The sequence below is a fragment of the Candidatus Babeliales bacterium genome, assembly GCA_019749895.1.
Taxonomy (GTDB): Bacteria; Babelota; Babeliae; order Babelales; family RVW-14; genus AaIE-18.
Genome location: JAIEPG010000003.1, coordinates 1 through 115,343, shown reverse-complemented (window position 1 = coordinate 115,343; position 115,343 = coordinate 1). Strand labels below are relative to the sequence as shown.

Genomic DNA, 115,343 nt, shown 5'->3' with positions numbered 1-115,343 from the left:
ATTGCCTTATTTTCAAGCATAACGTTCAGCCTTGGCTTAACGGGTATTTGGTTGGTAATTACCTACTTCTTGGGTAAAACATTACAAAGTGCTATCGACCACAACCGTATTATTGGCGAAACAAAAGAGACAAAAAACACTGCTCAATAGCAAGTAGTAACCAGCAAGTACAACAAAAGGGAAGAGTATGATATTTAGATTTGCCAGACATATTTCGCGCACGATGGAAGAAAAATTACAAATTGACGCCAACGAAATAAAAAAACTATTTCTTTTGGCTTTCTCATTTTTCTTTATAATAGCGTCATACTCAATTCTTCGCTCGCTCAAAACATCGATTTTTTTGGGACTTGTGGGCAAAGAATATCAGCCAATGACGCGCCTTATTGCCATTGTAATTATGTTTCCAGCAATGCTTGGCTATGCCAAACTTGTTGATAAATTTAAACGTGAACAAATTGTTTATACCATCATTGGTATTTACGCTATAGCAAGCATTATCTTTGCCATACTTTTAGCCCACCCCACCATTGGTGTGCAAAACACGTTCACTAGCCCCTACCGCTTTATTGGCTGGGGTTTTGAAATTTTCATGGATCTTTACTCGGCGCTGGTAGTAAGTACATTTTGGAGCTTTGTTAACTCAGTCTGCACGCCAATGTTTGCAGAAAAAGGATACGGCACCATAGTGGCTATCTCTAAAATAGGGGGCATTGCCGCCGCTCTTATTGGCTTATTAATAACAAGATCTGGTCTTGAAACATCATCATCAATCCCACTGCTTACCGCAAGCGCTGGCATTTTCTTATTGCTTTCAATTCTCTTGGTACGTTCCATTATCAAAACAATTCCAGATTCATATTTGCACGGCTATCAAGCAGCATTTGTTGAAGAAAAAAAGGCCGAAAAGCAACTCAAAAAACCAGGCATTTTTGAAGGCTTACGCCTCATGATTACCGAACCGTACGTTCTTGGAATTTTCGGTATTTTGTACAGCATGGAAATTATTTCAATCATTTTTGATTATCAAATGCAAGTGTTAATGTCCGTTGAAATGAATAACCACATTGGCTCAATGAGCTCATTTATGTTTATTTATACGGCAACATTTCAAGTTTGTACCTTCTTATTTGCATTTTTGGGCACCTCAACGTTGTTAAAAAAAATTGGGGTCCGCGCCTGCTTAATTATTACTCCGCTCGTACTGGGGCTTCTTTCGCTCATCATGCTCAGCTGGCCATCGCTCTGGATAACATTTTTTATCCTGGTTATTTTGCGCGCCCTTAACTACGGCTTCAACCAGCCAGTACGTGAAATACTGTATATTCCAACAGTTAAAGATATCCAATTCAAATCAAAAGCCTGGATTGAGTCGTTTGGAAAAACCTTTTCCAAAGCCTCAGGCTCGGCATTTAGCTGGATTTCTATAACCACCAATCCGCTTTTGTGCATTCGAACCAACGCTATATTTTCTTTTGCCATCAGCGCTTTTTACCTGGTTATCGTATTTTTCTTGGGCCGACGCTATGCAAAAACAGTTGAAAATAATGAAGTTATAGGCACAAAGAGATATAAATCTTGATCTTAAACTCATTTCTGATAGAATTGAGAGCGTTATTGTAAGCATTTTATGCAGTTATTATAATTGGACCTTGTTTCTTATTGACGGGTGGTTACCTTACAAAATACGTAAAAAACCAAAGAAACAATAGATATAACCCGAAGAAGGATTTTTATGAACATCGATTTAAAAGATATGCTCAAAGCTGGCCTTCATTTTGGTCACAAGACTTCACGTTGGTCGCCAAACATGCGTCCCTACATCTGGGGCTCAAAAAATCACGTACATTTGATTGATATCTCCAAGACTGCCTTCTTGTTAGAAAAAACAGGCCTTGAGTTGAAAAAACTCGCAGCTGAAGGTGGCACATTCTTGTGGATTGGTACTAAAAAGCCTGCTCAAAAGATCGTTCAAGAAATTGCAACCAAGTTGAATATGCCTTGGGTTATTCATCGCTGGATCGGCGGCACCTTGAGCAACTTTGATCAAGTTAAAAAAGCTATTACACGCCTTCTTCATTTGCGCGATGTTATGGCAAAACCTACTGCTCATTACACAAAAAAAGAACTTGTGATGATCCAAAAGGAAATCGAACGTCTTGAAAAGAATGTTGGCGGTATTATTGAATTGTCATACCCACCAGCAGGTTTGATTGTTGTTGACGCAGGCAGAGAACAATCTGCAATAAAAGAAGCTTCACGTTTGGGTATTCCAATCGTATCACTCGTCGACACCAACACAGATCCTTCAGGCGTTAACTTTGTTATTCCTGCAAACGATGACTCACCAAAATCGATTCGTTATGTTCTTGAATACTTGCAAGCAAAAGTTGAAGAAGGTATGAAAGAATTTAAAGACAACAAAGGCGCAGAAAAAGCTGCTAAAAAAGTAGTTGCTAAAGAAGTTGCACCAGTTGTTGAACCGGTAATCATTGAAGCATTAGCTCTTGAAGAAGGTGACGATATTGTTGGTAACACAGCAAAAGTAGAAGCTATCAAAAAGCCTCTTTCACGATCACCAATCAAGAAATAAGGTTTTTCGGGAGAGATGGCTGAGTGGCCGAAAGCGCATGATTGGAAATCATGTATGTCCTGAAAAGGGCATCGAGGGTTCGAATCCCTCTCTCTCCGCCATCCTACGCTCATCGCACTACGTGCTCGTAGCTCCGGATGGCAGGCCAGTTATTTTTAAATGAAATTCACAGCTTTTACGTAAAAAAACGTATAAAGCAAAGAAAATTGGGACGAAATAAGTAGTTTTTGTGCACAATCTGTCAGATCCGGAAGGAAGCAGCAGGGGTATGAAAATTCTGTATTTTGTCCCTTTTTTATCACCTTTTAAAAACACTTGACTATTATTAAATTTAATTTACAATCAGAATATAAAGTTATTCAGATTGTAATTGTGCTGTTTAACTAAAAAATCGCCATTTTGGAGATTTCTAAAACTTTTTAAAGAATAACTGGGAGGTTATATCATGAAAAAGTTACCTAATTTAATGTTAATTCTCGGCTTGTTAGCAGGGTCATTACACGGCGCGGCAACATCGTCTAGCCCAAGCACACAGGCTACAAACATTGTAGAACGCTACCAAAACCTTGCAGTAGATAAAGATAAAAGCTATTTGAAGCTCGCAATTTTAGAAAAGTTTATAGCTGCAAAAAATATAGTACACCTTTCCGAGCTCAAAGAAAAAACAAGTAACGCACAAGAAATAACAGCAATCGAAAAACAATTGAAAGAACTCGAGGCACGAATAACCAAAGCGCTAGAAATTATTGAACACTATGAAACGTATCCATTTGCTAGCTTCATTTCAGAGACAACCACATTAATTCTACAAAGCACAAAAATGTCTGCCCTTCTTAAGCACCATGCAGCAACAGAAAAACGCATAGACACCATAGAATTAGAAATGGCTGAGTTAGCACGGAGCACAGGCTTGGGTATAATGCCACGTCAAAAATTTGAAAGGCGCTGGAGAATCTATCTTGGCAAAGCTCCACGAGCAAGTTCAAAACGCAAACCGGTAATTATCAATAATTGTCATAGCAAATATGAGGCAAACTACCTGGCATATATTCTCTTAAAGGCATTCATCCTTGAATTGGACCATGAAACAATAAGCCAAGATATTATCGATAGCGCTGCAGAACAACAACTTATGGAAATATCAAAAGAAATAAATCGCTTAGAATACTACGCAGAAAAAACAAAAGCCTACTCTTTTCATAAAAAAATAGAGCAATACGTTGACAACATTATAGAAAAACAATACGGACACCTTGATGGCCAAGAATTAAGAGAAGCACTTCAATATGAAGTTGATGCAATCGAAAAAAGGCTTAACGGCAGATAAAAGACGAGGTTATATCATGAAAAAATTTAATTATTTATTACTCACACTCAGCTTAATCACTGGCTCATTACACAGCGCAGCAACATCAGATGCACCAGTACCTGCTGGACACTCAGAAAGCCCAAGCAAGCAAGAACTCGAACGCCAAATCCACGAATCCAATTTAATGCTTTTATTCTTACAAGAAAGCTTGCTTGAAAACGAGGTAATATACCTTCAGTCGCTAAAAAAAGAAACATCAGATACAACCATGCTAAAAAATATTACTTCTATCATTCGAACCTACAATACAAAACGGCTTGACTTACAAAATCAAATTAAAAAATACAGCAGACTTCCATTTTTTAATGACATACAAACCTGCGCAGACTTAACTGTTCAAGAATGCTACGAGGCAGAAAATTCTTCTTACCAATCAATAAAAAACGCTATTGAAAAGGACATTGAAGAAACTATCAATAATTTATTAGAAAAAAGAGCACAACTAGCAACCCTACTCACACCACTCAAAAGCACAGGCCTAGGCATGGCACCGCGCAAAAAGTTTGCCGGAATAAACCCAGTACGCCGTGGACAAAGAAAAAAAGGATTAACAACAAAAAATCGTATTGAAGCGCTTAAGCAAGATGCTCGCGAAGACTAAATAAAGGTTATATCATGAAAAAAATATATTACACACTGGGACTTATTTTTATTGCCAGCAGCGCTTATGGAGCCGCAAGCTCAACGTCGCATCAAAAAACTACATCAACCGTTACCGGCAAAAAAATTAGCGTTGTTAGCAATGAAAAAAAGATCATTCTTTTGAGCCATCAACTAAGTTTTTATGCGCAAGAGATAGAAAGATATTTTATTCAACAAGCAACGGTAAATGCCGAACTACAAAAATTAAGTCACGATGCCGACCAAATTGCTCTGGCACAGTTATCAAACCCGCATGATGCACACGTAGCAACACAATTACAAGAAGCTGAACAAGCAATAAACGAAAAAAGCGCTGTAATGATAGAACTAATGTTTGAAACGACAATTATTGAAGAAGAGTACCAAACTGCTGCAAAAAAACTTAAAGAGCACCAAAAAAACCGCCCATCTTTGGGCACCATCAACGACATAGTCAAAGCAACCGAACGAGCAAAGATGGAACTTATGACACAAAATATTACTCATAAAAAGTTAGAGCAATTCTATCGCGAAAAATTAGCTAAGATAAAACAAGAACGCCTTGCAGAATTCGAAGAAGAATAATAAGAAGAAGACAAGTAAAAACAGAGGTTATCATGAAAAAAATATATTACACACTACTTATGCTCAGCTTTTTTGCCAGCAGCGCTCACCCAGCCGCAAGCTCACAAGAAAACACAAGCTCAGCACAAACGCGGCTGGAACGCAGAGCGGCAATTAAAGCAAGCCTGCACCATCCTAATCGTAAGCTTCGCCAAGACTTAAACTTACGCGCTATTCTTGGTCACAAAGCAGTAGATCGAATCACAAAAATCGTAGACAACGAGAAAATGATTATTATCTTAGGTCACAAGCGTAAGATTTACCGCAGTCAAATCAGAAAATGTCGCCACCAAGAAAAACAGTTGGCTGACAAAATAGAAAAATTAGAACAAAAAATTTCAGAACTCGGAAAAGAGAAATCATCAAGCAAATCGACCAACAAAAGAGAAATACAAAACCTAGCAGCACGAATACACATAAAAAACAACCAAGCATACAATTTATCCATTGATAAAATGACACTAAAAAGTACGCTTGCCTACATTAATAATAAACTTAGTAATCTCATTGCTGAAAGAAGCAGTTATCAGGCAAATCCCGTGATTCAACAAGCCGTAGAAAAAGCACGCCAAGAATTTGAAGAAAGCAGAATAATTGGCCACGAACTGCGCTGTATTTACTTTGACAAATTAACAAAAGCAAAACGTACAGAACTTGCAGAATTGCTCGAAGAAAAAAGCCCATTTGGAATGGCGAGCTACGAACATCAAAGACAATCATTGTTGAAAATTAACCAACAACTTTGTCAACTGTGTGTATCGCGCCAAGCATATGCCCACTATCCAAACCTGCAAGCACTCAAAGCAAAAGCTCGTTTAGTTGCACAAGAATTAGAACATCAAGCAAGAAACATGTACAGCAGGCTTGCAACCACAAGCATATTTTTGACTTGGGATGATAACGATCAAGAAGATAGTAAACAAGAAGAACGCATGAAAAAAAATATCGAACATCGAATAATGAAAGACTACTTAAATCTTTTGGAAAAAGCAGTTAAAGAATACATGTTCGAATAATAAATCTCATATAACCCCCAGTTTCAAAAAGGGCTTCGCACAGGCGAGGCCTTTTTTGTTGCCTAAAAAAAAGCTTTTTTTACCTTGAATAATGTTGAAACTTGTAACCAATTTTAAATCAGTGTACATTCGGTACAATCCTGAGGGAAAGCTTCACATTTCAAAGAATCTATGGTGGTAGTACGGTATGGCTCACGCAACACAACAAACATTGAACTTAGCACGCAAATGGCGCCCACAAAATTTTTCACAAGTGGTGGGGCAAGACATTCCCATTCGCATGCTCAAAAACAGTTTATATTTAAAAAAATACTTTCCCGTTTATCTCTTTGCTGGCCAACGCGGCTGCGGTAAAACATCAACCGCACGCGTTTTTGCTGCAGCACTCAATTGTCTTAAGCTGCCAGCGTTTCAAGAGCAACCAACTAGCCAAGAAATTCCATGCTTGGAATGTTCGTCGTGTACTGCCATGATGCGCGGCAACCATCCCGATTTTATTGAAATTGACGCCGCATCAAACACCGGCGTAGACAATGTGCGCCAAATTATTGAAACGGCTTCGTACGTTCCACTTTCGGGCCAAAAAAAAGTCTACCTGATCGACGAAGCCCACATGCTCAGCAAGGCAGCGTTTAATGCCTTTTTAAAAATTTTGGAAGAACCACCAGAAACGGTGCTCTTTATTTTGGCAACAACCGAATTACAAAAAATACCTGAAACAGTTTTGTCACGTTGTTTTCAGCTTACCTTCCATCCCATCAGTGGCGTGTTTTTAAAAGAACACTTGCGCACGATGTGCGAGCAAGAAAAAATTAGTATCGACGATGATGCACTACAAATCTTGGTTGAAGAAACGGGCGGCTGCGCGCGCGACGCCATTAACCTGCTTGAACAGGTCCGCTTTTCAAGCACGCACATTAACGCAGAGCAGGTTTTACGGGTGCTAGGCAAAGTAAGCAACGCGGTGGGCCTAACCTTGTTTGAACTATTGCTAGACCGCAAACCAGACCAGGTACTTACCTATTTGCACGAAATTTCATTTCAGAGCATTGCCCCGCTTACACTCTGGAATATGCTTGTGGCACTGTGCCGCGCACTGCTGTGGGCAAAATATGGCGTTACCTCCATCCCCAACTCCTTCAGCAAAAACCTTGCAACGCTGGAAACACTTGCAGAAAAATGTCCACTGAGTCGACTTCATGGCATTATGCAACTTTTGCTTAGCCAAGAGGCTTTGTTCCAGCAAACCAGCCAGAAGCATACTTTTTTGGAAGTTATCATGCTGCACATGTGTGAACAAACCGGAACGGCAACTATCCCAAACCCGCCAAAGCAGCACAACCCAAACAACGATAATACCGGTCCAAGCACCCCACTACCAGCAAAAACGGCCACCTCAGGCCCTTCCGCTGCAAGCACCAGCTCCCCTTCGCTCATCCCGAGTGCTTCACAAAGTGAAGCGTATCGAGGGACCGCCCCAAAGGCAACCATTGAAAAAAGCGAAACCAAGCTGGTGGTCACCATTCCTGTTGATGATTCAGTAGAAAATAGCGAAAAATGGAAGGCTTTTGTAGAAAACGTCTTGGCAAAAAGCGATGACCAGCTCTTAAACTCAATTTTAATGCAAACCCGCTTTTTGGGCAACGATAGCACCACCGGCTCAATAACCATTAAATTGAGTAGCAACAGCAATTTTTTTAAAGAAAAAATTAAAGAAAGCGCCGCTATGTGGCAAGAACACCTCAAGCAGCACTTTGACCACTTTACTGGCTTTAACTTCGCTCACAATGCCGAGCCAGTCAGTCCAAAGCCATCACCGGCGGCTCAGCCAACCATCGACCCGAGCAGTATTAAGCCGGCAGCCCCGCGCCCAGCAACAAGCCAGGCCCCAAACACTCAGTACCGCACGTTTAATGCCCCGCCTAAAAAGCAGGGACCCGCTTTAGAGCCCTTTGATGTGCAGGACAAGGAAAAATGGCCCTTGGCAAACTTGCTTACTAGCCATTTTCCGGGTACAATAAAGAAGGCGGCAAAGCCCCTCATTAACTCTTAATTACATTCCAAAAGCAAAGCAGTAAGGACTCGGTAAGCAATGAATAAAAAGGTAAAATACCCAACGGTTGTATTAGTTGGTAGAACAAATGTTGGTAAATCAACATTATTTAACCGCCTTGCAAGCGAACAAAAAAGTATTGTATTTGAACGCGAAGGCGTAACCCGCGACTACATTGAAGAAAAAATTACGTGGGCAGACAAAACCTTTAAAATCATTGATACCGGTGGTTTTGAATTTAAAAGAAATATGACCGAAATTGAAACACGCGTACAAGAAAAAGTTTTGCGCTTGCTGGACAATGCATCGCTTCTTTTGTTTGTTTGTGATGGTAAAAACGGTCTAACACAAGGCGATCTTCATATTGCCAAAATTTTACACAGAACCAGAAAACCGGTTATTGTGGTAGTAAACAAAGCAGACAACAAACGTGCACTTGAAGACAATGCCGCAGAATTCTATTCACTCAGCTTTGAAGAAATCATTAACGTTTCCAGTATTCACGGAACCGGTATTGGCAGACTCCTTGAACGTATTACCGACATTGTGCCACAACCAACAACTATTGAAGGTGAAGTACCGCAATACAAAATGGTAATTGTTGGCAAGCCCAACGTTGGCAAATCGTCCCTCATGAACCTATTGCTCAACCAAGAACGTTCTATTGTATCAGAAGTTGCCGGCACCACGCGTGAACCCATTACCGAAATGTTGCAGCGCGCCGACGAACTGATCCAGCTTGTTGATACCGCTGGCGTTCGTAAAAAAAGCCGCGTTGATGATGAACTAGAACAGCTGATGGTTAAAAGCTCACTGGAAGCAATTCGTGAAGCAGACGTGGTACTGTTAATGATCGACGCTTCACAAGGCAAAATCTCTGATCAAGAACTGAAATTGCTCTTTTACGTTTACGAAGTTAATAAGCCAGTTTTAGTCCTTTACAACAAAACTGACTTAATCAAAGAAGACGACTACACCAAGGCACAGCTTAAAAGCAGCTTGGAAGAGTACAATTTTGTCTTGAAAAAGACACCTCAAATTAACATTTCGTGCCTTTCAAAGAAAAACGTAAGCAAAGTTATTGATCAAGTTAATTCCCTGGTCAAGCGCTGTTCACAAAGCTTTAACTCAAGCGAACTTGATGAACTGGTAAAACAAAGCTTAAGCACTAAACCAATGTACCATAAACGTATCTTGCTGCGTCTGTTCAAAATTCGTAACGTTCCAGCACAAATCCCAACCTTTGTTTTGCATGTAAACTACCCCGAGTTCTTTGGGCCATCGCAGCTTGGTTTTATCGAAAATATTATTCGATCACATTACGATATTAAAGGTTGCCCAGTTCAATTTAGTGTACGAAAAGTATAGTTTATGAGCCTGGCTCTTTCGGTCGTTTGTTTAAGCCAAACGTTGGGCAAGAAACAGATTTTACAAGACATTTCATTTGCAGCTCAAAGTGGTTTAGTTACGGTACTCTTGGGCCCCAACGGCGCAGGAAAAACAACATTACTCACCACGATCATGGGCCTTAACCCGGCACCAATGGCCGACCAAAAGAATCAAAAAAATATCATCTCACTCAATCATGAAATTATTAACGGTTGGCGCGTAGATCAGCGCGTCAACCGTGGTCTTATCTACCTGCCTCAAAGCAGCTCGCTGTTCCAAAGCATGTCCGTGCACGATAACCTGCAACTCGTTTTTGAGTATCATGCTTTTTGGCACAAAAAAACCAACCATTCTTTTTATGCCGAGCGCGACATGTGGCTTGAGCGCACCCAGCTCATGCACAGCCTGAAGCAAAAAGCAGGGGTACTTTCGGGCGGACAAAAGCGTAAGCTTGAAGTAGTCCGCGCATTACTTATGCACCCAGAGCTCATTTTATTGGACGAACCCTTTGCTGGTGTTGATCCAAAGTCAATCTACGAACTAAAAAAGATATTTACAGATATGGCTCAATCTGGTATTGGTATAGTACTTTCAGATCATCATGTTGACCAACTTTTGTCGATAGCCGATTTAGTTTATGTTGTAATGCAAGGCCATGTAGTAACATCAGGCACCATCAAAGAAATTCTTGCCAACAAAGATACCCAAGAACGCTATCTCGGCGATCAATTTTATAGCGAAATTGCAGAACGATTTTTATAAAAAAGGTAAGGGAGAAGGCAGCAATGAATATCAAAATTTCATTTCAAAACATGGATCATTCAGACCCATTGGAAACTCACGCACGCGAAAAATTGGCAAAGCTTAACGACATTTTAGAAAATGCCGAAAATCTAAGCCCCTTCAACATTGAGCTTCATTTACGCGCTAACAAACTCCACCCACACCATGCAGCGCATTTGCACGTTAAAACACCCCGCTTTGACTTAAATGCACAAGAAGAAGGTACCGATATGTACGTGGTTGTTGACGACACTATTGACAAAATGGTCTCACTACTAAAAAAAGAAAAAGAAAAAAAGAACGATAAAAACCGTAAGTTTGAAACCGAAAAAAACAAATTTGGTTCGGACAAATATTAACCCTTCGATACATTTTTCCTGCGGAAAAACACTCAGGGTGAGCGGGTCCTGACAAGATAAACGTAATACAAAAAATTTATTAACTAAAAAAAGATGTCTTTTAGTTCGCTCGTCCCGAGTGCCCGTAGGGTGTATCGAGGGACCTAAAAACCTGAGTAAACCAGCAAAGCCTTAACCAGCAACGGGAAAACCCCCATCAGCAAACACGCCCCAACACCCGTGCGCACTGCAGACCACAACACTGGCAGTTTTGACGATGGCCGCAAAAAGAATAACCCCAACAGCAAAAACGTTACTGATTCAAAAACAAAAAATAAGCTTCGCGGCGCAAACTTCACACTCAACATGATGCAACAAACTAATGCAACCAAGCGCAATTCGCGCAGCCAAAATGAATACTGCGTGGTAGTGGCAAACCAAAGACCCAGCGAAATAACCACTACCACCAGCAGCATTAAGCAATAAATGACCCAAAACCAATAATCTTTCAAAAAATCACTCAGTGCATAGCGCACCTGAGTCAAAACCCGGACAAGCGGGTCTAAAAAGAATAACTCTTCTTCCGGCACGGCTGCCAATCCAACAGAATCTGCACGTGGACCACGCGTCTCATGCCGCTCTGCAGCCAAGTTTTGGCTTTTACTACCTGCTACTAACTGACCCGCCAACGGCATCACCACATAGTTAAACTTATGCCGACCCTGCCTATCTAAAGATAAAAGGCTGACATACAACTTTGCTTTTTTAAAACCGGAACTCAACCGCCTAGTCGAACTTGAAAAAGTAAACCGCAGCGTTACATTCAGCGGCCCTTGCAACACCTTTTTGTCGGCCCGTAAAGCAGCAATATGGCGTACCACTGGCTCACTGGCTACCTTAAAACCTTTCAGCACTACCCCCTCATAATCAAGCGAAAAAGATAAAGAATCGTAATAAACCACCTGATCGGGCAAGGGCAGGTTGATACGCATCTTAATTCGTTGCGTTGCAACAATACGCTTAAAATCAGTCAAAAGCTCGCCAGTTGCACTACGCAAAAACGGACTAAAAAAAGCAAATAATAAAAAAATGATGACCGAATAACTTTTTTTTATCATAAACTTTACCAAAACTATTTATTTTCTATTTGAAAATACTATACACTCAGGGTGTAGGAATCTGATTGAACTAAAATAAAGGACGTACCATGAGATTTATGCATAAACGCACAACGCTTCTGGCTACCTGGCTGCTGATGCTTTGCAGCATAGCTAATCTTATGGCTCTCAACCAAGACCTGGTTCAAAAAAAGCCAAAACTAACGGTTATTATGGTAATTGACCAGTTTGCGCACCACTATATTCAAAAACTTAAACCCCACCTCAATCACGGTATTAAAATGCTTCTTGAGCAAGGCGTTTGTTACGAAAATGCCCACCACCCGCACGCCATTCCTGAAACCTGCCCAGGCCACAGCTCACTGAGCACCGGAACCGTACCAACCTACCACGGCGTTACTGGCAACCGCTGGTACAACAAAGACGGCAAGCCGGTAGAATTTATTGAAGATGAAGGCAGGGCTTGTAGTGCTGAAGTTTTTAGAGATAAAGAAACAACCTATGATAACCATAAACGCTCTTCAAGCCACCTTATGGTCGACGCCTTTGCCGATCAATTTGTTCTTTCGTCACCACAAGAAAACCGCAATATTGCTATCTCGCTTTCCATAAAATCAAAGGCTGCCATGGCTACTGCCAACCGCATGGGTAAAGCAATTTGGTTTGACGACAAAACCGGACGCTTTACTTCAAGCAAACATTATTACAGCAAACTGCCCGACTGGCTTGAAGAGTTTAACGAAAAACACGCACCAACCAAGCTTGAAAACGTGAGCTGGGAAACACTGTACCCACGCACCAGCACAGCCTATGATTTTCCGCACATTGATAACTATGATTATGCGGCGTTAAACTTTCCATTAATTTCAGAAAAGCCAATTCCTATTGATCGCACTAACGAATGTCCGTACGATCTTTACAATAAAACACCCCACTCAAACAAACTTCTCTTTGATTTAGCAAAGAAATGTATCGACAGCACCATTGCCCCCAACTCGCCCAACGATATGGTTATGTGGCTATGCTTAAGCAGCCTTGATTTACTTGGTCATTATTATGGCCCCGACAGCTTGGAAGCAATAGACATGATGTACCATTTAGACCAACAAATTAAAGAGTTTATGCTCTATGCACAATACAAAATGGGTAAATCAAACGTGCTCTTTGCACTCACCGGCGACCATGGTATTCAACCAATGCAAGAGCTTTCGTACAAAAAAGGCATTACGCAGGCCCAGCGCGTTATGGTTCAGCCCTTAATTGAAAAAATGAATGAATTTATTGAAGAAAAATATGATCTTGAAAACATCGTTCAAGCATTTGAGTCAACCTACTTTGTGCTCAATAAGCAACAAATGGCAACAAAAACTGCAGAAGAACAAGCAGCAATATTGACTGATCTTAAAGACATGTTACTTCAAGAAGCGGCAATCAAACGCGTGTGGACGCGCGATGAACTGCACAAAGCAACGTTTCGCACGCAAGATATTGAAAGCTACTACAAAAACCATTTGTACGACTCGCGCCTGGGCGACCTAATTATTATGCCACAGCCTTACTGCCTGATTACGCGCTATCCAAAGGGCTGCTCGCACAACACGCCGTACGACTACGACACACACGTACCACTTATCGTCTATCAGCACGGGCGCTTTGCGCCAAAAACAATCACGCAAAAAGTTTTAATACCACAACTGCCCACCACACTTTCATATCTTTTAGGCGTTGTGCAACCATCTGCCGGCACCTTTCCTGTGCTGCCAGGCATTTTTGACGAGGAAAACCATGATTAAAAAAATAGTAAAAAGCTTGGCGGCAATTTTTGTGATTAGCATACTGCTTGCATATGTTCGGCCCTTAACCCTTCGAGACGCCCTACGGGCTCCTCAGGGAGAACGGGAGGAAGTAAGCCCCGCTTATCCTGAGCTTGTCGAAGGACGAGTTCCTCAGGGAGAACGGGACTCTGAGCAGGCAGAGAGCGCGATTGAGCCCGAACATTCTGAGTTTATCGAAGAACAAGCAATCGGGAAAAACGGGTCTCGAAGCAAGAAAATCTTGAACAAAACTGGCCATATACTTTCACAAGAACCAAAGCATTCTACCTCCGTTCTCCCTGAGGAGCCCGTAGGGCGTCTCGAAGGGCGCACAGGCAAAAAACCAAAAATCGTCCTCGTTTTTGTAGTCGACCAATTTGCCCATCACTACCTGGCAATGCTCAGACCTTACTTGAACTTTGGTTTAAAAAAGCTTGTTGAAGACGGCATAAATTTTGAACGCGCCAACCACCCGCACGGTGCACCGGCAACCGCAACCGGCCATGCAACATTGAGCACCGGCACCTGCGCCAAAGACCATGGCTACATTTTAAATGCCTGGGCCGACAGCAACGGTAAAAAAGTACGCGCAACGCAAGACGATACACCAACAGCAGCGGTACTTGGCCGCAACGGACCTATGAAGTACGGCGCTTCGCCAAAGCTTTTAATGGTCGACACACTTTCAGACCAGCTGGTAGCGCAATCTACAGCAGAACACAAAAATACCGTTTTCTCCCTTTCGTTTAAAACACGCGCAGCAATTGCCATGGCAGGCAAGGGAGGCCGTGCTATTTGGTTTAACGACGATGAAAACATGTTTACCAGCAGCAAAGCATACTACCAAGAAATTCCAGAATGGGTACAAGATTTTAATAAACGCCATGACGTTTCAAAAATTAAAGAAATCGACTGGCAATTGTTCCATCCCGAACATCATGAAATCTACCAGCAGTTTGCCAACAAAGATTATCGCTTTGCCGGCACCACGCTCCGTTTGGCTGGCAACAAAACAGCATTAAATGTTGGACAACGCGAAAAAGCAGGCAAGTATGATGACCAGCAGTTGTATCAACGCACGCCCATGGCCAACGGCATGCTAGCAGATTTAACCAAAGAATGTATTGATAAGCATTTTGAAAAAGACGGCAGCGAAACACTTTTTGTATGGGTTGGTTTTTCCGCATTAGACAAAATTGGCCACGTGTTTGGGCCCAACAGCTTAGAAATGATCGACACGATTTGTCACTTGGATAAGCAAATTGAAGACTTAATGAACTATGCACAAAACAAAGCAGGCGCACACAATGCCCTTTTTGCTATTTCGGGCGACCATGGCGTTTCGCCAATTCCTGAGTTAATGCACGAACGGGGCTTTGGCTTTGTAAGCCGCTTGCTCAACAAAAACTTAACCAACGGCATGAACAACTTGATTGAAGAAAAGTATGGCATCAGCGGTATTGTAAAAACATTTAAAACGACCATGTTTTATCTCAACAAACAGGCACTGGCAACCGTTGATCAAGAAAAACAGAACGCAATTATTGAAGATTTAAGAAATTATTTACAAGCTCAACCGGGCATGTGTAAAGTTTTTACAACCAAAGAATTAGTTGAGTCAACCTTCGACTCCACTTCGTTTGAATATTTGTATCAAAACCAAACGTATGTAGGCCGCACCGGCGACTTGATTTGCATGCCAAACATGTACTCGTTCATTGCTAAACGCGCCAACGGCACCTCGCACAAAACACCGTACGACTACGACACGCACGTGCCACTCATTTTGTATCAAGCAGGTTCACTTGAAAAGAAACGCATTATTGAAAAAGTTTCTACAACACAACTAGCCCCAACACTGGCCAAAATTTTGCAGATTAATAAGCCTTCGGCAGCAGCACAGCAAGTACTGCCAGGTATTTTTGAAGAAAAAGAAAACTAATCCTCAACCATAACAGGAGTTTATGATGAAGTTTATAAAAAGTACGTTACTTTTTTTGATAGCACTTGGTGTGCATGACTCTTGCAGCGCGAGTGCGCGAATGAGTGCACCCAGAATGGGCCCACCAGAACAATACAGCAGACCACTGCCTCTACCACCACCTCCTCGCGCAATACCGACCCCACCGCCAGGGGGTCCTCCAGCATTTTCTCAACCCTCAGCAAGACCAGCTTCCGAACAAAGCTTTGCTCAGCAATTGCAAGCAGGTGCAAAGAACTTAAAACAAGTCCCTGTACAACAACCAGCTGGTCAGCCACACGGATTTTTAAGATATACCGACAGTCCTGTACCAGCAACGCCACCAGCCGGCAAACCAAAAGGATTTCTTGAATATTCGACTCCTAATCAACAAGGCGGCTTGTCTAAATTGGGTACACCTCAAGCTGCACCTGCCCACGCAACTCCAACATCACAGCCCGTTCAAGCAAAACAAAAAACAAGCATGTGGAGCACCACAAAAACGCAAGCAAAAAGCTTTGGGGCTTCACTAAAAAGAGCATTAGGGCTCGGTTCTAAAAAATCAGCAAAAAAAACTGATCAAGTTTCAACTACGCTGGTTGAGCAACAACTGTCGCCACGCTCTTACCAACTTAAAAATCTTAAAAATATGTCACCTGATTCCATTGCACAGCAACGCGCACTTACAACGCAACAAATCGTACAACATCCAGGTTCAGGCCGACCACTAGATCCATCAGGGCCTCAGCGCGATCCAAGTATCGTCCAAAAACCAGCAAGCCCACCAACACTCGAGCAACAAGTTGGTATATCAAAAACACGCCAAGGCAGCTTAGTTACAGACATACAAGCCATACAAGCACAACAACAAAAGCCCGGCCTCTCAGATGCAGAACAAGCAAATCTACAAAAGCAGCTTGAGCAAAAATCAGCGGCTTATGTGAAAGAGCATGTAAACATGCAAAATTTACAAAAAGCTCAACAAGCGGAAAGAATTAGCAAAGAAATAGGTGCATTTCCATTGCCACAACAAGAAATTAAGCGACTTGATGAATTTACCCAACGCCCAACAGGCGCACGCCCACCACAACAACAAGCAACTACGCAACTTCAGCCACCACGACCTGAATCAACACCAACTGTAGCGCCACCACCAGTGCCGCGAGATACACCAAGCAAGCAGCCAGAACCAGAAAAATTTATAGGACCATTACAACCAAAACCAACCTTAACAAGATTAAGCGACTTGCCAGCACCAGCACCACTTGGCCCTAAACCAGGCTCGGCAACCCAGCAACCACAGCAACCTGTTGCATCACCGTCAACACAAGCCGGATGGAGACAAGCAACGGTAAGTTCATCTGAGCAGCCAAGAACCGCTGTAATTGGTACTCAACGTTCAGCATCAGCAACAACAGAAGCACTACCACCTCCACCTCCTCCGCCCGCGCCAACACAACAAAAGCAGCCTGAGCAGCCTGCACAATTACTACAGCAAATTCGAGCTGGAGCTCAACTGAAAAAAGCCGAACCACAAACTGAGCCAGTGGCACGACCACAATCAGCGCCTCCTACACTAGACCCCGCATTGGTAGCAGGACTACAGGCTCGTAGAAAGAGCCAAAGATTGGATACCCAAGATACCCAGAAACTGGCCTCAGAGACTCAAGCTACTGCTCAACCGCAAGCAAAAGCTCAACCAACATCTACCACGCCACCAAGTACAGTAGCAAGCTCTGGCCAAGTACCACCACCACCTCCTCCACCATCAACAGTCATGCAGAGTCAAGCAAGATCACAACGACCAGTTAGTTTAGATGCCGGTTTGCAACAACAAATTCAAGCAGGTGGATTTCAATTGAGAAAAACTGAGCAAAAACCACGCCCAGTCTCAACACCACCAACAACAACGCCAAATTTTCAGAGCACACTTGAAGGAGCACTCGCAGGCAGGAGGCTCTTGCCAACAACTGGTACTACACCAAAACAACCAAAAACAGCAGAAGAAATAGCCGCAAAACAAGCCACAAAAAAAGAATGGAAACAAAACTAACCTAGCAAACCAAACAGAAAACTATCAGGGGATGCTTCTTGGCATCCCCTTTTTCATTAAAGACGTTTCCTCAAACCATTGAGTTTGTTTAATTCAAATTGCTACAATCAAAGTAATGAACTCTGAGCACCGTAAAAATATTTTTGAATAATTTTGAGGGAAAAAATTATGAAAATGATGCGTATGCTTGCACTCAGCACAACTCTTTTCTTATTCTGCGAAATAACTGTTCACGCAGCAATGAGCAGAGGCGCTCGACCACCACAAAGTTTTGAAATTTCAGCACCAACCGGTTTTCGTCCAGCTGAAAAATCAACAAGGGTTCAAAGTTGGGAGAGCGATGCAGCTAGAGCCCGCGAGGCCGGCAACCAAACAGCCGCCCAAAGATACCAGACTACAGCACAAAAAATGCACGCCCAAGATCAGTATCAAAAAGCACCTTCGCAAGATCCAGCTTTTCAGCAAAAACTAAAAACGTGGCAAACAACCCCACAAGCAGCTCCTGTCAATTATGGTGGGGCCACCACAACAGCACCACAGCAAACCACTGGAGCTTGGAATACTTTTAAACATGGTATCAGCACGATAGCTACAAAGATTGGACAATATTTTACACCAGCACCAAAACTTGCCACTCGCCCAACATCTCTTCAAACACCATCAGTTCTAACAACACAATCGGTTGCCCCATCGTCATTGCAACCTGTTATACCAGCATCACCAAGTGTGCCATCGTACGGCTATGCAAAACGTACTGAGCAAGAAAGGACTGATCTTGCGGCTGCAATGAAAGCAAAAGAACCAGTCAGAGAAGCCCAAGTGCGCGAAGGAATAATTCTGAGAAAACTGGGCGAGCTTGATGAACAATTAAAAAGACCAGACCTTGCTGAAACACAAAGACCAGCCTTGGCAGAACAAAAAGGGAGATTGGAAGAAAAGTTTATCGGAGTAGGACAAAAAATTGAAGAGCGAGAAACTGCACAACGTGAAGCGGCACGAAGAAAACAAGCAGAAAAATTCCAAAAAACCGAAGCACGCAGATTGGCTGGACGAGCTATGCAGCTAGCACCTGAACGTGTTGGCGAAAGCATAACAGAAAGCGTACAAACTGCAGGTAAATGGATCCAAGGTATAACATCGGGCCCTCAACCAAAAAAGCAACCTGTTCAACCGCAGGTTTCTGCTGAGGATACGCACATCGCTCAACTGGCTGAAGTTGGCATAAAATTGAAAAAACCTGGGCTTACCGACACAGAAAGAACACAACTAATGCAAGAATCCGAAAGGTTACAACAAAAAATTTTCGAGCCAGAAAAACAACAAACAACCCCTGCCCAACAATTTGGCTCAGCACCTCGCCCCACCACACTGCAGACAATGGGCCCAGCACCACAAACACCAGTAATGCCGGTTACTACATCACCACTTGCGTCAGAAACTAAGCAACAAAAAACTAGACTAGAACAAATTCAGCAAGCTGCAAAAACTGCAGGTAAAGCAACTATAAAAGGCCTTGAAATAGTGGGCGATATCTCACAAAAGCCGTATGAACTGCGCGATGCAGCATTGCAAAAAACATGGCAAGCCACCAAATATGTTGGCAGAAAAACGGTAAGCGGCGCGCAACAAGCGAGCGCGTGGGTTCAAGAGCGTGTCAGCCCAACGGTGCAACCACAACTCTCATCAACGTTACAAAAAATTGATACGTCAGTGAAACGCGCCCAAAATGAAAAGATCGAACTGGAAAGTCAATTGAAAAAAGAAACCGACCCAACCAAACAAACAGACCTCATAAATCAGTTGACCAGAAAAAAGAAAGAAATTAATGCGTTATCACAAAATTTTGAAGACCAAAAGGCTCTTGAAGCAACCAAAGGTACACCGCAGGAATCTCAAATAAGAAGCACCATAACTTTGAGAAAAATAGGCGAGCTTGAACAACAGCGTGAACAAGAAGGTGACCAGACAAGAAAAATGATAATTCAAGGAAGAATAGACAAATTGCAAGAAGAATCTTCTGCAACACAACCCACGCTAAAACAAACCGCACCTGCTATGCAAACACAACAACTACTACCTGCTCCTCCAACGCAATCAACAGGCGCACCAGCTCCAAAGCAATCTTCTCCACTTGCAGATCTTGCCCAAACACAGCCATTGCCAAAACTTACAGAAGGCCGGGCTGCAATACCAGCCGGCACGCGCAGACTGCCAACACCGCGAGCAAACATAGAAACTACAGGCGCAAATCCAGGTACAGCAGGGCCAAGACCAGAAGCTACCGCACCCGTTGAGCCAACAACAGAACGCCAAGGCACGGCAAAAGCACAAGCAGACATTGGTGCTTTCCAAACAAAACAGCCAATAACACCCCGCCAACCCACTGAGCTTGATACGGCGATACGCGAAGGCCTAGCACTTGTGGGAACCCGGTAAATTCAACCAATCTCAGCTCATCCTGCGCTCGACACTCAACCAACACAATAAAAATATTTCTTTTATGCAAAACTATTGAATTTTAATTGCAGCAATTGTTACAATCAATGTAGTGAATATTGATTATTACAAAAAAGGGTACTTTTTAAAGGTATTTTGAGAGGGAGAAGTTATGAAGAATATGCACAGATTTATGGTAGCTATCGTTGCTTGCTTATTTGCAAGCGTGGCGATACAAGCGGCTCATAGACAACCTTCAGGCGGCGGTTATGGAGCACCGCAACAACCCAGCTTTGCACCACAAAGACCAATGTCGGGCCAACATCCGCAACCAATGGCTCAAGCACTGCAGCAGGCAGCACAAGTAAGACAAATTGAGCAACCAAAACCAAGTGGATGGGAAAGATTCAAAACAGCCGTTACCAACCCAGGACAAACGGTAAAAAATATTTGGTATGGAAAAACAACCAAGCCCGTTGAATCTCTTGAAATTGCTCGACCAATCGCAGGAACTTCAGCAGGCGTACGCGCTAGCCAAACAGGCCTTGCCGCAACATACGTACAACCTAGCGATGCTACCAAAGCTCCTGGCCTTCGCGACAAGCTTTTAAGCCCATTCCAATCTGCAAGCCGCGGCATACAAAACGTTGGCTACAAAATTCAAGAACAACGAGCTGTAAGAGCATTACCAGAAGATCAAAGAAGAGCATATCAAACCATGAAAAAAGAAGGCGCAGGCTTTGCGCAAGAAACGGGAGCCCAAGACCCTAGGGCAGTGGCACAACAACAACGCGCTGCCTTTAGAGAAGGTAGAGTTGGAGAACTTGTTCAACAACGAGCTGGCCAGCAACAATTTGGTTACGCAGAACCAACTCGACCACAACCTCAACAAGCACCACAAGGCTTATTGCAACGAGCTAGAGAAAGCGTTCGAGAAGCTGCAGAAAACGTGGGTGTTGGAGCAGCTCAAAGAGTTGCGCCGACACAAACTCAACCAGCAACTCCGCCATTGCCTGCTGGTGTACAAACACAAACAAGAGAACAATACGAAGCACGCGTTGCTGCAGAAAACGCAGCATTTAGAGCTCGCCAAGCTGAACAGTCAGCGCCAACAGTTGGTGTAAGACCTGGCTATGAAACCAGACCGTTACCTTCACCAGCTCCACGAATATCAGAACCACTCGTAGGAGAAGAAGCGCTCAGACCGGCGTCTAGTAATTTCGGCCCTTCTGCAGGAACACCACCAGCTCGACCAGCAAGAACAATAACCGCACCTCAAGCGTTTGAAGATGCAGGTCAGCCAGTAAGTGGTCAACCAACAAGACCTTTGCCATTGAACCCACAACAAAGAGAAGTTGGTCAAACTTTTGGCGATCAATCATCGGGAGTGCCCCCAGCACTTCCTCCAAGACGTTCAGTAATAGTTAATCCTGATCTACCAAACCAATAAAAAACTTTAGAACCTAATACGACGGGGGATGCTAAAATGCATCCCCCGTTTTCTTTTTTTTAAACCGTTGCTTCCCACTCCCCAACCATGTTACAATTATTACAGATAGAAAAACAAAAAACATTAAAAATAAGTTAAAAAAAAGGTACCTTCATGGACATTGGCATGAAAATAAAACTGTTCCTGGCAACAGCGGCACTCACCGCTTCGTACGCCATTACCACCTTTAGCGCCGGGCCAGAAGAGCTACCGCAACAAAGCCTTTTTACCTACGCCGGCAAAGTAGCAAAAAAAACGGTCAAAGACGCTCTGTTTGTAGTCCGCGGTAACTACACACGCGGCAGCAATGAATCGATACGCCAGCAACGCCAACAAGCAAAGCTGGCCGCACTGTACCAAACAGCCCTTTCAAACCAAAACAATCAAAAGCTTGGCAGTAAGATTGCAAAACTTGAAACTAAAATAAAAACAAGTTATGGCAAAAACACCCTACAGGCTCTACAACAAAAATGTGGCATCCCTCTCAACGATTGATCAAAAGGAAAAAAATGGTACAGAGAAAATACCTTTTTTTATTCACACTCGTTGCGGTACTGGGTATTGCGTGGAAGCCTTTGCAAGCAGCAGCGCTTTTAAGAAATATGCTACAAAGATCTGGCGCCCAACAAAGATCTGCCATGCGCGCAAAAGAACAAAGCGCAGAAACTACCGAAGGTATTTCAGCATTCAAAAAACCAACAACAACACAAAAACCAAAAACAGCCGATGAAGAACTTGCCCAAAGATTAGGCGCACCGCATGGTGCACCAGGCCCTGGCACGCTATCGCAACCGTTTATGCCTACGCCACCGGGCCTTGGACACCCACCAACACCAACTACGGGTATTGGCCCTAAACCACCCGTTGCCAGCATTGGCACCCCGCCGCCAACAGCAACGGCACAACCACCTACCACAGCAAGAACTGGCATAGCTGGCAGAGCGCAAAGTATGTTTGAAGGTGTTCAAACGCGCCTTGAGGCAACACAAAAAACTATGCGTGATACTAAAGCTCTTAGCAGCACCGGCCCCTACCAACTCGGCACAAAAACTGCGCAAGATCTTGCCGCTGGCAAAACTACAAGTCCCTACGGCGCCAAACCAGGAACAAGTGTTTATGCTCCCGGAGCCTCAGGAAGCCCTTACCAGGGTGGCACCAGTGCCTACACTGGTACAAAACCTTCAACATATGTTGGAAAACCCACTAGTAGTGCTTACGCACCAGCCCCTTCCGCCGATGGTCACGTGCAACCGGTCATGAGAACGCGCGATATCAAGGCTCAAGCAGCAGCGCAAAAAGAACAGGAAGATCTAGCAAAAAGGCTTCAATCTTTTCAACAATCGCAAGCACCTGACGGCAGCAAAAAAGTGTCACAAGAACACGCCGCGAGAGCCAAAGCGATGGGCCTTTCGCTCAAAGACTACGAAACAGAACTTGCACAAGGAACACTTACCAAAGCACGCCGCCAAGAACTACGGGATGCAAAAGATGATAGCCGCGGCATGATCTACAATATGACTGTTGGCGCTTTTAAACGCGACGTTCGCCAGATGAAAGGCACGCTCCAAAATCCGCTAGAAACAGCAAAATCAGAATGGAAACAGTCATTAGAACAATTAAAAAAAACACCCGCGCAACACTGGAAAGAAAGCATGCAACAATTTCGCGCAGACAAAGCAACACTGCGCACCGACGTTACCAGTTTTGTTGAAACATTTAAGCAATCGGGTTTTGCCAAATCACTCTTGAACGCAAAAGATCAGGCTGATATCAAAGCCAAAGAACTTGAACTGAAAGCGCGCTACTACAAACAACCTGATGGTCCTGCAAAAGTTAAAGCAGAACTTGATGTTTACAAGCAACAAGTAGCAGACAAGCGCGCTGTGCTAACTACTGAAAACAAATCGATTGTTCAAAAGCGTCAAGAAGTAAAGCAGGACCTTACCAATCAAGCGCAAGCTCATTATAACGAAGTTGCCAACCGCGTTGCCAAAACACAAGAATATTTAGTCGCACTAGGCAAGCCACAAGCAGGAGAGCCATTTTTTAGAACACAACAACGCAAAACACTAGAAAAAGAACTCGCCGCCGATCAAAAACTACTTCCCACACTGCATCCACAATCGCCGCTAGTAACAGCACAGATAGCAAAACACGAAGAAGCTGTTATGAAGAATTTTAGCAAACAATTACAAAGTGGCCGTCCCGACGTGCTACAAACAAGCAAAGAGATAAAACAACTTCTTGCAGAACAAGCTACTGCAACACCAGAAAGAAAAACAGCAATTCAACAGCAACTGCAGGCAAAAATAAAAACTTTTGAAGATTTAACCAACCCACAAGTACCCATACCAACACTGGTCCCACCGGCAAAACCAGCAGCACTCCCTACTCCCGTTCGTCCTGAGCCTGTCGAAGGACCAACACCGGTAAAATTTGACTCATCAAACCCATTGGGGCACTTGTCTGACCCTGAGCAACGAAAGTTCGGTCCAACTGCGTCAGTAAAACCAACACCGCCACCGCTACCCACGCCACCAACGGCAGGTGTTGCAACCTACCCAACCAGTGCACTTACGCTAGGCACTCCTGGCACCGTTACAGGAAGGATGCAAACACCAACCGGACAATATATTGAGGTCACCAGACGCGAAACACCTCGCGTTGGCCGACCACTGACACCTGAAGAGATCACACAAAAAGCACAAGAGATTAACGCTTTGCAAGCTGAAGTACGCGCCCTCAACGCCAGGGCACGCCAAGCAAAAGGGCAAGAAGCACTCGATTTGGTAGAACAAGCTAGACAAAAAAACGCTCAATCAAGAAAGTTAATTAGTGAACTGCCGTCAACGCCGGCACAAACGGAAAGATAATAAAATGAACAAATTATTGCGTAGCAATTTTTTGGTACTGATGAGTGTGCTTATTGTTAGCACAACAACAATGAGTGCAGCAGGCAGAAGCAGAGGCCAAACAGAATTAAGAAACTTAGGAATCTGGGAACTGCCACAAAAACCCAAACAATTACCAGAACAAAAACAACAACCACTGCTTGCACCAACGCGCCAACCACAACCAACACAGCACATAACACCGCAACACACCAGCACACCAGCACAACCAGTTGCTACCGGCACAGCAACACAGACAGTTCGACCCCGCTACACATCTGCCACCACACATACCGAACCAATCACACTCAAAAATATAACGCCGCCAAAATTTAGTTTTTTTAGCCCTATTAAATCTCGTCGTGCCATGCACTATTACAAAGCTGCCACCGCACCGGGAGGCTACCTAGAAAAAGCCCACAATTTTGATTACGCTCAACAGCCAGGCGGCAAATATTCTTTTAAACAAACACAAAATCAATTAAGACGCGCTCAAGAAAGATTTGATGCGGAAAAAACAGGCGATAAAAAATTGGTAGAAAAAGTGTTAGCGCGACACAAAATTGAAATAGAAGCCGAAGCTGCGGCCAAAGCAGCTAAAGCGGCAGCAAAACCGCCCGTCATAGAACCACAACCTACACACACACAACAAACACCGCAAACGGTTCAGCAACCAGCACAAACACCGCAACCAGTAACAACACTCACCATCGCACCACCACCAGCAACCAACCGCCGAGCCATGAAATATTATGAAGAAGCAACAGGACCTGATGGTTATTTAAACGACCGCGATTTGGCTGGAAAAGTTATGATGCTCAAAATGGCTGCGCAACATGAAAAAGATGGCAATTTTGAAACTGCACAACAATTTCGTACGTGGGCCGAACCAACCGTACGACGCGCTCAAGAACGGTTTGACGCTGAAATGACCGGCGACAAAAAAGTAGTTGCGGCAACACTGGCACGACACAAAGCAGAACAGGAAGCTCAAGCACTCAAAGAAATGGCGGCATCAACAACAAAACAAACACCACAAACTCCTGCTACCACCACCCAAACAGCGCCCGTTCGTCCTGAGCGTGTCGAAGCACCAGCACCGGTTCTAGCACCAATACCTCCGGCACCACTCGTACAACAACCTGTTGTACCACCAACACCCGCTCGTCCTGAGCGGGTCGAAAGGCCCGCCACAACACAAAGCCTGCCAAGTATTCAGCAATCTGGCCCAAAACGCAGCCAGGTTACTAGCGCAGTTTATGAATAAGAATGGGCAGCTCACCAAAAATTAGCTCCATTATTGCTTTGTTAAAAGCGTTTGTGCTATTTTTGAATAAAGGGAAATTTGTTTTTTTTGGGGAGATAAAAAATGAAGAAATTATCACAAATTACACGCTTAGTGCTTGCCAGCTTGGTGCTTGCTAGCGCAGCGATTTCGCTTGATGCAAAATTTCCACCGCCACCAATGCCAAGAATGATGCCAGTACAACCTGAAATGGGACCACCTGCACTTGCTCCAAGAAGAGTTCCACCAGCGCCACCACTACAAACAACGCAATCGGAACAAACAATGGTAACTCAACCTCGACCAATGGTTCCCCCACCAAGCTTATCAACACCGGAGTTTAAACGCTTTGAGCAACCAGGTCAGCTAGCACCAACTCCTCGACCAGGTGCTCAACCAAAAACACAACCAGAAGGTAGTTATGCCCCGGCCCCAACGCTACAAACTCCAGGATACGCACCACGCACGCAGCCAAGACAACAAGTAGCTACTTATGCGCCAACTCCCACAACGTACCAAGCACTGCCAAAACCAAGCCTAAAAGACCCAAAATCATTTAGTTTCTTACAAAAAATATTCAGTCCAATACAATATCGTCAGGCAAAAAAAGACTATGCAACCTATAATCACTATAAAAACCTAGAAAAACTTGAGCAAGCAAAAACGGGCGCTCAAACATTACTAAACCAAGCAAACAAAACAAGCGATCAACAACAAATCAGCATAGCCAAAAGCTCTGCTGAAAGAAAAATACGACACAGCGAAGAAATGGCTGCAGCGCAAAAAACAGGCGACCAATACATCATTAGTGAAGTTACAAGAAGACACGAAAATGAAAACAAAGCCGCTATTAGCGCTGTCAACCGAGATATAGCAATAGGAACACGCACACCAGCAGAAACGGTACCATACACCGGCCCTAGAGCCGATCTTCAAGGCAAGCAAGTTCCTCTTGGCGTTCCTCAAGAACACTTGCAAGATGAATATGCACAAAAACGAAAAGAGTGGGATGCTTCTGCGGCTGCAAAACCTGCACAACCCACCCCAGCAGCGGCACCGCAACTTGCACCACCACCAAGTTTGCCAACCTTCTTACCACAGCAACCATCTAGTTTGCCACAATAAAATTCAACAAAAATATCCAAAGAGCCGGGCGTTAACAACCAAACGCCCGGCTCTTTTATTTTCAAATAATCAAAATCATTGAATTATCATACCCATTTCTGATATTTTTAAGTAAAGAAAACAATTCCTCAATTTAAGGAGATGAGTGATGAAGATTCATTTGAATATAAAAAGTGTTATGAGATTACTTGCAATAAGCTTGGTCATCTTGTTTGTAGTAAGTGAACGGACGGCAACAGCTGCAACTGCGCGGCCGCAGCATATGATGCTTGGAGGCCAACGGATAGGATTAATACCACAAACGCAACCAGCAAGCCTCCCTGCAACAGCACCAAAACCAAGCAGGCCCTTACCACCACCAAAAACTCCAGGTTCACCCGCCGCATTGGCAGCAGAAGAAAGCCTTAGAAGAACATTACCAAGCACGGCGCCAACTTCTTCTCCATCGCAAACCATAAGCTCATCACCAGCGGCTAGGCTTGCCGCAACTACAGCAAGCTCATCAGGGGGGGGCCGGGGCAGCATAATAAGCACTATGCCAACTATTTCGTCATCAACAAGCACATCACATGATCCAGCAACAAGTCGCTTATCAACTAGCTCTGTCAGCTCCGTTTCAAGCTCCGTGACCAGACCTCCTTCGTACACAACAACCAGGCCTACTTCAAGCATAAGCAGTGCTCCTTCAGTCAGCAGCACGTCAGTCAGCACACCAGGAAAACGGCCACGGCCAACAGGAGGAGTTCTTAGTCCTGAAGCGCAAGCTCGACTAAATGCTAATCTTGCAAAATTTGAAAAAGAAAACCCAAAACCAAGCACCGCACCATCGAAACGTACAAGTACTTACGCAGCAGCCACACCAAGGCCTTCTTTGCCTCCACGACCTGCAAGCATGTTGTCACACTCAGCACCATCAACTGCTGCCCCACATTTAGTGCCAAAACCAACGTCAACCGCTCCACTCAAACCACTTGGGCCACTGCCACCAAAACTAGCAGCCAAACCAACTGGCACATCAAAACCAGACACCGATAAAACTGACAGTGAAAAAACTAAAAAAAGCAAGAAACTCTGGCGGCCTGGGACTTTTGCCACCAGCGGCCTTGGTATGTTGGGTATTGCTATGATGGGCTTACTGCCTATGTTAATGGACCCTGGCATGGCCGGCATGATGCAGTCGATGATGATGATGAGCATGGGCCAAGGTGGTGGACAATTGAGCACAGGCGGCGTTACGCCAGCAGACATGCAAGCTCTTTTGCAAGATAAGCTTGCTGGCATGGTGCAACAAATACCTGGGTTAAGCAACATAGCTTCCGTGCTGCAAGATATTAGAGGCGGAGCTTCGTTGCCAAGTGCCTTGATACAGCAATTGCCACCAGAAGCTCAAGAAAAAGCCAGAGCAGCTCAAGAAATTTTAAATATATTGCAAGGCAAAGATTCCGTATTGCAAGACAAAGCTGCTGAAATGTTACAAAAAATACAAGGCAAGATTAACGCTGTGGTAGAACAAGCAGTTGGCAATGTACAAGAAAAGATTGATACCACCATACAAAAAGCAACCACGTCACTTGATACAGTTATTACCAAGCCAGAAGCAATGCTTGCTGCAGTAGCCGATAAAGTACGCGAAGTTTCTAACAAAGCAGAAGCAGCTCTTGAACAAGGTACCATGGTAGTTGCAACTGAAGTTGATCGTGTTGCACAAGCGGTAATAAGCGCACAACAAGCGCTCCAAGCAGGCATGCAAACCTACGCCGAAGCACAACAAAATGTAGCCAAGGCATTGAACGATGTTATTACAGCACCAAGCAATGTTGTTAAAAAGATCGCCTCACAAAACGACGTAAAAGTACACGTTGCTAATATTCTTGGCGTTATTGCTGACATGTCTGCTCAACTTGAAGCCGCACAAAACTTAGAAAAACAACGCCTTAAAGATATTAGAGATCAGTTGAATCAAACTAAAGAATTATCACAAAAAGCACTTGCTGATACAGCAACCGCCGCAGTTAATACGGCAAAAACTATAGCAGCAGAACAATTCCTTGAACAAATGAAAAAACAAGAAGTTGTTGTACAAAGAACTGCCGAAACCATTAAAAAGATGCAAGAAACAGTAGGCAGCAACATTAGCAAAACAATTGCAAGCGTACAAGAACAAGTTAATACCAACATTGAACAAGCAACAACACAACTCGAGGCTCTTGCTGCTCAACCAGAACAGGTACTCGTTTCACTGGTCAGCACGGTTAACGACCTTGCTCAAGATGCACAACAAAAAGTAGCGCAAGGAATTCAACAAACCGTCAGCATTAATCAAACAATTGCCGCAATGCAAAACGCGGTAGCTGCCGGCACTAAAACGGCCCTTGGTGCGCAGCAAGAAGTTGCCGAAACTATTGCAAAAGCAATTACCGCACCTGCTAATACCCTTGCTAAAATTCGCAAAGACAAAACAGTGCGTCAATACGTCGACAACTTGCTTGGTGTTGTTGAAACACTGTCAACACAGTTACAAGAAGCACAAGCAGTAGCTAGCAAACAGATTGAAGCAACCAAAAAAGAATTTCAAGATACTGAAGATATGCTCCAAGACGCTATCAAAGAAACTGCCGCGTCAGCAGCAAACGTTGTAAGCGCTGTAGTGGCTTCGGTCGCTATGCCCTTTATTGCGCAAGCAATTGAAGATAAACAACAACAAGAAGCTGCTACGCAAGCTGCTGATCAAGCAAAAAAACTGACAGAACAACAACAGCAGGAATTTGAACAGCAGCAAAGACAGCAAGCAACAGTTGAACAACAACAAGCATATTACCAAGAACCTATTCAACAACAGGAACCCGAACAAGCACCAGTTCAGCAATCTGCTGGCTTACAACCTAACGAACGCGCAAACCTTGATAATATTTCACCAGAATCAGTTGCCGACATTAGAGCAAGACTAGCCGAGTGGAGCGCACAGCAACGTATTGCTTCTGACAATGCACAACAAGAATTACAACAGCCTTACGAGCAACAACAACAACAATATTTTTATGATCCTGTTTACCCACAACAATAATCATACTATTGCAATAAACTCACCAAGAGGCGGCCGCTCGGTCGCCTCTTTTTTTTGCACACGCAAAGCAAAGTTTTCCAATTCAAAAAAAATATGGTAAGAAAGAAGCCATGTAAAATCGTTGCATAGTTCTCGCAATAAAAAAAGGATCATAATGAAGGCACTGCTCAAACGCACCATTTCGACTTGGCACATGGGCGAGTCGGTCAAAGACATTGTGTGCTACTGGCTTCCCGAACTTATTTCAGCAATGATCCTGATCACGTTACCGCCAATTGTAGATTCTTACATCATTGCCAACTCACAAACGGCCACGGCCTACGGCGCTTTGGCAATGGCCACCAATTTTATGCACACACTTATTAAATTTGCCGAAGCATTGCCAGTGGCGGCTATTGCTATTATTGGTCGCTTTAACGGCGCGGGTAACTATGAACGCTGCGGTGAAGAACTGAGCAATACCTTTTGGACCACCCTGCTGCTGGGTTTTACACAATTAGCTATTATTTCTGTCAGTGCTACCGCCATTTATCAGTGGCTTGGTGTACCGCCCGAAATGGCAGCCATTGGCGCACCATTTTTACGCTTAAAATCATTTGGCGTGCTACTCATTTTTGTCTCGCTGAGTTTTATTGGTTTTATGCGCGGCATCAAAAATACACGTATTCCCATGCTGCTTAATCTTTTGGGCATCTCAACATTTATATTTTTTGATTACGCACTTGTGCTGGGCAAATATGGTTTTCCCCGCATGGATTTAAACGGCTCGGCCATTGCTACTATTTTGCAGTACGGCGTTATGAACATTGCTGCCATTGCGTATATTTTGCTCAATCCCGACTATAAAAAATATTTTAAAGCAACCTTCTTTTCAATCTTCGACTTTAAGCGTGCCTGGCATTTACTCAACTTGAGTTGGCCAATAATGCTGGACAAAACGTCATTTGCACTTGCGTATGTTTGGCTTTCAAAGCTCTTGGCCGACATGGGAACCTACGCTATCACAACCTACGACGTAGTCAAAAATATTGAGCGTTTTGCCTTTGTACCGGCCATGGCCTTTGCACAAGTAGTTACTTTTTTGGTCAGCAATCGGCTTGGCGCACAAGACCCGAAGGGCGCTTCGTCAACCATTAAAAAGGTGCTCATGCTCACCTTTACCGCCGTTGGCGCCTGCTTACTCTTTGCCTGCTTTAACGCAGAGCTGCTCATTGGCCTTTTTGACCCCAAAAAGCACTATACTGCTTTGGGCGCAGCCGTGTTGCCAGCCATCAGCTTTTTGGTCTTTTTTGACTGCCTGCAAGTTATTTTGGCTGGGGCCTTGCGAGGCGCTGGCGACGTAAAAAGCGTGATGTGGGGCCGCGCATTGTCGTGCCTGTTCTTCTTTTTACCGGTTTCATACTTTCTAAGCACGCTCACTATTGAGAGCCATGCACTGCGCTTTATCCTCATTTACGGCTGCCATTACCTAAACGCTGGGGTTATGGGCGCTATCTTTTTCTTCAGAATTATGAGCCACAAGTGGCAAAAAAAGGAAATTTAGCGTAGACTGGTGAAAGCTTTTTAGGACGTATCAGCTACCCCTCGCCCTTTTACCCTTCGACAAGCTCAGGGCGAACGGGACTCGGGATGCTCCAGACCAACACATAGTAGCTTATCTATTTTCGTAGCCCGCTCACCCTGAGCTTGTCGAAGGGTAAAAGGGCGAAGAAAGTCAAAGCATCTGAGAAAACAAGCTTTTAAACTTAGGACGACATGACTACTTTTAATCGAGAAGAACTTTTAAAACTGGCACAGCTTTCTTCATTGCATCTTGAAGAAAATGAAATTGATACCTACGTTGAACGACTTTCTGCAATTTTGGCGTACGTAAAACAACTCCAAGAAGTTAGTAAAACCAGCGAAGCCGAACAGGTTCGCAACGTAAATGTTTTTCGTGAAGATGCCGTTGTTGTATGCGACCGCGCTGAAGAAATGCTTGCTCAAGCACCAGAACGCGAAGACCATTACTTTGTTGTTCCAAAAATTCTCGATTAATGCCTGCGCATAAAAAAGGACCTCTCAGCATGAAACCATTTATCACAATCAAAGAACTACAATCGTTGCTTGCAAAAAAAGAAGTTTCGCCACAAGAAGTGGTCAGCTTTTTCCAAGCACGCATAAAAAAATATGACCACACACTCAACAGCATTTTAGAAAGCTTTGATGTTGATGCACACACCATTAACAGCGCGTGTGCCACCAACGGCCCACTGGCCGGCATACCGTACGTGTTGAAAGATAACATTTCACAACACGGCCGCATTACCTCTGCCGGTTCCAATATTTTAAAAAATTATCGCGCTACCTACAACGCAACCGCACACGAACGGCTTCAACGTGCCGGCGGTCTTTCACTGGGACGCGCCAACATGGACGAATTTGCCATGGGCGGCTCTGGTGAGTTTTCGGCCTACGGCCCAACCAAAAACCCGTGGGACACCACGCGCATTTCTGGCGGTTCAAGCTCAGGCCCTGCTGCTGCAGTAGCTGCCGGCTTGGTGCCATTTGCGCTGGGAACTGAAACGGGTGGCTCGGTACGCTTGCCTGCCGCATTTACCGGTCTTGTGGGCATGTACCCAACCTACGGACACAATTCGCGCTATGGCGTTTTGGCATTTGCATCATCAACCGACCAAGTTGGCCCACTCACCAAAACGGTCTACGACAACGCGCTGGTTAACTCAGTACTTTCAGGCAAAGATGAGCATGACTCAAGCTCTCTACAAATTGAAAAGAAAGATTACACCAAAAATTTGACCGGCAAGCTGCCACAAGGTTTGCGCATTGGTATTTTGCAAGACGTTGCCGAGCACGAAGGCATTAACGAAGAGATTCGCGCATCATTTCAGGAATCAATTAAGCATCTTGAAAGCCTTGGCGCTACCATAAACTATGTTACTATGCCTCATTTAAAATATGGCAACGCCGTTTATTTTGTGGTCAGTCGCGTTGAAGCTGCGTCAAACTTGTCGCGCTACGACGGTTCGCTGTATGGCAACCGCAACAAAGATGCTAAAACATTGCAAGAAATGTATCTGAACACGCGCCACGACAAATTTGGCGATGAAGTTAAGCGACGCATTTTGACCGGCAACTACGCTCTTTCTTCCAAAAATAAGGGCGAATATTACAACACGGCAACGCATGTGCGCAACATTATTCGCGCTGAATTTATGGAAGCGTTTAAAGAAGTCGACTTGATTGTTAGTCCAACCTCACCAACCATGCCATTCAAAATTGGCGAAGTTGTTGACGATCCAATTGCCATGTATTTGGCGGACTATTTCTTGGTGCCAAACTGCATCGCCGGTACCCCTGCTCTTTCATTGCCTTGCGGCATTTCAAAGGCTGGTTTGCCAATGGGCTTGCAGTTTATGGGCCCACGACTTTCTGAAAGTCTGATTTACCAAGCAGCATACGCATTCGAACAAAGTACCCCGTTCCACACTCAAACCCCAGCGAATTATGAATAAAGAATTTTGGTCCGAAAAACTCACTATTGGCAACTTGGTTATTCCTCGCTTTATGGCAGCGCCACTTGATGGCGTTACCGACTCTCCGTTACGTCAATTAATCCGCGATTTCTGCAAAGAAGAATTGTTAATGACTGAAATGCGGCACGTTTCTCACGTTGCCAACGATAAGTTAAAACGCACGCTCAAATACAAAGAAGTTGAGCAACCGCTTGCCTTTCAATTTTCAGCTAATCGTTTGGAGTGGATTGAGCAAAGCGTTGAGAAGGTTATTGAAAACGGTTTTAAGTTGATCAACCTCAACAGCGGCTGCCCTTCGCGTACCGTTACCGGCTCCGGTTCGGGCTCGGCGCTCATGGCAAACATTCCGTTGCTTGAAAAGCTGTTGAAAGAATTTAACAGAATTATTGGTGACCGTGTTCCCATGACCATCAAAATTCGCGCTGGCTACAAAGAACGCAATGCGGTAGACGTAGCAAAAGCAGCAGAAGCTGCCGGTGTAAGCTGCATCATGATTCATCCGCGCACGCAACCTGAAGGTTTTGTTTCACGCTTAGATTTTGAGCTAACCAAACAAGTTAAAGAAGCGGTTAAAGTACCGGTAATTTTTTCTGGCAATGTTAACAACTTTGCCCGTGCCGAAAAAACCTATGAACTAACCGGTGTTGACGGCTTCATGATTGGTCGCGCGCTCTGGGGTGCACCGTGGAAAATGCGTGAGATTGTTGAAAACTCGCAAGGCAGAGAATTTTCGGTTGATACCACAACGGCACTTGATTATGCTCGCCGCCATTTTTATTTGAACAAAGATTTTTATGGCAATTCAGGTTTTAGCATTTTCAAAAAGCAACTGCCACAATATATTCGCAGTGTTGAAAACGCCGCTATGTGGCGCAAAACACTTCTTACCACGCAGACGGAAGAAGAAATGCGCTTAAAACTTGACGAGCTATGCCGCGAATACAAAGTTGAAGATACTGCCAATTGCGCTACACTCGCACAAGAGTAGTTTTCTTGTGTCAGCCTAAATCGCAACAGTATTTTTTATTATGATAACTAAAAACAAAACATTTCTATGGTCCGCAGGAACCATGATAATCCTGCTCTTTTTTATTAATCGCATATTTTTTTTCAACACAGGTTATTTAGAAAAAGCAGCAACAACCATTACGTACCCTTTTGTTGCCGCGTCAAGCTCCCTTGCTTCATATGTGAGCAGCATTATTGTTCAAAAACGTTCATATCAAGAATTGCAAGAGTATGCCAACAAGCTCGCGCTGGAAAACGAAATTTTTCAAGAGCAACTCATTAAACTGCAAGCAACCGCCCGTCACTACAACCAAAGCAAAGAGCTTATTGATTTTCAAGATCGCTATGATCTTTCAAAGGCACTTGTTTCAAAAATATTAGTCAAAAATTTATCTGCCGATGAGCATTACTACATCATTAACCGAGGCTCGCGTGATGGCGTGGTTAACGACATGGTTGCCATTTATAAGTTGCAAATTATTGGCAAGGTTGTTGAGGTGTGGCCGTGCTACAGCAAAGTTATGCTGCTCACCGACCAACAATGCAAAATTGCTGCATTTACCAACACCACTGATGCTCAGGGAATTGTGCAAGGTACCAACAAACACAATCACTGCACGCTTTCTTACATCACCAGCCTTTCAAAAATTAATCTCGACGATCTGGTCTTTTGCAGCGGTCAGGGACTTATATTTCCTGAGGGCTTTTGTTTAGGAAAAATCAGTAATCATCGGCATCAACCAAACGCTTTGTATCATGAGATTGATATTGAGCCGTTGGTAGATCTTTCAACCATCAATTTTTGTTTGCTGACTAACCAATCAAAGATAAACCTTTTCTAGCCTTTTTCGCTTTTTTCTGGTAAAAATTAAGCTGAAATGTGGTAAGCGCCTGTAGCTCAATTGGATAGAGTGCCGGACTTCGAATCCGTAGGTTGCAGGTTCGATCCCTGCCAGGCGCACTTCATTTACCCATCTCAATCACTCAATCAAAAGGAGAATCCCCAAAGATTTGTGTGCCTATAGCTCAGGTGGATAGAGCGAGCGATTCCTAATCGCTAGGCCGCAGGTTCGAGCCCTGTTAGGCACACTTTCCAAATTCTACATAAAAACTCGCACTTCCCAGATCATTAACGCAACTTTATCTTACTGTTTGACCCCTTTTTCTGTTTAATTGTAAAAAATCACAGCAACTGTTAGAATTCATAACAGTTGCTGTGATTTTTTAATTAAAACTCTCAAGCACCCCAAAATCCCCCTTTTTGCATAATTTTGCCCATTTTTAAAGCAAACAACCCCATTTTTTCTCATTTTCAAGCCTTTGACTAATATACATTATATAAGTACTCTTAGTTGTATAATTAAAAATATTATCGGAGGATTTATTATGAATAAGAATATAATTTTACTCGTGACAGTTGCCACAGCGCTCACAACAAGCACTGCCCAGCCCATGTTTCCATTTATAAACAATTTATTCGGCAGCAGCAGCCCATCATCATCAAGTTCAAGCAGCTCCAGCTCATCCAGTAGCTCTTCATGGTCGTCAACATCAACAGGACACTCAGCTAGATCATGCCCAAATCCATGGTGCAACGCAAGAATCAGTAGCGATTCAACCAGTTGCCAATACTGCGCACCTCCACTCTCGCGCGACCCTTTTTCTCAGAGAACAAAACGTGGCGCTTCACAAATAACACCAAGCCTTTTGCCAGCATCAGTAGCAGCAAGTGAAGAATATAATGACCTTCCCCTGCTTGAACCTACTGGTCCACTACCATTACCTCCTTTGGCACCAAGCACCTCAAGCCAAGCAGTTGAAATTAATCCACTATTTGCTGCAATTCAAAGCAATAAACTCTGCGATGTACTGGCTATTGTTGAAGAAAAAACAATCGACATCAACGCCCTGGTAGAAATTGACCTCATTTCTGAACATGATGAAGATGAGGACAAAAAAGCATTCATAACAGCACTACACTTAGCTGCTATCCTTAACGACAACGCATGCACAGAAATCCTTCTTGCCAACGGCGCAAATCGTGACATCACGTCATTGCCCAATCATAAAACAGCATTTGAAGTAGCTCTTGACCGTGGTCATGAAGTCTGCGCAACAACATTACTTGATTTTGAACCAAGCTCAAGCAGCTCTAGTTCATCAAGTAGCTCAAGCAGTTCAAGTTCGAGCATCATCCAAGAACAACAACCGGTAGAAGAACCACAAGCTCCAGTTGCTGTTGAAGTACCTGAATGTGCTGTTTGCTATGAAGAATTTTCTGCAGAATCTGAAGAAATTCCAGCATGCTCAAACCAAAAATGTGGCCAGCTTATTTGTGAAACATGCCTAGAAGCATGTATGAAACAAAGCCCTTTATGTCCAATCTGTCGAGAAGACTTTAAGACAGGCAAACGTCAACGAACAGAATAAGCTTTGTTGAAAAAATAACATGATAAAAATAGGGCACTAACTATAAAATTAGTGTCCTATTTTTTGTTAAAATATACGTTAGTGAAAAATATTAAAAATTATGGAGATATTACTATGAAAAATAAAGCAATCCTTTTGGCATTCGTTTTTGTATGTGCTACCAACACAGTGCAACCCGCAGCAAGCAATGGGGACGACTATGGTTATTTGTATGAAGGTCTTGAACAAAACCTTGAAGCTGCATTGCAAGAATCTTTGCAAGAGCAACTCGACCAAATGTACGAAGCTATTGTAGGAAACGATCCAGAACAAATCCAAGCACTTATCAGACAAGGCATTGGACCAGAAACACGCTTAGCAGATGGTAGAACAGCACTTGAGCTTGCTCTAGGACTTGAACGCGAAGAGTGCATAAGCACGCTTCTTGGCACAAGTGCTCAAAAGCCTTGCGGGGAAGAAAATACCACTGAAATAACCGGCATCATTGAAAAAGCTTCGATGGATACATGTTCCATCTGCCTTGAAAATTTTGAAGAAAATGAGCGTTGCATAACCCTTTATTGCAATCACGATTTCCATGAACACTGCATGCTGAACAGCGCTCAGTTTGAATTGAAAATTACCGATGAACTTATAGCACTTGAAGGCGCCAACAGCAAAGAATATGCAACATGCCCAATGTGCAAACAAGAAACTCAATACACGCGCGACAACCAACAACTCGGTGGCATACTACGCAGAGTTGTCATCGCGAGCTCAAGCTCCTCAAGTAGCTCAAGCAGCAGCTCACGATCAGTTCGTCAACGAACTGAAGATACCTGCGTAATTTGTACACAAAGCTTGTCAGACCCTTCACAAGAAATCGTCCCATGCGATGATTGCGCTACAATATTTCACTGCGCATGCTTAGAATTCGCTGTTTTAAATAATTGGACCTGCCCAGGGTGCCAACTGCAGAAAAGCCCAAAGCACCAACGCACAAACTAAGCTCTTTTACTCGTAAGAAACTAACTAAAGCGGGCACCGATTTTATAGTCAGTGCCCACTTTTATGTTAAAACGTGATTTTTTAAACAAAGCTGCTACAATAAAATAAAGAGCTTTAAATACGTAAAATAAAGGGTTTTTATGTTTTCAGTAATTATCTTTTCACTTGTCGCTTTCTTTGCCTGCACCACACCACCTCTTAACGCTGACTCAATTATGGGCGTGGCAAACCTCTCTGAAGCAACATATAAAAAATTAACTATTTGCGGTCCAGCAACATTAAAAAATATAACCGCCAAAACACTCAACATAAAAGGTCCCTTGAAGTTTAACAACCTCACCGTTCATGAAACTACTGAACTTTATGGACCAATGGAAAATACTAAAGGCACGGGCACTTTTGGCTCTATCATAGTTAAAGGTCCCGTTGAAGCGCAAAATATTGAATGTAAAGAAACATTAAAAATCACCGGACCAACCACACTATTACATGCAAAAATTGCCGGCAAAACAACTATTATAGGCACACTCAAAGCTTCTGATTCTACCTTTAAAAATATTTGTATAACAGCTCCAAAAATCGAGCTAACCGATTGCACAACCAACAATATTGTGGTCAAAAAGAACAAGAGCGGCAACACAAGTAAATCATTTTTTGGCTGGTTATTCGGTTGGTCTTCAGACGACAAACCTGAGCAGCAAAAGCTTATTCTTGATGGCATAACAACCATTAATGGCAGCATTACCTTTGAAGCTGGCAACGGCATTGTGGTAACCAAGGGCAGCTCAATAAACATCACCGGAAATGTTTCTGGCGCAACAGTACAAAAAAAATAATTTTTATTGTACAAAAAATTTTAGAGCCGCTGTAAAAAACAGCGGCTCTTTTTTATTTAATAAACTGAGTAGCTCAATAAGCTTTGTACTTACAAAGCTCCTTTAGCGAACAACCAGAAGCACTTCCATCACAATCAAAATAATAATTACCAAACTTAAAAACTCTTCGTGAATGGTATCTAAACGATCTTGATACACGGTATAAAGATCTTTTATTATATCCAGTTTTCTATTAATAGAGTCGCGCCATTCTTTAATAAAGAAACGATCAACCAAGATGGCATAAAAGTTAGAAAAGTAGAAATCGCCTGACGACGTCACACTATTTTCAAGCCGCTCCGTCACTACTGAAATATCAACGCGCAGCTTTGCAAGGCGCGAAACAGGCAAGTCAACTTGGCTGCTCATGAACGGAATATACGCAATGAGTGGAATTTTATACGAACTTTGTGCATAAAAATAGTTGAGCTTCTCGTCCAAAACGCGGTCGAAATATTGCAACTCAAGCTTTTCAATGCTTGCTGATTCAAAAAATTCGAGTGGTTCAAAAAATTCGTCATCGTAAATAAGCGCCACGTTGGTATCTACAATAATCATGTCTTGACCATAATAACTCGTTGTTGCCGAAAGCACTTCTGTACGTTGACGCTCAGACAACGTTTGCATTTCAAGACGCAGCAATGACGCTATTTTTGGGCTATTTTCATCTCTAAATTGCTCAGCCGTAATTGCAGGAAGCGGGGTAATTTGAACCGCAACATATGAACCTTCAAGATTGGCAAAGTGCGGCTTATTAATAGCAGAATGAATGCTTTGAAATGCTTCATTTGCCGCTTGCTTGCTCAACAAATCAAATTTTTTCTTAACAGCACCAAGCTTATGCTTTAAGTCCTCAAGTGACTCTTCGTAGGGAATGCGATAGCAAAAAGAAATAACCCCAAAGTTATAAACTTTGCGAAACAAGCAATGCCCACCGTGCTTTACTAAATCTTGTTCTTCATTTTCGTCTTTAAATCGAAAAGAAAGCGGCACATGATAATGTTTAAAAAAAGGCGAAAGCGGTGTATCAGCTATTTTAACAAAATTCTTTTTTCTAATCGTATCAAGATCAACATCATCGCCAATATCGTACACATAAAAAAGTAAGATATTGCCTGACACTTTTAACATTGTTGGAGATTGTTCTGCTGCCATCGGTTTTCCTCTCTTTTAATACAAAAATGCCATCTGCTGATCTGACAATTGCAATGCACGCGTGATTTCAAATGAACGGCACCCGGCTGCCCACCCTGCTTGCAAATCAAGTAATTTATCACCAAACATAAGTGAGTTTTTTAAATCTAGGTTATGCTCACGCGCTGCTTGTTGCAACATGCCCGGCATGGGCTTGCGACACACACACGCCGTAATATACTCACTCACCGCACCTTTTTCTGGATGGTGGGAACAATAGTACCAGCCATCAACTTGAACACCCTGCTCACGCAACAATGTATCTAAATACGCATGCGTTTGCTGCACAAACGGTTCATCAAAAAAACCGCGGGCAATACCAGACTGATTGGTTACCACAAAAATTTTGTAACCCTGACTTGCCAACAACCGGCACAGGGAAACTGCCTTTGGAATAAGTACTACATCTTCAAGCCGCGACAAGTAATTAATATCATTAATAAGCGTACCATCGCGATCAAAAAATGCTGCTTTGTTAGTTTTCATAAAATTCTTCATATCCTCACAGTTTAGCATAAGGAAAAATTTTGACACTGATTTCAACTATTCTTGGTCATACGAGGGGCTTGGCAGCACACCGTTTTCTTTAAACCGCTGGTACGAATCTAAAAATCGATGCGCAATTAAAATGGCCGGCCGCGAACCACCGGCATGCTCGAGCAAAACAATAAGCACCAGCGGCTTTTGTTCTTTGTACTCAAAAAATCCGGTAAGCCAAGCATGCTCAAAGTGCTCCCGCTGGGTCTTTTCTTTGTTTAAGCTACAGGTTTGAGCTGTTCCCGTTTTTGCAAAAATTTTAAAATTTTTAAAATGACGCAACCGCCACACGGTACCTTTTTGCACGGCTGAATACATTGATTGGCGTAAAAAGTCTAAAACAGGCGCAGAAACCGCCAACTCTTCACGCTGCACCTCTTCACTTTCCAAAATCCGCGGTTTAACTAAAAAACCGGTACACACCGCCCCATACATACGCGCAATTTGCAGCGGCGTTACCAACAAATAACTTTGGCCAATTGAAACTGACAATGTATCACCAGGCCACCAAACCTCGCCTTTCATTACCCGCTTCCACTGCGACGTTGGCACCAGACCAGATTTTTCGGGCAGTAAAAAGTCTGTTTTATAGCCAAGCCCAAAGCGGCAGGCATAGTCGGCCACTGTGTCGATAGACAAATGCTTAGCCGCCTCAAAGCACAAAATATTGCACGAATGAGCCAGTGCATCTTGCAACATCATGGGACCATGGCCCCAGCGACGCTGGCACAAAAACTTACGTCCGCCAAAACGCATAAACCCTTGGCAGTTAAACTCTGACTCAGTACTCAAAACACCCTCTTCCAAGCCAGCCGTCACCGTAACCAGCTTAAACGTAGAAGCTGGTGGGTACAAAGCGGCCGTGGCGCGGTTTAATAAGGGACTATTAACGGTAAACTTCTCTTTCCACAAGGCCTCAGAAATAGGCTGCACAAAGTGGTTGGGGTCAAAATTGGGATACGATACCAACGCGCGCACCGCTCCATCTTCTGGATCCATCACAATCAACGCGCCGGTCTGGTCAGGCTCAAAGGCCGACTCTGCCAAACGCTGCAGAGCATAGTCCAGCGTCAAGGTTAGATCGTGCCCCGCCTGGGCATCGCGCCGTTCGCGCTGGCGCAAAATGCGACCCGTCGAATTAATAACCGACATTTCGTAACCTTGCTGCCCACCCAAATCTTGATCAAAAAGCTTTTCTAGCCCATCACAGCCAACATTTTCGGCCCGACTGAGATAACCCACAATGTGGCTTGCAAAATTTTTGTGTGGATAATAACGCTCAAAACGGCTTTTAATAGTTAAATTGGGTACCTGCGAACACTGCTCACTCACTTTACACAACTGCCCAAAATTAACGTTTTGCTTAAGCAAAAATGACCGGGCATAGCGCTCGGCCTTTTTTAGCCCCGCCAAGGTAGCCGGCTCCAAAGCCCCATCACCCAAAAGCTGCATAATGTGGCCAACCGCTTTTTCTTGCTGATCAGAAAGCACGGTTCCAGCCCCTTGCCAGTAAAGATCAAAAATGGGCCTATTTGCAGCCAAAAGGGTACGATTGCAGTCGTATAAATTACCCCGGATGGGTAATATAGTCTCAGTCCGTAAAAAGTTACGCTCACCCAAATTATTGAGCAAAAGCCACTGGTTAACCTGCAAATAGAACAATCTGAGCAGAATTATGAAACAAAAGAGCAAAAAACCGTAGACCAGCTGCCATAAGCGGGCTTTGCGCACCTGGCTCATTTTAGCACGAATTGGCATGGCGTGGGTATCCTATTTTGAAACAACAAAGGTCTTAAAACTTGGTATTTTTATAAAAAATGGCACTTTTTTACCAAGAATACACCACAATAGTGCCGCCAGCAATACACGTTAAAAAGAACCAACCAACACGATAGATTTTCAGAACACAGACCAACTGAAGCCTTTTGACAAGTTAATTTATATAAAATATACTAATAGTAAGTAAATATTGGCCTTTGAGCTGAATTTACTAAAATGAGGTTATCACTAAAGACCTGCTTGCCGGGTTGAAAAATGGATGAAAGGTTATTATATGAACAAGTTATCTAAAATCACGCTCATTGCATTAGTTATGGGAACGTTTTCAGGAGCTGCCTACAGCGCTGCCGACAATTCAAGAAAACGCGGCGAAAGACCCGAAGAACAGGAAATTATAGAAACTGAAACAGGAACCAAAAAACAGCGCGTAATCGTACGCGGAGTTGCAGTACCAGCAGGTACCGTTGAAGAACTTTTGGCAACAGCACGAGACGGCCTAACCAATGTTGATTACTCTGCAGTCAATCAGGCACCTGCAACATTAGCAAGCGACAGTTCAAGCGATCTTGGGCATTATATGAGACTACCGTATCCAACCCAAGCTGACATAGAATTTATAGGCAATGAATTTATTGCTCTTGCCGGATTAACTGAAAAATTAGAGCAAAGTCGACAAAAATTTCAAATTCTCAAAGAACGCACAACCGACCAGGCATTGGCGGCTGCACATCAGGAAGGCACATTACAAAAGACTATTTGGGAACTACAAAGTGAGTATAGAATCTTCTCTCATGAGGTAGAAATGTACCGAAGAAGTCTGGTAATCGTTATACGAGAAGAACTCTGTGCGTACATTGGCTACTACCCAGCAACGCAGGACCCAGACATAATCTTTACCCCAGCCAACCCACCTATCCATCCGTGGTTAAATGTGCGCGCCCTACTTGAAGCAAAGCTTTGTTTAATAGATCATACCGATCCTAAAAACCCTTACTTTATTCCAGACAGGCTCAACCGCAGGCTGAAGGACTGGCAAGACCCGCACAAGCTTCAGGACAACTTAAGACGTGCTAACCCCAAATCTGACTGCATAATTCAGTAAAAAAACGTAAAAAAAAGGGCTTTTGTTGTATTTTTAGCCAAAGAGCCAGATGGGGCGTTTGACAAGCAAAATGGTATAAAATATACTAATAGTAAGGTAAATTGGCTTTTTAATGAAAGCCTTACCAAAATGAGGTTATAATTTCTTAATTTTATCAAAAACCTAATGGAGGTTTCAGATGAAGAATTTTCTTAAAGTCCTTTTAGGCACAGCCCTTGCGGCAAGTATGGTTAGTTTTGATGTGAATGCAGCAGCAACTCCAACACAAACACCAGCTACAAATGCAAAACGAACTGAAAGACCAGACGAAACAAGCACGCCAAGGTCTTCTGGTGCAACTAAAGTATCAAGAACCAATACTACCCCTGCAGCAAGCTCAACAAGCACGGCTCAACAAAGTACACCATTGGTCCAAGACCTTGATGATGACATCTTCGGTCCTGACACACCAAGTTCATCAAGCTCATCAAGCTCTTCAAGTTTACCAAGCACCCCGCTAGCGAGTCCAAGCCCTGCTACCGCCCCAGTTTTAGCAGCAAGATTACACGAGGTTGCACAAACAGGAAACGTTGCAGCACTTCAGCACATTAATGTTACTCCTGAAACATTGAATACCCCTGATGCAGCAGGCAAAACAGCCTTGCATTTGGCCGTTCAACATAACCACGAAACGTGTGTTTTTATACTTATGCAAAAAGGCGCAAATCCTAACACTCGTGATGCTGAGGGCAACACCCCGCTTCATACCGCCATTGCTAATAATTCTATAAGCTGTGTAAACATACTTCTTAGAACAGCAGCACTTGAATTGGTAGACACGACTGGTAACTCGCCACTTCATGCAGCAGTTATGAACAACCACGCGCATATCGTAGCTTTAATTGCAAAAAAAGCTAAACCGGAAATATTTACGACAAGAAACTATCTCTTCGAAACACCACTACACGTAGCAGCCCAACGTGGCCACACAGAGTGCCTTATAGAACTGATAGAATCAGGCAAAAATGCGCTTGATACTGCAAATCTTGCAGGCAATACCGCTCTTCATTTGGCTGCCATAAACGGTCATGGCGATTGTGTTCAAATATTATTGAAAAACGGCGCTAATCCAGATCTTGAAAACTTAAACAGAAATACGTTTCTTGATGAAGCTCATAAAGCAGGAACATACCGCCACATCTTGCCATTCATCGAAGTTTTAGAACAACCAGAACCTACTACTCAAATTTCAGCACGATCAGGAAGATTTACGTGCGCTATTCAGTAAAAAAATAGTAAATAAAAAATGAGGTTATTATGAAACTTATTATCAAGCTTTTAGCTATTACTGGTTTATTATTAAACCTTTCGTCTCTTCAAGCAGCAGCTGGTCGCGTGGGAGCCCCAGTTGTACAAGTCACTGACTTGACCCAACAAAGCGATATGGGAACTTTTATAACGGCAACACCAGGCAACCCAGATCATGGAGCCGCGGTTGCAACAGTATTGTCTACTGCACCCATTTATGCCCGACTTGATGGCTCTCGCATAGTAACATTAACACCAGCCCAAGCAGCCGATTTGGTTGCTTACTTCCAAAACGATCCAGCTCAAGTTAGAAGCAGACTCGCTACAGACGGACAACTCGTCATTGACCAGTTAGAAAATCCGGACCATGCTGCCCCAGCAGCCCAAGCAATCTCGCAATTTAAACCTGCATTAGAAAAATCATGGAAACAAGCTCATCCAAAAAAAGCAAAACTTAAACAAGCACGTAACGTATTATTTTGGACAGGAGTAGTGGTTATCGGCGCTGTCATGATTATTATTCCAGTAATTGTGCTTACACAAGCTTCATCAAGAACTGAAGAATATTTAACAGAGCGCGTGTGGGGTCAATTGAATGAATATTTTAATATGCTTCTTACCTACATTTTTAACGAATTTCACGAACGTGTTATTGCCTATGGCAAGTTCAGTGCTGATGTAACAACGTCATTCATCCGCAACAATGCTACTTTTGCGGCAGAACAATTAACGCGCATTATTCCAACCATTGAAGACACAAGCAAAGCTTTTAATGCAACAACAACGGCTCTCTATCAAGAAATAACGCCACGTGTGTTTGAGATTGGCAAAGTAAGCAATGATACAATTGCATCAATTGCCAACTATCTTCTTGAAACTGGCAGAGTAAGTAGTGAAACATTGTTAACATTTATTAATCACAATCTCACGCTTACTTTTGATCGAGCGGCTGAATTACTTAATGTTACCAGCGAATACAATACAACACACACCTGCCCTGCGTTGCAGATATTGCCAAATGTAACATGCCCACCGTGCTCAACCGTAACAGGAACACTTATTGATCTTACTTCAGGAGCAAGTTCAATGTTGTCATCAGCATGGAATGCTCTACCAAGCTTTGCATCATCAAGCACGCCTGAAATAACAGACGTTCTTGCACACTTAGACTAGTTTTTTAGAAACTAACCTATAAAAAAGCCCCTGAAAATTCAGGGGCTTTTTTTATTTTTTATGTAACCATTGCACAAATTTTTTAACTGCACGCAAGCGGTAGGCAAACAGATCAAAGTTATCATCATGCCGCATTTGAACATACGTTTTGTCAGAACCATCTGGTAAAAAGATATCGTCAAATGGCAAACGCGGATGCGCATTAAACACCGCCGGTTTTACCACCTGTCCTAAACACTCACCTTCAAACGTGTGAAACGACGTTGGTCCGTCAACATAAATTAAGTACAAAAAAAAGCGTGCGCGATCGCCCTGCTCTACCAACTTAAAAATGCCATCAAAGCCAATACCCTGAAACAAAAACTTAGTCATAGTACCCGGGAATTTATGGTACTTGTCAAAGTAAACACCCGCATCGTCAACCAGCAACGGCTTACCCAACAAGCTCCACGCCTGCTGCGCTTTGTGCAACGCAATTGCCAACTGGTCGTCCGTTTGCTGTTCTTGCAGATCAACGTCTGCTTGCAACAGTTTAATTTCTGGCGCGTAGGTGCTTAGGAACCGCTCTACTTCTTCAAACTTGCCAGCGTTGCCGGTAACATAATATAATTCAAAACTCATGACTGATTCTTTTCTTATAAACTACAAAAAAGGGCCCCGCAAAATACGTAGCCCTTTTTTGTAGAAACTTTTTTTAGATTTCTAAAACTATTTATCAAATCGTCGCGCTGAAGAAGAAGATGATGATGAATTTTCTTCTTTTTCAATAAACGTAATCGCTTGACCAATCTTGTTGGCACGACCAGTACGTCCAATGCGGTGTATGTAATCTTCATGTGTTTGTGGCAAGTCGAAGTTGATAACGTGCGAAACGTCGTCAATATCAATACCACGCGCTACCACGTCGGTTGCCAAAAGAATTTTGACCACACCATCTTTAAAGTCTGACAATGCTTTTTTACGCTGCGCTTGCGTCTTGTTGCCATGAATCGTCGCAATTTTAAAACCACGATCTCGCAAACTCTTTGCCAACTTGTCGGTTGAACGCTTGGTTCTAACAAAGATAATAACTCTGGTAAAATCAGGCTTAATCAACAAATCGTGCAATACTTCAATCTTGTTTCTTGGATCAACCGTAATCACTTCTTGGTTTACGTTTTCGGCAGACTGACGTGTCTTAACACTGATAGAAACGGGATTGTGCAAGAATTTGTCGATAACGTCTTTGATCTCTTTAGAAATGGTTGCTGAAAAGAACACGGAATGACGGTCTTTGGGCAATTTATTAATGATATACTTCATATCATTGATAAAGCCCATGTCCAGCATGGTATCAACTTCGTCCAACACAATAGAATTGTATCGGTTGAGTCTCAAGTGACCATTTTGTTCAAGATCTTTTAATCTGCCTGGCGTGCCAATAACAAACTCAGGATCTTGTTGCAACGTGCTCATTTGCTGTCTGATATTCAAACCGCCAATACACAACACCGAAAAGAAACCAGTATGCTTAGCAAAATATGCAAGCTCATCTTGAATTTGAGCAGCTAATTCTCTGGTTGGCGTAATAACCAAAACTCTGTTGGTTTTGCCCGTCAATAAACGGTTAACCAATGGAATTAAGAAAGCCGCTGTTTTACCAGTACCGGTATTAGCAGTACCAACAACGTCTTTACCTTCAAGAATGAGCGGGATTGCTTGGTCTTGAATTGGGGTTGGGGTAACATAACCACGCACCTTAATATTTTTCTTAAGTTGCTCTTCAATTAAAAAGTCTGAAAATTGATGCTTTGAGTCATACATTGGTGCAGCAACCTGCTCTTCAACTTTGCGCATAAAATCTGAAGGATTAAACTTCTTGATCACGCGACGTGATGATGAACCGCCTTGTTGCGAGCTACCACGACGTGGCGCTGATGACGATGACGGACGAGAACCTGGTTTGCTTGTTGTTGTGCGTGATGCCGGGGATTTGAAGAACTTCTTTTTGCCGACTGGCTTTTTGCCTGAATTGTCGGGCTTATCGTAATGTGACATAAATTCCTGAAAGTAATGAAAAAAAGAACATGGGCCTGGCCTCACAAAAAAAATCAAGTGTGCCCGACAGGACTCGAACCTGTGGCCTACGGATTAGAAATCCGTTGCTCTATCCAGCTGAGCTACGGGCACATAAATGGTCGGGGCGGCCAGACTCGAACTGGCGACCCCTCGCTCCCAAAGCGAGTGCGCTACCAACTGCGCTACGCCCCGACAAATTGCACGTATTTCTTTTGCGTGTAATAACAAAGATCTAAAGCTAACTGGTTACAAGCTAGCTGGGGTGAGCGACGGGGCTCGAACCCGCGACGTCCAGAACCACAATCTGGTGCTCTACCAACTGAGCTACGCCCACCGTGTTTAGCCACAAGGCATATTCAAACGAATACGACCCCATTATATTTTGTTTCACGATAAAAATCAAAAAAACTTTACTCTTTTTTCAAATTTCTTCACTTTTACCCCAATTAAGGGTTTACAAACACAAACTGATCGTACGAATTTCTTAAAAATCTAAATAGCAAACTGGCACTCTTGGTCACTAAATCAGCCTGCTGTTCAAGCCACTGCTCAGCTTTTTTGCCCATGAGCTCACGCTTTTCTTTGTGTAACACCAAGTCTCTTACACACTCAAGAAGTTGCGCATCAGTAACTTTACGTAACCCACCGACTTGCTCAAGCTGATCAATAGCCTGCTTAAAGGTCTCATGGTGCGGCCCAACAATAATTGGATTTGCCCACACAGCAGGCTCCAGAACATTATGACCACCAACAGGCACAAAGGTGCCACCCAAACAAAAAACATCAGCCAATGGATGCAAGCTGAAAAGTTTGCCCATGGTGCACACCAGCACAATGTCATGCTGTGGCAAAATTTCGTTGGCCAAATATTTGAGCGCATCAGAACTTTGGTTCAACACGGTTGTTTGATTGTCCCACATAAATGCCCGATACCCAGTCTTTTCAACTTCTTGTACCAACTTTTCTTTCCATGCAAAATGACGCGGTGCAATAATCAGTTTTAAATCGGGCTGCTCAAGCTTTAACGTTTTGTACAATCCAAGATATCCATCGAGCTCACCATCATAAATCGAACCCAGCAACAGCGTACAAAACTTATGATTGCGGTACTGGCCGTATGGCTGCGTAAAGGCTTTTTCACAGGCAATTCGCTTTGCCTGAACATTGTAACACTTCACATCACCCATCGAACTAATGCGCTCTGGTGCCACATCAAACTTTTCTATCAAGTCGACCTTAGCCTGCTCATGCTGGGCAAAAATATAATCAAAAGCATTCAAAAGCGACGAATAAACAAATTTTAAGCTGGACCACAACAATGCATTGCTGCCCGAAAGATAAGCATTCAACAAATAAATTGGCATGCCCTTCATTTTTGCCAGCATAATCATGTTTGGCCACAACTCATGCTCCAGCACCACAATGGCTGTTGGCTTAATGCGGTCAAAGGCCAACAACATTGAGGCCAGCGCATCGTACGGCAAGAGACTCACATAATCAGCCTTCAAGGTCTTTTCGGCCATCTGCTTGCCTTCTGGCGTGCTTGCAGTCACATAACATTCAACTTCTGGCATTGTTTCTTTAACTTCATTAATTAAGCGCTCAATCGAAAGTACTTCACCAGCCCGCAAAGCATGAAACCAGATTACCGGCTTGTTGCCCTGCACTTTTGGCACTATACCAATCTGCTCTTTCACTTCCTGAATACTACTGCGCGCTACAATATTTTTGACCGCAACGTAGGGAATAAATAACGGAAAGAGAAGCATTTGCACAAACTGATACACAATAAACAACATCATAATATTCATACAAAAGCCCCTTTAGTTTAACTGTTTAAACAACTGATCAAGATTTTTTTTAACCATCACGGCCTCGCTTCCAAGCCAATTGGCCGCATTAGCTCCAGCTTGCACACGCCGTTCAGCGTGCTCCAACAATAAACGAACCTGCTGCTCAAGCTCATTGTAGTCTGCAACTTTAACCAGCGCTTGGTGCTGCTCAAGCCGGTCGGCATGGTCTTGGCAATTAGCATGGTATGGACCCACAATGCACGGCTTACCCCACACTGCTGGCTCAAGCAAATTGTGACCACCAACGGGGACAAACGTACCACCTAAAAAGAAAATGTCGGCCAGCTGATACAAGCCAAAAAGCTTGCCCAACACACACACCGAAACAATATCGTATTGCTGCAAAATGTTTTCAGCAATCTCACGAACAGGATCTGCAGCGTTGTTAAGTTGTGCACAGTGCTCATCCCAGACCAACGATGCATAGCCGGTTGCCGCCGTGCTGGCCCGCAGCTGAGCAAGCCAATTAAAATGACGCGGCGCCAAAACAAGTTTTAATGACGGATAAAGTGGTTTGAGCGTTACAAAAAGTTTCAGATAATGATCAAGCTCGCCGGCATGCACCGAGCCAACTAACAGGACCAGATGGTTACGTACCACCGCAGCCCCCTTATCCTTCGACAAGCTCAGGACGTACGGGGGCTCAGGACGAAAAGCTGTAAGGCCATCTTGATGTGTTAGGCAAAGCTCAGGCGTAGCCCGTACGTCCTGAGCTTGTCGAAGGATAGGGCGAAGCTGATCACGCTTTGCAACAACGTTAAATGCTTTAATGTTGCCCAGCACCGAAAGCTTTGTTGCACTCACGCCAAGCTCTTCAAATGCCTGCACATCGTCTTGGCTCTGCGCAAAGACATGCTCAAAGGCATTGAGCAGCTGCGCATACAGCCACTTAAAAAGTTTCATACGTTTTTTTGAGCGCGGGTTAACACGAGCATTAAGCAGGTACAATGGGATTTTGAACCAGCGGGCGACCATAATCAAGTTGGGCCACAAATCGGCCTCAACAATCATAAGAGCCTTGGGCCGAATGCGTTTAAACGCCATAACCATGGGAAGAAAAAAATCAAACGGCAAAAAGCTGACCACATCGGCACCCAAAAATTTGCATGCCATTTGATAACCCGCAACCGTGCCGGTGGTCACATAACACACTGCGTCAGGATTTTTTTGTTTGAGATCAGCAACCAGCTGCTGCACCGCCAAAATTTCGCCAACCGAAACGGCATGCAGCCACAAAGACTTTTTGCTTGACGACACCCGGGGTACCAAACCAAAACGCTGAGCAACATTACCAAAAACCGGCTTACCTTTAAAACGGCGTAGAACTAAATAAAGCCCAACAATGGGCAGTATAACCATTTGCAAACATTGATACGCAACAAAGATAGTTCCCAGCATCATGAACAACCCTTCAAAAAATATTTGTTAATAGCTTAACAGCCTACCACAACGCCTCTTTTTTACCACCAAGCCAACGTACACACTTGTTTGTCAAAACTCTAGACCTCTTTTTTCTTATTTTTTAGACTAACGGGTGTGAGCTTGTAAGAATTTTTATAGGTCAATTTTTAATAAATTGGATACGTCATGAAGATTATTGTTGCTTATTTTTTAGCTGCTTTAATGATTGCTAACAACGCCCTGGCTCTGGCAACATGCACCTTATGCGAAAACAAAAAATTGATGGTTTTATCGCCCCAAACCATAAGTAATTTTATTAAAAAAAACGCACGATGGCACCTAGAAAAAACAGAGAGCAACCAACAATTTGTCTGCTCTGAGCCCTGCAATTTTATTGACGCAGCACGCATTATCAACTGCATTGCCACCATTGCTGAAACACAACAACACCACCCAGATATTATCGTTACACAAGAAAGCATAACAATTTCTATCTACACGCACTCACAAAACGCTCTGACAGGAAAAGACATAGCTTTTGTTACAGCAGTTGAAAAAGAACTAAAAAATATAGCACTAACACCCAGTTCTTTAGACAAAAAAATAAGCAAAGAGAGCGTTGAACAACGCTGCTCCGCCCAAGAATTGACCACTTTTTTAGCTGAGAATCAGTTCTGGCGCTTAGCTCCAGATTCTTCAGCCTTGCAATTTTCTTATGATACCCCAAATTTTACAAACATTGCTCACGCACTTGAACAATGCTTGCAGCTGGAAACTATTAATGCTCAGATTGTTGAAGTATTGTTGAGTTACGGAACCTGCTCAGTAACATTGCGCAGCAGCAATAACTATATTTCAACGGATACGCTCGCTCAGGCACAAGAGTGCCAACGTATCTTTGATCATTTCATCGCACAATAAAAAAGGGCTCCGGTTGGAGCCCTTTTTTATTGCGTACAAATATTACTACGCAGTTGTTTGCTTAAAGCGAATCGAATCTAAAAACTCTGCCTGCCCTTTGCATGCGTACACAATGTGTGGATTTTCTGGCGGATAGTCGCACGCTTTAAAAAGAACCGCCCTGTTGCCAACCGGCAGCAATACATCTTGTTGCACCGGCACAAGCGTTAAGCCAAGCTCACGCGCTTTGATACTAAACAAGGTCTGGTCGTGACGGGCCCAGCCAAAGCCAAGCGGCCCAGAGCCATCATCTTCAAAGTTTTTAATATCTTTTGCCAGCTCATAAATTGGCAACAAATACTCGTTATATGCTTTACTCACTTTACTAATTCCCTGAACGGCAGCATAAAGATTAGAATCAGCGGCAATATATTCACGTGTAGGATCTTCAAGATTAAACAAATCCATCACATGTTTGGTGCAATGAGCACGAATGGTAAACAGAATATTACGGTCACCAATCCACCACTCCTGATCGGCCAACAAAAAGTAGCCTTGTTCTTGAATGTAACGAAACACATCGTCAAGCGGTTTAAGCACTACAGCTCCTGCGTCCAAGTATAAAACATAATCAAACATGTCCAGCGCTTGCTTAATTACTACCGGCTTCCATGCATACCAGCCCGGAGCCGATTTACCCTGATCGCTCGTTTCAAAACGCGTCAACAGATCGGGGTTGACCATTTCAACATCATAAACGTTTACTTTCTCAATTGTGTTGAGCAAATCACGCTGTTCTGTAGTCAAGCCAAGATCAAATACCGCAATCTCTTCTGTTTTGTCAAAGTTGCTTTTGTGAATACTGCCAATCAAATGACAGAGAAAAAGAAAAAAACCGGCGTTAGCTGCGGTACAATAATACTGCTTATCACTGATCTCTTGAACCTTGGTTATTTGCGCAACATCAGCACAAACTGGACGAGCAACAGAAATAACCAACAGTAATAAACTGATATATTTTTTCATCATTATTTTACCTTTTCTACATCAACAGGATTGTCTGTTAAATAATGTTTCTTCAAAAATGATAGCGCTTTTTTACGCGTATCAACCTGCGTTGGACGTGCTTCGCGTGCAAGCGTTAACATGTTGATCATATTCACACATGCCTGCACTTGAATATCGCCGCCCAAATTTTTTTGTTGTTTTTCTTCCCAACTCTTCTTATCATACTCCTTCTTTTTGCCATCTTCGTCCGTATGATGCTCACCATCGTCATCTTCATCATCTTCTTCTAGTCCATCGCCATCTTCACGTTCGGCTTGAGCCTGCTCTTCTTCTTGCTTGCCTGCAGAACCAAACAAACGGCGCCAAAAGCTCTTTTTCTTTTCAGCCGGCTCATCTTCTTTTACTGCTTCATCTTTTTTGCCGCCAAGATCTTTAACTTCTTGAACGGTAATATGATGCTTAAGCGAACTTTCTTTACCAAAAAATTCTTTTACCCACTTCATTTCTTTGACCGGCACAATTTTTGGTTTAACAATAAAATCTGGTTTAATACCAATTGCCTGCAAAGAATGCTCGTCGGGCAGGTAATACAACATGGTGGTAAGCTTGAGCGCGCAACCATTTTTTATTGGAATCAGCTCTTGAACCGAACCTTTACCAAACGTTGGAATGCCCACCAAAAAGACCATGAGCTTACTGTTCTCATCTTTTTGTGCGTGATAACGCAAACAGCCGGCCAAAATTTCGGCAGCTGATGCAGCAAAGTTGTCGATCAAAATAAAGATTGGCACCGTGCTATGCAAAATGGGATCGGTAAACGTTTTGTATTCGGTAATAATGGTGCCTTTATTGTCTTTTGTTAAAACAACCGGCGAATTTTTTTGCAAGAAAAGTCCGGCCATGTCAATGGCAGAATCGAGCGTACCACCAGGGTTTCGGCGCAAGTCGAGCACTATGCCTTTGCAACCACCCTTGTTTGCCTTTTCAAGCAACAGTTTAACTTGTTTTGCAGCAACTTCATTAAAAATTGATAACGACACATAATAAATATCAAGGTCTTTAAAGCGGTACGAAAGCGATGTTTGGTCTTTGATAATGTCGCGCGTTATCACATATTCGCGTGGCTTTTTTTTGCGAATAATTTTTATTTTTACTTTAGTTTTAACTTTGCCTTTAAGCTTGGCAATAACCTCATCAGACGACAGCCCCTTGAGTTTTTCACCGTCAACTTCAACAATTTTATCACCAGCTTGCAAGCCAGCCTTGTGCGCCGGGCCGCTTTGCACCACGTCTACAATTGCCAGCGCATCATCGTCGGGCGCTTTGGTTATCACACTCACGCCAATACCAGGAAACTCTCCCGATGTTGATTCTTTGGCATCTTTGTAACTCTTTGGACCAAAAAATGCCGAGTGCGCATCAACTTGTGCAACCGCAGATTTTAGTGAATCTTGAATAAACTTTTCAAAATCAACAAACCGAAATGACTTGTCTTCAATCAAACTAATCACTTGTGAGTAGGTTTGAAACCATTTATAAATATCGCGCTCATTGTCTTTGGGATCTTTTTTAGGTTTTTTCTTAAGATTCTTTTTCTCAGTCTTTGCAAGCTTTAACGACTTTTTATCATCATCGTGCTCTTGCACCGCCAATGCCGGTTGTTTGGTTGGTCCTGCCTGCACCTTTTTTGGCTGAGCGGTCACAACTTTTTGCGGCGGCTTAGAAACTTTTTTTTGCTCCTGGACAACTTTTTTTTGAGTTGTCTTCTTGGCAACTAAAGCACTCGGATTACCAGCCTGCAACGATACGACTGAAAAGAAATACAGTATAAGAATAGGTATTTTTTTCATCTTCTCTCCTCTCCTTTGCAAAATTTTACTAAAAATCTTACGCTATTCTGATGTAAGCTTAGACCAAATATTACGGAAGTCTAACCCGTTTATAATATCGATAAATCTTATGAATACACAAACCAGACCGGTAGAGCTCAGACAAAACGTTCTCATTGTAACCGGCCTTTCAGGCGCAGGGAAAACCAGTGTTATGGAGGCCCTTGAAGACCTTGATTTTTATTGCGTAGACAACCTACCGCTGCCGTTACTCACTACTTTTTTACAACTCACACAAAAAAAGCCAATCCCTTTCCACAACATTGCGCTGGGCATAGACGCCCGCGGCGAAGAGTTTTTACACGATTTTACGCACGAAATTGCAAAGCTGAAAAAAATTACCAACAACAATGTAAAAGTTCTTTTTTTAAACGCTAACGAACAAACATTGCTCCAGCGCTTTCAAGAAACACGACGCAAACACCCACTTGCTCACGGCATTGACGTAACTCGAGCAATTAAAAAAGAAAAAAAGATTCTTGAACCAATTGCCGAAACAGCAGACATTCTTTTAGACACTGACGACTTTAATATTCAAGAGCTACGCCGCTGGATCCGTCAGTCATTTTCGGGCGAAAAGCAACGGCACGTTTATGCCAATTTAATTTCGTTTGGTTTTAAATATGGCGTACCGCAAGAAATAAATTTGTTGTACGACTTACGATTTTTGCCCAATCCTCACCACATTCTCTCGCTCAAAAACTTTACCGGCAAGCAACCAGAAATTACCAACTACTTGTTCAAACAACCAGCCGTTACTGATTACTGGGACCGCCTGCGCGACTTTTTGAGCTACCACTTAAAAAAGTATCATGAAGAGGGACGATTTTTTGTCACCATCGGTATTGGATGCACCGGGGGCAAGCATCGATCGGTAGCATTTGTAGAACAACTGGCAAAAGAACAATGGAATAATGTAACCTTTCTGACAGAGCACCGCGATATTGGAAAGGAATAAAAATGCAAAAAAAACATCTAATTCAAGGCGCCCTGTTACTTATGCTTGGCATAGGAATGGGGCATTATCTTGTTTTCAACCCCAACGGCCTACAAATGCAAAAGAGACTCAAGGCAACCATTGCTCAAGAACAAACAAAAGTTGACGACCTGAAACAAAAAATAGCCGCCCTTGAACAAGAATTAACTACCTGGCGCGAAGACAGCTTTTATCAAGAGAAATTGGCGCGCGAAGATCTGCTCATGAGCTATACCAACGAAATGGTCTACTTCATTAAATAGGATCTGACATTCTTGGGAAATTAGGGTATAATTGTCGGTACTTAAGGCAATAGCTATAATCAAACCCCTTAAAAATGTCAGGGTGCTCATGAAAGACGAAAAAAATTTGACCACACCACCACACAATGAACATGCCGAACCAAAAGAGCATGAATTCCGTGTTGAAAAGGTCAATCATATGCGCGCTGCTCACGTTGAGCCATGGCCAAGTTTTGAGCCCGTCAGCGCAACAACGCAGCAAGCAAATTTACATTTCCAACAACATCAAGACGAAACAAAAGAGTTTTCTCTTGCCGGTCGCTTAATGATTATTCGCGATCATGGAAAAACTTTTTTTGCACGCCTGCAAGACCGCAGTGGGCAACTTCAACTGTACATAAAAAAAGATGTCATTGGCGATCAGTCATTTGAACATTTTACCAAAGACATTGATCTTGGGGATATTGTCTGGGTTCACGGCACACTCTTCAATACCAAAACTGGTGAAATTACCATGCGTGTTGAAAAGTTCAAACTATTGAGCAAGTGCCTGCATCCCCTTCCAGAAAAATACCACGGCCTTGTTGACGTTGAGCACCGCTACCGCCAACGCTATCTTGATTTAATGAGCAACCCAGAAAGTCGCGAAAAATTTAGAAAGCGCTCTGGCATTGTTCAGTCAATCAGACACTTTTTGCAAGAACATGATTTTATGGAAGTCGAAACGCCCATGCTGCACCCAATCCCTGGTGGTGCTGCTGCGCGGCCATTTGTCACGCACCACAACGCGTACGACATGCAACTCTTTTTGCGCATTGCACCCGAGCTGTATCTCAAACAATTGGTAATTGGCGGCTTTGAACGCGTGTTCGAAATTAACAGAAATTTCCGCAACGAAGGCGTTTCAACCAAGCACAATCCTGAATTTACCATGCTTGAGTTTTATATGGCACACGGCGATTATCACACCGGCATGGAGCTGACTGAAAAGCTTATTCAAAACGCAGTACTGCAAAACTTTGATTCGTTAACTATTGATTATCAAGGTCATCAGCTCGACTTTACCGCACCGTTCAGACGGCTTACTATCAAAGATTCGCTCTGCGAGATTGGTGGGCTTACGCCAGACGAAATCACTGAAGAAAACATCGACAACACTATTAAAAAGTTGGGTGTTGAGTTGCCAGGCAAGCCAAACTACGGCATGAAGATTTTTGGGCTCTTTGAAGAGTGTGTTGAAGAAAAAATTGTTCAACCAACGTTTATCATCAGCTACCCACTTGAAGTTTCGCCACTGGCAAAGCGTGACCCACAAGACCCAACCATTGCCGCTCGCTTTGAACTTTTTGTCATGAGCATGGAACTTTCAAACGGCTTTACCGAGCTTAACGATCCATTCGATCAAGCTGAACGTTTTAAAGCACAAGTACAAGCACGCACCGATGGCGACCATGAAGCACATCATTACGATGCCGATTTCATTAGAGCGCTTGAATACGGCTTACCACCAACAGTTGGCGTAGGTATTGGTATTGACCGACTGGTTATGTTGCTCACCAACACCAACTCAATTAAAGATGTTATTCTTTTCCCAACCATGAAAAAAGCAGCACACAAAGAATAAGTAACAATCAGGCCATCGGATAACACCGATGGCCTTTCTTCAATTTTTCCCAAATTCCAGTACACTGCTATAAAACAAAAGAAAATAGTTAAGCATTTAGCTTGAAGGAACTCATGGAGACTGTTGCCACAAAAACCCCCTCACGCACCAAAAAGCGTGCAAGCGATGTCTTAACAATCCAAGGAACCAAATACTTGTGGCAACTGAAAAAATCTGACGCCGACGCTATCCGCCAGATCAGCATGACACACAACATCAGCAGCGCAGTGGCGCATGTTTTGTACTCACGCGGCTACCACGACGACGATGCCATTCGTTCATTTCTTTTTAGCTCGTACGAACGCGATGTCCCTCACTCAGGACTTTTAAAAGGCGCACATGCTGCCACTAAACGTCTTTTAGAAGCTATTGAAAGAAAAGAAAAAATTCTTATTTTTGGTGACTACGACGTTGACGGCGTAACGTCTTCGTCGCTTGTTTTGCTTGGCCTGTTGCCACTTGGCGCACAAATAAACTTTTTCTTGCCCAACCGCAAACGCGACGGCTACGGCCTTTCAAGCAAGATTGTAAAACGCGCAAAAGAAAATGGCTACAGCCTGATTATCACGGTAGACAACGGCATCACGGCAATTCAACCAGCACTTGATGCACAAGAGGTTGGCATTGATTTGATTATTACCGACCATCACCGCCCGCACGACCACGTGCCAGAAGCACTAGCAATTGTAAACCCCAACCAAGTTGACTGCCCCTACCCGTACAAATCATTGGCTGGCGTTGGTGTTGCTTTCAAAATTATCAGCTTAATTTATGAACAAAAAAATCTCCCACTGCCCGACAAAGTTTATGAGCTTTTAATGTTGGGCACGGTTGCCGACGTAGTACCCATGCTGGGCGAAAATCGTTACTGGGTACGCTATGGCCTGAGCAAAGTTAACAAACAGCGTAGTACCGCCATGAATGTGATGACCACCAACAGCAAGCTCACCAAAAATGTTTTGGGCTCATTGGATATTGGTTTTATGGTTGCACCACAAATTAACGCGCTGGGCCGGCTGGACGACTGCCGCGAAGCAGTTAAATTTTTAATCAGCTCAGATTATGCAGAAGTACAGCGCATTGGCGAAATTTTGCAAAGCATGAATGAAGAGCGCAAAAAAGTTGAACAACGTATTTATAGCGATGTTGAAGGCGCAATTGTACAAAAGCAAATCGACCTTGCACGTGAAAATATTATTGTTGCTGCACATGACAAATGGCCAGCAGGTGTTATAGGTTTGGTTGCCGGCAAGCTAATGCACAATTACGGCAAACCCACTTTTTTGTTTCATCACGACAAACAAAACCGCTTACTCAAGGGCTCGTGCCGCTCTATTCCAGAATTCGACGTTTTCAATGCACTGCACGACAGCAAAGATCTCTTAGTCTCATTTGGCGGCCACTCATGCGCTGCCGGCTTGGCGCTGGCACAAGACAACCTGCCCGAACTTAAAGCACGCCTTGAAGAACGCGTTACCGCCATGGTTTCGCCAAAAGATTTGCAACCAAAAATTGTCATTGACGCACAGCTTGAGCTGCCCGAAGCAACAAAAAAACTTGTGGACGATTTGAGCATGCTCGAGCCTTTTGGTAATGCCAACCCACAGCCAGTTTTTTTAATCAAACAAGCAACACTACTCAAAGAACCAACCCTACTCAAAGATAAACATTTAAAATGCTCTATCTTTTCTGAAGGCATGATTAAGCCCATTATCTTTTTCAACCGCCCCGATTTATATTCGCTTTTGCTCGAACTTGGCGACAAGCCGTTTAGCGTTGCCGCGTACGTGGTTACTAATGAATGGCAAGGAAAAACGAGCATTGAGCTGCAAGGTTTAGACATTAGCATTACATAGTTTTAATCAAAAAAAGGTTTTATCATCATGAAAATTGTTTCACGCTTAACAATTTTTTTTATGTTTTTTTGTCTTTCAACGTGTCACTTCAAAGATGTACCATTAAGATGCCAAGGTCCTTTACCAAGTCTTGCTTGGGACTCTTCAAGAATGATCGTCTTCAAAACATACAACTGCGTATGCCCACCAGAAAAACACGCTCATGAGGATGAAGAGTCTGTTGAATTTGAAACAGAACACCATAATATTCTTGAAGTGAGCATGGCTCACGATTTAATTTTTACTGCTGGCAGTGAACACACAATAAAAATTTGGTCGTTAACGGGAGATCTGCAACAAACAATTTTTACGAAAGAATACACCTCCCTTACAGCCATTGCGGCAGATAAAAAAATATTGATTGCTGGATATGAAGATGGCTCTGTTGACGTTTGGCGCCGACTTCCTTCTCAAAACGAATCGGCTTTTCTTTTTTCTCCAGATCCAATCATTACCATGAAACTCTGCGGTTTTCGAACAATAACGAACATTCTTGTAACAGGACCAGGTTCATTTGTTAGCACTAATGAAGATGGTGAAAAATTCGAATTTTCATTTGCAAAGAAAGGCAATCGTAAAAACCGAAACAGATAAGATCATAAAAAAGGAGAGAAGAGTATGATCAAACAATTATTATCATGGTGTATTATAGGGCTTATAACACACCATACATATCTTAATACCGAAGTGTTTAAATCAGATGGCACCAAACCTGTTTTTATTGAGCTAGACCCCACACACAAACACGTTCATTATTTAGCACACCAACAAACAGATGATCTTGAAAACTGCCTGCAAACAGAGCTTGAAGAATACGTTTTTGGCGAACCAACCCGTGCACGACGCGCAACGTTTAAGCAAGAAACATTTTATATCGGCGGCGACAGCCTGGTAAACACACCAAACGAACTACCAACGCCCTACAGCACCAGCCGCCAACAATATCTTATACGCGCCAACGAATTGCGCGCGGCAGGCATTGAAACATCTGCCTTCATCAAACTTTCTTTTGATGTTGGACAAACATCGTTTGCCCTTGACAGCGCCTACAAGGGCCTTGCCAACCTGACCATAAAAATTGGCCACACGCACGCATCTGAACTTACCAATTTTGAGCAAAATCTCCCAACACACTACTCGACCATTTTGTACGCAGAAAAAATCGGCTGGAATGATCATGCTTTTTTTCAACCGTTTTATTGGGACGGCGTACGCAATGTGATTATTGAAATCAATGCTCAAGCACACGGCACACCAGGGGGGGCTGGCGTTAACCAATCACTGACCGACTTTGTTGCAAGTATTGCACAAGGCGCTGATGATACTGACCATTACTTCCAACGCCCAAATATAAAAATTACCGCAATAGCAAGCCAACTCAACCGACCAATGCGCATTACTACACCACTCACGTTCTTCGCGGCACAAAAAGCTGGACACCGCTGGGCACTGGGACAAGACAATACCTTGTATTATTGGAATGATAAAATTTGGCAACCCATTAACAACGAAACTATTGAAACGATTGTTGATTTTGTCGCTATGAACAACGCCGGCCAGATCTACTGCTTAAACGAACGCGGTCAACTATTTTTTGCACACGACCAAGGAACTACAACACTCTGGCAGCCTTTTGCAACAGATCTTACCTTTGCAGAGCTTTCACTTTCAGACCAAGAAACACTCTTTGGGCTGGCACACAATCGTCGCGATATGTATCAACTTGACGGTACTCACTGGAATTTTATACGGTCGTTTAGAAAAGAGATTTCGCTTAAGAAAAAGTCTTAAACACACGCACAGTATTTTATTGTTGAATTTGAGGAGTCCGTCATGAAAATAGATCGCTCTCACTCATTCTCTATCATTCTTTTTTTATGTTTTTTTATGTCGAACTACGCAAGCGCAACCGCGCTTGATGATTTACAATCAACGCTCAATGTGCTCAAAGCAAAGCTGGTTGAATTGACCAGTCAGCTGAGTGGTTTGGCGGGGACTCCAACCACTGGAACATCAGGTTCTTTGCCAATCACGGGCACATCAAGCTCAACGTCTGGAACTTCACAAACAGCCCCAGAACACTTGGCAGAAGCTCTTGCCCAAACCATGCCTGGCGGTTTAGATCTTAATGGGCAAATTGAATGGACAAGAAATCACATTGGTACCTTGCGACAACTGTTGAATGATGCGGTTGAAGAAACAAACCAACAATCAGAAACAATACTCGTCCCAACAAGCACTATAGCGCCTGCCTTGTTCAATAAATACGCACACTTGGTCGATCCATATTTTGATCCAAATTCTGATATTGTCGCAACTGATCTGGACCATCAAGAAAGATTTGACGAAACATACGAAGCTTTTGAAAATTTTGTGAGCAATGAAATAACAGAAGCAGACGTTGCAAACTTGAAAGTTTTTGTACCTCAGTACATTAACACGGTGTTGGGCAAATATGCAGAGTTTAAGGAAATAGGAACACCTAAAATTGGACTTGGTATCGTTACGCCATATGATGCGGGTAACGCAAGAATGGCTCTGCTACATAGTCTGACAACCTCTAATATCTATCAACAAATAGATATACACAGTGAAACGGTCTTTGACATTCTAACACACACAGCTCAACAGGCGAATCTAGTACTACAAATACCACCCCTTGGAGAAATAGTACTTGAACAGCTCTTGCCCAATGAAATGGTTGGATATGAATTGTTAGATCTTATAACCAGCAGCCAGCCGTTACTCAGAAACCCTCAAAAATATGCCAATAAAATACGCCAAATCATCGATTTCTGTATCGTACTATTTTCTAAACCAATTCCACCAAATAACGAGCCGGCAAAATCTTTTGAAGACGGCTACAACTTACTTATTGCTCAACTAAAATTGCAACGAGGAAGCCTCTTGTGCGCTTACATGCTCCTCAAAGCAGGTTCAGAAAATCCACTATTTTTGGAATGGTTACATCACGAACAATTTTTAGTGTGGGCACTAAAAGCAGCAATGTACTACATCGATCAAGAGCCTCAATATAACGACACACCCGCCCGCACAGAACTGTACATTATTTATGAAATCCTCAAGCATATACAACGAAGCAAAAGCGGGTCAGATGCCTTGCTAGCAGCTTGCCGCGCATATATTCAAGACACAAGCAACGTGGAAGGCGAGCCCAATGAAGGTAAGTTTGACAAACCAGAATATGGTAATCATGGCTGGCAAATTAAGCGCGACATTTTCAGAACAATCCTTGCCAGAAAGTTACTTGAAGCAGCATATCGCTATGAAGCAGGAGAAAAAAAAGCTCGCCAAAAAATAGCTGAACAAGAAGCTTTAATTATTCATCTCGATGCACAAAAGCGACACCAAGAAGAACTAGAACGTCAACACCAAGCACAAGAACAAGAACTCAACCGAAAAAAAGAAGAAGATAGAATAGCCGCATTGGCTGATGCAACCGCACAACAAGAAGCGGCAGCGGCGCTGAAACTAGCAAACAAAGAACGCAAACGCCAAGCACAAAAAGATGCAGCAATCGCAAAAGCACAAGAAGATGCAGCTGAAAAACAACGACTCGCAGCATTGCAAACAACATTTCAACAAGAAGAATTTAAGACTACGCAAACAAAATCTTTTGCAAGCAACACAAAGGCGTCAATTAATGCCTTGCGCGGATGGATCGAAAAAACACTTATTCCTGATGCACAGCAAAGCACTGCTCTCAGACCTGGGGGGGCACCGTACATTGCCAGCTTTAATGTAACTGGAGAAGCAACAACTGGTTGCAAAAAAACCGATATTATTGGCTGGCTCAAGTGGTTTGTAAAATGTCACGAAGAAGCACAAGACCCTTCAACGTCGTCATCTGGCATATTACAATCTCTAAAAACTCAAACTATCGGAGCCGATAACTGTTATGAAACTGCAATGAAACACACAACAATTATTGTTCAGAATATTTTGCACGATGCAGATTCACTCAGAACCAACCTCATACAAATCAACTCTGAGGGACTCATTCCAATAACAAACTTTTGCAAATTAGTTATCGAAGCAGAGAAATACAACCTCGCCGACTTCTCTGTTCCTGCGGACTACGAATTGATTGCCGATTTTATTTACCTCAATGTCATACCTGCAAGCGGCCAGGATGAAGATCGATTAAAAGATATTGTTACAAGAATTGCTACAGCACCTGACAGGCTAAAACCCTTCGCAAGAAAGTGTGCAACATTGGTAGAAATGTATATCAAAGAATTCTACAAACTTAACCAATTAACGGCCATAAGAAATGCTTTAATTGGTTATCCTTCTGACCCTGAAGCACAAAAACTTACCAGCGCTATTGATACATTGCCCGCATCATCAGGCCCATCAATAGCCGCCTCATCCCAATAAAAACAACATCATTTCACGATCTCACGTAAAAAGAGCCCCAACAGTTGGGGCTCTTTTTACTATGCCGATAACACTTAAAAAAACCCACTTTTTGCTTAAAACGCTGGTTTTTAGGGGGTCTTTTGACAAATCAACTTATAAAAAATATACTAATTGTAATAGATATTTAGAAATAAAATGAGGTTATATTTCATGGAGGTTACTATGAAATTTTTACGCACAGCTCTTTTGAGCACAATCTTGGCCACAAGTTTAGCAAGTAATAACGTTTACGCTGCGGCAAACAACCCAGAACCAGACGCAAGGCACCATCTCGTTGATACTGAATCTGATGCACAGTTAAACCGTTACAAAATGGCTATTTTTTTTACAAGCTTAAAACTTGCTCAAATCGTATTATCCAACTCCATGAACAGCACAGCAAGGCTTGGTTCTGAACTCTGCCAAGAAACCGATACAATATTTTCACACCCACAGTTGCAAACAGTACCAACCGCTGGAGTTTTTTCTGAAATAATTTCTCAACTACTTTTGGGAATAAACACTACGCAAACATGCAGCGAGCTTGAAATGGATTTTATAAACGCATATGAAGGCTATCAATTCATTACCCCGCTAGCAACCTATTTACTACCGATTTCCTTTGCATTGTTAGTAATTTACCAACTATGCAACCGCGCACGAAGATAGAAAGGTTTATTATGAAATTTTTACGTACAGCTCTTTTGAGCACAATCTTAGTCACAAGTTTAGTGAGCAATAACGTTTACGCTGCGGCAACAAGCCCGATAGAAGATCTCCGCATTGCTCAAACTAATCGCATAATGTCTGTTGAAGAAAAAATTCAACTCATTCGAAACATACTTTACAACAGCAACATTCAAGATATTGACAATATTGAACGACTTGGACAACGCATTGATACACTTGAAGCATCACAAAATTACGAAGAACTTAAGCATGTCGGCCTGAGTACAATCATAAAAAAATTGATTGATTTGCTCCAGGCACCTCATATTACACAATCTGCTGCTACCCAAACGCAAGAAGAATTTGAAAACAACATACGACGTATTTTTGATACCTGGCATGCACAATTGCCGTATCGCGAAATGACCACTCGAGAAGTACTAGTACTGCAAGTACTCATACCATTTTTGGTAAATCTTTTAGAACCTGCCGCCACAGAATTTAAGCAACTAGAACCTGATGATCAGGACTTTAGTGAGGGAGCTTATGTGGCTGTCCGCAGCCCACTATTCCAGGGCATAAAGATGCTTTTCGTGATAGGTAATTTTTGTATGATACTTTATGAGATTTACAAAGTAGTTCCTCGCATAACTGCTCGCACGCAAAGAGCAGCCAGAGCGGTACAAGACAATTGCGCGATATTGTAAGTTTATTACCAAACAATTTGATACAGAAATGAAAGAAAGGGCCGCTCATCGGTCCTTTCTTTCATTTCTGCGCACAAAATCTAAAACTCAACCTCATCCCAAAACTCCCACGACGGATACGGCTCAATTTTGTCGTAGTCGCTAAACAAATCCTCTTTCAAGAAAATACCCAGCTTGGGCAAGGTAACCTTTTCAAGCAGCCACAACGCAGCACTAAAATCTTCACGATTATTATCACGCACCACCACATCAGCTTCTGGATCTTTTAAGACCATTTCAAGTGTTGCCAACATAATCAGCGCACGCTGAATCCCACGCTTCTGTTTTGGACTTGCGGCATAAATTTTGCGCATTCGCCCGCGCCAATGATCACGCTGCCGGTAAGCACCCTCTTCATCAAACACCGTCTTTACTACTTCAAAAGGAAACACGCCAAGCCGCTTAGCTTGTCGTTCATAATTTTCACGGTCCATCTGCCAGTAAGCACTTTCTTTTAAGCATTCTTGCAATTTAACGGTTGGCATTACCGTGCCAGCATCGTGATCGTTTTGATACTTTTGTACAAAGCGCGTCACAATTGGTACGTAGCCATGGGGACTCTTGCTTTTTGCAATGTCACACGTAAAAGCAAAAATACCATTGTTGGTGGCGGTACTTAGCCAATTCATGCGATACGGCTTACCATCAAGCGTGGCATACTCAGAACGCACCGGAACGTTAAACAAAAAGGCCGCCATGCGCACAGCCTGGTCCACTGTTTTTTGTTGCCAACGCTCAAAAAGCGGCTGCACCACGTGAAACGTTTGCGCGTCGTAGCTCTGCACAAAGAGCGGCACACCAAAAAATTCCTCTTGCGGCAGCATCAGCTCGCGCTGACTGTCGGCCTTGGTAAAGATCAAGTTACACAGCGAGGCGTACCAAGAAGCACGCAGTGAACGCACCATTGGTGCCAGCAAATGCTCACTTTTGCATTGCGCAGAAAACTGGAAGAGCAAGCGCGCCATGCGATCGCGATTAGTGGGCAAGTTTAAACTCAACGCACCCTCAACACCAACCATACGCTTGTCTGGCAGCACATGGCCAGGGTTTTTCCACAAGCGATTAACCGTGTCGTGGCGCAGATGGTGCGTAAAATATTCTTCGAGCAATTGTGAAAATTTCCAAACTCTGTTGAAAGAAAATTTCTGAACATTGAGATACGACTTTGAAAGACCATAAACCTGTTCAAGACTTGCCACTTCGTGCGCCATCTTGTTGTGCAAATGTGGGTTGAGGTAGCTACCTGTGCTGCTTGCCGCAGCTAGCACATGCTCATGCAACAACGGTGTCAGCGTTTGCAAATCTATCCCTTTTAAATCGCCCTCTTTGCGCTCAACAATCATTTTGCACAGCACCAGCCGAATGAGTGATTCTAGCTTAAGCGCCAAGCGAACACGTGCTGCCGTCTCTTTTTTAAGCATGCAGTGTAGCAACTCGCCGCCGCTAATAAAATCTTTATATAAACTGTGCGCCACATCAAAATGACTATCAAGCAAGGCCATTTGCTGAATGAGATAATTGATACGAATGTTTTCTCGCGAAGAACGCGGGTACATACTCATAAAGTCTATAAAGACTACATTTTCTACCCCACCCTCTTTAAGTTTGTTGACCAGATCATCAAGAAAGTAATTGTACGGCAATGGAAAACGAATACCTTCAAAAAACATCATCTGCTCAGATTCAATATTTTTTAGTCCTTCAGACTTTACCGTTGCAAGCGTGGTAAAAAAACGAATCTCGAGCGGATTGTCGCGATTAAACAAATAGTGCGTACCGTTGTGTTCAAAAGGAATCCAATTGTTAGTATCAATTTTTTTGAGCAAAAACAAATTACGAATAAACGACAAATCTGGCAATGCGGGATCGTAAATGCGCTTATCAAAAAAACCATTCTTTTTTATCATGTTGTAAACATACGCAAACTTTTCTTCGTAGGCTTTTTCCAACGATTGTGCATGCTCTTTAACAAATTCCTGCAGCTTTTTAAAATCATCAACAGAATATTCGGTCTGCGCATCAACATAAACCAAGCCATCTGGCTTGTAGGTAAAATGGCTCATTTGTGCCGGCAGGTCGGCAATGTAAATATTATCTTTGAACTGAAATACTTCGGCCAACTGCGACGACGAGTTATCAACATGGCCAAATTGGTCAACATGGTCGCCAAAGCGCATCCAGTTTTTAATATTACCCAGCATGGTACTTTTACCCACACCGTCAACAAAACTGCAAAAAACATAGGCAGTCTTTTTATAATCAACCGGCTTTAATGTCTTGGCAAACGACTTTACAAACGCCTGCGCGTTGCGCGTTACTTCTTTCTCTTGTTTAGTAAAAATTTCGATTGGATACGTCAGGTCAGGCCCGATAAAAAACTTGAAAAGCGGCAGCCCAGAACGAATAACGTGGCGCGCGGCCTCAATAGAAAAGAAGATATCTTGCGTACCGGCAACCTGCTTATTACCCACACGGAAGGCAGACTGATACAGTTTTTCCCAAAACCTGATCAGCCATTCAAACGTACCGTGCGGGTCTTGACGCAACACGCAGTCCATAACTTTTTTTTGTGCATTTTCAATTAACCCCAGCGCATCACCAAACGCATGCTCCTGAAAAATACCGGCACGATCATCAAAGATTGCTATATTTTCTGCATTGATGTGGGTATAAACCGACTGCCAATCATCAGTTATTTTATACAAATCTTTGAACAAAAAACCGGTCATAAAACCAAAGCGATTATGCAAACGCAGCGACCACCCCGCCTTATTTTTCAAGCTGGCTTCATCGCTAATTTTTGCTTGGCGATAGTCGGTATAATAATTGGGCACCGCATTTTCTTCGTAACCCAAAATAACATTACGCCCCACCAAATTAAAGCCTTCATCACGCAAACGTGCTTCAAGCTGGTCAAAGCTCTGAGACGTGTAGCTGAGCAAAAACGGGTGGTATTCGTGCACATAGCGCCCCTCGGGGCTGAACTCATAATTTTTAATAAAGCTTTCTAAAAATTGCTGATCAAATGAAGGGGTAGTTGGTGCTAAAAGCCCACCAACACATAAAAAAAGGCTGCAAGCCAAAAAGCGCTGTATTGTACTCATCATGCTCCCAAAAAGTGCGCTTCGTACGCTATGCGCTTGGCTTCATCATCATCGCCATACGAATCTTCAATAAATTGTAAATCATCGCGCCCCAACTTTTTTTTGAGCAAGCATATAAGCTCTTTGCCGGTCCGCATGGCCTCTTGATAATCAACTTCGTACACGCTGGCACGCAGCTTGTCGATCACAAATTCAAGCTCGCGGTAATAACGCTCAACCGTTCTTAAATCTTTAAGCAGAATGCCCTCGTTAAACAACTTGATCAAATAATCAAAGCAAAGCGCATAAAAATCGGCCATCACGGTTTCATCAATTTTTTTAATACTGTCAGCCAGTGGACGCATGTTGCGATGAGCAAACGGCGAGGTGCTACTGTAAAACTCATAATCATCTTCAAGAAAAAACACTTCGCCAGAATCTATATCAACACGACTGCGCTTCAAAAATTGATTAATAAAAGCGCATTGATCTACAATGTGCTCCCAATACAAAACCAAATTAAATTTCGTCTGATCATCAACAAAATAAAACCACGGCCGCTCAGTAAAAACATCAACAATGTCACGCAGTGCCTGCGTAATTTGCTCAGGCTTCATCATCAAAAAAAAGCGATCGCGAATAACAAAAACTTTGGGATAATATTTTTCGATATAACCTTCACAAAAGCCAACGGGTCGCTTTGGCGGCAGCTGACCATCTTCGTCTTCTTCAAAACGAACGCCACGCTTTTCTGCTTGCATCAACGCGCTAAACTCTTGGTCTTGCAACAAGTTACCCAGCTCTTTAAAGAACGCTTGTTGTTCTATAATTTTTGGCCCTTCTGCTTCTGTTGTTGCATGCACAGCAACATCGTGCGCATCAACTCGAACAGCCAACCAAGAAAAAACAAGCACAACGAGCAAGCATACTTTTTTATTGCTCAGCATATAATAACCGACTATAAACGCGTAAACTATCAATAATTCCCACCGAGCACTGCTGCAACACAAGATGCATGCGACGTCGCTGTGCCTGAAAATCTTGAACCGGATCGTTTAACAATTGCTCAATAAATTGTGCAAATATTTCAACACAATCAACCAACGCACTATTTTGTTGATCGAGCACAATACCAAGATCATCCCCGTGCTCCAAACGCTCCTGTGCGCTTACACACACCAACGCTAGCAGGTTTTCTATTTCATCAATTAATGCTGCAAAATCGGTAGTTACATCGTGACAAAAATAAGGCTTAAACGTTTCTTGATCATCAGCTTGATCTTTAAACCATGCGTTCATATCATTCATAAAGCGCGACAACGACAAACCAAGTCGCTCAATATTAGCCACAATATCACGATCAATACCTTTAAAAAACCACACTTCGTCTTCTTGAAAAAACTGCTTAAGATTTGCTAGTGAAAACTCTTGGGCATTGTTAAACATATGCCAAATCATGCCAACAATAAAAGAATAAAAAGCAAAGCTAGCACCATCTTTTACCGAATGTTTTACGCGACCAAGAAAGCTACGCCGCTCTTCCCATTCACGCAAACGCTCTTGCTTCAACCGCTCATATTCTGACTTTTCAGCAGCAGACTGTGCAGGATTTTTTACATCTTGGTCATGTGCTACTTCTTTTTCTGGTACAAAATAACACCACAATTCGTAGCCAAGATACAACGTGCTAGCTGCCACAACAGCACCACCAGCAAAGCTTGCCACACGGCCACGTTTTTTGGTACGTTCAATACGCTTGGCAAAAAGCTCCTGCTTGCGTTTAATAGAACTGAGACGCATGCGCGGCAACTCGATGCACGTGCTCAAAGCTGGAACAAACGTTGTTGCAGGCTGAGCATTGCCCACGCACAACGCGGTTACCATGCTCAGCATAAAAATTCTAAAATATGTCATAGCTACTTTTACCACATACCTGCCGGATACATATCATCATTCATAGCACCCCGACGGTAGGGATTATCACTACTTTTGTCACGACCAAAGGTTGAATCGCCCAACGAATCGCTTCCCTTTTTTAGCGAATAGGTTCGTGGCGTTACTTTAACCACTAAGCGCTTAAACAGGTTTTCTAAGTTTGTTTTTGTCGCGGTAATAATTGCTTTATTTGAATGCAGCTGAGCATCAAGATCGTTCAATGACTTTGAGGCCAACAAGAGATCTTTAAAGTCAACCAGGCGCTTGATAATTTGCCGTGCATAAAAAGCCTCAAGTGAATCATCTTCGTAATATTCGCAGCGTCGTGCAAGTTCGTCGGCAATGCGCTCAAACTGCTCGGCATAACCAAACACCAACTCAACCCACACACCTTCTGCCGTCTCATTAGCAGATCCACCATTTTCAGTATCGTCAGTTGCATCAAGATCAAATTTGCGACGCGTCATATCATAACCACGCAAACTGTCTTTTAAACCATCTTTAACCATGCGTTCAATGTCATTAAAGGTGCTTTTAATAAAGTCGTGCCAGCCTTCAAGCATTTCTGGAATAAACGGTTTTTTATCTTCGTGAAACAGCAATAAGCAAAATCCATCCCACACATCCACAAGCCAGCCAAACATCTTGTCCCACGCCCCGCCCAGCACTACTTCGCACGAACCTTCAATGCGCTTGCCCAAAACATCGCCAACCGCTTTTGAAGCACGAAGCGTTAAGCCTTGAACTAAACCATCTTTTATATTATCAATCTTAGTATCATCGAGCATTTCCCACTCATCTTTACCAGCAAAACCCCGCGCCACCAACGTGCCCGCAGTGCTCGACAAGAAAAGACGATCGCGACGATCTTCCAACCGCTTAATTAAGTCAATATGGCGTGTTATATCTTTATCTAATTTTTCCATATCAGTTGTTGGCAACGGATTCACTTTTTCAGCCTGCAAAGCCTGTAATCGGACTCTTTTCTCTTGAACTTTTCTCTCAAGGACTTCGTCTTGTTTTACTTTACCCAAAACAGCTCCTGTTGATTTGTCCATATACGCCCCATAACCGCCACGCAACATCATTTCTGGATAATAATCTCGGTCAGTTCGATCTGGCGCCGGTGCCGATCCAGCACCAACAAGTCTTTCACTATAAAATAAACAAACAAAAACTGGAAAAATAAGATAAACAATCGACCAACGTCTGCTCATACACAACACCCTTCATTGACTAATTTTTTTATCTGCAAAATATCAAATAATGCTTTTGTGACATGCATTATAACAAGCAAGCAGATAAATGCAACAACGTGCAATTGTGCACAAAAAAGATACAAAAATCATAATAATAATTTGAAGACAGATCTAGTCACGCTCAAACTCAATACCCATCTCGCGGGCTTCGTCAAGCTGTTCTTCAACCAAATCATACAAAACATACGGACAATCAATCTCTGACCGTTGATAGTGGGGATTTCTTTGCCGATCTAACTTTTCTTGCGTAATCTCAAAGATATCAATACCCCGGCCTTCTGCCTGCCCAAGCTGTCTTTTAACCAAGCGTATCAGGCGTTTGTCAAGCTCAGTATATTCTATAAAATTGAGCACCAAACTGATCCCAACATTCACATGAGGCTCTCCAGCAATGTTAGACTCACAGGCTTTATACAAAGCATCTTCGCTTGATAAAACCTGCTGCGCAGAACGGGTCGCTCGCGTAACTCTTGTGGCGTTATTTGGCACATTGCTACCATGTTGACCAAGCTCAGCTACTGGTTCTACTGTTTTGAAAAACTCAAGCAAAAGTTCTTGTTCAACATTGTTTCTGGCACACGCCTGCATTAAAGAATCAAGCGAGCATGCTAACGTGCCACTGCCAGCAAAACCAGACAGCAGGTCGCCAAAGCCCAGACCACCACCATGTTCATGGTGCCCATGGGCGTTGTGCTTATTGTTTTCTTTCTCTTGTTTATCTTTTTTTACATCGTGAGCGTTCATATTATCTTGTGCCAGGTCATCTACCGACGACACATCGGCATCTTCTGGGCTTTCAGTGGGCGGGACATGTAGTTTATCTGGCTTTTTGCCGGGAGGCTTTGAGGAATCTTTAGGGGTTTCTGACGGCGACATTGGCTCGCTCCAACGTGGCAACATATTCCATAACTTTTCCCACAACTCAGTAAGCCACTCGTGCACTTCATTAAAAAAATCCAACAGCGGCTGGTACCACTTGTATTCCCAAAAATAATAAATGCCCAACGCTACGCCAAGAATAATAACAATATCAAGAAGCCTAACCTTAATCCGAACCGCTTCTTTTTCTTCAGGTTCTTTTTCCTCAAATTGCTGAACAAGCAATCTTTGTTGCTCCAACAATTTGTTCATAGTTGTTATTAAAGCAACCGTAGAGCCGCCTTGCTGGCCGCACTGAACAATCACGTTGTTAAGTAATTCATGTAAATCTTCTTGGCACAAAGAAGTGGCAGCGGCAGCAACCGGCTCCGCGGCACCCGTTTCTAGCGGTTGCGCAACAGGCATCAACCACAGCACAATCAATAAAAGAAACATGTTATGCCGCCTGCGCATTAATCCAAACTTCACGTTGTTTTTCCCATTCCTGCACCTGCTGCTGACTCTGCTGCGCTCTTTCGATTATGGCACACACTATATCGTTGATAAGTTTTCCATTGTGTCGTCGAGCAACAACAATCATTTCTTCGGCAATAAATTTTATAGTACGCGGCGAAAAGCCATCCATTAATTGAGCATACTCAGCAAATTTGCTTCTGACTTCTGGCTGAATATCAACGACCGCATCCTTATTTGCTTGTGCAAATTTTTCAAGATACATCGCCAACATAAGTGCCCGCTCCGGCGCACCCGGCAGCTCAATTTCAATAGAAATACCAATACGATCAATAATGGCATCGTCCAGTTTGAACGGATGGTTGGTAGCAAAAATAAACATAATATTTTTCTGCGCACCATCTTGCACCAGCGCCAAAAACGTATTAATAAAATCTTGCGTTAACTTTGACGTTGTTAAAAGTTTACGGTTGGCAAACAATGAATCAGCTTCATCAATAAAAACAATAAAGCCTTCTTCGTGGTCGTCTGCCCATTGAATAAACTTACGCAACTCATCGTTGGCCGTGCTCAAGTCGGTAATTTTTGCAAACTCAGAACCAGACGTAAATGCATAACCAAGCTTTAAATGATGCGCCAAAGCCCTTACAAAGGCGGTCTTGCCGGTGCCAGGAAGACCATACAGCAAAACGTTGGGGAAATTTTCATGAAATGATCGCGCCGAATCTACGCGTAAAATAAGATCATACAGCTGCTCTTGAACCCCTGGCGTAAACAAAAGATCGCTCAGATCGCAATCATCCAACGGTTCACTGCTTACAAACCACCCAGTTTCCGATGTCTCGCTGATAACGCGCGGTTTTGAAAAATAATCAATAAGAGCAGGTATGCCATATTTAATAACAAAAAAACCCAAGGTAAAGAGCGTCAACCCACCAACAATTTTTGCGATTAATTTGGGGTCATGCATCATGTCTTTTATACTTGCCCATTTTACCTTCTCAGCATCAACCGTTGCTTGAGCGCGCATTTTTTCGCTCTCTTTAAAAATACCACGTCGCTGCTTTTCACGAATTTTTTCACGAGCAACATGAACTTTGTCTGCCACAGTATCTTGATATTTTTTTTCAGCATCTTGGCGAACCTGATCATAAATCCCCTGTGCTGCCTGCTCTACCGTTGCATCAAAAGTATTGATCTGCTCTTGCACGGCGTGCGCAGCTTGCTGAGCAGCAGTAAGCTCTTGGCCCAGCGTGTTCATAGATGCCAACAATCCCTGTAGCTGTTCTTGCGTTTGTGTAGCAGATGCATGAGCATCAAGAGCTGTATTATTTGATGAGTGCGCTAATGAAAAACTTTGATTCAAGAGACATAACGAATCTTGCGCGTGATCTTTGACCGAGTTAACTTCTCTGCTCAAGCTTCGTAAAGAACGCACATAAACATCTTGAATGCGGGCAAGCTCTGTGAGCGCTGGGCTTTGCGCTGAACTACTAGAACTTGACGACGACGACGTGCCACCCGTCTTTGCTTGCTGCGCTGAATATAAGTTTTGAATAACAAGTAAACTGACAAAAAATATAAAAAATTGTTTTTTTTGCGATAACGACATGATGCAAGCCCCTTCCCAGTGCTTAGAAAAATAATTCCCGTCCTGGTACAAGCGTTGCATTAAATGCCAAAGAGAAACAATATATTAAGAAAAGTTTATAAATTAAGTATTGTTACAAGAAAAACTTAATTTCTGTTTTGTGTAAAAAATAAGTAAAAAAAGCCCACTTTTTAGAAGGTGGGCTTTTTTTACTTATTTTTTAAGATACTGCCCGGTTAAGCTGCTTTTAACCTTGCACACCGCTTCTGGCGTGCCACTCGCAACTACCAAACCGCCTTGATCGCCACCTTCAGGTCCAATGTGGGCTCATTCATTTGGGTACTCGGCTAAAGCCATCTGACTTAGCTCAAGAAGTCCAATATTACAAGCATAATCAAGGCGTTCCTGTAGAGATTTTACTAGGACTAAGTCAATATTTTTCCGCAATCTAATTTTGCTAAAAATATCTACAGGAGACTGATCTACTTCGTGCAAATCGCCTTGAATGGAACCACATGCGACTTCACTATTTTTCCAAGCATTGCCTGAACAAGATTGAGATTTTTGACTATTAAGAGATACGTCTTTACCAAAAATATCTGCCGCTTCTAAAATTTCTACACCATTACCTGAGCTAAACAGAAACTCTTCATCCAGATTGTTGTTTGAAGTGTTTTTACCTGAAACTCTTGCTTTTTCGTCGCTTCCTGTTCCATTGTTGGAACGAGATTGAGATTTTTGACTATCAAGAGGTACGTCTTTGCCGAAAATATCTCCATCTTCCCAACTTTCTACACCATTACCTGAGCTAAACAGAAACTCTTCATTCAGATTATTACTTGAAGTGTTTTTACTTGAAAATCTCGTTCTTCCACCTCTTCCTATTCCATTGTTTGAACGAGGTCGAGATCTTTGACTATTAATAGGTACGTCTTTGCCAAAAATATCTGCGTCTTTCTCATTTTCCAGAGCATTACCTGCACTAGGCTGAGCTTCTTCATACAAATTGCCTCGGCTTGAAGCATGTCTTGCACCACTACCTTTCAAAACATGACCTGGACAATATTGAGATTCTCCGTGCAAATCATCGGCTGATATATTGTAATTTGGGGCTTTGGTTCTACTGCTATCACAACACTCCGATTCCTTGTCCTGGTTGTTTTCCCCTGAATCATTCTCATGATTCCCCCACGCAGGCAACCAACTTCTCAATTTTTGAAGAAAGTCAACTTTCCAAATAACATAAATGCTCAAAATAAGACAAACAATAATAACTACTCCAGAAAATTTTCTCTTTATACGAAAACCTACCTTCTCTTCCCCACTCTTTTTTTCATGATCAAGCTTTTCAAGAATTGACCGCTGACTCCGCAATAAGTCATTGATCGTCAACCTTAACACCTGATCACCATTGCTCTGTTGATTATTCTGTGGAATCATTTTTTTTATTTTTTTAATTGAATCGTCTTGCGACAAAGCCCCCAAAAAATCTTCTTCAAAAGCTTGGCCTATATCTTCAACAGCAGTAGTCAATTCACTATCGCAAGCTTGCGTTAAGGGCTGGAGAAATGGCAACCACCATACCCCACCAACAAACACTACTATTCTGGACACCATACCAAGCCTGTTCTTCATGCAGCCACCCCAGAAAATTGCAAACCAACCCATGCATCACGTTCTTTTTCCCATTGCTGTATTTGTTGCTGGCTACGCTTTGATTTGTCAATTATAGCATGAACAATATCATCAGTAAGCTGACCATTTTGCCGTCGAGCAACAACAATCATTTCTTCGGAAATACATTTCATGGTACGCGGCGAAAAGCCTTCTAACTTTTCAGCATACTCAGCAAGCTTATCCATAACTTCTGGCAGTATATGAACAGTTTTTTGTGCAAATTTTTCAAGATACATCGCGAGAATCAACACCCGCTCCGCAACGCCTGGCAGTTCAATTTCAATAGAAACACCAACACGACTAATAATTGCATCGTCCAGTTTAAACGGGTGGTTGGTGGCAAAAATAAACATGATATTTTTCTGCGCACCATCTTGAACAAGTGCCAAAAACGTATTAATAAAATCTTGCGTTAACTTTGACGTTGTTAAAAGTTTACGGTTGGCAAACAATGAATCAGCTTCATCAATAAAAACAATAAACCCTTCTTCGTGATCATCAGCCCATCGAATGAATTTACGAAGCTCATCATTAGCTGTATTAAGATCAGTAATTTTTGCAAACTCAGAACCTGATGTGAAAGCATAACCGAGCTTTAAATGATGCGCTAGTGCTCTTACAAAAGCTGTTTTGCCAGTACCTGAAGGACCATAAAGCAAAACGTTTGGAAAATTTTCATGAAACATTTTTGCAGAATCTATACGTAAAACAAGATCATAAAGCTGCTCCTGAACAACAGGAGTAAATAAGAGATCATTGATATCAAGATCTTCAACCACCCTTCTTTGTCCAAACCAACCAGCTTCTGAAGTCTCACTGATCACACGCGGCTTTGAAAAATAATCCAAAACAAACGGTACACCATATTTTATGATATAAAAACCAAGCACAGTCAGGGTCACCCCACCAACAATTTTTGCAATAAATACAGTATCTTGAAGCATTTCTTTTATGCTGTCCCATTTTACTTTTTCAGCATCAACGGTTGCCTGCGCATGCAATTTTGCTTCTTGATCAAAAATACCCCGGCGCTCCATTTCATCAATTTTTGCTTGAGCAATACGAATTTTTTCTTCAACGTTGTTTTGGCTTTTTCGTTCGGCATCATCGCGTACTTGCTCGTAAATTTCCTGCGCAGCCTCCGTTACCCTTGCATTAAATTCGTCAAATCTTTCTTGAATTTCCTGAGCAGACTGTTGCAAACCACCCTGAGTATCTTGAACAAATTGCTGTATACCATTCTGAGCATCTTGCATAGACTGTTGTAAACCACTCTGGACATCTTGAGAAGATTGTCGCATGGTAGCTAGCTCTTGCTCAAGAGTATCAGCATCTTCAATTAATTTATCTACACGAATTACTGCTCTTTTTGAATAGTCTTTCGCTTTCTCGGCCTCTTTTTTTGCATCACAAGCAATACGTAAAGCATTCTCAGACGCCATATGCGCCCTATTTGCTGTCTGCACAGCATTGTTTGAGGCTTTTTGAGCATATTCGGCATATTCTTTTACGTTCATCACCGTGTTATCTGCATTCGCACGAACAGGTTTTGATCCACTTTTTGTACTTGATTGTTGAGTAGAGCTACTAGAACTTCCTTCTTGTGGCGATTGGACAGAAGCTCGACTTTGCCCAGAGCCCTTAGCTTCAGTCTGCTGACTGGTGTTTTCAGGAGCTGGCTTTGGCACAGAGCTACCGCTTTCAGCCCATTGCTCCGCATGAGAAGCTAATGTTAGCCCTGACGCTTGTTGCCTCAAACTTTCTAAGTCTCCCCCTTGCTCAGTGTTCTCAGAAGCCAGTTTTTGCTTTGCACTGCGACGCTCAGCCCGCCGCCTCAATCTAGAAGAACTCTCCTGCTGACTAGTACTCTCAGAAAGTGACGGTCTCGAATTACGCCTTTCAGCCTGTTTCTTTTGATCAGAAACTTGCCTTGGCATCTTAGGCTGCTCAGAGTTATTAATCTCTGGCTGCTGCATTGAATAAATATTTTGGATATTAAAAGTACCGATGATACTCACAGCGGCTATGAAAAATTGTGATTTACGTGATAACAACATGATGCAAACTCCTTTTATTCTTGCTGTTTTAACGCGTCATTCTGAAAAATAATTCTCGCAAGGCTATACAAGTTTTTCGAAATGGCAACAATGAAGAAAATAATAGTCTTTACCACTAAATTTAAATAATTCTTTTCTCTAGACAACATCAGCACACCTGTCTATAGTGTCCAACAGAATTTCAATCAACGGGTACTTCCTTCAAACCAAAAGTAGTAATTTATGATTTCTTTTATTCGCAAAAGATCGCCTTTTGTTTTTCTGATCATCAGCTTTTCCGTTCCATACTTATTTGGCACCCCTGCAACAAATTTGCCAGAACTACACTTTACCTACCCAGAAAAGAAAAATACTTACGGAATAAGAACTGGGTCAACCGAACCTTCTCTCTGGCAGAACCTACCTACAAACCAAAACATTATCGCCCGCATCAATCTTGCACACATGTCTCCGACTGACTTTGAACAGGCATTTCAAAACGAACCAAACAAAAAAGATATTCTCAATGATTATAAGCTCTATGCATTTTCTGCCTTTCGCGCTTATGCGCGCTCTTTGCCGTGCTACAATGAATTCATGTTGTCATTGCAAGAAAAAATTAATAACGACAAAAAATTCAGAAAAAGAACTGCACACGTTGAAGGCTTTAAATATAGCTTTTCTTTTTGGTCAGAAAAATCTGGCTTTCATGATTTTGTAAATACCGAAGCAAACAACATTCGCAACAATTTGCAGGCCACACAACAACAGAGACCAGCCCAGATAAAAAAATATTATTTGAATGTTGATAACCAAAATGAACTTGAAGCACTCACTCAAAACTGGATCGAACGAATTCATCTTCAACCCGAAGATTTTATTAAAAATCGATTGATAGATCGAACTAATGCATTGCGCCAAACACACAACAGGCCAGAAGAACGTTTTGATTACTCATCACAAGTACCCAGCACAAAAGCCAATGACAAATACGCAGCGGTATTCAAACAAACCTATGGCACGGCGCTTGACTGTCAACTTCACAAAGAACTATGTCAGACGCGCAATGCCATGTTTGAACTTGAACATAACTTTGACAAAAACTATCACGTAGAAATCATAGCCCCGGCAGTACACCACCTTGCTGCACAAGCAAAAACTGAACAATGCGCATCAATTGCTTTTCAGCTTGCAGATTTTTCTCATGCACTCACTCAACTCGTAGCAAAAGGCTTAGACATTTTTTATGACTTTTCTTCCAGAGCTGGAAAAGGGGTACTAAAAGCAGCTAAAAACACCCTCAGTCTTGAACACTGGCAAGAAATGGCTACCGGGGCGTTGCAGCTGGGCTTATCATTTTTTGATGCAATCGGCCAAGAAGATGCGCGCCAGAACGCAGTACTGACAGCAGCTATTTCAAAAAATTATGATGCAATCCCAGAGTTTGCTCAAGAACACTGTTTGCACACACAGGCCCAGAAAGATGCAATTAGCCATTGCGCAAAAGAAACGTATGAAAAAATAAAAGCCATGTCGTGGCAAGAGATTGTTGAAAACGGCACTGAGCTTGGTGCTACCATGATTTTTGATACGTTGGCATTGCATACTTTGAACGGATTTGCTACTAAAACCAGTCGCGCCGTTGCTGAACGAATAAGCAATGCGGTGGAAAAGGGAGCCCCTCTTGCTCAGCAATATGCTCTTGAAGTTGCCGGCTTTGGCAAACTCACAGTTGATGACGGGGTTAAAGTCGCACAAGAGGCAGCTGACTTTTTTAAAAATAACCCAGAACTCATAATGGACCGCTATAAACAGGTGTTGGCAAAGCCGAATATAGAAAAAGCTGCAACCCCAGCAACAACATCGTTATGGCACTCAGAAAATATTCCTCTCAGCGCTATATACGGTGAGGTAAAGGAAATTGCACCGGAAATAATGCCACGCCAAAATCTGAAACATTATTTTCTAGGAGAGATCAGAACAAAAAAAGGAAGGCAAAAACTCCTAGGTTTTCATCACGCAAGAAGCTACCCTGAAAGAATACAGGAAATAATCATTCCTCCAGACAAATTTGGTATATACCACGCAAAATATATTTATGAAGGCCTCGAGAAGGAATCAACATTCTTCCCGGATCACTGGGATAGAATTACTGTTTTAAAAAAAATCAATGAGGCTTATAGGAATCCGAACAAATTTTACACCGGTGGGTTAATCGGCACAACTTCGGAAGGAATAGAAATAGAAATGTGGTTCTTTAAAAAAGAATCTGGTGAAATAATTATAAACAGTGCGTATCCTAAAAAGGATCAATTATTACATGGCTAACATCAAAATATTAAAAAGTTCCGTGCAAGACAAATCAGAAAAATTGGGTACTTTTTTCGACCAATTCCAAGGAGGCAACTACGTTGTTTATGGCGAGCTTTTCCTGTTCGAATACGACGGCAATGAAAAGGATTTCAACCTACAGACTTTGAAAGATATTTACTTTGACCTCCCGGACAAAAAAGATCTTGACCTGAACCATTCATCGTCAAGATATAAATACATTGATGGGAAAATAAATACTGCGACATGGAACGAAGCCTATAATCAAATCAACCATAACCTCCGATACGCTGCCGCAAGCGAGGGCTGGCAACCAGCTGAGGATACTATGCTGGATATCGTAACGAACGAAGAACATGAAAAACGCAAGCAAATTTTTTGGAAGATAATTCGGGAGAATTTCGACCTACCCCCAGACTACATATTTTTTCACGAGGCTCATTATCTCAGCTACTTCAGCTTTTACGTTATGTGGGGATTCTGCTACATCTTCCTCAATGATGGCAAGGGCCTGGTCATCCATGCAGGAGCAGGTGACTAAAGCAGGCTATACCATTCCTTGCTTGCCCAAGAACACTGTTTGCATACGCAAGCCCAAAAAGATGCAATTCATCATTGCGCCAAAGAAACGTATGAAAAAATAAAAGCCATGTCGTGGCAAGAGATTGTTGAAAACGGCACCGAACTTGGTGCCACCATGATTTTTGATACGTTGGCATTGCATGCTTTGAGCGGATTTGCTAGTAAAGCCGGCCGTGCCGTTGTTGAGCGAATAAGCAATGCGATGGAAAAGGGAGCCCCTCTTGCTCAGCAGTATGCTCTTGAAGTTGCTGGTTTTGGAAAAGTTGTAACTGAGGAAGGAGTTGAAGCCGCAACAAAAGCAGCAGAGATTATTAAAAATAATCCCGAGATACTTACTGAAGGTAGGAATACTGCCCAAGTTATTCAAAAAATAACAAACAATATTACGGAAACTAAAAACCTTAGTAATATCTCTATTGATTCAACGTTTTTTAGCAATCTCAGACCAGTCGGGGATAATATATGGGAATCTCCTGGTAATTTGATTTATGGGCATGATAAAAAATTTGGAAACAATATTAACCATGTTCTAACACATACTGTACCTAATCCAGCAAAAGAACTTCATAGCGTCTTTAGTATTCCCAAGAACAAAATCATCACGCTGCTTGATGAAGCATGGGCATTGAAACAAAGTCCATTAGTCTCTGATCAGGTGGCATAAATAATAGACATGAAGAGAGTTATTGGAACAAATGGAGAAACTGCAATAAGAATCGTAGTGAAAAAACCAGGAACTGCAGAAATAAAAACAGCTTATCCTGTAAACCTATATCCAAAGGAAACGACATGATTAAAGCATGTCCAAAATGCAAGGCCGAAGGAGGCCAAGGAGCGATCTACAAAGCAAAAATTCTTGATTTAGGAATTGAACTAAATATATGCGACGAATGCGAAGCTTTTTGGACTAAAGACCAGATAATCAGCAAAGGCAACTTCAAAATATTAACCCCTTTTCTCGAAGAGAATAAATTAACATATGACAATGCTAAGATAGAAGATTTGGGCTATTTGGAAAATGAAACTGAAGCATAGACTAGTCAGGTATAATAGATTCAAATTAAGAGCTCCGCACAAAACGGAGCCCTTTTTTTACTTCAGATATTTTTTAAGATACTGCCCGGTCAAGCTACCTTTAACCTTGCACTTGAGCACCTTCAAGCATATATGCTAATTTGTATTCAGTGCTTCATGCAGAAAAGCTAAAGCTAATTCTAGTAAATCCCGCTGGTTCTCTAATGATAGCCTACCTTCAAACATTTTCTTGAGAGCCGTAGCCAAACTTGATTCCGGTATATTCATTTCCTGCAACGAATCACCAACCTTAGATAATAATAAGAGAATTAGCCCGTAAAAAAGCGATACCGCTTTTTTCATGAGCTCTAAGTGATCTTTATCCTGTTGTGATGCCTCTTTTCCCAAATACAACTTCAAAAACTCATTTTCCATAGCACCAGCATACTGATAAAAAATAATGACGGTCGCAACATCAACAAAAGGATCATCAAGCGCAGCATTCTCAAAATCTATAAATTTGACCCCTTGATCGGTAAAAAATATATTGTTCGGATTTAAGTCTCTGTGAGTCAAACATTTTGGATAGACATCTAAAGAGGATATTTCATCTAAAAGATGAGCAATTTTCTTTCGATCTATACCCTTGGGCAAGATGCTTACTTGACTGTTAAACGTCTTTATCTGCTGAACTAGAGAAGTGCATTTAAAAAATGCAGAACCTTGATGCATTTTTTTAAGAGCTTCAACAAGCTTGATCATTTCTTGATGTCGATCGTTAGGTTGTGCGCAAGCTTGCAAAAAAGACATGATCAACTTTCCCTGCGAGACATCATAGGCATATAATTCAGGACCGTAACCATTTTCTGAAGCATTTTTTTGCGCACTGATTTCCCGTATTCTGTCTTCTTCAGAACGATGGCTGATATCTCTGAGCACATAATTTTTTGCACCATCTGATAGTTTGTACAATTGAGCCCCTGAAGCTCCGCCTTTAAGAACCGTTTTTTGTAGGTATACGCGGCCAAAAAGCGCTCGATCATCTGAAAATTTTTTATCTAGTCCACAACTAACTAATTTCTTGTCCAACGGCGTTCTTACACAGCCCGCTAACAGAAAAGCACTGATCATCAGCAACTTAATCATCATGCTGTGTTCCATCACTTCAGATATTTTTTAAGATACTGCCCGGTCAAGCTGCTTTTAACCTTGCACACCGCTTCTGGCGTGCCACTCGCAACCACCAAACCGCCTTGATCGCCACCTTCAGGCCCAATATCAATCAAGTAATCAACGCACTTGAGCACGTCCAAGTTATGTTCAATAACCAAGACCGTGTTGCCACGATTAACCAAGTTGTTAAGAACAACCAAGAGCTTTTCAACGTCGCAGCTGTGCAAGCCGGTTGTTGGCTCGTCAAGAATGTACATCGTATTTTTGTCGCGTTTGGCCAACTCATTAACCAACTTAATCCGTTGCGCCTCACCACCAGAAAGGGTAGTAGAAGCCTGGCCAAGCTTAATGTAATCTAGCCCCACTTCGCACAAAAAGTCGAGGCGCTTTTTGATACTGGTAAAATGTTCAAAGAATTCACGCGCTTCCAAAACCGACATATTCAAAACGTCATAAATGTTCTTGCCTTTGTAGTAAATTTCTAACGTTTGTTGGTTGTAGCGCTTGCCTTTGCATGACTTACACACAACAATAACGTCTTCCAAAAAGTGCATAGAAACTTTAATAATGCCCTCACCGCTACATTCAAAACAACGCCCTTCAGCAACGTTAAAGCTGAAACGACCTTGTTTATAACCGCGCGCATTACTTTCAGGCAGGCTGGAAAACAGCTTTCTGATTTCGTCAAAAATGCCCAAGTAGGTTGCAGGGTTAGAGCGCGGCGTGCGGCCGATTGGACTTTGGTCTACCATCACCATATTTTTAATATTATCCAGCCCCTCAATCTCGTCAAAGCCGCGGCCAATGGAATAGCCAAGGCTAAAGTACTGGCGCAACGCTGGTGCCAACGTTTGCATAATCAACGAGCTTTTACCAGAACCAGAAACACCAGAGACGGCAACAAAAACACCAAGCGGTATTTGTACATTTAAATTTTTAAGGTTGTTGGCATTAGCACCCTTGAGCGTAATAAACGCGCGCGGAGCACGGCGCTTGGCCGGTGCCACAATACCACGCTTGCCAGAAAGGTAGGCACCGGTAAGCGAGTGTTCATTATGTTTCATTTCTTCAGGCGTACCAAACGCGGTAACCTCGCCACCCAAAATACCGGCAGCTGGGCCCATGTCAATTAAATAATCGGCCTCGCGAATAGTGTCCATGTCGTGCTCAACCACCACCACCGTGTTGCCTTGATCACGCAAGAGCTTGAGCGTGGCAATTAAACGATCGTTATCGCGTTGGTGCAAACCAATGCTCGGTTCGTCCAAAATGTAGAGCACGCCGCTGAGCGCAGAGCCAATCTGCGTTGCCAAACGAATGCGCTGCCCTTCACCACCAGAAAGAGTTCTGGCGGTACGCGCGAGCGTTAAATACGAAAGACCAACGTTGTCTAAAAAGCTCAAACGGCTGATAATTTCGCGCACGAGCGGCTCTGCAATCTCTTGCATTTCGTCAGTCAACGTAAAACTTTTCATTTCTTTTAATAAAGCGCCAATGGACATCATGCAGTAGTTAGCAATATTTTTGCCCTTAATCCGCACCGCCAATACTTCATCTTTTAAGCGCATGCCTTTACACCAGTCACACGGACGCTCAGAGTAGCCAAAGCTCAAATAGTACGAGCCGCCGCCTTCTTCGCCTTCTTCACTAGTTTGAGAATTACTGTCGTAACCCTGTTCGTAGGTAAAGCCAAGACCGTGACAGTTTTCGCACGCGCCAATGGGCGAGTTGAATGAGAAAAAGCGTGGTTCAAGTTCTGGGAATGAACGTACACACTCAACGCAAATGCGATGAGCCGAATAAACCCGCTCCTTGCCTTTATCATTAATAATGCTGCACAAACCGCCGTTTAACGCAAAAGCTTTTTCAATACCTTCTTGCAAACGCGTCTTGTCTTCTTCGCTCACTTCAATTTTGTCTACCAACACGCTAATGTTGTGTTTTACCTGTTTTTCAAGTTTTAACGCGGCAATTTCTTTAACATCTTTAAAGCGATGCTCGGTGCCATCAATAGAAAAGCGGTAGTAGCCACGTTCAAAAAAGCGAACCAGTTCCTTTTGAAACTCACCCTTTTTTTCAATGGCAATCGGCGAGGCAATGGTAACTATGCTGCTTGTTGGTCCTTCGAGACGCCCGCTGCCGGGCTCCTCAGGACGAACGGGATTTTTTTGTTCATGCCCAGGGCCGTAGGTAGCAATGAGCATGTTGGTAATGCGCTCAGGAGATTCGGCGCTAATAACCGCGTCACACTCAGGACAGTGCGGCGTACCAACACGCGCAAAGAGCACACGGAAATAATCATAAATTTCGGTAATAGTACCAACAGTAGAACGAGGGTTGTAACCAACCGTCTTTTGGTCGATTGCAATTGCCGGACACAAGCCTTCAATCTTTTCAACGTCTGGTCGTTTGCTTACACCCAAAAATTGGCGGGCGTACGATGACAACGACTCAACATAGCGACGTTTACCTTCGGCATAGAGGGTGTCCAGGGCTAATGAACTTTTACCCGACCCTGAAGGCCCGGTAATAACAACCAGCTGTTCCTTTGGTATTTGAACAGAAACTGATTTAAGATTGTGCTCTTTGGCACCAGTAACTTTGATAAAACCTTTATTATTGTTATTGTTCATCAGCAAAACCCCCTACGCTCTATTCTGGTAATTTTTTACGCACTATTTCTCTAACCGCTCGCCCTGAGGAGCTCGGAGAACGTCTCGAAGGGCTTTGCAGGCAGAAAAAGTCAATCAGGAAGAGTATACTACAAAACACTACAATTGTCACGCAGGCCCAAAAGGCCGTTTTTGGCGTCAAAACCAGCAAAAGATGCGGGTTAAATCAGGTTTTTCGCACTTCGAACTTGTATTATCCCAACTCTTTAGAATGTCACCCACTTTGAGTTGTGCCAAAGACTAGTTTAAGCCTTTGATTTATCTAGCATCATACTCGAGGCAATGATAAGATCCTCTTGAATAAGTTCCAATTGTGGCTGAGTTAGACAAATTCCCTTGAAATGATGATCTAAAAAGTGGCTTATATTTGTTCCATCATACTCAGCCCCCTGGCCAGAATATATCACCTTTACATTGCTCAAAGCTCTCCTGATAAGCTCCTTACCTTCTGTATTTTTGCCTTGTAATAGATATGATCTACCCAGTCCCACATAATTCCAGACGTGTCCCTGGTAATAATTGATAGATTTTCGCAGGCATTCTATTTCTTTTTCTTCATCTCCTCTAAAGAAAAAAAACCAAGAAGCGGCATATCTGAGCATCGAATTTACCTCATTACACGAAGTTTGTAGGGAAGTTAGACTCTGCATCAAATTTTCATCTGCATGCTCCATTAGAATATAGTGCTTAAAATAGGCAAGGAGTAATAAACCATTAACATTCTGCTCATCCAAAGCCAATATTTTTTCAATGTATTGAGCACACAGAATCTCATCTCCTTCCGGGGGATCTACTTCTAGAAGGGCTAATTTTAAGAGTATGTCTATGTTGTTAGGCTCGTTTTTTAAATTTTCTTCGAGAATCTTTTTTTGACTATTCACTTATTTTTACCTCATTATCTCAGGTAGAGTTATACAACTTTCCCATATTCTGGCAGAGTGGCCTCTGTAACCATTTATACTTCTTACTATTCCCTTTTCCACATGCACTTTTATTTCTGTATCCATACCATTAATAGATGTTTTTATGCGATTTGTTCCTTCTTTAATAAGTCCCTGAGCATCGGCTGAATTAATTATTTTTTTAAAAGAATTAATTATTTCTATTTTATTTTTTCCCAAATCCATGATTCCATTGGTACGATGATTGCCCGAAAATATATGATTTTCACTATCTTTCATTGCTTTTTCAGGATACGATTTAATAATGCATTTATCAGAATTATATTTAGGATCCCTATTTGGATCTTCCGGCAATTGAGGTTTATCATTTTGATCGGAATCTAGTTGCTGTTGTGGTCCACCACTTGCTTTAACCCATCCACCGATAAGCTCAATATCAAAATGCGCAACATACTCTTGAACTTTATCTTTATTTATAATCTTTTCTACTAACAAGCCAACAAGCCCACCAATAACTACACCACTCGCTATACCAACTGGCCCAAAGAAGCCACCAAGACGTCCGCCGGTGCAAGCACTGCCGAATGGTACGGAAAAACCAAGCGTAACTTCCCAGGGCAGTGCAGTATTGTGCGTAAGCACAAAATACTTACCGACAAAAAAATTGTGGTGCTTGCTCACTTCGAGCGTGTAAACAGTCAGAGGCTGGTTAACAAATTCTATACGTGTTATTGGTATTGAACCAACAGAATCACTTTTTAGAACATCACCAACTTTGAGTTGACAGGCTGGTAGCCATTTATTGGCGTTAGGCAGATAAAACTCTTGAGCCGGTGTACACAAAAGATCGCCATGACCAGAATTTGTAAAATCGCTGCCAAAGCCAATGCGCATGTAGCAATTTGTTTCGCTTTTGCCAGAAGATTTTATATATCCAGAAGTACAACGATTTTTGCGAAAAGTGTAACTTACAACCTTCTTATTTTTTGAAGGCTTTTTTGCAATATCATGAATATTTTTCGAACCATTCCATATTTTTACTGGCGTGTCCCAACTCAATCCGTGGCTATAAAGTTGCGCTGTAAATATGCAGAAAACAGTAGCCAAACAAACCGCAAATGATGTTGTAAACCTCATGATGATGTACTCTCTTTCTCGAAAAACATTTGTATTCAAATTCCGAGAAATTTAACACAAATACTAATCAGGAACAAGGAGTCTTTTTGATTTATGTGTAATTTTCTCAATTTGAAAAACTAAGCAAATCTCGTTCGTTCTACCTGTACGCCAAGCCGTTCACCCTGAGCCTGCTAAAGGGATCGAAAGTAACCCACAAGCTGCACCCTACAAAACACCACAAATGTCACGCCACCCCAAGAGGCCGTTTTTAGCGTCAAAACCAGCCAAAAATGGCGCTTAAACGCAATTTTTTTATGAAATATTGCAGAATCATAAAAATTATATACTATGAAATCTTGCGCTGTTTTTTTTATTAAAAATAAGTGCATAGTGAATAAATGTTTTCTATTAGAAATTCTAGTTTATGGAGATTACGAGAATGAAACGATCGCTTGTTTATTCGTCGTTGGTAACTACCAGTATCGCCCTCGGGATTTTTCTGGTACACGGCAAAAAGATTGCCTCAAGCAACCACCAACACCAGCAAACGGTCTTCGACAACTTTCTCCGCTCCCAACCAAACACGAACATTGCGGTTACGCATCCCCACGAGTGGCCGGCAAGCATGTACAAAGATGCGCTGCTTTACAATCTCCGCCACCATGATTCTCATGTGTTGGACAAAAATTATCTCGTTCCACTTTTCTTGATGGCAAACAGGGACCATGCTAAAGCCCGCCAGCTCTTGCAACATGGCACCACTGATGCTGATCTTGCTGAGTTGGTTGCTACCAATCCTGAAGCCAGCGATTTCTTTACCGCACTTAAAACCAACAACCGCGGCAAAAGATTCTTTTATGATCTTGCAGACTACATTCAAGCGATTGACGTAACACCATCAACCGTGCATCAGTACAAGCGCAAGGGCTACCTTTCATATTATGCAGAAAAAAAAGAAGATTATTCGATCAAAAGCCAAGAAACATGGCAAGACAAGCAACGCAATGTTTACAAAATTTTGCAAGAAACAAGACCGCAAACGGTGCTTGATCTCGGCTCAAATGCCGGCTGGTTTTCAGAACTTGCAGAGCACCTTGGCGCAAAAGTAATTGCAACCGATATTGATGAATCCTGCCTTGATTATTTGTACAATAAATCAAAAGACCACCGCTTAAACATTACGCAGGCAATGCTTCCTTTTGAACAGTGCAACAATCCGGAAGTACGCGAGCGCTTTGCATCAGACACGGTGTTGTGCTTGGCACTTGTTCACCATTTGGTTTTTGTTGCAGGAATGAGGCTTGAAGAGATATTTGAAATACTCGCCAAGTTAACAAAGAAAACCTTGATCTTGGAGTATGTTGATTTGGAAGATAAATCTCTAAAATGGGGCTTGGAAAATCCTGAATTCTTTAAAGACGCAAACATGTACAAAAGAGCAAGGCAAATGCTAAGTACCTACGCACAAGAAAGCTATAATATAAAAAACATCCTGCAAATCGCCAAAAAATACTTTTCTCATAATATAATTCTAGATTCGAATACTCCAGAAAGAAAACTGGTTATCCTACATCGATAGAAAATTAGTCGACTACTTGTCCAGAAAAAAACAAGTAGTCGACTTTTTTAAAATTAATATCGCTACTTCGGATATCTCTTTTATATAAGGTTATTTTCCATTTTTTTATCTCCTGATCTGGAGTAATAACAGCAAAAGCATCATGAAAAAAATTCCAACCAATACGATAAACTTCGGTTGGAGATGACAAAACTGTCCAAGCACTCACTCCATCAACTGAGTCAAGCAATCTTAGCCCGTCTGTAGTTTCATAATCCTGCCGTTTTTTTATGTCCTGAATACTGGCTTTTAAAACTAATTTTTTCTGACCTTCGGCTCGCTCTGAATTCATTGCACTATCAGATAAAATCATAGAGCCTATTCGCTGAGTAGATGGCCTTATTAAAAATTCATAACAACTAAATTTGGCAAGCTCAGAAATTATTTTTTCATCTTTTATAAAAGGAGAAACTTTAAAATAATCCAATGAATTCTCCCTCTCTGGTGGGATAGTACAATAAAGAGTCATTGGTAGGGTGTCAAAAAAATCACATACTTCTCGCTCGAGCGGAATAGGGAAAGAAGAAAACATCTTAAGTCTTAACTCTAATTCCCTTCTTAGTGTATGAAGCTTCCAGTAATCAAAAAATTCATTGGTACCCCGTAGATAAATAATATTTTCAGGATTTTCCTTTAACAGCCTTAAAACAACCGACAAAGTTTCTAAAGTGTAAGGAGATCTATTAATAACATTACCCAGAAAAACTAAATAATAATCAGGATTTATAATTTTCAAATTATCATTCAATATTCCTATTTTTTTCAATTCTTCCAAATCCCTGACTAGTGAATGAAATGCGCCTTGTATAACTCCAAATACTACTAATTTTGAGTTTAAACCAAGATTTATCTTTTGAACGTAATCGCCAACCCAATGCCTTTGCTTCCTTTCATTCGTCACATGCAAGAGTATCGTTTTAAAAAAGCTTGCCGAAAATACTGGTTTTTGTTTAAGTTTACAACTACATAGAATCCAATTAATTCTATTTCCCAATGTGCTCAAAAACGATGCTCCAAATTTTCCCTGATAGTATGACTCATAGTTCGGAAAAAAAATATTCCGCCCATCCATCGCTACAAATTCATCAATAGTCTTGGCATACTCTTGTAGCTCACTGAGTGTTTTAAAGCCTTCGGTATAATACGGCTGTGGCAGAAGAGCAACCAAAGCAATCAGACCCGCAAGCACAGCACCAATAAGCCAAAAGATCCATTTTTTGCTTTTAGCTGGCAGCTCTACTGCTTTTTTAGTTTCTTTATTCTCTTCCATTAAAACCTCCTACCAGAGGATGTAGGTTACTACAACAACAAACAATGCAATTGCCACAAAAAAGCCGTAGGTATTAATGCGCTCGGTAATGCGAGGCGGATAGAGCACCGCATCTGCCTCGGGCCGATCGGCCGGCTCAAATTTATCTTTGTCTATAGAAATCATGTACTGACGAATGAGGAGCAACTGGAATATAAAAATGAAAAATGAGAGCACCAAAAAGAAAATAAAGAATTTATCTGTAACGGTAAAATAACCAACTTTGGGACTCATGTTTTCAATAACAAAGCGATACCCAAGCAAGGCGGTAATGGCCGTTGCCGACAACGTAATTTTTGAAATGTAGCTGTTAAAGCTCATCAAAAAGGTTAAGAGCGCTAACAGCACAGACGCAAAAAGTGGTACAAAAATAACCAGCATTTTTTTAACACCAACTTTTTTAAAGTCGATAATAAAAACTGCTTTAGGAATGCCAATTTTTTTGTCTTCGTGATACTGATCGTAATGTAACGCCGTGTAACCAGAAAAGGCACGCAAAGACTCAACTTCCCAATCGGCAGTAAAGACTTCTTCGTCAATCACAAACGAAAGTGAGTCAACGTCATCATCAAAGTACATTTCGTTTGGCGAGACAAACTCATTAATCAATTCAATAGAAAGGCGATGGTCTTCAAGCGGAAAACGCTGAAACTCTAAATTGGAATGCAAAGAAACTATAACATTATATTTTACATTAATTTTGTTACCGTCCATGGTAACTTTTGGGTCTGAGCGTGACAAAATTTCACTGCGCTCAAAAGAAAACTTTTCTATGGTTTCAAGCGTAATCTCGTTCTTGTTAAACTCAAACCAAACAACGGCTTCCATAATAAAATTGTTGGCAACAAAATCGAACTTTGAAAAACTTTTGACATACAAACCAACACGCACTTGAGCAGCAATATCACGGAACTGCTTTCTCATATCAATACTAATCATTTCTGCATCAGGCACTGGGTCTTCAGACCTAAAATGCCGCAACGTAAACCCAACCAACACCATAACATACGCCATACTCAACAAAAGCAGCAAAAATTTAAGCTTCACATTGTGCAGCTGCGCGGCCCGCAGGTTATTCATCATTTTCACTTTCTTTGTCAGAAATCAACGGCTTACCAACCCCCTCATTAATCCACACACGCGGCGAAAGCGAACGGTCCACCGGATTAAAGCGCACCTCAAAACCTTTGTACACTTCATTAAATTTCTCAAAGCCAGCAATAATTTTGGGAATAGTAGGCACGCCCTCAACTCGACTGATGCATTCTGTCAGCAACTCAAGGCCAAGGTAAGCCTCAAAATAAAACGGTGTGTCGGCCCGGAACGACAAAAAGCTCTTCATTGCTTCACGATACTCACGCGCAATTTGCGTGTCAGAATTTTGCGGATCTGGCACCACGGAGCTGACAATCAAATCAATCCCACGGGCAGTCTTGAGCAATTTTTGAATAGTGTTCAATTCAGAAAGCCCCACAAACAAAGCATTGTGCAAGCCAGCATCCAGCGCTTTGCCAATAAAATTATACGCAGGCCGCGCATGCGCCAGACAAAAAATAACGTTGGGCGAAGCACTGACCAGCTCTTTGAGCGCCGGCTTAACCCGCACCGACCCCTGCGGGTACGAGGCAGTCTTAACCGCTTGAATCCCACGCCGCTGCAAACTTGCCGTCAACGTTTGCAGCGCACGCTTGCCCCACTCACTTGCTTCATACAAAATAGCAATCTCACTGCGGAAGCGTTTTTTGACCACATAATTTACCAGCGTCTCAATCTCTTTTTCATACGACGGCCGAAAGTAAATAACGTTTTCATATTTTTTTTGCCGCAACGAAACATTGCCTTCAAAAGGAAACAAAAAGAGCGCCTTCTTTTTACGCATCCACCCTTCAAGCGACAAAAACATTTCTGTGCCCATCAACCCTGCAACCAATGGCGACTGCTGCGTAATCATATTCTTTGCGTTCTTGGTCCCCTCCCGCCCCAGTAGCTCATTGTTGCCACGATGCCGCACCAAAAAGCTCCCGCGCCCACGGCTCTCTTCTGGCAAAAATTCCATACCTTTTAAAAAATTGAGCGAGCTTGCCAGCATCTGCTTGCCAACCAACGCATTGTCACCGTGCAGGGCAAACGATGAACAGAGCGGTATAATTGTTTTGCCATCGTCCCGCTGGACCGGCAATGCTGGATAGGCACTTTGCTGCTCGGCCGTTGCTACGCACTGCCATTGAGCGGCCAGGCTTAGCGCAAAAGAAAAAAACAGAACTATATTTTTAATCTTCATGACGGGCTTTTCCCCTTTTTTCAAGAATTTAAAACTAGATTGAGGATGCGAAGGTTGGGGGTTTAAAGTCAAGACTTTTCATTCTTGGGCCATACCGACTTCACGCAACCAATCTCAGTCCAATTTTTTTGAAAAGAGGGTAACAATGCCAATTTTAATAAACTCAGTTTTTTGCATTAATAAATAAGCTCTGCCCTTTTGGCACATTACTTTTCTGACACACCGGGCACTTTTTATTATCTTCGTAATTCTTAAGGCAATTTGGATGGAAGAAATGGTTACAAGCAGTCTCTAAAACCAGCCCATTGACCTTAATCTCAAGGTCGCAAATTTTGCAGATACACGGCCCAGAGCGACTTATATATTTTTTAGGAAAAATCGAATAATCGGCATATTTGAGAAATTTTTCCAAGGCAACATTGCCAAGATCACGCGCTATGTCGCGCGGTATTTTGTTGTGATATTTTTTCTTACTACTCGAATCGTTACTTCGTATCTTAGCTTTTGCGCCACGTTTAAGAAGTAGATAACAAACTTCGGCCTGATTATTTTTTGCCGCCAGATGCAGAGGAGTCATACCTTCTGAATTTTTGGCATTTATTTTAGCTTTATACGCAATAAGAGCCGATACTACCGCAGGGTTCCCCTCTCTCGCAGCCCAATGCAATGGAGTTTCACGAAAAAAATTGGAAACAGCATTCACATTGACACCCCTTGCAAGAAGAAAATTCACCGCCTCAAGGGAACCACTTGTTGCAGCCATATGCAAGGGGGTATAACCACCCGCATCTACCTTATCCAGCTTGGCCCCATAGCGTTCTAAAATCTTCATACATTCAATCTTGCCTCCCTGGGCCGCTGAATGCATAGGACAAATATCATTCGTTAATCCATCTTTTAAGCAAATATTGGGATCAATTCCGCTTTCAAGAAAAAACTGTACACACTCAACACTTCCTGAATGGGCAGCCACATGCAGAGGAGTTATTTCATGCCTTGAAGGAGTCCTTTGAAATTTTAACGGATTCGCTCCGCGTTGAATAAGTAACTTTATACATTCAATATTGCCGTGAAAGGCAGCACTATGCAGTGGCGTTACTCTTTTTGTGCCTGTCTCCATATTCTCATAGATAGCATCTGGATCAGCCCCATACTCTAGAAGTAATTTTATAAACTCAATACCCTTATTTGGAATAGCCTCATGCAAAGGAGAATATTCTTTGTATTTTCCATTCGTTACAAAGCTTGGATCAGCACCGCACGCCAAAAGAACCTTTATGCTTTCAACATTGTGAGCCATATGCAATGGCGTTATTCCTCCGATGCCTTGCTTTTTATCCGTAAACGTGGAATTTGGATCGGCACCGTATTGCAAAAGCAATTTTATATACTCGACATTTTTTCTGTCAACAGCTTCATGCAGTGGCGTCCTGCCATCAAAAACTTCATCCTTATCAACAGCGTTTGGATTGGTACCATGCTCCAAAAGAATAGTTACACATTCAATGTTTTGACAAATATGTAGCGAAGTTAATCCTGTTCTTTCATTTTTTGTATAAGTAGCATTTGGATCAGCCCCATGTTGCAAAAGTAATTTTATACACTCAACATTTTCACCAAATATAGCTTCGTGTAGAGGCGCCTTCCCTTCAACGCGATCATATTTACAATCATAGGTAGCATTTGGATCGGCACCATACTCCAATAACAATTTCACCCCTTCAATATTTCCAACAAAAATAGCTTGGTGCAATATATTACTTCCTACCAAACCATTCCAGTCAACCACAGCATTAGGATTCGCCCCATGGTCAAGAAGCAATTTTATACATTCAGAATTTCTTGAAGCTAAAAGCAGTGGCGTATATACAAACTCTACAGATTCCTCTGATTCTTCAGAAGATGCCCCAGATAGTGTGGTCATAATATTTGGGTCCGCCCCATGCTCAAGAAGTAATTTTACACAAGTAACATTTTCTCTACCAACAGCTTGGTGCAAAGGCGTAAAAACCATACCTTCTTCTTTAACAACGCCAGCATTAGGATTAGCTCCATGCTCAAGAAGTAATGCTAGGCAATCAACAAGCCCACACCAAACCGCTGCATGCAAGGGCGTGGAATACATCATCCAAGCATTATCATTTACAGTATTTGGCGTAGCACCGTGATCAAGAAGTAACTTCAAACACTCAACACTGCCGTTATAAACAGCTTCATGTAATGGTGTATATCCTCTCGCTACAAAATTTGGATTAGCACCATGACAAAGAAGCAACTTTACACAAGCAATATCAGCCAGAGAGGCTACTATATGCAATGGCGAACTCTCCACCTTTTTTTCCGTATCAACAAGATTGGGACTAAAGCCATAGTCAAGAAGTAACTGCATGCACTCAAGACTTCCTCGAGAAGCAGCTTCGCAAAGCAGGTTAAATCCATCTAATTCTTCAAGAGAACCAACATCTTTTTTTAGAAGCGACTGTAAAAAATCACTGTCTTTATGAGAAACGGCACAAAAAAGAAGTTTGTCCAATTCTTCACAAATAGGCTCTGCCCCGCGTTCTAAAAGTAATTTTAGACATTCAATATTCTGCGTATCAAGCGCAAGCGACAAAGGAGTTACGCCGGATTTTTCTGACATCACATTGGCAGAGGCGCCTCTGTCAAGAAGCAATTTTATTGCCTCAAATTTCTCCCACCTTATTGCAAAACAAAGCGGCGTATAGCCACAATAATCTTCACTCTCTTGAACAACAGCATTTACATCAGCACCGGCATCAAGAAGAACATTTATACACTCAGTATGACCACCCAAAGAAGCAAAGTGAAGAGGCGTCAAACGAGTTTCATCCAAATCAACAGAGCGCCCTTTTTCTTTTGCCCGAACAACTGCTTTTCGTAACTTTTCTACTTTTCCATCACAAGAATAATCAATAAGTTGTGAGTAAAGAGATTTGTGCTTTTTTTCTTTAACAAGCTTAACAGATGTTAAAGGCTGCTCAACTGCAGGAAGCTGCTCTTGCTGGGCGTACACTGAAAATATTAATGATGTAAAAAGAATACTCAGAAGTTTCTTCACGTATTTTCCTTTCTCTAAAAAGCTTATTACTACGTTGGCATTTTAATTGAAAATACGTGAAAAGAAAGAAAAACAATGCGATAAATTTAAAGCCCGTAGCGCCGCTTGCGGTTACTAAATTCAGTAATCGCTTCAATCAGCAGTGAGCGGTCAAACTCAGGAAAGTGCTTGTGCGTAAAATAAAGCTCACTATACGCCGCCTGCCACATCATAAAACCGGAAAGGCGGCTCTCGCCCGACGTGCGAATAATCAGATCGGGGTTGGGGTACGGCTGGCCAGACGTGTCGAGCGTTTGAGCAAGCATTTCTTGTGTAATTTTACTGCCCGGCTTGGCTTGGGCAATCAGCTTAGTGCATGCGCGACAAAGTTCGTCGCAACTACCATAATCAACGGCCAAATTAAGCACATGGTTTGTGTACAACAATGTTTCTTTTTCAGATAAATCCAACAGTCTCATAGAATCACCGGGAATGCGGTCTTTGCGGCCGAGCCGCACAATGCGCACGCCACGTTTTTTTGCCACGTCGCGCAGCGTATTGAGCATCAGATTGCAGGCAACACCAACGTTGCTCACTTCGCTAACTGAGCGATTATAATTTTCTGGCGAGCAACACCACAGGGTAACGGTATGCACGCCAAGATCGAACAGATCGGTAATAATGCGTGGCGCAACTTGAGAAAAGCCAACGGTGTGGCCGTACAGCGATTCGTGGCCTTGACTGCGCGCCCACCGGCGGTTGCCATCCGGAATTATTGCCACATGTTTAAGTTTTTCTACCGCCTGCACAATAATGCCGCTATGACTTTTAACACCACAAATGGTAGCACTTGAATTGGCAGTAACTAAATCGAGCAGCGTATGCGCAGTTGATGTGAGGACCAAGTCAGCCGCAACGTAATCAGTTGCCAATGAGTTGGCAGAAAGAGATGTGAACGAAAGAAAAAACAGACACAAAACAAACCAGGTGCGAATCATACTGTTATGCACCTCACGCCAAAATAATGTATGTTACCGCAACCACAAAAATAATCAGTGAAATAAAATAAGCAATTGATGATATTTTTTCTGCGTAAACCCCAATAGCTGCTGTTTCTTGAGCGGTACTACCTTTTTCTGCAAAGCGACGCGAAAACCACAACTGAAAAACAAAGGTAAGAAAAGCAAAGAGAATAAAAAATACGTATAACTTATCACTCACGGTAAAATAACCAACCGAAGGACTCATATTTTCAATAACAAAGCGATAGCCAAGCAGAGCGGTAATGGGCGTTACGGTAAGCCCATAGCGAGCATAAAGATTGGCATAATGTGATAAAAAAGAAAAGAGTGAGAAAAAAATTGCCGCAAAAATTGGCACAAAAATAACCATAATTTTCTTGAGACCAGATTTACCAAAGTTGATAGTAAAAACCACTTTTGGCGTATTAATACGGCGCTCTTTGCGATGCACATCGTAATGCAACGCTGAGTAACCAGAAAGAATATTAAGCGAATGCACTCGCCAGTTTGACGTAAAAAGCTTATCTGAAACGGTAAACGACAACGAATCAGTTTCATCGTCAAAATACATCTCGCTTGGCGAAACAAAGTCGTTGGTAAGGACTATAGAAAGCCGATGATCTTCAAGGGGGAAGCGGTAAAAACTCACGTCAGTTTTAACAGAAAAAATAACATCGTACGTAACCAAAATACGATCATCATTAATTTTAACATTTGGTGGTGACTTATAAACAATTTTACTATTTTCGAATGAAAATTTTTCTATCGTTTTGAGCATAATTTCGTTTTTGTTAAATTCAAACCAGACCATGCCATCAATCATAAAATCATTTTTTTCAAAATCAAACACTGAGAAATTTTTGATATACAGCCCCGCCCGTACCTTAGCAGAAAAATAGCGGAATTGGCGGCGCATGATGGCATCGATGGTGGTCACTTGCGGAATTGGATCGTCAGTACGAAAATGCATTACCACGTACTGCACCAAACCCACCAAATAAATCAGCATGATAGTTAACAAAGAATATTTAAATTTCGTACCAAAAACATCAATGCTAAAAAATCGATTATTCTTTTTTTTCGTTGTCATAAACCTATCCTTGCGTTCAGCTTGCTCGGCCCAGTATCCACGGCCGTGTCATGCCAGGATTAATCCACACATCATGTCCTAAAACTCGCTCGCGACTGTTAAAGTGTATTGGCAAACCAAAAAAATCCATGTTTTGAAAATTTTGAAACGTTTGAATAATATTTTCAATCGTGATAGAACCTTGCAACCGCTGTAAACACTCAACTAATAACCGCTGCCCAATAAACGCTTCAAAATAAAATGGCGAGTCTGCTCGCGTTACTAGCAAACCTTGCGCCATCTGTTTATATTCACTAACCAACGGAATAGTAGCCGCCTGCGGGTTGGGCACTACCGACGACACAACAATGTCTATGCCCAGCGACGTTTTAATGAGCGATTGAACAATATTTAAATTTGAAAGGCCAACAAAAAGCGCATTGTGTAAGCCAACGTTAAGAGCATTGCGCACAAATGTGTAGGCCGCTCGTGGATGCGTCAAACAAAAAATAGCATTTGGTGTGCGCTTGGCCTGCGCTATGCGGTCCAACGCCAAACCTATTTCTACCGTGCCCTGCGGAAACGACGCCCACTCAACCGGCTCAACACCGTACTGACTTAACAAGTCTTTTACGTCAGTAAAAATACTCTCGCCCCACTCACTTGCTTCGTACAAAACCGCAATCTTACGCTTGTAGCGCTTATTGAGTGTATAATCTATTAATGCAGCTAACTCTTTTTTGTAGGAAGGCCGAAAGTAAATAACATTTTCGTACTGAGCTTTACGCAATGAACTGATACCTTCGGTTGGAAAGAGGAGAAGCATTTTTTTTTCTTGCAACAACTGCTCGATAGAAAAGAACAACTCGGTACCAACCAACCCCAAAACCAGGGGCGAAGTGGTTGAAACAAGCTTAGCAAGTTTTTCACTGCCCTGCTCATTATTGCCTCTGTCTCGCAACGTAAACCAGATTTCTTGCTGCTTGCGCAACTGTGCATCAATTTCTTTAAAAAAATTCTTTGAGGCACTCAACATTAACTCACCAATAAATACATAGTCCCCGCGCAATGAATAGGACGTACAGACGGGAATTTCGGTAACCCCCTGAGGCGTCTGCGCAAGAGGAATGGGCGGGTAGCCAACAGCTTCTTGTGTTACTTGCTGAGCAGGAGCTTGTTGCATTCCCTGCTCTTCTTGCGGCACTTGCTGCAATGCCTGCGCTGCAAGCTGTCCAAAACCAAAACTACTGCACAAAGCTATGAGTACTATTTTTTTAAGCACCACCGTTTTACTCCTCGATCAGCAATCAACTTTTTTACTCTTTTAAGCTGTTGCCCAAGCCGTACATAAGTCAACAGTTTAACGATTGAACAAAGAAATCGTTTACTCAGGCCTACTAAAATTTTTATACTTTTTATAAAGCAGCATAGAAAGCACACAAAAATATCAGTACCAATTATTATGGGAGTTATTATGAAAAAATATCTTGGCCTTGTGTGTCTACTCTTTGCCACCACCCTGCACGCAGATACTGTGTGGGACGTTATGAAAAAGCGCGAAGATTTGAGCCTTTTTTGCCTGGCCATGCATTTGGCCAAAGCCGAAGGCATTGCGCAAGCAAATGAGTTTACACCGGTTTATGGGTTGTACGTGCCAGTAATTATTTTTGCACCCAACAATGAAGCCTGGATTAAAGCGGGCTTTCCTGAAGAAAAAATGAAAGCAATTGCTGCACAAGAAGGTTTTATTGAGGGCGGCCCAGAAGAAGCCCGTTCAAAAACATTGCGCACATTACTCAAGCAGCACGTTTGTTTTAAAGCAAACGAACCAGTAAATGCCTTGCGACCTGAATATGAACGCGCAGTTGGGCCCAAACTAAAAGTTGTTAAAGAAAAAATTCAAGCTTTCTCAACAAAAGCAAACATTGTGGTACCTGACTTGAAAGGTGACAACGGCATGGTGCACGTTATTGATGCGATTTTAGATACAGAGCCTGACGAAAAGCTGTAACAAGAGAAAGGGCGTTGCAAAAAAATTGTAACGCCCTTTCTCTTAGAAAAAGTAGAAATCTTAGAAACGATAATCAAAGCCGGTGTAGAAACCAAGTGACGTACTAGTGCCTTGAGAATTGAACACAAAATCATCGCCATTTTCATTAAAGCGCACGGCAAATTCGTTTGGCTGCCCAAGCAAATCGGTGTAGAGCTTGCCAGGGAAGAAGGCATACGCTCTTAAGTAAAATCTGATGTTCTTTTGAACGTAATAATCAACCAACAGGTTTAGCTCAACACCCAAAAACTTACTTGCTTTTTCTTTGCTCAGCCAACCTTTAAATTTTTGCTTGTCGCGCACAGCCTCAATTTGTGCAGTTTTACTGCCACGCAAAAGATTGGCAAACGTAATCAATTGATTACGTTGCGCTTCTGGAAGAGCATTAAAGAATGCTTTTGTAGTATTTCGATCAGCTGGAATAGTAGAGAAAGGAGTTGCATCAATAACTTCGTTGATAATATTACTATTATAATCAGCAAACGGATCAAAATTTTGCGTATCCCAACGTTGCAAATCACCAACTTCCCAAAACGCCATAACGTTTGGATTAATACTTAACGTATGCTTATCTTTAAGCGGATTCCACGTAAAACTAGCACCCACAAATTGCAAGTTGCTGTAATCACGATAGTTATTTTTTGCCAAGAATTGTCGATTCTCAATATTTACTGGTCGCGCCAAAACAAGCCGTTCCATCATATAAACTGGCTGCACATGCAAACCACGATATCCTGCGCGTTGTGCAATAAATGTACCATAGTTTTTATCAACTTCTTCATTGTAAGGATATGAATCACCACCAATGTAACCACCTGCAATAGCAGCTTGACCATGATCCCAATTGTAAGCAATATCGCACAAGGCTAAGAAACCATCATACCCAAGTTTGTAAGCATTTCTAAAGCGATTATTACCAAAGAATGCTGAGTTATAAATTCCTCTGCCGCCAATGGTAGCTGGTGTTACACCATCAGCATGCACAATTGGTTGTCCATTGCGGTTAACGTTTCTGTTCTGTGGTGCATCAATGAGCGATTTAAGATCAACGCCGTCAGGAGCAATAGCTACAGGATCAGAAAATCTCACTGGAACTTTATTTTCATCACGAGGATCATATGCTCCGCCAGCCGGAATAGCAAATAAATTGTTTGAAAGAAGTGTTCCTTCTGCAAGTGTAATGCCCGGAAGTGCATCTAAAACAGCAGGTAAAGAAGCTAACGGTGTCATACCCGCAAAAAATACATGACTAAAAACTTCTTGCACGGCTCCAGTTGCTTTATTTCTGCGCAACTCAATAACATTGCGATCAATATCATGCACATGCTGATGCCCAAATTGCCCAGCAGCTTCAACGTTAAATTCCCAACCTTTATATTTCCAGTCCACCATAAAACCAACGGTGCCCAGTTTGGCGCGCGCGTCAGCTTCATGCTCAAGCGCTTGTTCTGGAGCGCGGGTATAAACAAAGTACGGTTCAAACAGCAAGCTGCCTTTACCATCTAAACTCTTGTTAAAGTCAAAGCGCAATGCCCACGTGTCACGATCTTGATTTCTGCCGCGTTCTGGGCGCGGTCCAGAAAGTCTGTCTTTGTGTACAACATTGATAATCAAATTTTCTGGTGAACTACTTACTTCACGCCACTTGTTGTAATAAAGATCCCATGTCCAGTCATCGGAAAGTTGACCACGCAACAAAATCCCTGGAGGCATTGCTGGATAACGGAATTGATCAGCATCGCCCTGCCAACCGCCATACGTGAGTGCCAGGTCATCATGCGCGCCAAGCGAAAGGCCACGGCCTATCCAGTACGGAAAGTAACCCATCTTAAAAGAGATTGGATAATCTTTGAGTGATTTTACAAACGTACCAAATTGAATGTCAAACCACGCTTCTTCCAAATAAACCAATGGAACCAACGAGCGATGCGTATGGGTATCAGACATTTGTGCACCGTCAAGATCGGCAGATTGATTTCTACCATACGGCGTTCTGCCGGCATATGTGTGCTCCGCGGTGAATTTTTGCGCTTCACCGCCGTTGTCTTTCCAAAAAGAATAGTTGGAAATTTTAACTTTCGCTAATGATGCCGGACGTTGATACTTGCGCAAGCCTTGGAAAACATACCACTTTGCTTCAAGCTTATTTCTGAAATAATTCGCCTCATCATTCAAATCTGTTCGAAATGAGGTTGGATTAGCATAATAAAAATAATCTTCACGAACACGTCCACCAAACACGGTAGAAATGTCCATGCCTTCGCGCTTCTTTAATTTCTGATTAAGTTTTTCTGCAATAGTTTGTTCTTTTAAAACTTCAAAAACTTTTTGTTTTAAAATGTTATAAGCACCACTATCTTCACCTTTTACTTTTTTACGAACTTTTTGCAATGCTTCGTCATCTTCGGGCATACCCATGCCACCCAAAACATCGCCCGCTTCTTCTTTACTTGGCAAAGCCATTTTTTTCATGGCTTTTGTTTCTTCTTCTGCCAAGGGTGATTTTTTCATATTCAGACCTGGCCGTGCAGCAGGATCTTCGTCATCGCCAATTCCCACTGAACCAACCGGAAAACATCGCGTAACAAAGCCATTGGCTGCTAAAAAAAATGCACATAAAAGTAATAGATTCTTTTTTGAGCGCATACAACTCTCCTCTTCCTTTTTTTTATCTTCATGATGACAAACCGTGTACATCACTCCAACCAAGCTACTGATTCTTTATTTTTTTGCAAGCTGAGGTTGACGTAAAAAAAGCATCTGCAAAACAATCTCTTGCAGATGCTTTAAAAAAAAGTTGACGGAAGTTTATTACTAGTCACTTGAATCGGAAGCGTCAGTTTCAACTGGTACCGGCACACCACGTTGTTGCATTTCTATCGGAAGCGCCTGTGGCTGTGGTGTAGCTACACCTTTGCGCTCAAGATCTTGCTGAATTGCTTGGAGCTGACCCAAGAAATCTTTTTCGCTCAAGCCTTCTTTACCCTGAAACGAAGTCTTAAGTTGTTGAATAATTTGATTAACATACTGCTGCTCTTCACCGCTTAAGCCGGTAGCAATCATGCGCCCTTGCTCGTCATAACCAGAAAAGAGATACTGCCAACGGGCTTTAAAGGTAAGATCTTGTGTTTTGCGCATATCGCGATTGTACAACGCAATCTTCCACTGATTGATATCTGCATCGCCATAAATAACACCAAAAGCATCAAAGAAAAACATAGTGATCATGCGATAAGGCTGCGTTGGACACGAAAGAAATGTCCACGCCAGCGCACCATCGTCGGCACCCAACAAATACATGCCATCGGTTGGTTCGTAATTATTGCGCTTAGAAATAGCATGAATAATTGCTTTAACCATTAAACGCTCGCTCGATGGTTGCGGCCCTTGCGTACGCATGTTTAAATCGAATGTTGCCAAACGCTCTTGCGACGGCGTTGTTAAAAAGTCGGCATACGTTGCTTCATCCATTGCCGCAGCTTTTTTACTTTTGCGACCATACGGAGAAATGCGCACGGCAACAACAGATTGTCCCGTATCGATAGTGCCATAAAAACCAAGCGGTAAGGTTTGGAAAAACTTTTGTACCTCTTTTACCATGGAATATTTTTTAGTCGACTGATCGGCTGTTTTTGTTTTTAATTCATCGCGCAGCGTATGCTCTTTCCAATAATCGTAATACTCATTTTTACCCTTCAAATAAATAACATTGTCTGGATTGCGCTGCATCAAGCGCAACACTATTGAAAGGGTTTCCAGCGTGTATGGCGAACGATTGATAACATTGCCTTTAAAAACAATAAAATAGTTTGGTTGCATAATGCGCAGCTGTTCATCAATAATTTGAAGGTTTTTAAGTTCATTTAAATCACGCGTTAATGAATGAAAAGCTCCTTGAAGATCCCCAAAAACAACAACGCGGCTTTGTGGGTCTAGCATCGCTTTTTGAACAATTGGCTTAGCAGACCAGCCACGCTTTTCGCGCTCGGCAATAACCTCTTCTAAAATATTTCTAAAAAAACTAGATGACCACAATGGTGCTTTTTTGAGATGTAACACCCTTAAAATACGATTTACTTTACCTTTAATGCGCTTGCCCAACGTTGGTACAAAGGTAGCATAATATTTTGAAAAATCGGGCCGAGAAAAATTGCTCCCTTCCATGGGCCGCAATTCATCGAGCGTTGCAGCATGCTGATTAATGTGCGCAAGTGTCTCAAAGCCTTCACGATAAAATGGCTGTGGCACGAACAAAAAAAGGACCAAAATAAAAACTGTTGCGCCACCTGCTACTACAAACATAGTTGGCGTTAACTTAAGTTTATGCCTCACTCTTTTTGCTTTTGCTTTTGCACGTTTAATCATCTGCTTCTCACTGTTAACTAATTAACGTTTTGATAATCCAAAATACCTGATGCCAAGTTTAATGAAGCCCCTGGGCTCAGTTCTATGTCAAGATCGTTGAGCGCAACGCCATTACCAAAACTAAAACCTTCAGCATCAAGTACCGCTCCAGGGTTATAGAGCTGTACCTTGCCATCAACAAACAGCGTGCCATTTGTTAAGCGCATGCCCACAGTACTTGAATTAAGCGAAGCACCAAGTAATGCCAACGTTGAGGTCTTGCTGGTCATAACCAGAAGATCTCGATTACTGATTGGTGGTTCGTATGAAAACATAGTTGGTCGACCATCAAGCGTCATAGTTACACAATCAAAAATAGTACTTGGACGGGGCGTGCGATATGAAAAGACTTTGCCACCATGCAAGCGCCAGTTACCCAACACGTCAAAGTTACCAACGGTAAAGCTGTAATAAGCATCTTGGCACCACGAAACATCTTTGAGCGAGAAAGTACAATTGTTGTGCATTGCTTGAATATTGGTTCCCGAAATGCTTTTAAGTGTAATGTCTTGTAGCAAGAGCGAAGAGCCTTGCACCGTCAAGAAAAGACTGCCCGTAGAGCCAAGATCCATGCAATGCCCCTGTCCCTCAAAAACAACATCACCACCAAAAGTAAGCGTTATTTTCAAATCAACATTCTTGCTCAATTCAATTTTTGTGTCATCACCAAAAACAAGCTCTGCATTGTTGCCCAGCTGAACACCATCTGGGTTAAAGCCTGAAATTAAAACATTGGTAAAGACCAACGAGCTATTGTTATTTACAATAATTGTTGGATTGTCGGTATACGAAATAAAAATAATATTGCCATTACCGTCAAGAACGTTATTGCCAGTTGAAATCAGTGGCGTACTATCAGTAACAAACAATGGACCGGAGAGAGAAACGGTTGAAGAAATATCTAAGCCACCGGTCAATGCAGAAGCCAATCGGCGTACAATGCCGCCATTAAGTTTTACCAAATTGTCTGAAGTCATAGTAAAGCGAATATTGTCTTGGGGCAAAAATGCAAGCGATTCGTACGTTAACGCAATACCATCAACGGTCAACGTACCGTAATTGTCGAAGGTTAATAATCTATTTTTGGTCACGATCGTTGTTGGACCATCGGCATAAAAACCACCAACAGTTATGGTAAAATTATTATCCATTTCCACTTCAACCTGAGCGAGGCGCACGCAAGCTGTGTTATCGTCAAAAATAATTGAACCGGTGCCAAGGCCTTTAATTTTTATGTCAGACAAGGTTAACGTTGTATTAGCTTTAACACGCAACGAGTTACCGGCAAGATTGAGAATGTAGCCATTACCATTGAGATTTGAATCACCATCAAATAACCACTGTCCGCCAAGCGTAACATTACTATTGAGCACAATGTCTGAAGCATCAATAAAACCAGTGTCATCATTCCACGTTAAAGCGTTGCCACCAAGCATCAGACGATAGCCATTAAAATTAACCAACCCTGAACCTTTAATGCGTGCATCGTCGCCAAAAATGAGATTGCCGCCAAGGTAGAGCTGCCCGCCGTTTAAAACAATATTTTTATCAAGCACACTTTGAAATGCAACCGTCAAGGTTGTTAAACCATCTTGCAACGTAATAGCATCAGTATCAAGAAACGATGGTTGACCATCAAGCAGATTATTTTTCCCACTTACTTGCACTGCCTGCATAATTAAACCAGGCTCTGCGGTAAACTCATCGTTGCCATTCAAATGTAAAATTGACTGATCATCAAGGCGAGGGTCTCCCACCAGCGAGACTTCGGTGCCATCACTAATAAAAACACCATCAGAAAAGGTAATATCTTGACCTATAATGCTCGCATTGGCATTTTTTTCCAAAATACCATTTTGAATGGTTAACCCGCTTCTAATATTAAGTGTGGCAGCATCAAGCAGTTTTATTGCTGACGTTTGGCCAGCAAATTTTATTCTGCCAAAGCCTGGCGTACCAGTGCACAGCGTAAGAAGCACAAGCGCTTGTATGATCCTTTTCACAACCATCACCTTTCTTGATTATATTTCAAAAATTATCTACATAAATCTATTGTGTATTTTCATAACTAAATATGCCGGAAACAACCTCTAAACGCGATCCTGGCGCAATGAAAATACCAAGATCATTAGCAGCAACACCATCCCCAAATGCAATTGCTTGCGATAAAGATACAGCCGCTTCGTTTGAGAACCGAGCAACACCATCAATCACCAAAGTCCCCTTAGTTAAGCGCAAACCAGTTGTTGATGACACAAGCGATGTATTATTGAACGAGAGGTATGAATTTGAATTGAGCAACGAAATTGCTTGTCGATTATTAGTTCTAGGTCTGTAGACAAGTGTTGTATCTTCCCCAAACAACATGTTGCCACCGTTTTGAATAGTGCTAATGCGATCGGTATTGTAAATAAATGGACTAGCGCCCGTAATTACCCAATTATCCAAAACATCAAAATGCCCCATAGTCATGGTATACGTTGCTTCTTGAACCCAATTAACATTTTGTATACTAAACGTACCGGTACGGTCCATAGTACGAATATTGGTACCCGCAATGCCTTTTATGGTAAGGTCGGCTAACGTTAAGCTGCTACCTGGCGTTGATGCAAGTACTATACTTGCCGTTGTACCCAAATCTAGAATGTAGCCAAAGCCCTTCAGTACGGTAGAATCACGGAACGTCAATGAATAGGTTGCACTACAGTTTTTACCCAACTCAACCTTGCACCGATTGCCAAACTCAATACTTGAATTGGCGCCAAGCGAAACGTTTGATGTACCAAACTCAAGCAAAACTGTTTCTTTAAATATGAGGTGTGAATTTGGATTAATAAAAATTACTGGGTTAGGCGTTTGGCCAATACCAATTGGGTTGCCCGCACCAATAACGGTAACATTCCCCGTAATGGTCATTGGCTTAATTTCAGTCAATACAATGTGACGACCAAGTGTTACTATTTCATTGTTAAAGCTATAACCGCCAACTGGATCGGTACGAATAGTTCTAATGACCCCGCCATTAAGCGATTTTAGGTTAACTGCTTCATTATTAAATCTTATGTTATTTTGGTCAGGAAATTGCATTGTTTCATACGTAAGCGGGATACCATCCACCGTCAAGGTACCATACACGCCAAACGTAAGCTTCTTTTCTTTTGTTACGATAGTGGTTGGGCCGTTAGCATTCATACCACCAATAGTGACTGAATAGTTAGCATTCATTTCTATTTCTGCACTTGTTAAGTCTATGCCAGAACTATTTCTGTCAAAAACAATAAAGCCTGACCCAAGGCCTTTAATTTTTAAATCAGAGATTGTCAAACGTGTATTTGGCTTTATACGAATGGTACTACCACTTGAAATATCTAAAATGTAACCGTTGCCATTTAAATTACTGTCACCATCAAATACCCATTGGCCCGTTAATTGAACATTACTGTTGAGTGTTAAATCTGTCGCATTAAGAAAGTAGTTTGTTGCACTCCAATGTAAATCTTGTCCACCCATCACTAAGCGATAGTCATTAAATTCTATTCTGCCACCACCGCCAGTAAATTGTGCGCCATCGCCCATATACAAATTGCTGCCCAAGTACAATGAACCACTGTTCATTTTTATGTTGTTGCTCATCACACTTTGCATTGCTAGCGTTAACGTTGTGTTACGATCTTGCAACGTAATGGCATCGGTATCTAAAAAGTAAGGGCTTCCTTCAAGCTTATTATTTTTACCACTTACCAAAACTGCTTCCATAACGGTACCTTGATCGGCACGAAATGAATCGTTACCATTCAAGATCAAGCGGGCTTGATTGTCTAATTTAGAATCGCCGGTCAAAAATACTGCTACGTCTTGAGTGATAAAAGTACCATCTGAAAAAGTAATGTTTTGTCCCGTTAATGAAGCGTCTGTATCTTTTTCAAAAGTTCCACCAGAAATAGCAATACCAGCGGAAACATTCATAGTAGACGTTCCTGAAAGTTTGATTGCGGATCCATGAGCACCAAACTTAATACGCGCCTGCACATTGTTGATTAAAGCAGTAGAAAAAATAAGAAACAGAAGGTGCTTCTTCATTGTTACCCTTTTTTTAGAATGTATTTTCATAAGACAATAAGCCAGATGTTAATTCAAGAGTTGCCGCAGGATTTATATTTATTGTCAAGTCATTTGCCGCAACGCCATTACCAAAGGTAATTGCCTGAGATAAGCTAACGGCCGAGTTTGAAAACTTAGCAACGCCATCAATAAATAATGTACCTTTAGTTAAGCGCAAGCCAGTTGTTGAAGAAACAAGTGACGTACCATTAAATGAAAGATACGAATTTGAATTGAGCAACGAAATTGCCTGACGATTATTAGTTCTAGGTCTGTAGACAAGTGTTGTATCTTCACCAAATTGCATGTTACCACCACCGTAGATAGTACTTATGCGGTCGGTATTATAAATAAATGGACTCGCGCCCTCAATTGCCCAACCATCCAAAAGATCAAAATGACCCATAGTCATGGTATATGTTGCTTCTTGAAGCCAACGCACATTTTGTATACTGAACGTACCAGTACGATCCATAGCTCGAATATTTGTGCCAGAAATACCTTTAATCGTAAGATCTGCGAGTACCAAACTTGTTCCTGGCGTCGACGCAAGCACAATACTTCCCGTAGTTCCTAAATCAAGGATATAACCAAAACCCTTCAGCACAGTATCACCACGAAAAGTCAACGTAAAGTTAGCAGTACAATTTTTACCCAGCTCAACCTTACAACGATTGCCAAATTCGATATTTGAATTAGCACCAAATGAAACGTTTGACGTTCCAAATTCAAGCAATACGGTTTCTTTGAGTGTCAATTTTGAACCTGGATTAAGAAAGATTACCGGATTAGGTGTTTGGCCAATACCAATTGGGTTGCCCGCACCGATAACCGTCACATTGCCGGTAATAGTCATTGGTTTAATTTCAGTCAACACAATGTGGCGACCTAACGTTACCGTTTCGTTATTAAAGCTATAACCCCCAACAGGATCGGTACGAATAGTTCTAATCACCCCGCCATTAAGTGTTTCAAGATTAAATGCTTCATCACCAAATCGAATATTATTTTGATCAGGAAACTGCATTGTTTCGTAGGTAAGCGCAATACCATCCACCGTCAAGGTACCATACACGCCAAACGTAAGCTTCTTTTCTTTTGTCGCAATAGTGGTTGGACCGTTAGCATTCATACCGCCAATAGTTACTGAATAATTGGCGTTCATTTCTATTTCTGCACTTGTTAAATTTATACCAGCACTGTTATCATCAAAAACAATAAATCCTGAACCAAGACCTTTAATTTTTAAATCGGATATGGTCAGGCGTGTGCCACCTTTAATGCGCAATGTACTACCACTTGAAATATCTAAAATGTAACCGTTGCCATTTAAATTACTGTCACCATCAAATACCCATTGGCCCGTTAATTGAACATTACTGTTGAGTGTTAAATCTGTCGCATTAAGAAAGTAGTTTGTTGCACTCCAATGTAAATCTTGTCCACCCATCACTAAGCGATAGTCATTAAATTCTATTCTGCCACCACCGCCAGTAAATTGTGCGCCATCGCCCATATACAAATTGCTGCCCAAGTACAATGAACCACTGTTCATTTTTATGTTGTTGCTCATCACACTTTGCATTGCTAGCGTTAACGTTGTGTTACGATCTTGCAACGTAATGGCATCGGTATCTAAAAAGTAAGGGCTTCCTTCAAGCTTATTATTTTTACCACTTACCAAAACTGCTTCCATAACGGTACCTTGATCGGCACGAAATGAATCGTTACCATTCAAGATCAAGCGGGCTTGATTGTCTAATTTGGAATCGCCGGTCAAAAATACTGCCACATCGTCGGTAATAAAAGTACCATCTGAAAAGGTAACATTTTGCCCAATGAGCGAAGCTGATGAATCTTTTTCAAACGTTCCATCAGAAACGGTTAACCCCGCAACAACTGCTATTGTTGAAGTTCCAGAAATTTTGAACACCGAACTATCGCCGGTAAAGTTAAATGACGCGTGTAATGAGCTTACAACAAGGACACTCAAAACCTGAAGCAGCATACTTTTTTTCAACATAATCATCTTCCTATTCTTTTATTTTTTATGAAGCATTGTTGTAAACAAGAACGCCAGACGTTAACTCAAGCTTGGCGCCCCCAAGAATATTAATAGTTAAATCGCTTGCAGCTGTACCATTACCAAAAGAAATACCTTGTGATAACGCTGTAGCTCCACTATTTTGCAAGGTAACTTTACCGTCAACAACTAACGTCCCTTTGGTTAAACGCATACCCGTAGTGGTAGATTTAATGGTACACCCATTGGCAAATAAACGAGAGGTAACGTCAGTCATGGCAATTAAATCACGATTTATACGTCTCTTTGGCGCATAACTAAAAGTACTGTTGGTATCAAAAAAGAGCGTAGCTTTCGTGTCGATTGTTGATGTTTGACCAGTTTCATAACTAAAGATATTTGTACCTGTTACTAGAACTTCTTGCTGAAACAATATGCCTCCAACGCTGAGTGTGTAGTTGCTGGACATAAACAACTCCGCGTTGCGAATGGTCAGCGAGCCCTTGTCGCCAACACAACGAATATTGTTGGCACGCATTTTTTTAACAAAAAGATCTTGCATAATCAGCCTGCCAGGTTGCAAAATTTGAATGTTAAAAAAGCCCAAATCAAGAATGTTACCAAAACCATTGAGGCACGCAGTACCTGCAAAAATCCAATTTCTTGAAAGCGTTTCATCTTTGGCTAGCTCAATCACTACGCCATCACCAAAGGTTAAGGTTGAACCTGCGCCCAAAGAAATAGCGTCATCTGAAAAATCTTTTAAAACAATATTTTTTAGCAACACGTTCAAACCGGGATTAATGGTAAAAACATTTGGTTTGTTACGCGCAAAGGTAATACTATGACCGGCCCCATCTACTTGGCTTGAAACGGTAACTAAAATAGTACGATCATTTGAAATATTAACATCATTAACAAAAGTATAGGTTGCCGTACTAATAACAATATTGCTAAACCCTCCACCAGCAGCCAATGAAACAATCGCATTACTGTTATTTGTTATGCGTCTACCCAAGGCAAGAATTGCATTACTGTTATTTGTTATGCGCCTACCCAGATTAATAATTGCGTTACTGTTATTAGTAATACGTCTGCCTAAGGCAAGAATCGCATTACTTGTTGTGCGCAAGCCATAAACAAGCGCATTACTCGTTTGAATTACAAGAGCTGTGTTTCCACCACCCGTACCAGCATTAATGGCATTACTGTTGTTATAAACCAAATTCGTTGTAGGCTTGGTACCACCAGAAAAAGCAATAAGAGCTCCGTCTGCGTAGCCTTCAGTCCACGAAGATGCCGCATTATCGCCATAAGCATTAACAATAGATTCTTGCGTCCAGCCCATAACACTGGCTACCTTGCCCAACCGCATGCGCGCACTGCTATCTTTAAAGGCAACATGAGAGTCTCTACTTGAAAAGTCGAATGTTGCAAAAAGAGAACTATGCAAGCTCAAGATTATGAATAAACGAGGTATAAGTTTTTTTATCATGATACACTGACCCGGTTACGATAATTTTTTGTTCTGACCACTACTTGTAAAACCTTCATACTGAGTCTATTTTTATTGTCATGCCAATCATTCCAAAAACAAATCTTTGATTGCAACAATTTGCTATACTTTTTAAAAAAATATAAAAAAAAAGGCTTTGACTCGATACAACTTTGAGTCAAAGCCTTTTGGAATTTAAACGACGAGAAAAATTTTATTTCAATAAATTCCCTAATTTACGTTTTCATAATTCAAAATACCAGACTGCAGGCTTAACGAAGCACCGGGAAGCAGCTGAATATTAAGATCGTCAGCGGCTATGCCATTACCAAGACATATAGATTCTGAAAGCGTGGTAGCACTATCATTAAATACCGCAACCTTATGGTCAATGCACACCGTTCCCTTGGTCAAGCGCAGGCCCGTTGTTGTTGATTTCAAAGTAGATCCAAACAAAATCAAGTTTGACGTTACATCTCTCATTTCAAGCAAGTCACGATAGTCACGAGTGCGCGGTGCATAACTAAAGGTAGTACCTTTGTCAAAAAAGAGCGTTGAGCAGGAATCTATTGTTGAAGCAACATGTGACTCGTAGGTAAAAATATTGGTACCGGTAACCACAACATCTCGCTCAAATAACAAGCTTGCGGTAGTGAAGGTAAAATCACGGGCAAGACAAAGCGTAGTATCGCACAAGGCAATGCAACCATAATCACCAACACAACGAATGTTTGTGTCATGAACACCATCCAAAAAGACATCCCGCAGAGCTAAGTTGCCGCCCTGCATCAGTTGAATCGAAGAACCTGCAAGGTCGAGCGTGCTGCCAAAGCCACTTAAGATTGCTGAATCTTGGAAAATCCAATCACGAGACAGCGCTGTCTTGTCTGCCAATTCTACAACCGTTCCGCTACCAAAGATTAGTTGCGAGCCAGCTCCCAGCCCAATAACAGCGTCATCAAAATCTTTCAGTACAACGTTGGTCAGAGTTACTGTTATGCCGGGCATAATTTGAAAAATATTAGAAAGATCACGAGCAAAACGTATAGCATGCCCGTTGCCATTAATAACCGTTGAAACATTAGCGCGGAGCAAATTATCCAGCGAAATAAATAAATCGAACGCCAATTGATAATAAGCAACGTCAACATCAATATTTGGCACCAAGGCATCAATCGTACTCAGATCTGCGCGTATTTTTACAATTGCATTACTATTTTGTTTTACCAATGGACACAGGGCAGTTATTGCGTTTGAGTTGTTTTTTATACCATAAACCAATGCATTACTATTTTGCACCGCCAAGATAGAGGGCGTCATGCCAGAAGAAACAGTATTACTCGTTGCTTTAACCAGTGGTGCCAAATCCGTAATCGCATTACTGTTATTTTTGATTTCCATGCACTTGACCAAAATGGCATTACTATTTTGTACTGCCAAAGTAGAGGGCGTCATGCCAGAAGAAACAGTGTTACTCGTTGCTTTAACAAGTGGCACCAAATCCGTAATCGCATTACTGTTATTTTTGATTTCCATACACTTAACCAAAATAGCGTTACTATTTTGGATTGCCAAGGTAGATGGTGTTAACCCTGATGTAACCGCATTGCTTGTTGCTTTAACAAGAGGAGCTAGCACTGCAATCGCATTACTATTATTTTTGATCGCTGTCGAATTGGCTGCAATATTCATAGTATTAGTAATAATGTCAGCCTCGTTATCAGCAACACGATCATCAAGCGAGTTAATAGCGTTACTGTTGGCTATAATTAACGGACACTTGTTTGCAAACGCGTTACTTGTCGTGCGAACCAATGTTGCCAAGCTGCTCGTGTTGCCTAAACCATTAATCGCATTACTATTTTGTCTGACCAACGTTGACAAGGTACTGGTGCTGCCCAGAGCATTAAGCGCGTTACTATTCGCTATAATTAACGGACACTTGTTTGCAAACGCGTTACTTGTCGTGCGAACCAATGTTGCCAAGCTGCTCGTGTTGCCTAAACCATTAATCGCATTACTATTTTGTCTGACCAACGTTGACAAGGTACTGGTGCTGCCCAGAGCATTAAGCGCGTTACTATTCGCTATAATTAACGGACACTTGTTTGCAAACGCGTTACTTGTCGTGCGAACCAACGCTGCCAAACTGCTCGTGCTACCAACGCTGTTAATTGCGTTACTATTTTGTCTAACCAACGTTGACAAAGTACTTGTACTGCCCAAAGCGTTAATCGCATTACTATTTTGCTTAACCAGCGGCGTCAACACATTTATCAAGTTACTTGTGGTTCGAACTAATGTTGACAAAGTACTTGTGCTACCCAAAGCGTTAATCGCATTACTATTTTGCTTAACCAGGGGTGTCAGCACATTGATCAAGTTACTTGTTGTTCGTACAATTGGCGACATTACATTAACCGAGTGACTTGTGGTCCGTAGAATTGGTCCCATACGGTTAACAGCATTACTCGTTTGTTTAACCAGCGGCGTCAACACATTTATCAAGTTACTTGTGGTTCGAACTAATGTTGACAAAGTACTTGTGCTACCCAA

General features: G+C 42.3%; 84 protein-coding genes, 6 tRNA genes and 1 other RNA gene (1 of these 91 running past the window's edge). 52 read left to right on the top strand and 39 right to left on the bottom strand.

Features of this window, described 5'->3' with window-relative positions; all coding sequences use genetic code 11:
- From K2W90_03260 to raiA, 13 genes are all read left to right on the top strand, one after another.
- Positions 1–150: the 3' end of a hypothetical protein gene (locus K2W90_03260; protein ID MBY0353356.1), read on the top strand. 1,302 nt of this gene lie to the left of the window's left edge; the window shows 150 of its 1,452 coding nt (coding positions 1,303–1,452); its start codon lies off the left edge, out of view; its stop codon occupies positions 148–150.
- 37 nt (positions 151–187) lie between these two features.
- Entirely contained in the window at positions 188–1,582 is a 1,395-nt protein-coding gene (locus K2W90_03255) for a hypothetical protein (GenBank protein MBY0353355.1), read from the top strand.
- A gap of 153 nt (positions 1,583–1,735) precedes the next feature.
- Positions 1,736–2,593 carry a 30S ribosomal protein S2 gene (gene rpsB / locus K2W90_03250; GenBank protein MBY0353354.1) on the top strand — a complete coding sequence of 286 codons (858 nt, stop codon included), beginning with the start codon at positions 1,736–1,738 and terminating at the stop codon, positions 2,591–2,593.
- A gap of 9 nt (positions 2,594–2,602) precedes the next feature.
- Positions 2,603–2,694: transfer RNA gene (locus K2W90_03245), tRNA-Ser, on the top strand.
- Between the two features lie 104 nt (positions 2,695–2,798).
- Positions 2,799–2,890: signal recognition particle sRNA small type (ffs, locus tag K2W90_03240), an RNA gene on the top strand.
- A 148-nt stretch (positions 2,891–3,038) separates the two neighbouring features.
- Positions 3,039–3,920, top strand: coding sequence for a hypothetical protein (locus K2W90_03235; GenBank protein MBY0353353.1), 882 nt, complete (start codon positions 3,039–3,041; stop codon positions 3,918–3,920).
- A 16-nt stretch (positions 3,921–3,936) separates the two neighbouring features.
- Positions 3,937–4,563 carry a hypothetical protein gene (locus K2W90_03230; protein ID MBY0353352.1) on the top strand — a complete coding sequence of 209 codons (627 nt, stop codon included), beginning with the start codon at positions 3,937–3,939 and terminating at the stop codon, positions 4,561–4,563.
- A gap of 14 nt (positions 4,564–4,577) precedes the next feature.
- The gene (locus tag K2W90_03225) at positions 4,578–5,168 is read left to right on the top strand and encodes a hypothetical protein (protein ID MBY0353351.1); all 591 of its coding nucleotides are present in this window, start codon (positions 4,578–4,580) and stop codon (positions 5,166–5,168) included.
- A 32-nt stretch (positions 5,169–5,200) separates the two neighbouring features.
- A complete protein-coding gene (locus K2W90_03220) occupies positions 5,201–6,223 on the top strand; it encodes a hypothetical protein (GenBank protein ID MBY0353350.1) in 1,023 nt (340 codons plus the stop codon).
- A 187-nt stretch (positions 6,224–6,410) separates the two neighbouring features.
- A complete protein-coding gene (gene dnaX, locus K2W90_03215) occupies positions 6,411–8,276 on the top strand; it encodes a DNA polymerase III subunit gamma/tau (protein ID MBY0353349.1) in 1,866 nt (621 codons plus the stop codon).
- A 39-nt stretch (positions 8,277–8,315) separates the two neighbouring features.
- Positions 8,316–9,644: a ribosome biogenesis GTPase Der gene (der, locus tag K2W90_03210; protein MBY0353348.1), complete on the top strand. Its 1,329-nt coding sequence runs from the start codon at positions 8,316–8,318 to the stop codon at positions 9,642–9,644.
- A gap of 3 nt (positions 9,645–9,647) precedes the next feature.
- Positions 9,648–10,427: an ATP-binding cassette domain-containing protein gene (locus tag K2W90_03205; protein MBY0353347.1), complete on the top strand. Its 780-nt coding sequence runs from the start codon at positions 9,648–9,650 to the stop codon at positions 10,425–10,427.
- Positions 10,428–10,450: 23 nt separating this feature from the next.
- Positions 10,451–10,807, top strand: a complete 357-nt coding sequence (gene raiA / locus K2W90_03200) for a ribosome-associated translation inhibitor RaiA (protein MBY0353346.1) — start codon at positions 10,451–10,453, stop codon at positions 10,805–10,807.
- Positions 10,808–10,950: 143 nt separating this feature from the next.
- Here raiA and K2W90_03195 read toward each other — a convergent pair whose 3' ends face one another.
- Positions 10,951–11,904 (bottom strand): hypothetical protein, encoded by a 954-nt coding sequence (locus K2W90_03195; protein MBY0353345.1) that lies wholly within the window; start codon positions 11,902–11,904, stop codon positions 10,951–10,953.
- Positions 11,905–11,993: 89 nt separating this feature from the next.
- Between K2W90_03195 and K2W90_03190 the strand changes: the two genes are divergently transcribed.
- From K2W90_03190 to K2W90_03095, 20 genes are all read left to right on the top strand, one after another.
- Positions 11,994–13,697, top strand: a complete 1,704-nt coding sequence (locus K2W90_03190) for an alkaline phosphatase family protein (protein MBY0353344.1) — start codon at positions 11,994–11,996, stop codon at positions 13,695–13,697.
- A complete protein-coding gene (locus K2W90_03185; protein MBY0353343.1) occupies positions 13,690–15,660 on the top strand; it encodes an alkaline phosphatase family protein in 1,971 nt (656 codons plus the stop codon). The genes K2W90_03190 and K2W90_03185 overlap by 8 nt, the downstream gene beginning before the upstream one ends.
- 25 nt (positions 15,661–15,685) lie before the next feature.
- Positions 15,686–17,731 (top strand): hypothetical protein, encoded by a 2,046-nt coding sequence (locus K2W90_03180; GenBank protein MBY0353342.1) that lies wholly within the window; start codon positions 15,686–15,688, stop codon positions 17,729–17,731.
- 168 nt (positions 17,732–17,899) lie between these two features.
- The gene (locus K2W90_03175; GenBank protein ID MBY0353341.1) at positions 17,900–20,167 is read left to right on the top strand and encodes a hypothetical protein; all 2,268 of its coding nucleotides are present in this window, start codon (positions 17,900–17,902) and stop codon (positions 20,165–20,167) included.
- Between the two features lie 172 nt (positions 20,168–20,339).
- Entirely contained in the window at positions 20,340–21,617 is a 1,278-nt protein-coding gene (locus K2W90_03170; GenBank protein ID MBY0353340.1) for a hypothetical protein, read from the top strand.
- Positions 21,618–21,770: 153 nt separating this feature from the next.
- A complete protein-coding gene (locus K2W90_03165; GenBank protein ID MBY0353339.1) occupies positions 21,771–22,151 on the top strand; it encodes a hypothetical protein in 381 nt (126 codons plus the stop codon).
- 14 nt (positions 22,152–22,165) lie between these two features.
- Entirely contained in the window at positions 22,166–24,529 is a 2,364-nt protein-coding gene (locus tag K2W90_03160) for a hypothetical protein (protein MBY0353338.1), read from the top strand.
- 4 nt (positions 24,530–24,533) lie between these two features.
- Complete coding sequence (locus K2W90_03155; protein ID MBY0353337.1) at positions 24,534–25,814, top strand: hypothetical protein; 1,281 nt, start codon at positions 24,534–24,536, stop codon at positions 25,812–25,814.
- Positions 25,815–25,916: 102 nt separating this feature from the next.
- A complete protein-coding gene (locus tag K2W90_03150) occupies positions 25,917–26,957 on the top strand; it encodes a hypothetical protein (protein ID MBY0353336.1) in 1,041 nt (346 codons plus the stop codon).
- Between the two features lie 148 nt (positions 26,958–27,105).
- A complete protein-coding gene (locus tag K2W90_03145; GenBank protein ID MBY0353335.1) occupies positions 27,106–30,021 on the top strand; it encodes a hypothetical protein in 2,916 nt (971 codons plus the stop codon).
- Positions 30,022–30,175: 154 nt separating this feature from the next.
- On the top strand, positions 30,176–31,564 hold the full coding sequence (locus K2W90_03140; protein ID MBY0353334.1) for an MATE family efflux transporter: 1,389 nt from the start codon (positions 30,176–30,178) through the stop codon (positions 31,562–31,564).
- Positions 31,565–31,776: 212 nt separating this feature from the next.
- On the top strand, positions 31,777–32,058 hold the full coding sequence (gene gatC / locus K2W90_03135) for an Asp-tRNA(Asn)/Glu-tRNA(Gln) amidotransferase subunit GatC (GenBank protein MBY0353333.1): 282 nt from the start codon (positions 31,777–31,779) through the stop codon (positions 32,056–32,058).
- 29 nt (positions 32,059–32,087) lie between these two features.
- Positions 32,088–33,536 carry an Asp-tRNA(Asn)/Glu-tRNA(Gln) amidotransferase subunit GatA gene (gatA, locus tag K2W90_03130; protein ID MBY0353332.1) on the top strand — a complete coding sequence of 483 codons (1,449 nt, stop codon included), beginning with the start codon at positions 32,088–32,090 and terminating at the stop codon, positions 33,534–33,536.
- Positions 33,529–34,545 (top strand): tRNA-dihydrouridine synthase, encoded by a 1,017-nt coding sequence (locus tag K2W90_03125; GenBank protein ID MBY0353331.1) that lies wholly within the window; start codon positions 33,529–33,531, stop codon positions 34,543–34,545. The genes gatA and K2W90_03125 overlap by 8 nt, the downstream gene beginning before the upstream one ends.
- A 40-nt stretch (positions 34,546–34,585) precedes the next feature.
- Positions 34,586–35,407: a rod shape-determining protein MreC gene (gene mreC, locus K2W90_03120; GenBank protein MBY0353330.1), complete on the top strand. Its 822-nt coding sequence runs from the start codon at positions 34,586–34,588 to the stop codon at positions 35,405–35,407.
- Between the two features lie 45 nt (positions 35,408–35,452).
- Positions 35,453–35,526 (top strand) — tRNA-Arg (locus K2W90_03115).
- Between the two features lie 54 nt (positions 35,527–35,580).
- A tRNA-Arg gene (locus K2W90_03110) sits at positions 35,581–35,654 on the top strand.
- A gap of 297 nt (positions 35,655–35,951) precedes the next feature.
- Positions 35,952–36,995 carry a hypothetical protein gene (locus tag K2W90_03105; GenBank protein ID MBY0353329.1) on the top strand — a complete coding sequence of 348 codons (1,044 nt, stop codon included), beginning with the start codon at positions 35,952–35,954 and terminating at the stop codon, positions 36,993–36,995.
- 114 nt (positions 36,996–37,109) lie between these two features.
- Positions 37,110–37,982, top strand: coding sequence for a hypothetical protein (locus tag K2W90_03100; protein MBY0353328.1), 873 nt, complete (start codon positions 37,110–37,112; stop codon positions 37,980–37,982).
- Between the two features lie 140 nt (positions 37,983–38,122).
- A complete protein-coding gene (locus K2W90_03095; GenBank protein MBY0353327.1) occupies positions 38,123–38,818 on the top strand; it encodes a hypothetical protein in 696 nt (231 codons plus the stop codon).
- Between the two features lie 102 nt (positions 38,819–38,920).
- Here K2W90_03095 and K2W90_03090 read toward each other — a convergent pair whose 3' ends face one another.
- Genes K2W90_03090 through mrdA form a run of 3 tightly spaced genes read right to left on the bottom strand, consistent with a single transcriptional unit; the run spans position 38,921 to position 42,346 of the window.
- Positions 38,921–40,012, bottom strand: a complete 1,092-nt coding sequence (locus K2W90_03090; protein MBY0353326.1) for a hypothetical protein — start codon at positions 40,010–40,012, stop codon at positions 38,921–38,923.
- A gap of 15 nt (positions 40,013–40,027) precedes the next feature.
- Positions 40,028–40,537 carry an HAD family hydrolase gene (locus K2W90_03085; GenBank protein ID MBY0353325.1) on the bottom strand — a complete coding sequence of 170 codons (510 nt, stop codon included), beginning with the start codon at positions 40,535–40,537 and terminating at the stop codon, positions 40,028–40,030.
- Between the two features lie 57 nt (positions 40,538–40,594).
- Positions 40,595–42,346 (bottom strand): penicillin-binding protein 2, encoded by a 1,752-nt coding sequence (gene mrdA / locus K2W90_03080; GenBank protein MBY0353324.1) that lies wholly within the window; start codon positions 42,344–42,346, stop codon positions 40,595–40,597.
- A 295-nt stretch (positions 42,347–42,641) separates the two neighbouring features.
- Between mrdA and K2W90_03075 the strand changes: the two genes are divergently transcribed.
- The 3 genes from K2W90_03075 to K2W90_03065 all read left to right on the top strand — a co-directional run bounded on the left by K2W90_03075 (position 42,642) and on the right by K2W90_03065 (position 45,929).
- Positions 42,642–43,469 carry a hypothetical protein gene (locus K2W90_03075; protein MBY0353323.1) on the top strand — a complete coding sequence of 276 codons (828 nt, stop codon included), beginning with the start codon at positions 42,642–42,644 and terminating at the stop codon, positions 43,467–43,469.
- A 178-nt stretch (positions 43,470–43,647) separates the two neighbouring features.
- Positions 43,648–44,736 (top strand): ankyrin repeat domain-containing protein, encoded by a 1,089-nt coding sequence (locus K2W90_03070; GenBank protein MBY0353322.1) that lies wholly within the window; start codon positions 43,648–43,650, stop codon positions 44,734–44,736.
- A gap of 29 nt (positions 44,737–44,765) precedes the next feature.
- The gene (locus K2W90_03065) at positions 44,766–45,929 is read left to right on the top strand and encodes a hypothetical protein (GenBank protein MBY0353321.1); all 1,164 of its coding nucleotides are present in this window, start codon (positions 44,766–44,768) and stop codon (positions 45,927–45,929) included.
- A gap of 51 nt (positions 45,930–45,980) precedes the next feature.
- Here the strand turns inward: K2W90_03065 and K2W90_03060 are convergent, their stop codons facing one another.
- The 7 genes from K2W90_03060 to K2W90_03030 all read right to left on the bottom strand — a co-directional run bounded on the left by K2W90_03060 (position 45,981) and on the right by K2W90_03030 (position 51,241).
- The gene (locus K2W90_03060; protein ID MBY0353320.1) at positions 45,981–46,550 is read right to left on the bottom strand and encodes a hypothetical protein; all 570 of its coding nucleotides are present in this window, start codon (positions 46,548–46,550) and stop codon (positions 45,981–45,983) included.
- An 87-nt stretch (positions 46,551–46,637) separates the two neighbouring features.
- The gene (locus tag K2W90_03055; protein MBY0353319.1) at positions 46,638–47,966 is read right to left on the bottom strand and encodes a DEAD/DEAH box helicase; all 1,329 of its coding nucleotides are present in this window, start codon (positions 47,964–47,966) and stop codon (positions 46,638–46,640) included.
- Positions 47,967–48,024: 58 nt separating this feature from the next.
- Positions 48,025–48,098: transfer RNA gene (locus K2W90_03050), tRNA-Arg, on the bottom strand.
- A 5-nt stretch (positions 48,099–48,103) separates the two neighbouring features.
- A tRNA-Pro gene (locus K2W90_03045) sits at positions 48,104–48,179 on the bottom strand.
- A gap of 66 nt (positions 48,180–48,245) precedes the next feature.
- Positions 48,246–48,321: transfer RNA gene (locus tag K2W90_03040), tRNA-His, on the bottom strand.
- 112 nt (positions 48,322–48,433) lie between these two features.
- Complete coding sequence (locus tag K2W90_03035; protein MBY0353318.1) at positions 48,434–49,798, bottom strand: hypothetical protein; 1,365 nt, start codon at positions 49,796–49,798, stop codon at positions 48,434–48,436.
- Between the two features lie 12 nt (positions 49,799–49,810).
- Positions 49,811–51,241: a hypothetical protein gene (locus K2W90_03030; protein MBY0353317.1), complete on the bottom strand. Its 1,431-nt coding sequence runs from the start codon at positions 51,239–51,241 to the stop codon at positions 49,811–49,813.
- Between the two features lie 186 nt (positions 51,242–51,427).
- Between K2W90_03030 and K2W90_03025 the strand changes: the two genes are divergently transcribed.
- A complete protein-coding gene (locus K2W90_03025; GenBank protein MBY0353316.1) occupies positions 51,428–52,162 on the top strand; it encodes a 4a-hydroxytetrahydrobiopterin dehydratase in 735 nt (244 codons plus the stop codon).
- A 45-nt stretch (positions 52,163–52,207) separates the two neighbouring features.
- On the opposite strand, the gene K2W90_03020 is transcribed toward K2W90_03025, so the two are convergent.
- Both K2W90_03020 and K2W90_03015 read right to left on the bottom strand, forming a co-directional pair.
- On the bottom strand, positions 52,208–53,170 hold the full coding sequence (locus K2W90_03020) for a hypothetical protein (GenBank protein MBY0353315.1): 963 nt from the start codon (positions 53,168–53,170) through the stop codon (positions 52,208–52,210).
- Positions 53,170–54,999 carry a PDZ domain-containing protein gene (locus K2W90_03015; GenBank protein MBY0353314.1) on the bottom strand — a complete coding sequence of 610 codons (1,830 nt, stop codon included), beginning with the start codon at positions 54,997–54,999 and terminating at the stop codon, positions 53,170–53,172. Before K2W90_03015 ends, K2W90_03020 begins: the two co-directional genes overlap by 1 nt.
- A 109-nt stretch (positions 55,000–55,108) precedes the next feature.
- On the opposite strand from K2W90_03015, the gene rapZ reads away from it, so the two are divergent.
- From rapZ to K2W90_02970, 9 genes are all read left to right on the top strand, one after another.
- A complete protein-coding gene (rapZ, locus tag K2W90_03010) occupies positions 55,109–55,996 on the top strand; it encodes an RNase adapter RapZ (protein ID MBY0353313.1) in 888 nt (295 codons plus the stop codon).
- 2 nt (positions 55,997–55,998) lie between these two features.
- Positions 55,999–56,277, top strand: coding sequence for a septum formation initiator family protein (locus K2W90_03005; protein ID MBY0353312.1), 279 nt, complete (start codon positions 55,999–56,001; stop codon positions 56,275–56,277).
- Between the two features lie 88 nt (positions 56,278–56,365).
- Positions 56,366–57,880 carry a lysine--tRNA ligase gene (gene lysS / locus K2W90_03000; GenBank protein ID MBY0353311.1) on the top strand — a complete coding sequence of 505 codons (1,515 nt, stop codon included), beginning with the start codon at positions 56,366–56,368 and terminating at the stop codon, positions 57,878–57,880.
- 113 nt (positions 57,881–57,993) lie between these two features.
- Positions 57,994–59,775, top strand: a complete 1,782-nt coding sequence (recJ, locus tag K2W90_02995) for a single-stranded-DNA-specific exonuclease RecJ (protein ID MBY0353310.1) — start codon at positions 57,994–57,996, stop codon at positions 59,773–59,775.
- 27 nt (positions 59,776–59,802) lie between these two features.
- Complete coding sequence (locus K2W90_02990) at positions 59,803–60,408, top strand: hypothetical protein (GenBank protein MBY0353309.1); 606 nt, start codon at positions 59,803–59,805, stop codon at positions 60,406–60,408.
- Between the two features lie 24 nt (positions 60,409–60,432).
- Positions 60,433–61,605: a hypothetical protein gene (locus K2W90_02985; protein MBY0353308.1), complete on the top strand. Its 1,173-nt coding sequence runs from the start codon at positions 60,433–60,435 to the stop codon at positions 61,603–61,605.
- Between the two features lie 42 nt (positions 61,606–61,647).
- Positions 61,648–64,215: a hypothetical protein gene (locus tag K2W90_02980; protein ID MBY0353307.1), complete on the top strand. Its 2,568-nt coding sequence runs from the start codon at positions 61,648–61,650 to the stop codon at positions 64,213–64,215.
- Between the two features lie 204 nt (positions 64,216–64,419).
- A complete protein-coding gene (locus K2W90_02975; GenBank protein MBY0353306.1) occupies positions 64,420–64,905 on the top strand; it encodes a hypothetical protein in 486 nt (161 codons plus the stop codon).
- Positions 64,906–64,916: 11 nt separating this feature from the next.
- Positions 64,917–65,612: a hypothetical protein gene (locus K2W90_02970; protein MBY0353305.1), complete on the top strand. Its 696-nt coding sequence runs from the start codon at positions 64,917–64,919 to the stop codon at positions 65,610–65,612.
- A gap of 80 nt (positions 65,613–65,692) precedes the next feature.
- On the opposite strand, the gene K2W90_02965 is transcribed toward K2W90_02970, so the two are convergent.
- The 8 genes from K2W90_02965 to K2W90_02930 all read right to left on the bottom strand — a co-directional run bounded on the left by K2W90_02965 (position 65,693) and on the right by K2W90_02930 (position 78,585).
- Positions 65,693–68,755 (bottom strand): hypothetical protein, encoded by a 3,063-nt coding sequence (locus K2W90_02965; protein MBY0353304.1) that lies wholly within the window; start codon positions 68,753–68,755, stop codon positions 65,693–65,695.
- A complete protein-coding gene (locus tag K2W90_02960) occupies positions 68,755–69,681 on the bottom strand; it encodes a hypothetical protein (protein MBY0353303.1) in 927 nt (308 codons plus the stop codon). The genes K2W90_02965 and K2W90_02960 overlap by 1 nt, the downstream gene beginning before the upstream one ends.
- Positions 69,668–70,648, bottom strand: a complete 981-nt coding sequence (locus tag K2W90_02955; GenBank protein ID MBY0353302.1) for a hypothetical protein — start codon at positions 70,646–70,648, stop codon at positions 69,668–69,670. Before K2W90_02955 ends, K2W90_02960 begins: the two co-directional genes overlap by 14 nt.
- Positions 70,649–70,656: 8 nt before the next feature.
- The gene (locus tag K2W90_02950; GenBank protein MBY0353301.1) at positions 70,657–71,886 is read right to left on the bottom strand and encodes a hypothetical protein; all 1,230 of its coding nucleotides are present in this window, start codon (positions 71,884–71,886) and stop codon (positions 70,657–70,659) included.
- Between the two features lie 153 nt (positions 71,887–72,039).
- On the bottom strand, positions 72,040–73,242 hold the full coding sequence (locus K2W90_02945) for a hypothetical protein (protein MBY0353300.1): 1,203 nt from the start codon (positions 73,240–73,242) through the stop codon (positions 72,040–72,042).
- 1 nt (position 73,243) lies between these two features.
- Entirely contained in the window at positions 73,244–74,872 is a 1,629-nt protein-coding gene (locus K2W90_02940; GenBank protein ID MBY0353299.1) for an ATP-binding protein, read from the bottom strand.
- A 306-nt stretch (positions 74,873–75,178) separates the two neighbouring features.
- A complete protein-coding gene (locus tag K2W90_02935; protein MBY0353298.1) occupies positions 75,179–76,486 on the bottom strand; it encodes a hypothetical protein in 1,308 nt (435 codons plus the stop codon).
- Positions 76,483–78,585, bottom strand: a complete 2,103-nt coding sequence (locus K2W90_02930; protein ID MBY0353297.1) for an AAA family ATPase — start codon at positions 78,583–78,585, stop codon at positions 76,483–76,485. Before K2W90_02930 ends, K2W90_02935 begins: the two co-directional genes overlap by 4 nt.
- A gap of 222 nt (positions 78,586–78,807) precedes the next feature.
- Between K2W90_02930 and K2W90_02925 the strand changes: the two genes are divergently transcribed.
- The 4 genes from K2W90_02925 (at position 78,808) to K2W90_02910 (ending at position 82,512) form a co-directional block, all read left to right on the top strand.
- A complete protein-coding gene (locus tag K2W90_02925; protein MBY0353296.1) occupies positions 78,808–80,892 on the top strand; it encodes an EndoU domain-containing protein in 2,085 nt (694 codons plus the stop codon).
- A complete protein-coding gene (locus K2W90_02920; protein ID MBY0353295.1) occupies positions 80,885–81,436 on the top strand; it encodes a hypothetical protein in 552 nt (183 codons plus the stop codon). Before K2W90_02925 ends, K2W90_02920 begins: the two co-directional genes overlap by 8 nt.
- Before the next feature lie 39 nt (positions 81,437–81,475).
- Positions 81,476–82,141, top strand: a complete 666-nt coding sequence (locus tag K2W90_02915; protein MBY0353294.1) for a hypothetical protein — start codon at positions 81,476–81,478, stop codon at positions 82,139–82,141.
- Positions 82,142–82,266: 125 nt separating this feature from the next.
- Entirely contained in the window at positions 82,267–82,512 is a 246-nt protein-coding gene (locus tag K2W90_02910) for a hypothetical protein (GenBank protein MBY0353293.1), read from the top strand.
- Positions 82,513–82,647: 135 nt separating this feature from the next.
- Here K2W90_02910 and K2W90_02905 read toward each other — a convergent pair whose 3' ends face one another.
- The 4 genes from K2W90_02905 to K2W90_02890 all read right to left on the bottom strand — a co-directional run bounded on the left by K2W90_02905 (position 82,648) and on the right by K2W90_02890 (position 88,375).
- On the bottom strand, positions 82,648–83,640 hold the full coding sequence (locus tag K2W90_02905; protein MBY0353292.1) for a phosphotransferase: 993 nt from the start codon (positions 83,638–83,640) through the stop codon (positions 82,648–82,650).
- A gap of 11 nt (positions 83,641–83,651) precedes the next feature.
- Entirely contained in the window at positions 83,652–86,297 is a 2,646-nt protein-coding gene (gene uvrA / locus K2W90_02900) for an excinuclease ABC subunit UvrA (protein MBY0353291.1), read from the bottom strand.
- 284 nt (positions 86,298–86,581) lie between these two features.
- A complete protein-coding gene (locus K2W90_02895) occupies positions 86,582–87,217 on the bottom strand; it encodes a hypothetical protein (protein ID MBY0353290.1) in 636 nt (211 codons plus the stop codon).
- A 6-nt stretch (positions 87,218–87,223) separates the two neighbouring features.
- Positions 87,224–88,375 carry a hypothetical protein gene (locus K2W90_02890; GenBank protein MBY0353289.1) on the bottom strand — a complete coding sequence of 384 codons (1,152 nt, stop codon included), beginning with the start codon at positions 88,373–88,375 and terminating at the stop codon, positions 87,224–87,226.
- A 421-nt stretch (positions 88,376–88,796) separates the two neighbouring features.
- Between K2W90_02890 and K2W90_02885 the strand changes: the two genes are divergently transcribed.
- A complete protein-coding gene (locus K2W90_02885; protein MBY0353288.1) occupies positions 88,797–89,936 on the top strand; it encodes a class I SAM-dependent methyltransferase in 1,140 nt (379 codons plus the stop codon).
- Positions 89,937–89,940: 4 nt separating this feature from the next.
- Here the strand turns inward: K2W90_02885 and K2W90_02880 are convergent, their stop codons facing one another.
- The 7 genes from K2W90_02880 to K2W90_02850 form a co-directional block, all read right to left on the bottom strand.
- Entirely contained in the window at positions 89,941–91,245 is a 1,305-nt protein-coding gene (locus K2W90_02880) for a hypothetical protein (GenBank protein ID MBY0353287.1), read from the bottom strand.
- A 9-nt stretch (positions 91,246–91,254) separates the two neighbouring features.
- The gene (locus K2W90_02875; protein ID MBY0353286.1) at positions 91,255–92,367 is read right to left on the bottom strand and encodes a hypothetical protein; all 1,113 of its coding nucleotides are present in this window, start codon (positions 92,365–92,367) and stop codon (positions 91,255–91,257) included.
- The gene (locus K2W90_02870) at positions 92,357–93,565 is read right to left on the bottom strand and encodes an ABC transporter substrate-binding protein (GenBank protein MBY0353285.1); all 1,209 of its coding nucleotides are present in this window, start codon (positions 93,563–93,565) and stop codon (positions 92,357–92,359) included. Before K2W90_02870 ends, K2W90_02875 begins: the two co-directional genes overlap by 11 nt.
- Positions 93,566–93,728: 163 nt before the next feature.
- The gene (locus tag K2W90_02865; protein ID MBY0353284.1) at positions 93,729–96,644 is read right to left on the bottom strand and encodes an ankyrin repeat domain-containing protein; all 2,916 of its coding nucleotides are present in this window, start codon (positions 96,642–96,644) and stop codon (positions 93,729–93,731) included.
- A gap of 86 nt (positions 96,645–96,730) precedes the next feature.
- Complete coding sequence (gene uppS / locus K2W90_02860) at positions 96,731–97,633, bottom strand: di-trans,poly-cis-decaprenylcistransferase (GenBank protein MBY0353283.1); 903 nt, start codon at positions 97,631–97,633, stop codon at positions 96,731–96,733.
- A 1-nt stretch (position 97,634) separates the two neighbouring features.
- On the bottom strand, positions 97,635–98,735 hold the full coding sequence (locus K2W90_02855; GenBank protein ID MBY0353282.1) for a hypothetical protein: 1,101 nt from the start codon (positions 98,733–98,735) through the stop codon (positions 97,635–97,637).
- Between the two features lie 16 nt (positions 98,736–98,751).
- Positions 98,752–99,996 carry an ABC transporter substrate-binding protein gene (locus K2W90_02850; protein ID MBY0353281.1) on the bottom strand — a complete coding sequence of 415 codons (1,245 nt, stop codon included), beginning with the start codon at positions 99,994–99,996 and terminating at the stop codon, positions 98,752–98,754.
- Positions 99,997–100,188: 192 nt separating this feature from the next.
- On the opposite strand from K2W90_02850, the gene K2W90_02845 reads away from it, so the two are divergent.
- Positions 100,189–100,725, top strand: a complete 537-nt coding sequence (locus K2W90_02845) for a fasciclin domain-containing protein (protein ID MBY0353280.1) — start codon at positions 100,189–100,191, stop codon at positions 100,723–100,725.
- Between the two features lie 60 nt (positions 100,726–100,785).
- Here the strand turns inward: K2W90_02845 and K2W90_02840 are convergent, their stop codons facing one another.
- From K2W90_02840 to K2W90_02810, 7 genes are all read right to left on the bottom strand, one after another.
- Positions 100,786–103,410 (bottom strand): hypothetical protein, encoded by a 2,625-nt coding sequence (locus tag K2W90_02840; GenBank protein ID MBY0353279.1) that lies wholly within the window; start codon positions 103,408–103,410, stop codon positions 100,786–100,788.
- 168 nt (positions 103,411–103,578) lie between these two features.
- Positions 103,579–105,129, bottom strand: coding sequence for a metallophosphoesterase (locus tag K2W90_02835; GenBank protein MBY0353278.1), 1,551 nt, complete (start codon positions 105,127–105,129; stop codon positions 103,579–103,581).
- Between the two features lie 17 nt (positions 105,130–105,146).
- Positions 105,147–107,171 carry a hypothetical protein gene (locus tag K2W90_02830; protein ID MBY0353277.1) on the bottom strand — a complete coding sequence of 675 codons (2,025 nt, stop codon included), beginning with the start codon at positions 107,169–107,171 and terminating at the stop codon, positions 105,147–105,149.
- A gap of 46 nt (positions 107,172–107,217) precedes the next feature.
- Positions 107,218–109,248 carry a hypothetical protein gene (locus K2W90_02825; GenBank protein ID MBY0353276.1) on the bottom strand — a complete coding sequence of 677 codons (2,031 nt, stop codon included), beginning with the start codon at positions 109,246–109,248 and terminating at the stop codon, positions 107,218–107,220.
- Between the two features lie 13 nt (positions 109,249–109,261).
- On the bottom strand, positions 109,262–111,292 hold the full coding sequence (locus K2W90_02820; GenBank protein MBY0353275.1) for a hypothetical protein: 2,031 nt from the start codon (positions 111,290–111,292) through the stop codon (positions 109,262–109,264).
- Positions 111,293–111,317: 25 nt separating this feature from the next.
- Positions 111,318–112,787, bottom strand: coding sequence for a hypothetical protein (locus tag K2W90_02815; GenBank protein MBY0353274.1), 1,470 nt, complete (start codon positions 112,785–112,787; stop codon positions 111,318–111,320).
- Between the two features lie 231 nt (positions 112,788–113,018).
- The coding region (locus tag K2W90_02810; GenBank protein ID MBY0353273.1) for a hypothetical protein at positions 113,019–115,343 on the bottom strand (2,325 nt) is incomplete at its 5' end.

Coding starts and splice junctions, on each gene's coding strand:
- K2W90_02970 (MBY0353305.1), top strand. CDS start 64,917: ATGAAATTTTTACGTACAGCTCTTTTGAGCACAATCTTAGTCACAAGT.
- K2W90_03025 (MBY0353316.1), top strand. CDS start 51,428: ATGAAGATTATTGTTGCTTATTTTTTAGCTGCTTTAATGATTGCTAAC.
- K2W90_03230 (MBY0353352.1), top strand. CDS start 3,937: ATGAAAAAATTTAATTATTTATTACTCACACTCAGCTTAATCACTGGC.
- K2W90_03075 (MBY0353323.1), top strand. CDS start 42,642: ATGAACAAGTTATCTAAAATCACGCTCATTGCATTAGTTATGGGAACG.
- mrdA (MBY0353324.1), bottom strand. CDS start 42,346: ATGCCAATTCGTGCTAAAATGAGCCAGGTGCGCAAAGCCCGCTTATGG.
- K2W90_02980 (MBY0353307.1), top strand. CDS start 61,648: ATGAAAATAGATCGCTCTCACTCATTCTCTATCATTCTTTTTTTATGT.
- K2W90_03235 (MBY0353353.1), top strand. CDS start 3,039: ATGAAAAAGTTACCTAATTTAATGTTAATTCTCGGCTTGTTAGCAGGG.
- K2W90_02910 (MBY0353293.1), top strand. CDS start 82,267: ATGATTAAAGCATGTCCAAAATGCAAGGCCGAAGGAGGCCAAGGAGCG.
- K2W90_02820 (MBY0353275.1), bottom strand. CDS start 111,292: ATGTTGAAAAAAAGTATGCTGCTTCAGGTTTTGAGTGTCCTTGTTGTA.
- K2W90_03060 (MBY0353320.1), bottom strand. CDS start 46,550: ATGAGTTTTGAATTATATTATGTTACCGGCAACGCTGGCAAGTTTGAA.
- K2W90_02985 (MBY0353308.1), top strand. CDS start 60,433: ATGATCAAACAATTATTATCATGGTGTATTATAGGGCTTATAACACAC.
- uvrA (MBY0353291.1), bottom strand. CDS start 86,297: ATGAACAATAACAATAATAAAGGTTTTATCAAAGTTACTGGTGCCAAA.
- K2W90_02935 (MBY0353298.1), bottom strand. CDS start 76,486: ATGAAGAACAGGCTTGGTATGGTGTCCAGAATAGTAGTGTTTGTTGGT.
- K2W90_03160 (MBY0353338.1), top strand. CDS start 22,166: ATGGTACAGAGAAAATACCTTTTTTTATTCACACTCGTTGCGGTACTG.
- rpsB (MBY0353354.1), top strand. CDS start 1,736: ATGAACATCGATTTAAAAGATATGCTCAAAGCTGGCCTTCATTTTGGT.
- K2W90_02955 (MBY0353302.1), bottom strand. CDS start 70,648: ATGACATATTTTAGAATTTTTATGCTGAGCATGGTAACCGCGTTGTGC.
- K2W90_02965 (MBY0353304.1), bottom strand. CDS start 68,755: ATGAGTACAATACAGCGCTTTTTGGCTTGCAGCCTTTTTTTATGTGTT.
- K2W90_03145 (MBY0353335.1), top strand. CDS start 27,106: ATGAAGATTCATTTGAATATAAAAAGTGTTATGAGATTACTTGCAATA.
- K2W90_02945 (MBY0353300.1), bottom strand. CDS start 73,242: ATGTTTCTTTTATTGATTGTGCTGTGGTTGATGCCTGTTGCGCAACCG.
- recJ (MBY0353310.1), top strand. CDS start 57,994: ATGGAGACTGTTGCCACAAAAACCCCCTCACGCACCAAAAAGCGTGCA.
- gatA (MBY0353332.1), top strand. CDS start 32,088: ATGAAACCATTTATCACAATCAAAGAACTACAATCGTTGCTTGCAAAA.
- der (MBY0353348.1), top strand. CDS start 8,316: ATGAATAAAAAGGTAAAATACCCAACGGTTGTATTAGTTGGTAGAACA.
- K2W90_02950 (MBY0353301.1), bottom strand. CDS start 71,886: ATGAGCAGACGTTGGTCGATTGTTTATCTTATTTTTCCAGTTTTTGTT.
- K2W90_02990 (MBY0353309.1), top strand. CDS start 59,803: ATGAAAATTGTTTCACGCTTAACAATTTTTTTTATGTTTTTTTGTCTT.
- K2W90_02890 (MBY0353289.1), bottom strand. CDS start 88,375: ATGAGGTTTACAACATCATTTGCGGTTTGTTTGGCTACTGTTTTCTGC.
- K2W90_03100 (MBY0353328.1), top strand. CDS start 37,110: ATGAAAAATAAAGCAATCCTTTTGGCATTCGTTTTTGTATGTGCTACC.
- K2W90_03095 (MBY0353327.1), top strand. CDS start 38,123: ATGTTTTCAGTAATTATCTTTTCACTTGTCGCTTTCTTTGCCTGCACC.
- K2W90_03140 (MBY0353334.1), top strand. CDS start 30,176: ATGAAGGCACTGCTCAAACGCACCATTTCGACTTGGCACATGGGCGAG.
- K2W90_03020 (MBY0353315.1), bottom strand. CDS start 53,170: ATGATGAAAAAATATATCAGTTTATTACTGTTGGTTATTTCTGTTGCT.
- gatC (MBY0353333.1), top strand. CDS start 31,777: ATGACTACTTTTAATCGAGAAGAACTTTTAAAACTGGCACAGCTTTCT.
- K2W90_02930 (MBY0353297.1), bottom strand. CDS start 78,585: ATGTTGTTATCACGTAAATCACAATTTTTCATAGCCGCTGTGAGTATC.
- K2W90_02880 (MBY0353287.1), bottom strand. CDS start 91,245: ATGGAAGAGAATAAAGAAACTAAAAAAGCAGTAGAGCTGCCAGCTAAA.
- mreC (MBY0353330.1), top strand. CDS start 34,586: ATGATAACTAAAAACAAAACATTTCTATGGTCCGCAGGAACCATGATA.
- K2W90_03065 (MBY0353321.1), top strand. CDS start 44,766: ATGAAACTTATTATCAAGCTTTTAGCTATTACTGGTTTATTATTAAAC.
- K2W90_03005 (MBY0353312.1), top strand. CDS start 55,999: ATGCAAAAAAAACATCTAATTCAAGGCGCCCTGTTACTTATGCTTGGC.
- K2W90_03090 (MBY0353326.1), bottom strand. CDS start 40,012: ATGGCAGCAGAACAATCTCCAACAATGTTAAAAGTGTCAGGCAATATC.
- K2W90_02870 (MBY0353285.1), bottom strand. CDS start 93,565: ATGAAGATTAAAAATATAGTTCTGTTTTTTTCTTTTGCGCTAAGCCTG.
- K2W90_03225 (MBY0353351.1), top strand. CDS start 4,578: ATGAAAAAAATATATTACACACTGGGACTTATTTTTATTGCCAGCAGC.
- K2W90_02825 (MBY0353276.1), bottom strand. CDS start 109,248: ATGAAGAAGCACCTTCTGTTTCTTATTTTTTCTACTGCTTTAATCAAC.
- K2W90_02815 (MBY0353274.1), bottom strand. CDS start 112,787: ATGATAAAAAAACTTATACCTCGTTTATTCATAATCTTGAGCTTGCAT.
- K2W90_03125 (MBY0353331.1), top strand. CDS start 33,529: ATGAATAAAGAATTTTGGTCCGAAAAACTCACTATTGGCAACTTGGTT.
- K2W90_02840 (MBY0353279.1), bottom strand. CDS start 103,410: ATGCGCTCAAAAAAGAATCTATTACTTTTATGTGCATTTTTTTTAGCA.
- K2W90_03255 (MBY0353355.1), top strand. CDS start 188: ATGATATTTAGATTTGCCAGACATATTTCGCGCACGATGGAAGAAAAA.
- K2W90_03185 (MBY0353343.1), top strand. CDS start 13,690: ATGATTAAAAAAATAGTAAAAAGCTTGGCGGCAATTTTTGTGATTAGC.
- K2W90_03180 (MBY0353342.1), top strand. CDS start 15,686: ATGAAGTTTATAAAAAGTACGTTACTTTTTTTGATAGCACTTGGTGTG.
- K2W90_02875 (MBY0353286.1), bottom strand. CDS start 92,367: ATGATGAATAACCTGCGGGCCGCGCAGCTGCACAATGTGAAGCTTAAA.
- K2W90_03035 (MBY0353318.1), bottom strand. CDS start 49,798: ATGAATATTATGATGTTGTTTATTGTGTATCAGTTTGTGCAAATGCTT.
- K2W90_03220 (MBY0353350.1), top strand. CDS start 5,201: ATGAAAAAAATATATTACACACTACTTATGCTCAGCTTTTTTGCCAGC.
- K2W90_03170 (MBY0353340.1), top strand. CDS start 20,340: ATGAAGAATATGCACAGATTTATGGTAGCTATCGTTGCTTGCTTATTT.
- K2W90_02960 (MBY0353303.1), bottom strand. CDS start 69,681: ATGCTGAGCAATAAAAAAGTATGCTTGCTCGTTGTGCTTGTTTTTTCT.
- K2W90_02885 (MBY0353288.1), top strand. CDS start 88,797: ATGAAACGATCGCTTGTTTATTCGTCGTTGGTAACTACCAGTATCGCC.
- K2W90_02925 (MBY0353296.1), top strand. CDS start 78,808: ATGATTTCTTTTATTCGCAAAAGATCGCCTTTTGTTTTTCTGATCATC.
- K2W90_02845 (MBY0353280.1), top strand. CDS start 100,189: ATGAAAAAATATCTTGGCCTTGTGTGTCTACTCTTTGCCACCACCCTG.
- K2W90_03195 (MBY0353345.1), bottom strand. CDS start 11,904: ATGATAAAAAAAAGTTATTCGGTCATCATTTTTTTATTATTTGCTTTT.
- K2W90_03105 (MBY0353329.1), top strand. CDS start 35,952: ATGAATAAGAATATAATTTTACTCGTGACAGTTGCCACAGCGCTCACA.
- K2W90_03015 (MBY0353314.1), bottom strand. CDS start 54,999: ATGAAAAAAATACCTATTCTTATACTGTATTTCTTTTCAGTCGTATCG.
- K2W90_03030 (MBY0353317.1), bottom strand. CDS start 51,241: ATGATGCTGGGAACTATCTTTGTTGCGTATCAATGTTTGCAAATGGTT.
- K2W90_02940 (MBY0353299.1), bottom strand. CDS start 74,872: ATGTCGTTATCGCAAAAAAAACAATTTTTTATATTTTTTGTCAGTTTA.
- K2W90_03155 (MBY0353337.1), top strand. CDS start 24,534: ATGAACAAATTATTGCGTAGCAATTTTTTGGTACTGATGAGTGTGCTT.
- K2W90_03205 (MBY0353347.1), top strand. CDS start 9,648: ATGAGCCTGGCTCTTTCGGTCGTTTGTTTAAGCCAAACGTTGGGCAAG.
- K2W90_03055 (MBY0353319.1), bottom strand. CDS start 47,966: ATGTCACATTACGATAAGCCCGACAATTCAGGCAAAAAGCCAGTCGGC.
- K2W90_03165 (MBY0353339.1), top strand. CDS start 21,771: ATGGACATTGGCATGAAAATAAAACTGTTCCTGGCAACAGCGGCACTC.
- K2W90_02920 (MBY0353295.1), top strand. CDS start 80,885: ATGGCTAACATCAAAATATTAAAAAGTTCCGTGCAAGACAAATCAGAA.
- dnaX (MBY0353349.1), top strand. CDS start 6,411: ATGGCTCACGCAACACAACAAACATTGAACTTAGCACGCAAATGGCGC.
- raiA (MBY0353346.1), top strand. CDS start 10,451: ATGAATATCAAAATTTCATTTCAAAACATGGATCATTCAGACCCATTG.
- K2W90_03085 (MBY0353325.1), bottom strand. CDS start 40,537: ATGAAAACTAACAAAGCAGCATTTTTTGATCGCGATGGTACGCTTATT.
- rapZ (MBY0353313.1), top strand. CDS start 55,109: ATGAATACACAAACCAGACCGGTAGAGCTCAGACAAAACGTTCTCATT.
- K2W90_02855 (MBY0353282.1), bottom strand. CDS start 98,735: ATGACAACGAAAAAAAAGAATAATCGATTTTTTAGCATTGATGTTTTT.
- K2W90_03175 (MBY0353341.1), top strand. CDS start 17,900: ATGAAAATGATGCGTATGCTTGCACTCAGCACAACTCTTTTCTTATTC.
- K2W90_02905 (MBY0353292.1), bottom strand. CDS start 83,640: ATGATGATTAAGTTGCTGATGATCAGTGCTTTTCTGTTAGCGGGCTGT.
- K2W90_03070 (MBY0353322.1), top strand. CDS start 43,648: ATGAAGAATTTTCTTAAAGTCCTTTTAGGCACAGCCCTTGCGGCAAGT.
- K2W90_02835 (MBY0353278.1), bottom strand. CDS start 105,129: ATGATTAAACGTGCAAAAGCAAAAGCAAAAAGAGTGAGGCATAAACTT.
- K2W90_03150 (MBY0353336.1), top strand. CDS start 25,917: ATGAAGAAATTATCACAAATTACACGCTTAGTGCTTGCCAGCTTGGTG.
- K2W90_03190 (MBY0353344.1), top strand. CDS start 11,994: ATGAGATTTATGCATAAACGCACAACGCTTCTGGCTACCTGGCTGCTG.
- lysS (MBY0353311.1), top strand. CDS start 56,366: ATGAAAGACGAAAAAAATTTGACCACACCACCACACAATGAACATGCC.
- K2W90_02975 (MBY0353306.1), top strand. CDS start 64,420: ATGAAATTTTTACGCACAGCTCTTTTGAGCACAATCTTGGCCACAAGT.